The following is a 114,956-nucleotide window of genomic DNA, read 5'->3' as shown; positions in this document are numbered from 1 at the left end:
ATTGTCCACCTTGAGCACGTCGATCGGCTTCTCGTTCTCAGGCTTGAACTTGTTGACGCCAATCACCGACTGGGCGCCCGAGTCGATGCGGGCCTGGGTGCGGGCGGCGGCTTCCTCGATGCGCAGCTTCGGAATGCCGGCCTCGATGGCCTTGGCCATGCCGCCCAGCTTCTCGACTTCCTCGATGTGCTCCCAGGCCTTCTTCGCCAGCTCGGCGGTGAGGCGCTCGACATAATAGGAACCGCCCCACGGATCGATGATCTTGGTGGTGCCGCTCTCCTGCTGCAGGAACAGCTGGGTGTTGCGGGCGATGCGGGCCGAGAAGTCGGTGGGCAGCGCCAGCGCCTCGTCGAGGGCGTTGGTGTGCAGCGACTGGGTGTGGCCCTGGGTGGCGGCCATGGCTTCGATGGCGGTGCGCGAGACGTTGTTGAACACGTCCTGCGCCGTCAGCGACCAGCCGGAGGTCTGCGAGTGGGTGCGCAGCGGCAGCGACTTGTCGTTCTTCGGCCCGAACTCCTTCACCAGCCGGGCCCACAGCAGGCGCGCGGCGCGCAGCTTGGCCACTTCCATGAAGAAGTTCATGCCGATCGCCCAGAAGAACGACAGGCGGGGCGCGAACTGGTCGACGGTCAGGCCGGCGGCGAGGCCGGCGCGAATGTACTCGACGCCGTCGGCCAGCGTGTAGGCCAGCTCCAGGTCCTGCGTCGCGCCGGCTTCCTGCATGTGGTAGCCGGAAATCGAGATCGAGTTGAACTTCGGCATGTTGGCCGAGGTGTAGGCGAAGATGTCGCCGATGATCCGCATGGAGGGGGTCGGCGGATAGATGTAGGTGTTGCGGACCATGAACTCCTTGAGGATGTCGTTCTGGATCGTGCCCGCCAGCTTGTCGGGGGTCACGCCCTGCTCCTCGGCGGCGACGACATAGAGCGCAAGGATCGGCAGCACCGCGCCGTTCATGGTCATCGACACGGACATCTGGTCGAGCGGAATGCCGCTGAACAGGGTGCGCATGTCGTAGATGGAGTCGATGGCGACGCCCGCCATGCCGACGTCGCCGGAGACGCGCGGATGGTCGCTGTCATAGCCCCGGTGGGTGGCGAGGTCGAAGGCGACGGACAGGCCCTTCTGGCCGGCGGCCAGATTGCGGCGGTAGAAGGCGTTGGAGTCTTCGGCCGTGGAGAAGCCGGCGTACTGGCGCACCGTCCACGGCTGGTTGACGTACATGGTCGGGTAGGGGCCGCGCACGAAGGGGGCAAGGCCCGGCAGCGTGTCGACGAAGGCCAGATCGTCGCGGTCGGCGGCGGTGTAGACCGACTTGACGTCGATGCCTTCCGGCGTGGTCCACGGTTCGCCCGACGCGGCGGGGGCAGCGACGTGCGGCGCTTCCCAGTCGATGGACGTAAAGTCAGGAATCCTGGTCATGTGACTGGCCACTTCTCGATCTGCCAGGAGCGCCCGCCCGCCGGAACGGCGCGCCGCGGATGCCCGCATGATAACATTGTAGCGCCGGATGTCCGGGCGGCTCAACCTGGGCCGCCAATCGGGGCGGCTTCCGCTCCGGCGCGCGTTGGTCGACGGCGGCGGGCTGGCCGCCGTCAAAAAAGCGTCAGGCGAGGTCGATGGCCTCGGAGAGCACGACGATCAGATCGGCGCCCATGTAGACGAAGCGGGTGACGTTCGCTTCCTTCAGCGCCGCCTCCAGCTCGGCCGGGGGACGCCCGGCGAGGTAGATGGTCTGGGCCCCGGCGGCGGCGAGGGCCTTCGCCGCCGTCACGGCTTCGGCGTCATAGACCGCGTCCGACGAGCACAGGCAGGCGATGCGGGCGCCGGAGGCGCGGAAGGCTTCGGCCATGGCTTCCAGCGACGGGAAGCCGTCGTTGCCGAGCGCCTCGATGCCGCCGGCCTCGAAGAAGTTCTTGGCGAAGGTGGCGCGGGCGGTGAAAGCGGCGATCGGGCCAAGATTGGCCAGAAACACCTTCGGGCGCGCGCCCTTGCCGGCCAGCAACTGGTCAGCGCGATCGCGCAGGGCCTCGAAGGCCTCGGCGTCGCGGTGAACCGGCAGGGCTTCGGCGATCGGGGAGGCGACGCGGGCCAGATTGTCCGGCAGGCCGGCGCCGGCGCGGGCCTGGTCGACCAACTCCTCAAAGGTGGCCGACACGTCCATGCGGCGGGCGTCGCCGGCCAGCGGCGCCGGGGCGGCCGGAGTCAGCACCTCAACGGGGGCCTCATGGATGTTGGGGAACTCGCTGGCGCCGGTAACCGGCAACTGGCGACGGGCGATCTGCTTCTCGCGGGCGGCGCGCACCCTGGCGATCTCGCCCTGGATCAAACCGCTCTTCAGCGCCTCAATGACGCCGCCGGCGGCCTCGATCTTCTGGAATTGCGCCCAGGCCAGGGCGCACAACTCGCGGGTCAACTGCTCGACGCCGCCAGCGCCAGCCGCCGGGTCGGCGACGCGCCACAGGTTCGATTCCTCCAGCAGGATCAGCTGGGTGTTGCGCGCCTGGCGGCGGGCGAATTCATCGGCCAGACCGAGCGCGGCGGTCAGCGGCAGCACCGTGACATTGTCGGCGCCGCCAACGCCAGCGGCGAACACCGCCTCGGTGACGCGCAGCATGTTCACCCACGGGTCGCGGCGGGTGGTCATGCGCCAGGAGGACTCGGCCGAGACGTGAAGCGGCTTCGGCTCCAGCCCGCACAGCTCCTGCACCCGGGCCCACAGCAGGCGGACGGCGCGGAATTTGGCGAGGGTCATGAACTGGTCGGCGTCGGCCGGCAGCAGCATGGCAATGGCGTCGCGGGCGGCTTCGATCGACTGGCCGCGGCTGGCGAGGGCGCGCAGGTAGTACACGCCGGTCGCGAGGGCGTAGGCCAGCTCCTCGACCTGCGAGCCGCCGGCCTCATGCACCGGGCGGGCGTCAACGCGCACCAGCGTGCGGCGGTAGCCGCGGGCGGAGAGATCGCGCACCGTGTCGGCGAGACGGTCGAGCTGGGCGTCGACGGGCAGCGGCGAGGCGCCAGTGCGGACGACGTCGCCCACCGGATCAAGGCCGAAGTCGATATTCACATCAGCCGGCTTCAGCTTGCGGGCGTCGACGAGGGCGGCGACCAGCGCCGCGGTGTGGCGGCCGAGCCAGGGAGCCGCTTCGATCCGCAGCGGGATCAGGTCGAGCATGACCCTGTCGAGGGTCTTTTCCAGATCGGCCAGCGTGTTGATGGCCACGCCGGCGCCGCGCGCCGCGGGCGCGCCGGCGAACCGCAGGGCGAGGCCGCTGGCGCCGCCGTCCAGATCGACAAGGGCCAGATGGTTGGCCTCGGCCGGAACCGGATGGTCAACGAGCTGGGTGACGGCCCAGGCGCCGGCTTCAGCGCGCACGGCGCGCGGCGCATCGCCAGGGGCCTTGTCGTAAAGCGGCTGGATGGCGATGCCTTCGCTGGCCCGCGTCACCAGCTTCTTGTCGAAGTCGGCGCCCTTCAGCACCTTGTCGACGAGCTTTCGCCAGTCATCCCTGGAGAAGTCCGGAAAAGCGGGGGCAAGACACGTATCGTCCATGGGAACAGGCCGGCTTTCGTGATCTGGGACAAACGCCGCCTGGGCAGCGTCCATCGTCCGTTCAGTTGTCTTCTGGACCGGCCGGGCTCCATCCCGCGGTTCCACGCAACGGCATCGCCGTCCGCGCCGGAGCCTGCGACCGGGGCCACAAACCGGAACGATTTCCTGATGACCGGACATGCAACGAAAGGCGAGGTCCAGTCCAGAAACGCTCTAGTCTCCATATGGTGGGCCGTCAAATACAAAGCGAAAATACCGGCCGCGACGGCGGACGCTTTGGGCCATGACGGCGACCATGCGGAAACCACGCCGGTTTAGGCCAGGAAGCATCACATGTTCAAGCGTTTGTTCAAATGAACTGCACCTGCCATGGCCGCCATGCAGGAAACGCCCGGAGAAGTTCCGGAAAACGCTTTTGGCGCACGCTTTCACACAGTCTTGCACGCTGCCCTGGGCGCCAGTGACCAGGCCGGGACGAGGAGGGGTTTGGGCGCGGGTTCGCACTCCTGTATAACCTGAATGGCCGGCCTGAATCGGTTCGCGCGGAGCTGCCTCCGTGGTGGAGACGCCGGCTCTGACCGCCGGAACGGGAAGCCTGGACCAGGCTCGCGCTCTGGCGCCTGGTCCAGCCGGTCAGATCAATTCGCGCCGGCAGGCGCGTCACATGAGAGCGACAGGGCAAACCGGCGCGCGGATTTTGCCTCGGGGAGATGCAATGGCGGATGACGGTTATGTTCTGATCGGCCTCAGCAATGGCCCTGATCCGGAGCCGCAATCCCTGTCGTTGCGCCTCGCCAACCGGCATGGCCTCATCGCCGGCGCCACCGGCACCGGCAAGACGGTGACGCTGCAGGTGCTGGCCGAGGGCCTGTCCCGCGCTGGCGTCGCCGTGTTTGCCGCCGACATCAAGGGCGACCTCTCCGGCCTGTCCCAGAAGGGCGACGGCCAGCCGGCCTTCGTCAAGCGGGCGGAGGAATTCGGCTTCACCTATGTTCCCGAGCAGTTCCCGGTGGTGTTCTGGGATCTGTTTGGCGTCCAGGGCCATCCGGTGCGCGCGTCCGTATCCGACATGGGGCCGCTGCTGGTCGCCCGCCTGCTGGAGCTGAACGACACCCAGGAAGGGGTGCTCAACATCGCCTTCCGGGTGGCGCAGGAGCAGCAGATCCCGCTGGTCGACCTCGCCGATCTGCGCGCCCTGCTGGTCTACGTGCAGCAGAACGCCAAAACCCTCGCCGCTACTTACGGCAATGTGGCCAGCCAATCCGTAGGCTCCATCCAGCGCCAGTTGCTGGTGCTGGAGAACCAGGGCGCCGACCAGTTCTTCGGCGCGCCGGGCATGGATATCAGCGACCTGCTGCGGGTTGATCCGGCCAGCGGGCGCGGCGTCGTCAATATCCTCGCCGCTGACAAATTGATGAACAGTCCGCGGCTCTACGCCACCTTCCTGCTCTGGCTGCTGACCTCGCTGTTCGACGCGCTGCCGGAGATCGGCGATCCGGAGAAGCCGAAGCTGGCCTTCTTCTTCGACGAAGCGCACCTGCTGTTCTCCGATGCGCCGAAGGCGCTGCTCGACCAGATCGAACGGGTGGTGCGGCTGATCCGCTCCAAGGGCGTCGGCGTCTATTTCGTTACCCAGAACCCGCTTGATGTGCCAGAGACCGTGTTGGCCCAACTGGGCAACCGGGTGCAGCACGCCTTGCGCGCCTTCACGCCCCGCGACCAGAAAGCTGTCCGCTCCGCCGCCGACACCTTCCGCCAGAACCCGGCGTTTGACGCGGCGAAGGTCATTACCGAACTGGCGGTGGGCGAGGCGCTGGTCTCGGTGCTGGAAGGCAAGGGCGCGCCCTCGATCGTTGAGCGCACGCTGATCGCTCCGCCGGGGGCGCGCGTCGGCGCCATCTCGCCCCAGGAGCGGCAGGCGGTCATCGCCGCCAGCCCATTCCCGGCGTCACATTTCGCGCCGCAGCCGCGCAAGAGCGCCAAGGACCGCATCGCCGAACTGGATGGCGCCGCGGCCCCCGGGGCGGAAGAGGACGGGCAGGGCGGCGGCCTGCTGGACGACGTGCTGGGCGGCGTGCTCGGCGGCGGCTCCGGCAAGGGGCGGCGCGGCCAGAGCCTCACCGAGAAGGTCATCTCCAACGCCGCCTCGTCCGCCGCCCGCACCATTGGTACGAAAATCGGCAACGCGATCCTCAAGGGCGTGTTCGGCATCGGCAAACGCTGACGGGCGGCTCTGCCAGCGCATCATATGTGCTGGCGCCGCCCCAGGCCACATCGTCCCCCAACTGCGTCATGGCCGGGCTTGTCCCGGCCACCCATATGGCGGCCGATGGGTAGGGCGCGGGCGTCGGAGCCCAGGCTGTTCGTGGATGTCACAACAAATGCGGGCATGGCGGGCGGGGAAACGCCAGTGTTCGCCTTCGGGGACCGGGGCGAAAGCACCGCAGAGTTTTCACAGAAGCAACCGCCGCTTCGCGTGAACCAACGTATGTCAAGCAGGGCGGGGCAAGGCCAGATCCAGCCGATCGGGCCGCCCGGCGCGGGAGATTTTTATGGCTGACAACAACGATCGGCTCGACGCCGTTCTCGCGCACCTCGACGCCGATCTGGAGGCGGCGCTGCAGCGGCTTTCGTCATGGCTGCGGATTCCGTCGATTTCCACCGATCCGGCCCATGCCCCGGACTGCCGCGCGGCGGCGGACTGGCTGCGCGGCGCCCTGGAGGCCCTGGGCTTCGACGCCGATGTGCGCGACACCCCCGGCCATCCCATCGTGCTGGCGAAAACCCCGGACACCGGCAAATCACCCCGCAAGCCGCGGGTGCTGTTCTACGGTCACTACGACGTGCAGCCGCCGGAGCCGCTGGAGCTGTGGGAGAGCCCGCCGTTTGAGCCGCGCATCGTCACCCTGGCTGATGGCCGCCGGGCGATCGTCGCCAGGGGGGCCGCCGACGACAAGGGCCAGGTCATGACCTTTGTCGAGGCCTGCCGGGCCTGGCGCGCCGTGCATGGCGAACTGCCGGTGGACGTCACCATCATGGTGGAGGGCGAGGAGGAGGTCGGCTCGAAGAACACGCCGGCCTTCGTCGACGCCCATCGCGGCGAACTGGGCGCGGACGTGGCGCTGGTTTGCGACACCAGCATGTGGGACGTCCACACCCCGGCCATCACCGTCAGCCTGCGCGGCCTCGTTTATGAGGAAGTCACCATCCGCGCCGCGGACCGCGACCTGCACTCGGGCCTGTTCGGCGGCGCGGCGCAGAATCCGGTGCGCGTGCTGGCCCGCATCATCGCTGGCCTGCACGACGACAACGGCCAGGTGACGCTGCCCGGTTTTTATGACGGCGTGCCTGAAACCCCGCCGGAGGTGCTGGCGCAGTGGCGCGGCCTTGGCCTCGACGCCGCGCGCTTCCTTGGGCCGGTTGGCCTGTCGCAGCCGGCGGGCGAGAGCGACCGCATGGTTATCGAGCAGATCCAGTCGCGCCCGACCTGCGACGTCAATGGGATTTTCGGCGGCTACACCGGCCCGGGCGCCAAGACGGTGATTGCCTCGGAAGCGACCGCCAAGCTGTCGTTCCGTCTGGTGGGCGACCAGGATCCGCAGAAGGTGCGCGACAGTTTCCGCGCCTATGTGACCTCCAGGCTGCCGGCCGACTGCACGGCGACATTCGGCGACCATGGCGCCAGCCGGGCCATCGCGCTGCCCTTCGATCTGCCGGACCTGCAAAAGGCCGCCGCCGCGCTGGCGGACGAATGGGGCCGGCCGGCGGTGACCATCGGCTCGGGCGGCTCGATCCCGATCGTCGGCGATTTCCGTCGCCTGCTCGGCATGGACACGCTGCTGGTGGGCTTCGGTCTCGATGATGACCGGATCCATTCGCCGAATGAGAAATATGACCTGACCAGCTTCCACAAGGGCGCGCGCAGCTGGGCGCGCATCCTCGCGGCGCTTTCCGCCTGAACGGGCGATCCGCGTTTTCCCGTGAGGCGGACGTCGCCTTGCGCCATGGCGCTTTCCGGCCGGGCGGAGCCGTCTGGCCGGTGAGGCTGCGCCAGGCGCGGGAATACGTGCGGGAATTTGTTTTGAAACACAAAAACCAGGACGCGATCCTGCTGCGGTTTGGCGGGCTCCGCGTGCGATATGGGTGAGGAACGCATGTTTGGATGGATTGGACAGTGCGCGGCGCAGACCCCCGCCTTGCGGCTGGCGCTGGCGGCGATGGTGACAACGGCGGTGATGACCGGCGGCGTGGCGGCGGAGCAGGCAACGGGGGCGCAGAAAGCGCCGGCGCCCGCTGGCGCTGCGCCTGCCGGAACCACGGGCGCGCCGGTCGGGCCGGCGGCAAGCAGGGATGGCGCGCCGGACGTCCCGAAAGAAGCGCGGGTCGCCGACCAGATTCTCGAGCTGCGGCGCAAGATGAAGGATGCGATCGCCCGCAAGGACCGCGCGGCGCTGGAGGCGATGTATCACGACCGTTTCACCCATTTGCGTGAAACTGGCCGGGCCGAGACGAAGAAAGAGCGCATCGACCTGCTGCTGTCCGGCCAGAATGGCGTCGAGCTGGCGTCCACCGATCAGGCGCTGGTGGAGAGCTTCAGCCCGGACACCGCCGTCCTGAGCGGCGTCAGCGTCATCAGGGACAACCGTCGCAAGGGCAAGGGCGACGCGTTCCAGTGGCTCACGCTTTACGTGCGCGACAAGGGCGTGTGGCGGGTGGCCCTCAGCCAGGCCAACCGCCTGCCAAAGCCGGAATAAGCTGCGGGCGAGGCGTGGGGCGTGGCCCGTTCCGCGCCCGTTGCCCGGCCTTCAGGCCTTTTCGATGTAGAGGGTCTGTGAATCGAACGCGAAGTCGGCGCCATGGCCATGCACGATGGCGATAATGGCGAGATAGACCTCCTGTTGCGCCTCCAGCCATTCGGCCCAGCGCGTGGTTTTGGTGAAGCAATACACCATGATGTTCAGGGACGAGCCGGCGAATTCATCGAAATAGACCAGCAGGGTCTGGTCCTGGTCGATCTTCGCGTTCTTCTTCAGCATGGCGCGGATATCGTCGACAACCGGCTGCAGCCGGTCGGCGTCCTCATAGCGCAGGCCGATGCTCGTCTTGATCCGCCGGTTGGTCATTTGCCCAGGGTTTTCGACGCTGATCGCCGAGAACACCGCGTTGGGCACGTATAGCGGCCGGTGATCGAAGGTGATGATCTTGGTGATGCGCCAGCCGATCTCGACGACGGTGCCCTCGATGTTCCGGTCCGGCGACGACACCCAGTCGCCAATGCGGAACGGCCGGTCGAAGAACAGCATGACGCCCGAGAAGATGTTGCTGAGGACATCCTTGCTGGCCATGCCGATGGCGATGCCGCCAATGCCGCCGAAGGCCAGCAGGCCAGAGAGGCCAATGCCGAAATGCTCGCCGAAGACCAGCAGGATCACGCACACGGCCGCCACCTTCAGCAATCGCGCGATGGCCCGCGCCGAGGTTGGATCGCTGCCCTTGCCGATCTGCTCCTGGGTCAGGCGGTGGATGAGCTGGAACAGGTCGCGCAACCACAGCAGGGCGATGGCCAGTGCGGCGACGACATTGACAACCTCGGGCGCGACTTTCGGCGCCCCCTCAAGGTCGAGGGCCAGAAAAGCTGCCTGGCGGATGGTCAGGACCATCACGCTGAGGCCGGCGAGGCGGCAGATATGCGCGAGAATGCTGCGCGACCACGTCCGGTTGCGGCGCATCATCAGCCCAAGGGTAAATGTCGCGGCGCCCGATATCAGGAGCACCGTCGCGGCGATGGCGAACTGTATGATGATCCCGTCCGTCATGACCTCTCCCCACCGGTGACATCGCCTGCCCCGGGATTCTCATCCAGAGCGGCGAGCTTATACGAAGACGCGCCAGCCGCGGCCAGCGGTTGCGTCGACGGGCATTCCCGGCGCGGCCAGCTCTGCGGTTGATGGCGCGATGCGCCCGGCGCGCCCCAGGCGCCGTGGCCTGGCGCGCGATCGCTTTGGCGCCGTGTTCGATCAATCTGGATCGCAAACTGCTCCAGTTATCCCTGTTTCGAGCGAATTCTGATCGATCAGTCGCTTCCGGCTGATGGAAAGCGCTCTAGCGCAGCCCCCGGAAGCGCACGCCGGAGAGGCGCAGCGCCATCAGCAGCGCGCCGGCGTAAATGACGGCGCCGGCGACGCCCAGCAGCCCCAGATGCGTCTCCTTGCGCCAGCGCGGCGCCAGCTCCGCCACCCGGGCGGCGTGCGGCTCCAGCGCCCAGGCGGCGATGGCGAGGACCAGCGTCGCGAGGGCGACGCAGACCACGGTTTTGATGAAATGCGAATCCGCCGCCATCCAGCCGCGCCGGCTGGCCAGCAGCACCAGCAGGCCCAGATTGACCCAGGCGCCGACGCTGGTGGCCGCCGCCAGGCCAGGCGCGCCGAAATGGCTGGTCAGCAGGATTTTCAGCACGACATTGACCGCCACCGCCGTCAGCGAGGCAATCAGCGGCGTCATGGTGTCCCGGCGGCCATAGAAGCTGGAAACGGCCGAGCGGATCAGCACGATCGCCGGCAGTCCCGCCGCGTAGGCGGCAAGCACCTGGCCGGCGGCGGCGGCGTTCGCCGCCGTGAAGGCGCCGCGCGCGAACAGCGCCTCCATGATGAGGGTGGGGATGATCAGGAAGGCGCAGGCGAAAGGCGCCGCCGCCACCAGGGTCAGCGCCATCGCCCGGTTCTGCGCCCGGTGCGCGCCGGCCGCGTCGCCGGCGGCGAGGCGGCGGCTCATCTCGGTCATGATCACCGTGCCGACAGCGATGCCGATGATGCCGATGGGCAACTGGTAGATGCGATCGGCGAAATAGATCGACGACACCGCGCCGGTGGGCAGCAGCGTGGCGATGATGGTGTCGGCGAACATGGCGATCTGCACGCCGGCCGAGCCAATGATCGCGGGCCCCAGGGTGCGGAAGAACCGGCTCATCTGGCTGTCCCAGACGAACCGGCGCAGACGGGGAAACAGGCCGGCGCGTTTCGCATCCGCCATTACCAGCGCCAGTTGCAGGGCGCCGGAAACCGTGACCGCCCAAGCGACGGCGTGGGCGCTGGTGGGAAACAGGAAGGCGAGGGCGAGGCCGCCGATCATCGCCAGATTGAGCAGGACCGGGGCAAAGGCGCCCGCCGCGTAGCGGTCGGAGGCATTCAGTTCGCCGGTGACCAGCGTCACCAGGGTCATGAACAGCAGATACGGAAAGGTGATGCGGGTCAGCGTGACGGCAAGGTCGAACCGGGCCGGATCCGCCGTGAAGCCCGGCGCCAGCAGGCTGACCAGCTGCTGCATGAAAACCAGCGCCAGAGCCAGTACGACCAGCTGGACGATCAGCATGCCGGTGAACAGCCTGTCGGCGAAGCTGCGCGCCGCCGCTTCGCCGCCCTGGGCGCGCACGTGGGAATAGGCCGGCACGAAGGCGCTGTTGAACGCGCCCTCGCCGAAAATGGCGCGGAAATGGTTGGGCAGTTTGAAGGCGATGGCGAACACGTCCATCAGCGGTCCGGCGCCCATCACCGCCGCCATCATCACGTCGCGCAGGAAGCCCGTGAGGCGGGACAGCAGGGTGAAGCCGCTGAAGGAGAGAATTTTACGCAGCATGCCGGTCGGGATCCTGTAGGCGCCAAAGCGACGTTGTCGCCATATGCAGCCGTTTTTGCCAGCATTGAGTTAAGGCAATTTGCCCGGGCGCTTGCACCGCGCAGTCACGCCGTGTGCGTGTTTCCCGAGACTCCGGCTCAACACCGGCCAATTTGCGGCGGAACGCGCCGGCGCATCCCGGATCGCCGGCCTTGCGATCGCTTGCCTCACAAAAAGAAATCCCTCGTCCACGCGAGCTCGTCCCAGTCAGCGCCCGATGCAGCGGTATTCCTTGTCGTGAGCCGGGAAGTTTGCCTGGAGGCGGTTGCCGGGAGAGAGGCGATGGCTGTGTCGTCGCCGGTGAACGTCGTGGGGGCGGAGGTGCGACGCTGGAGGCCGCGCGGCGGCTTTGGGGGAGGCGCGCCCATCTCGCTGTACTTGCGGCGGACTGGATGAAGCGGTGCGCGCGCGGTCGATGGCGACGGCGCAAAGGCGGCGCGGTCGCTACTGAAGGAGGGCGGGAGGTCTTCCGCTTCCACGCCATGCGCGCCGCGTTGCGGCGTGAGCGCTGGCAGGGGGTGGTCTGTCAGATACATGGAGGCGGGGGCAGGGTCGTCGGTCCCGCCACGCTCCGGCCCGCTGATGGCGCCGATCCGTCGCGAAGTCCCGCCAGCGGAAGCCCGGGCATCCAGCGCGCCGGTCAGGTTCCGCGACGTCGTGCGCTGGCCAGTCGTCATATACCGCGAATGCCAGATATGACCGGCAAGAAATGGCGCTCCAAGCAAGATAAAACCCAGACCAGCAAGGCTTGAGATGATGAGCGCGTCGGTTGCTCTGGAGTTCATGGCGGCCGTCCATGTCACGATGGTTTATCTGGCGGCGCGAGGATCAAAGCCTGCGCCGCGTGATGGCAGCGTACGGCGGCGGGCGGTGTGGGCGTCAGATCAAACAGCGGTCAGTTGACCTTGCCCTGGTGGCGTGATCCTGCGCCAGCGAGCCATGCCAGGGTGGATTTCAGGCGCGCCGCCATTGCTTGCGGATTGACCGGGAGGCTCCGCTGTTCCCCTCCAAAAGCAAAACGGCCGCCGAAGCGACCGTTTCGTGACCATTCGCGATTGCGGGCGGCGGGCGCGGGAAACCGGCTGGGCCCGGCCCGGCCAGTTGCGCTGCTCAGCCCTTCGCTTCGTTGAACAGCTTCTCGACGTATTCCCAGTTCACCAGGTTCTCGACGAAAGCCTTCAGATAATCAGCGCGGCGGTTGCGGTAGTCGATGTAATAGGAGTGCTCCCACACGTCGACGCCGAGGATCGGGGTCGCGCCCTGCACCAGCGGGCTCTCGCCGTTGGGGGACTTCATGATCTCGAGCTTGCCGTCCTTGAGGGCGAGCCAGGCCCAGCCCGAACCGAACTGGCCGACGCCAGCCTGGACGAAGTCTTCCTTGAACTTCTCGACCGAGCCGAGATCCGCGACGATCTTTTTCTCGATCGCGCCCGGAATGGCGCCGCCGCCGTTCGGCTTCATCCAGTTCCAGAAGTGCAGGTGGTTGTAGTGCTGGCCAGCGTTGTTGAACAGCGGCTGGTTTTTGCCGAAGGAGCCCTTGACGATCTCCTCAAGGCTTTTGCCTTCCAGCCCCGAGCCGGCCAGCAGCTTGTTGCCGTTGTCGACGTAAGCCAGATGGTGCTTGTCGTGGTGATACTCCAGCGTCTCTTTCGACATGTAGGGCTGGAGCGCGTCGTAGGCGTAGGGGAGCTCGGGCAGCTTGAAAGTCATGACTTCCTTCCTCCTCAGGAAAAACTGCTTGCCGGCGCAAGCGTCGGCAGCCGGATGCAACTTGTTAAGCCGGGTGGGCGACACGGGCAAGACAATTGCCGCCGATAGGTGGGGGCGGCTGGTTGCGCCGGGCTCATGGCGGGCCGGCGCGAGCGGGGCGCGAAAAACCTGTCCGCGCCTTGCAGACTTTGATTGAACAATGCATTTCCGTGATCTTTTGTTCACCATTTGCCGCGAGGAAATGGCGGGCTGTCGCATGTTCCACCCGGACGTTGGTCGCCACTCCACAAATGTGATCCGCAAAAAGCCGGATTGGCCGGCCATCGGTGCGGGATTCGTATGCGCTGACCCGTGGGTGGGAGTATGGAAGATAGCGTTCTGACCTCGAGCGACGCGTGAGCTGTCGGTTTCCGGTCAGGTCTTCCGGACCGTGGATGCTTTGGCATTACGGCGGTCTGGTCTGAAGTATTGCAGCCCGGCGGCTGGAGTGATCAGGAGTTTTTCCGGCGCTTGATCGCGGTTTTTGCCGGGGAATGGTTCAAATCAGAGGGCCGGGACGCGGTCGTCGCCTGGTTGCCGGCGACTGCGCCCCGGGGCAACGCCTGTCAAGAGAGGCAATAATGCTGCTGATATTGTATGTCATTGCGCTGGCGCTGACCGTGGGAGGCGTATGGGCCCTGGCGTGGGGCATTCCCATGATCGTGCTGGAGCGCGGTTGGGCATGGGTCATATCTGGCAGCATGTATCTGACCGGCGGCGCCATTGTTTTTGGTCTGGCCATGGTGGTGCGGGCCCTGCGCCAGCTGCCTGACATGCTCGAAGCCGGCTACGCGGAGGAGCATGCCCCGGCCCCGGCGGGGGAAGCCGCCGAGCGGAAGGCGCGCAGCGCCCCCCAACGCGCTGCCCCAGCGCGCCCCGCCCCCGCGCCACAGGCCGCGCCCAACGCCGACGCAGGACCCGTCGCCATGCCGGACGCGACAACTCCGGCTGCTCCCGTAACGCCGGCGCCCGCCGTGGGCGTGAAGCCGGCGCCGGCCGCCGGGCAAAACGCTACGCCGGCGACCGGCGCGGCGCCAGTCACGCCGCCCGAACGGGCCGCCGCCTCCCGGCCGGCGGCCGCGCCCGCGGCTCCAGTCATGCCCGTTGCCCAAGCCACCACCTCCGCCACCCACGCCACGCCTGCTGCGCCCGCTGCGCCGTCGCCGCAACCGGCGCCCCCTGAACCGTCGCCGCCCGCTCCGGCAGCTGCCGCTGCCGCCGCGGCGCCGGCGGCTCCGAAGGTGGAGCCGGTCATCCCCGCCGCCGTGGAGGGACGTCTGAACGATCTGCTGCGGCCCGGCTCGCTGGTTTCAGCGTCGCGGCCAGCTTCTGGCGTGGGCAGCAACAGGGACGCGGCGGCTCCCGCCACTCCAGCCAGGCCGGCGCCCATGCGGGCAACGCCGCAGCCGCAGCCGCAGCCACAGCCGGCAGCGCGTCCTGGGTCGCTGGCAGGCGCCCTTGCCAGCGCTCATGCCAGCTCCCTTGCAGGTCCGAAGGCTCCGGCAAGTCTGAAGGCTCCGGCTGTACCGCCCGAGACGTCAGCGCCCGTCAGTGCGCCGCCCCCGCTCGCGGCTTCCGGGATTGCGCCGGGGCGCGGAGCTGCCCCGGACGCGGCGAAGGAGCCGAGGGTTCTGCCCGTTGCCCCTGCGATTGACGCGCCGGCGCGCGCGCCAGTCTCGCCGGATCTGTCCACGCTGGCGCGGGATTTGCCGGGGCAAGCCGCTGGCCAGAAGGCCAGGGACGCGACGCCCGCCCACCCGCAGGGCGCGTCAGCCAGCCCCATGGTTCAGGCGGCCGTGGAGGCGAAGTCTGATATCGCGAGCCGGATTGGCTCCCTGTTCAGCCGCCGTGGCGCCAGGGCTGATGATGCGTCGGGCAAAGGCGCGTTTGCCGGCAAGCCAGCAGAAAAACCCGCCGGGGATGGCGGCCGGTTGCCGCCGGTATTTCCCGAACGTCCGGCTCCGCGCCCTGGGGCGGCTGTTCACCCTGAGCTTCCGGTGCGCCCGGCGCCGCCAGAGCCAGCTTTCTCCGGGCCGGCCAAGCCAGCCGTCGCAGCTCCGGCGGCGCCTGCCAAAACCGCGACGGGCGATGTGGTGTTTCCGACCCGTCCCGCGCCCCTTCCGCCGACTGGCGGCGACGGCCCGGCGCCGCGCCCGGCGGTTGCGCCAGATGCGGCAAGGTCCGCTGGTCCCGTGGCAAAGCCGGAGCCGGCTGTCCAGACGCTGCCTGCCGAGCCTGCTGGCCCGCCAACTGTCGTTGGCAGCTACACCGCCGCTGGCGCGCTGTATGTGATGTATTCGGACGGGTCGATCGAGGCCCAGACAGAGTCAGGCGTCGTGCATTTCCCGTCGCTGGACGCCCTGAAGGCGCATGTCGCCAGGGGCGACAAAGCCTGAAACAGGCGATTGGGGGCCTCTCCAGCGCGCCCAGAAACGCGCTTCGAAACAAATAAAAAAAGGGCCCGTTGGGGCCCTTTTTTATTTGTCGTCCGTCCGGTCTTTTCAGGCCGCGGGCGCTTTGTCGAACCCCTGCGTCGCCATCAGCGCGAAGGCGTACATCAGCGCGGTTTCCTTCAGGGCGTCAAAGCGGCCGGAGGCGCCGCCATGGCCGGCGTCCATGTTGATCTTGCACAGGATCGGGCCGCCGCCGGTCATGGTCGCGCGCAGGCGGGCGACCCATTTGGCCGGCTCCCAATAGGTGACGCGCGGATCGGTGAGGCCGCCGAGCGCCAGGATAGCCGGGTAGGCCTGTGGCTTCACCTGCTCATAGGGGGCGTAGGAGCGGATCAGGCCGAACGCTTCCTTGCTGGCGCCGGGATTGCCCCACTCCGGCCATTCCGGCGGCGTCAGCGGCAGGCTGTCGTCCAGCATGGTGTTGAGCACGTCAACAAACGGCACGTCGGCGATAATGCCGGCGAACAGCTCCGGCGCCATGTTGGCGATGGCGCCCATCAGCATGCCGCCGGCGCTGCCGCCGTGGGCGACAATGCGACCGGGCGACGTGTAGCCTTCAGCGGCCAGGCAACGGCAAACGGCGATGAAATCGGTGAAGGTGTTGGGTTTGTGCTCGCGCTTGCCGCCCAGATACCAGGCCCAGCCCTTCTCCGTGCCGCCGCGCACGTGGGCGATGGCGTAGACGAAGCCCCGGTTGACCAGCGACAGCGGGTTGGTGCGGAACGACGCCGACATGGAGCTGCCATAGGCGCCATAGCCATAGACCAGCGCCGGGGCGCTGCCGTCCAGCGGCGTATCCTTGTGATGCAGCAGCGACACGGGAACCAGCGCCCCGTCGTCAGCCCGGGCCATCAGCCGGCGGGTGACGTAGTCGGCCGGGTTGTGGCCGGAGGGCACCTCCTGCTGCTTCAGCACCTCCCGCGCCCGCGTCGCCATGTTGTAGGCATAGGTGGTCGCCGGCGTGGTCAGCGAGGCGTAGGCGAAGCGGATATCGTCGGTGTCGAATTCCATGCCGCCGTCCATGCCAAGCGCGTAGGCCTCCTCATCAAAGGCAATGACGTGCTCGTCGCCGCTGGCCATCTCGCGGATGACGATGCGCGGCCGGGCGTCTTCCCGCTCCATGCGGGCCAGGTGCCGGGCAAAGGCGAGATGCGACAGGATCATCACGCCCGGACGATGGGGAACCAGATCGCGCCAGTTGTCGCGCCCCGGCGCGCTCACCGGCGTCGTGACCAGCTTGAAATCCTCGGCGCCGTCGGCGTTGGTGCAGAGGATCAGTTGGTCGCCGTGGTGCTCCACGTCGTACATCACTTGTGGCTCGCGGCGCGCCACAAGGAACGGCTCCGCCGTTGTCGCCTCCAGATCGACCAGCCAGGTTTCGCTGGTTTCGTGATCGCCGGCGCCGATGATGAGGTAGCGGCTGGACTGGGTCTGGTCGATGTGGACGAACCAGCCGGCGTCGGCTTCCTCATAGACCAGCCGGTCGGCCGACTGCGGCTGGCCGAGACGGTGCAGGAACACCTTGCTCGGCCGGTGGTTGGCGTCGTTCATCACATAAAAAAAGCCGGCGCTGTCCGCCTGCCACACCAGTTCGCCGGTGGTGTCGGTTATGTGATCATCCAGATCGCGCAGGGCGCCGTCGGCGCCGACCTCGCGCACGCGGATGTCGTAATACTCCGAGCCTTTCTCATCGACGCTCCAGCCGATGCGGTTGAAATCGGGGGCATGGTCGGCGGCGGCCAGTTCGAAGAACGGCTTGCCATCAGCCATGGCGTTGGCGTCGATCAGGATCTGTTCCGCCCCGCCGGCGCGGGGGCGGCGGCAGATCAGCCCGTGCTCGGCTCCGGTCTCGAAGCGCTCGTACCACAGCCATGGGCCGTCTGGGGCCGGGACTTCGGAATCGTCCTCACGGATACGGCCGCGCATTTCCTTGACCAGGCTTTTGCGCAGTTTGGCCGCCGGCGCCATGACGGCGTCGCTGTAATCATTCTCGGCGTCCAGCACAGCCCGGATGTCGGCCGGGAGGACTTTTGGCTTTTTCAGCACGTCCTGCCAGTTGTCCGCCTTGAGCCAGGCGTAATCGTCATGGAGCGTTTCGCCGTGGATCACGCGCGTCGTGGCGCGCGCCGGGGTGACCGGAGCGGCCGGAAAAGCCGTGCTGGCGCTGTCTGTCATGCTGGGTTCCTGAACTGGTCCGGCGACTGGCGCGGCCGGAGCGGAAGAACGGAAAGGCAAATCGTCCGGCTTCACCAGATGCGCTTCAACGGCGCCGTTATCAAGGTCAGGCTGTTGCGGGGGGCTAATGATCCTGGCCCATGAGGCTTGCCCCATGAGGCGTACCCATGAGGCGTACCCCATGAGTTCTGCCCGACGGTTCTTGCCTCACGATCCGCCTGCGCGTCTGGCAAGCGGCGGGTGCGGGGCCGCGCGGCGAACGGAGATATGGCGGCGCCGATTGCCGCGAAGCTGGCGCTGGTGCTGAAACGGCTTGACTCTCGCGCGGATTTAGGAATTATTACCTATAAATCATCTGTCCTGAAACTGGCCCGCGCGGCGATCCGCAAGGCTGGCGGACGGCGGATTGTCGCTGCATCCATCTGTGGAGGATATGCCATATGGAACAAAAAGTGAACAATAATCCTGTGCCTGCCTTCATCCAGTCCGCCGCAGCGCCCGGCGCCCCAGTTCCCGGCGCTGTTGCGCCGGCCAGGCGACAAACCGGCCGGAAGGCGCGTCGCGGCCCTGATGGGCAGGGAGGGCGCGGGCCGGAAGCGCGGGCGCAGGGGGAGGCAACGCGGTTGCTCGCGCGCCTTGCCGTTCCCGGCGCCTTTCTCGGGCCATCGGCTGACGGTCGCGATGCATGGAGCATAGGCGTCACCGGCGCGCGCCGTCTGGCTGGCGGCGGCGGCGTCAGCCTGGCGGGCGGCGTCGTTAGCGGCGAAACCGTACGGGAGCTGCTGTCGGCGGGGGTGCTGGAGCAGGTCGCCGGGGCGGCGCGCCAGCGCCTGGCGCTGTCGGGGGCCGGGCATGCCCGGCTGCGGCGCGCGGAGGCAGCCGGGGCTTCTTCCGACGCTCGCTCCGCCAATCCCGCTGCCAATCCCGCCGCCAACCCTTCTGTCAACGCTTCTGCCAACCCCTGGCTGGCGCAGCACGCCGATCTGGCTGACGGGGAGCGGCGCGTCGACGGCGAAATGCGGCGGGTGCGCATCAACCATGCCGAGAGTCCGCTGGCGTGGCTGCGCCGCCGTCGCGACCGTTCAGGCGCGGCGATGATCGACGAAATTGCCTTCGCGGCCGGCGAGCGCCTGCGCGCCGACATGACCCGGGCGCGGATGACGCCGCGCGTCACGGCCAGTTGGGAGCCGGCGGCTTCCGCCGGCAATGGCGCCCGCCTGCGCCAGGAGCCAGGCGACATGGCCCTGGCGGCGCGCCAGCGCGTCGCTCGCGCTTTGGCGGCGGCCGGCGACGAGTTCGCCGGGGTTCTGGTGGATGTCTGCGGTTTTCTGAAGGGGCTGGAGCAGGTGGAGCAGGAGCGGGGCTGGCCCGCGCGCTCCGGCAAACTCATCCTGCGCATGGCGCTGGCGCGCCTTGCCGCCCACTACGGTCTTTCCGCCGTCCAGGGCCCGGAGAGGGCCCGCACCCGCGCCTGGCGCGGCCAGGACAATGTCCGTTCATGCTGAAGCGAATTTTTTGCTCCAGCTGCATGTCCGGCGCCCTGGGGGGCGTCGGACATGTTGACGGCGGACCACCATATGGCGGCGCGCGTCCGTCGTTCAGGGGCAGGGCGTCAATGAGCCCGGTTCAACCCCGGTCTCGCGGAGCTCAGCGGCAGACCCGGCGCGGGCCGTGCGGCGTATGTTGGGTGAAGCAATGATTGCGCGGAGCCGGTCCGTGGAACTGGCGCGAGACGCCAACGGCTGGCCGGCGCGGCTCTTGGCGTGCCTCTTGGCGCGGCCTGTGAGCCAGTTCGCGCCCACGAACGCAGCGGCCGTTCGGCGCCCGCCAGCTGCCATGGCCACAACCATTGGCGACCTGGGTGATCAGGCTGGCGTCCTGCCCCGCAAGGTTTGCGCCGCGGGTTCCGGGCATGGCGAAAGCGCCCGAAGCGAACAGGATGGCGGCCGCGATGGCGCTGGCGAAAATTCCGGCTTTCACTATGATTTATTTGTGTTTTCTGGCGCGACCGACGCGTCGTCCGGCTACCGCCCAATGGCCCGACGGGGCGCCGCGAGGGGCAACCTGTCAATACGGCGGCGCGTGCGATGAGGAAGACGTCAGAACGGGATGCGCTTGAACAGAACCGAAGGGTTGCTTCAACTTTTGGCTTCGGATGATTTTCCGCGCAGGAGTGGCGTCCACTTGTCCGCGGCGGGCTCTAGCCGGCCAGCGCGGCGGCGGCGTCGGCCTTGATGCGGTTCACCATGGAATTCAGGCCGTTGGAGCGTTGCGGCGTCAGATGCCCGGCGAGGCCAAGCTGACGAAACAGCGCCTGCGCGTCGGCGGCGACAATCTCCTGCGCCGGGCGGCCCGAAAAAAACGCCAGGGCGACGGCGACGAGGCCGCGAACGATATGGGCGTCGCTGTCGCCGGTGAAGTGCAGAACCGGGCCTGCGCCTGTCTGCTCGACCTGGCTTTCAAGCCAGACCTGGCTGGCGCAGCCGCGCACCTTGTTGGCGTCGGTATGCGCCGCCTCCGGCATTGGCGGCAGGGCGCGGCCAAGCTCGATCAGATAGCGATAGCGGTCTTCCCAGTCGTCAAGAAAGGCGAAGTCGTCGATGATGGCGTCAATGGCTGCGGACATGCGCCCATCCATAAAGCATTTTGGAGGAAACTGGCTACCGCCCCGCGCGAAAGACGCGTGGGTTGGCCGGGGTGGCTTCGGGTTGCCTGGCGGCGCGGATGGCCCGCATGCGAAGCCGGCTGGCCGCTTCAGGGCCTGGCGTTGACCTGCCGGGCCGGGGCGGCTTTTTCATGCTCATGTGATGCGGCCGGCTTTCCGGCGGAAAGCGTCTCCACGAGCCATTTCAGCAGCCCGGCCTGCTCGGCGCCGCCAGCTGCGACGATCGCCGCGGCCTTGCGCGCCTCCGGCAGGGCGGATTGGGTGGCGAGCGCCGCTTTGGCGAGGCCATCAAGGGTTTCGCGCTCGGTCAGGCCATTCACCGGCGACAGGGCATAAACGATCGCGATGCAGATGATGCACTTCAGAAGACGCATGGCGGCGGCTTGTCCTGTCCGGGGCCCGGGGCGCGTCCCTGCCTCCTGTGGATGGCCCCACTGTTTCCCGAACCGCTTTAGCATTGCGTAAACGGGCGTCTGACATTGTCCTTTCAGGGGGCTGGGAAACGGCCGGCGGCGCGGTGGTCGCCGGTTCCGGGTTTCCAGAGCATCATGCGGAGAGGCGGACGCCGCCTGTTCGCGAACAATCATGCGACGCCAAAAAATTGGGGCGGGAATGCGGTTCAGCCTGAACGCATCGCGCTCCGGACGCCGCGCCAGGCCGGATCCTGTATCCGGCGGCGGGCAGGCTTTCTACAGGGCCTTGGCAAGACCTGCGCGCGCGTGGGCAGTCAAAGGGGGTTCGGCAGTGTTTCGCATGCTTACGGCGGCCAGGGCTCTGCGCGCGTGGAACGCCCTGTTCGGCGAGTGCAGGGAGACGACCGCGCGGGCGGGCGCCATCTCTGGTCGCGTCGCTGGCGTCCAGCCTGCGCCCGATGCGCTGGCCGTGCTCGGCCACGAGTTGCGCACGCCGCTGGCCGCGCTCATGGGCTACACAGAAATGCTCGCCGGCGCCGGGCAATTGACCGAGGCGCAGAGCCGCGCCTGGTCGGCAAGCGCCTATGCGGCGGCCAGCCACCTGAATGCGCTCGTCACCTCGGTGCTTGAGAGCGGCGTAGAGGGGCTTGGCGCGCCTTCCAGCAATCGTGAAATCGTTGATGCCGGCGCGCTTGTCGCGGGCTGCTGCGATTTCGTCCGGCCTGACGCGTCCGCGCGGGGCGTCAATCTTTACAGCCCGGCGCCGGGTTCGGGACCGGAGCTGCATTGCGATCCGCGCGCCGTCCGGCAGATTGTGCTGAATCTGCTGGCGAACGCCATCAAATTCACGCCGCCTGGCGGCGACGTGCGCCTTGAAGCGAAGCTGGAGGACGGCATGGTGGCGCTCACCGTCACCGACACCGGCATTGGCCTTGACGAGGCGGGGCGACGCCAGGCGGCCGCCCGCCAGGCTTCCGCGGGTGCTGAAGCTGCTGGTCTTGAACCGACGGGACTTGGCATCGGCCTGCTGCTCGTCCGCTCCCTCGCCAGCCTGCACGGCGGGGAAGTCCAGATACACGCTGGCGAGAGCGCCGGGACGGTGGCGCGCGTCGCCCTGCCATCCGGCGCCGTCGCTCCCGCCAGTGAAACCAGCGCCGGATCAACGCGCGCGTCCCATATGATGGTGCCCTGCCTTGCGTGAAGCTCTCGCCAGATCCCAAAACGATTTTGTCCAGTACGAGCGCGCGGGGGGCAATCCCAGGCGCTCACAGGCGAATGCGCGGGGCCGGTCGGGCGGTGTTGGCGCCAGGGTCCGTCCCGATGAAGACCGCGGCGTGCTCACCGCCCTGCGGCGCCGGCTGCTGGCGCGGCCAGGACGCGCCGCGTTCATCATTGCCTCCACGGGCCTGGCAATGGGCGTGTTCGTCAATGCCCTGGCGATGCAGCACGGCGCGCATCCCAATCCGATGTTCGGCAGCAGCCGGCCGGTGACAGTCATGGCCCATCCGCCCGCCGCTGTCAGACCGCCGCCGGCGAAGCCGCCGGCCGCCCAGCCGCAACAGGCTGTGGCGCGCGAGGCCGCCGCGGGGCAGGGCGCGGCGCCCGCGCCGGCCGTCGCTCCAGAAACGGCCGCGCGGCGTGGCGACGCCATTGGCGACCTGCTGAAGGGCGGCTCCGCTCCAATGCCGCCGCCACGGCCTGCCGCAGCGCCGCAGACGCACGCGGCGCAGCCGGCGGCCGCCAAACCCCAGCCGGCGGCCGCCAAGCCCCAGCCGGCGGCGCCTGCCAAACCCCAGCCGGCTCCCCAGGTGGCGTCGGCCCAGAAGGCGCTGGGCAAACTGGGTTTTGGCGCGCTCGATGCCGATGGCCGGATGGGCCCCGGCACCCGCGCCGCCATTGAGCGCTTCGAAAAAGCCAGGGGCTTGCCGGTGACCGGCGAACTCAATCCGAAAACGCTCAAGGCCTTGGGAGCGGCGGCTGGAGCGCCAATCCGCTAGAGCATAATCCGACCGGAGTGAAACGAGGATCGACAAGATTATGCGGCAAAATCAGGAAACTGGAGCGCCAGTCTGATGCAGTCAGATTGAAAAGCGGTCCAGAGCGCTTTCCGATCAGGATTCGCTCAAAAGGATGCAGGAGTTTTTCGATCCATTTTGATCGGTAAGGCTCCATGGCGATGGGAAAGACCGGAAGGAGATTGCCATGGGCGCTGCGCGTCTGCGCTCGGATTTCTGGGCGTCAGCCTATATTCGCCGCTGCGCCACGGAGGATGTTGTCGCGGTGTTGCGCCGGCGCGGCGCGGCGGAGGCCGGCGCCATATTCGTCAAGCTCGATTGTCTCGACGGGACGGCGCGGCTGTTCGGCCCGGCGCCACAGAGCCTGATGGTCGACGATGATGGCGAGCGCCGTTTTGTTGAAATTCCGCTGCCGGACAACACGCCGCTGGCGGCCGAGGAAAAACTGCGTCGCGAACTGAACTTCGATGCGGATCTCTGGATCGTCGAGGTTGAGGATCGCGCCGGGAGGCATTTTCTCGATCTGGCGTGACGGCGAAAGCCCGGGGCGTCCGCATTTCCGCTGGCCCGCGTGGATATTCGCCAGGCGACGTCATTCCTCTGGCGTGCAGGTCACGCCGAGTATCGCCCTGGCCGCCCGCTCCCGCCAGGCTGGCGAGGCGGTGACGGCGCGGACCACCGCGAGGCCCCGCCCGGTGGATGAGACAACCTCGATCGCATCGTCTTCCGCATCGTCCGGCTGCGTCAGCCGACGCTCTTCCTGCTGCGCCGCAGTCATGATCGCCAGCGTCACGGCGCCGCGCACCGCTGCCCGATCGCTGAGCGAATAAATCACCCGGCCGTTGCGGTCATGGATCGACAGGGTCTGCACCAGCCCCGACGACGGCATGACGATGCGCACGGGGCCGTCGTGCAGGTCCCAGGCGCAGACGCCGCGCGCCGCGGCCGGATCATCGCCGATGCCCGCCGTCCGTTTTTCGTCATGGGGAATCAACTGGGCCTCGCCATTGGCGCCCAGCCCGACATAACGGGAGAAGGCGTCCGCGCGCGCCACCGCCGGTATGCGCAGGATAATCGCCAGATGGACGATGGCCCCGAGCAGCAGGCCGGCGATGATCGAGATGACGATGTCGGAGCTGCGCAGTTTCACGGGCAGCTCCTCCGGCGGATGACGGGCGTGACCTGGTCCGCCACGTGCGGGCGGGTGGTGAAGCCCGTGGGGCTGTCATACAGGCGCAGGGTGAGGCGGAAGGGGCCGCTGGATGGCGCGCGCAACCACGCGCCAGGCGATGGCGTCGTGGAAATCGCGATGGCCAGGGCTCCGCCCGGTCCGCGCAGCAGCCCCTCCGATGTCAGGCTGGCGGGCGGCTCATCGGCGGCCTTGTAACCAGCTGGCGCCGCCGTCAGCGTCCAGATGCGGGCCTCAGGGGTTGGGCCGGTCATCTCGTAGCTACAGGAGCTGGAGAGCGGACGGCCCTCGCTGTCGAGATCAGCAACAAGCTCCACGCCCTCGCCAGTTCCCAATTGCAACGCCCCGCTGCGCTGGATGATCGCCCGCGCGTAAGGATCAATCGCGGGGCCGCCCGTGGATGGCCAGGCCCGCCACTGCCCCAGTTGCACCGCGCCGGTCGGCGGTTGCTCGCTCAACGCCAGCCAGGCCGAGCCAAAGCCGGTGAGCGCCGCCACAAGCAGGGTGGTGAACGTCATGATGATCAGCCGCAACGGGAACCGCTCCTGGACGCGTTGCTGTTGACGCCGCCATCGCAGGCCGCCGCATTCCGGGCGTCCGCGCGGGGTGAGCCGGGGGCGGGGCGGCGATCGCCAGGGGGCTGTGGGCCGGTGGTTTCGGCGGCGCGGCCTGACTGGTTTTTGAGCACGCCTGAGAACAGGGCGCCGATATCGTTGAGCGCCGGCGCGCTATGGGCGGACACCACATCCGCCCGCACCGCCGCGTCGGCGGCGCTGGCGATTGCCGGCGGCGGGTTTTGGGATGCGCCGGCCGGCGGCGGCTCGACGCCTGGCAGCGGCCTGATGCGCACGGCCCGGTGCAGCGGCTCCATCATTTCACGCCAGGTCTGGGCTGGCAGGGTGCCCCCGGTCATTTTGTTGGTCGAGGAGAAGTCGTCGTTGCCCATCCAGATCGCCGCGACGTAGTTGCCGGTATAGCCCCCGAACCAGCCATCGCGATAGGCGTTGGTGGTGCCGGTTTTGCCGGCGACGCGCACCCCGTCGATTCGCGCCCGCCGGCCGGTGCCTTCTTCCACCGCCTTGGTCAGCATCACGTTGATGTCGGTGACCACGTTGGCCGGCAGCACCCGCACGGGCGGCGGCGCGTCCCGGTCATGCTGCCACAGCACCTGGTCGTGGCTGCTGCGGATTTCGGCGGCGCTCCATGCCTTTGCCCGGAAGCCGCCATTGGAGAAGACGGCGAAGCCAGAGGTGTGCTCGATGATCTTCACCTCGGCTGAACCGATGGGCAGCGAGGTGGAATCGCGCAATTCATGCTCCAGGCCCATGGATTTCGCGACTTCGATGATGCGGGCGCGGCCAATGCGGGCGTTGCCCTTGCCGAGCATGATCGACAGCTTCACGGGGATGGAGTTGATCGATTTCACCAGCGCCGTGGTCAGCGACATGGAGCCGGCGAACGAGCGGCCATAATTGGCCGGGCACCAGTTGCCGATGCACACGGGGCTGTCGACCACCGTGCTGGTGGGCGTGACCACGCCGGCCAGCAGCGCCGTGGCGTAGACGTAAGGCTTGAACGACGAGCCTGGCTGGCGCAGCGAATCCGTGGCGCGGTTGAACTGGCTGGCGCCGTAGTCGCGGCCGCCAACGAGGGCGCGCACGGCGCCATCCGGCTCCATCACCACCGTGCCGGCCTGCGCGGCGCCCCACTGCGAGCCATACTGGCGCAAGGCGTTTTCGATGGCGCTTTCCGCGCTGCGCTGGGCCAGCGGATCAAGGGTGGTGCGCACGGTCAGCACCCGGTCGTCGCCGAGCTTGCCGGCCTCCGCCATGGCGCGGACGTCGTCATAGGCCCAGTCGAGAAAATAATCCGGGCTGAAGTCGCGTTTGCGGTCCAGCGCCGTCGCCGGATTGCGCTTGGCCGAAGTGACCTGGCCGGCGGTGAGCATGCCCGCGTCGACCATGTTGTCGAGCACGTCGCTGGCCCGGGCCCGGGCGGCCGGCAGGTTGATGTGCGGCGCATAGCGGGTCGGCGCCTTGAACAGCCCGGCCAGCATGGCTGATTCGGCCAGGGTGAGATCCCGCGCCGACTTGCCAAAATAGAAATCCGCCGCCGCCGCGGCGCCGAAATTCCCGGCGCCCATGTAGACCCTGTCGAGATACAGCTTCAGAATCTGGGGCTTGCTCAGCCGCGTTTCCAGAAACAGCGCCAGAAAGGCTTCCTTGATCTTGCGCTCCAGCGACCGCTCGTTGCTGAGGAAGATGTTCTTGGCCAGCTGCTGGGTGATGGTGGAGCCGCCCTGGACGACGCCGGACGAATTGGCGTTGACGGTGAGGGCCCGCGCCGTTCCCATCGGGTCGATGCCATAGTGATCGAAGAAACGCCGGTCCTCCGTGGCGAGCACCGCGCTGATGAAATAATCCGGATAATCCTTCAATTCGAGGGCGTCGTTCTGGCGGATGCCGCGCCGGCCGATCTCGACGCCGTAACGATCCAGAAAGGTGACGGCCAGGTCCGTCTGCTTCAGCCAGTCGTCACGCTCGGTCAGGCGAAAGGCGGGCTGGGCAAGGGCGACCAGCACCACGCCGGCGCCGACGCCAAGGGTCATGGCTTCACAGGAAAGGTCGACGGCGACCTTGCGGAAGCCTGAGACGGCGAACCTGTCGGTGAAGTCCCGCCAGGCCTGCCACGCTTCACCAGCGCGCGCGCCGAGCGTATACAGCCCGGAGTCGATGCGCGCATCAATGGCGAGCGCGAGATGCCGGATCTTCGTCGTCAGCGAACCCTTGCCTGGCGCCACAGTCCGTGATCCCTGCCTCCAGTGGACGCCGCCGCACAGGCGCGTCCGGACAACTGGCAGTATAACAGGCGAGGGGGCGGGGCGTCAGCCTTGCCGGATATGGGAGCGATTGTTTGGTTAAGCAGCGTTGCAATCCTGACATGGTCCCGGCCGACGCGCCGGAGCCCTTCTGGCGCGTCACGGCGCTGGAAGACATGGACGACCAGCAATGGGAGAGCCTGTGCGACGGCTGCGGACGCTGCTGCCTGATCAAGCTGGAGGACGAGGACACCGGCCGCATCCACTACACCGACGTGGGTTGCCAGTTGCTCGATGGCGACACCTGTCGCTGCCGGGACTATCCGAACCGCCAGAGCCAGGTGCCCGACTGCGTGCGGCTGACGCCGGACGTGGTGCGAACCCTGACATGGCTGCCGCCGACCTGCGCCTATCGCCTGCTGCGCGAGGGCGCCGATCTGCCCTGGTGGCATCCGCTGGTCTCCGGTGATCCCGAGACGGTGGCGGCGGCCGGCGTCTCGGTGCGCGGGCGCCTCAGCGGCTCGGAGCAGAACATGGAGCCGGAGGAACTGGTTGATCGCATCGTGCGCTGGCCAGACCGTGTGCCGCGCCAGAGCATTCTGAAGCAGGGCGGGCGCCGATCTGCCTCCGGCAAAAGCGCCAGATCAAAAAGCATCAAACCGGAATGATGCCCCAAAGGGCCCGCCGCCGGCGGCTGCCAGGCGCCTTGCCGGCGCGGCCGGGCCCCGTGCGGAAACGGCCCAGTTCAGGACTGGCCAAGGTCAGAACTGGGTAAGGTCAGAACAGGCCAGTCAGAAAGCGCTTGCGCCGGTTCAGGCCGGCGCGGCTTCCGCCGGCTTGCGCTTCTTTTTCGGCCGGGCGGCGGCGGGCTGGCTCATGCCGTTGTGACCAGGGCCAGAGAGCACCACAACTTTCGCGCCCAGCGGCGTGCGGGCGTAAAGGTCCATCACATCCTGATTGACCATGCGGATGCAGCCTGACGATACGCGCGAACCAATGGTGCGCGGCTCATTGGTGCCGTGGATGCGGAACAGGGTGTCCTTGCCATTCTGGTACAGATACAGCGCCCGGGCGCCGAGCGGATTGCGCAAGCCGCCGGCCACGCCGACGCCGCTCTGCAGCTTGACAACGGTCTTCTTCAGTTCCGGCTGCCGGTCGATCATCTCCTTCGGCGGATACCAGTCCGGCCATTCCTGCTTGCTGTTGATGGTGGCTTCGCCCGACCAGCCAAAGCCTTCGCGACCAACGCCGACGCCATAGCGGACTGCGACGCCGCCGGGCTGCACCAGATACAGATAGCGGCGCGCCGGATCGATGACGATCGTGCCAGGGGGCTCCGCGCCGTTGTACGCCACCTTGCGGCGCAGGAACGCCGGATTGACGCTGCCCTGGGGCACGCCCGGAATTGGGAATTTGTCACCCGGAACCGGCGCATACATCGCGGCGTAGTCGTCCGGCGTCGGATCGCTCAGTGGCGGGGGCGGTGGAGGCGGCTGGTTCTGCGGCGGGGCGGCGCTTCCGGGGGCGGCCGCCGTCTTTTGCAATTCATTCTCCAGGCTGCCGGGGCCGCGTGTCTGGCAGGCGGCGAGAGCGAGCGTGGAGGCGGCCAGGAGAATGGAACGGCGAGACAGAACCTGCATGACAGCTCCGGTGACAGGCGGCCCGGGCGCACGACCGGTCCCGGTCCGGCAGTGCGTGTGACGACGGGACGTGTCTGAAGAGAGGGAAACGCGCGGGTGAAGCGTCTGGAAAACGCTGGATGACAATCAGGATATGTCGACGATGGCGTAAAGCGTGTGGCGCTGCAACACACCCGCGCCACAATCAGGCGCGCCGGCGCGCCATGGTCCCGCAAACGCCCGGCCAGCCTTGACCTTGGGACCTCCCTCCGCAAAAGTCCGTCCATCAAAGAAATGGGAGAAAGCGCCATGACCGAAGACGAAATCCGGATCTGGACCGGCCCTGGCGATTATGTCGATTCGGATCATCCCGCCATTGTCGCCTTTGCGCATGAGGTCGCTGGCGCCGCAGCCACGCCGCGCGAACGGGCGCGACTGATCTATCGGGCGGTGCGGGAGCTCCGCTACGATCCCTATGTGACCTGGGGGCCGGAGGTGTTCCGCGCCTCCAGCGTGCTCGCCGCCGGTCGCGGCTATTGCGTCGGCAAGGCGGCGGTGATGGCCGCCGCCTGCCGCGCCGCGGGCGTGCCGGCGCGCGTTGCCTTCGCCGATGTGACCAATCATCTGGCGACGCCGCAACTGCTGGAGCGCATGGGCTCCAATATCTTTTACTGGCACGGCTTCACCGAGGTGAACCTGGATGGGCGCTGGGTCAAGGTCAGCCCCACGTTCAATGCTTCGCTGTGCGACAAGCTTGGCGTTGCGCCGCTCGAGTTCGACGGCGAAAACGACGCCCTGATGCAGGCATTCGATGGCGCGGGCAACGCCTTCATGGCCTATCTGGCCCAGCATGGGGCTTTCCACGACGTCCCGGCCAAACACATCATGGCGGAGATGGCGATGCGCTATCCTGCGCCGTTGAGCCGCGACGGGGCAAAACCCGACATGGAGGCGGAAGCCGCGGCGCTGGCCGCCGGCTAGACATTTGGGTGAGAGCGCGGCGTGCAAGCCGCGTCGCGCTCCAGGGAGCGCCAAGACAGTAACGCACATCCGGCGACGTGGTTTCGCCGGGCGTGTGCAAGGACGCGCGCAAGGGCGGGGGGCTGTTCACGCTCAGCCGGGCTGTCGCCAGGGTTCCCCCCCGAGGTTCGCCGTTGTGACGTGTTTCCGGACCAGACCTTGTCCGGCAGTCGGCAAGGCCAGCGCGGGGCCAGATTGCCGTTGGCCACAGGCATTTGCCGCCAGCGGCGGCGCCGGATCATTAACCATTTCTCTGTCAGAGTCCGCGCGCAGTTTTCAACTGAACGCATATGACGGACGATACGGCTAGCGGATTGGACCGGGACTTTCGCGCCGGAGCTCAACCCGTTGGCGCCAATCCGTGTTTTCCCGACGGTCACCGCGCGCCGTAATGGCCGCATGCAGTGGAGCGACAGATGAACTTCAAGCGTATGAGAGGTTTGGCAATCGCGGCGCTGGCTGGAGCCGGAATGACCATGGCCGCCAGCGCCGCCAGCGCCGCCCAGTGCGGCAATGGTCCTGAAGGTTTCGGCGCCTGGCTGGGCCAGTTCAAGCAGGAGGCCGCCGCCGCCGGCATCAGCCCCGCCGTCATCAACGCGGCGCTCGGCGATGCCGCCTATGACCGGCGCATCATCGGCCTTGACCGCAACCAGAAACATTTCAAGGTCAGCTTCGAGAAGTTTATCGCCAATCGGGTCAGCCCCGGCCGCATCGCCAAGGGCAGGCAAATGATGCAGCGGCACGCCAGCACCCTGCGCCGCATCGAGTCGCAATATGGCGTGCCTGGCGAGATCGTGGTGGCGATCTGGGGCATGGAGACGGACTACGGCGTGGTGCGCGGCAATATCCCGGCGTTCCGCGCCCTGGCGACCCTGGCCTATGATTGCCGCCGCACTGGCTTCTTCACGCGGCAGCTCATGGACGCCCTGCGCGTTGTGCAGCGCGGCGATCTGAGCCCGCAGCAGATGCGCGGCGCCTGGGCTGGCGAAATCGGCCAGGCCCAGTTCATGCCCTCGGCTTACTACCGTTATGCGGTGGATTTCGACGGCAACGGCCACGCCGACCTCATCAACAGCGCCACCGACACTCTCGGCTCCATCGCCAATTATCTGCGCGGACACGGCTGGTCCCGCGGCGCCGGCTACCACCCGGGCCAACCGAATTTCGCCGTGATGCGCGAGTGGAACAAGGCGGAAGTCTATGCCCGGGCGCTCGGTTATTTCGCTGACAAGCTGAAAAACTGAACCGCGGGCGGGGCGCGGCGCAAGGCTGGCGGTGTGATTGTTGTTTTTGGGAAAATTGTCCTTGACATGCGTACGCTGCCAGGCTATGTTTTGTACATGCTGAAGAATTGTGGCTGGGGCGCTGGATGTCCCGGCGGGCGCAGCTGGCCGAGACATCAAGATATGTTTCGGGTTGCTTGATCCGGTTGCAGCTGCATCACAGATTTTCTTTGAAGTTTTTCTAAAAAGCCGCGCCTCTGGCGCGGTTTTTTTGTTGCCTGCGCCATCCGTCAGGGCCGCCGGATATCTGGCTGCCGGATATCTGGAGGTCTCATGTCCACGACCGGGAAGGGGGCAAGGCGGGCGGGCCAGGAGGCGCAAGCGGAAACGGCTGGCAAGTCCGGCGCGGCCAGACGCAAGCCGACCGTGCGTTCGCCGTCGCGGCGCGCCCGGACGCCTCGGGCAGCGGCGCCAGCAAAAGCAGTGGCAAAAACGCCCGCAAGGGCACGGGCAAAAGCCTCCGCAAGGCGGCCGCAGCTGGTCGCCCGCCTGTGGGCCGCCGCCGAACGCCACATGAGTGAAATCGAATCCGCCCTGGCGGCGACGCCTGGCGACGGGATTGCCCGTGAACGCGAGGCGAAGCTGATGGCCATGCTGGTGCGCGTCGCCGCCGGCCTTGCCGCGCTGGAGCGCACGGTTGCAAGCGAAACTTCAGGCAAGGAGGCCCAGGGCGATGACGCTGGAGCAGGACTGCCTGACGATGTCGACGGCTTCCGCCACGCGCTTGCGGAGCGCATTGCTGCGCTGCGCCGATTTGGGGCTGCTGACGACATTTCTGAATGAACTGTCGCCGCGCGCCCTGGCGCGGCTGGCCGCCGACTGGCCGCTGTTCGCCAGGTTCGACCAGATGCCGCCGCCTGGCGACTGGACCATCTGGCTGATGATCGGCGGGCGCGGGGCCGGCAAGACCAGGGCCGGCGCGGAATGGGTGCGCGGCATGGCCCTGGGGCTGCCGCCCTTTGCGGCGGCGCCCGCCGGGCGCATTGCTCTGGTGGGGGAAACCTATGCCGATGTGCGCGATGTGATGATTGAGGGCGTTTCGGGCCTGCTGTCGCTTGGCGGGGCCAGCCGGCCGGCCTGGTCCCCGGCGCGCCGCCGGCTGGAATGGCCGAATGGCGCCGTCGCCCAGGCGTTCTCCGCCGAAGATCCGCAAGGGCTGCGGGGGCCGCAGTTCGCGGCGGCCTGGTGCGATGAGCTGTGCAAATGGCGCAACGCCAGCGAAACCTGGGACATGCTGCAATTCGGCCTGCGCCTTGGAGCGCATCCACGCCAGCTGGTCACCACGACGCCGCGGCCGATGCCGCTGTTGCGCGCCCTGATGGCTGATCCACGCGCCGTGCTGTCGCGGGCCCGCACCCGGGACAACGCGGCCAATCTGGCGCCGGCGTTTCTGGAGGCTGTGGTTGGCCGCTACGCCGGCACGCGGTTGGGGCGGCAGGAACTGGACGGCGAACTGGTGGAGGAACGCTCCGACGCCCTGTGGTCGCGCGCCGCCATTGAGGCCGCGCGGGTTGCGCAGGCGCCGCCATTCGCCCGCCTTGTCGTGGCCATCGACCCACCGGCCAGCTCCGGCCGCCGCGCCGACCGCTGCGGCATTGTGGCGGCGGGGCGGGCCGCTGACGGCGTTATCTACGTGCTGGAGGACGCCACCCTTTCTCGCGCCACGCCGGCAGCCTGGGCCGCCCGCGCCATCGCGCTCTATCACCGCCACGCCGCCGATGCGCTGGTGGTGGAGGTGAACCAGGGCGGCGAGATGGCGACCGCCGTGCTGCGCCAGTGCGACGCCGCCGCGCCGGTGACGCCGGTGCGGGCGACGCGCGGCAAATATGTCCGCGCCGAGCCGGTCGCCGCATTGGCCGAACAGGGGCGGCTGAAGTTCTGTGGAACTTTCCCGGAGCTGGAAGACGAGCTTTGTGATTTTGGGCCGGACGGCCTTTCCGGCGGGCGTTCGCCTGACCGGATGGACGCCATGGTCTGGGCCGTCACCGCCCTGATGGGGGATGGCGCGCCGCCGCGCATCCGGTCGCTGTGACGCTGGGGCAAGCCAGGCTCAGGGGTGCATTCAGGACAATTCAGGGAGAACGCCATGCCGCGTCTGTTGCGCCGGTTGCTGGACCGTCTGTCGCCGCCGCTGGAAGCGCCCGCCATCCAGGAAAGCCAGCAAGATCAATCTGGTCAGGAGAACCACGCGAAACTGGAGCGCCGGTCGGCGGCGGGCGCCTTTGTGGCGTGGTCGACGCCGGGGCGGCCGGTGTGGTCTGCGCGGGACTATGGCGCCTTCGCCCGTGAGGGCTTTCAGGCCAACGCCATCGCCCACCGTTGCGTGCGGCTGGTGAGCGAGGCCGCCGCGTCGGCGCCGCTGCTGCTTTATGAGGGGCGGCGCGAGCTGACCAGCCATCCGCTGCTTGACCTGCTGGCCCGACCCAACCCGCACGAGGGCGGCGGCGTGTTGCTGGAGGCGATCTATGGGCATTTGCTGGTGGCCGGCAACGCTTACGTCGAAGCCGTGCAACTCGATGATGTTCCGCGCGAACTCTACGCGCTGCGGCCAGACCGCATGCGCGTGGTTCCCGGCGCCGACGGCTGGCCCGAAGCCTGGGAATATACCGTGGGCGGGCGTAGCGTGCGTTTCCGCCGCGCCGCCGGTCGCATCAGCCCCATCCTGCATCTGAAACAGTTCCACCCGGCCGACGATCACTACGGCTTTTCCGCCATGGAGGCGGCGGCGACCGCGCTGGATCTGCACAATGCCGCTTCGGCCTGGAACAAGGCGCTGCTCGACAACGCGGCCCGGCCGTCCGGGGCGCTGGTGTATTCCGGCGCGCAGGGCGCCGGGCTGAGCGACGCCCAGTTCACCCGGCTGCGGGCTGAAATGGAAGCGCAATTCCAGGGCGCGGCCAACGCCGGGCGCCCGTTGCTGCTCGATGGCGGTCTGGACTGGAAGCCGTTGTCGCTGACGCCAAAAGACATGGATTTCATCGAGGCCCGGGCGGCGGCGGCGCGGGAGATCGCGCTGGCGCTCGGGGTGCCGCCGCTGCTGCTGGGCCTGCCGGGCGACAGCACCTACAGCAATTATGCCGAGGCCAACCGCGCCTTCTGGCGTCAGACCGTGTTGCCGCTGACGCGCCGCACCGCCGCCAGCCTGGCGCACTGGCTGACGCCGGCCTGGGGGCATGGTCTGCGTCTTGAACCGGATCTGGACGCCATTGAGGCGCTGTCGACGGAGCGCGAGGCGTTGTGGCGCCGGGTCAGCGCCGCGTCGTTTCTGAGCGACGGCGAAAAACGCGAAGCCGTCGGGTACGGAGCCGGAGCATCATGATGAATGTGCAACAGATGTTTTTCTTTAGTATTAATGTTTTTTACATAAGTTGATTTCATGAAGTGATCTGTTAATTGATTATTTCAGACGTATATATTTGGGGTGCTGAATGAGTGTTGTCTTGTTTATTTCCGGCGCGGCCGGCGATTGCGGTCGGCGCGAGCTGGCCAACTGCTGTAACGGGTTTCGCAATACGCCGCCCGGCTGGGTGTGGCGGGAGCAGGGGCCGGGCGGCGCGCTGAACCTTGCGCCGGAAGATGCCTGGCGCCGGCAGGGCAGATTGGGCGCGGCGCCGCCGGCCCCACCTGCGCGGGAGGATGCGGTGACCGCCAGCCCGTTGCCGGGTAACCCGGCGGCGCAACTGAAGGAGCCGACCGCCGCCGCGGACGGGGATTTCGGGCGATCAGCGACTTTCCAGGAAATCGGCGCCTATGAAAATGCCTGCGGCGCGCCGCTGCCGCGCGACTATGTCGAGTTTTTGCGGGCGGGGCAGTTTGCTGCGCCAGGCGCACGTTTCTTCGATACGCCGGATGCAGGCGGCGGTTTTGATGCGCTGCAATGTTTCTTCGGCTTTGGTCTGCCGTGGCCGACCTGCAATCTGGACTATGTGCGCCAGCTCTATGCCGGCGGCGCGCCGGATGGGGTGATTCCGATCGCCGGCAATGGCGCCGGAGACTACGTCTGTCTCGATCTGCGGGGCGGCGATACGGCCCGACAGGCCCCGGTTGCGTTATGGCGGCTCGACCATTTCTGGCGCACTGGCGAATGGCGTGAGCGGGACCTCATTTGCCTGGCGGACAGCTTTTCCGGGTTTGTCATGGGGCTGCGACAGGCGCCGCGCCGCGCCGTGAATGGGGGGGAGGCGCCGCGTCGGTTGCCCTCCAGCGCGCGCGCCACGTCCCATGTGGCCGCGCCATTGCCGGGCTTTGGGCCGCTGTTCGGGCGCTGGTCCGCGTAGTTGTGACTGTCTGCTTCTGCTTTGGGAAAGGAACCGGCGATGGGATCAGTTCTCGACGCGTTCATTTCCCGCGCCGATCTGGCGGACCTTGCGTTGCTGATGTGGGCGGTCTGCGTAACTTGCCTGTTACTGGTCGCGCTACAGCAACTGGGGGTCGCCAATCGTCGATTTGACCTGTTTGTACAGGAGCTGGCGCGCTTCAATCGCACGTTCGGCGACAGATAGGCGGCGCCTGACTGGTCATGTCGAATTTCGCCAATCGTTATTTCGACGCATTTATCCGGCGCGATGCGGATGTCCGCTCCGCCGAATATGCGATGAGTATGGGGGACTGACGATGGGAAGGTTGAAGCATGCCGCCCGGGCCATGCGCCGCCGCGTCGAGGCAACTGGCGGGGCGCCGGAACAGCCATTGTTTACGGCTGTGACGGTTGGTTGGGGCCGCAACCGCAAATGCCATGAGCGCGGTGCCGTCGTGCAAGAGCGGACGGCTGTCGTGCAAGAGCGGGCCGCTGTCGTGGAGGTGATCGCCACTTTTGTTGGCGTGCTTGGCCGCCTTGAGGCTGGCCAGCCGGCCAACCGCCCGGGGCTCCATCCCGGGCGCTCCACGGTTTCCGGGATCGGCGCGGAGGTTTGAGCATGGGCGTTCATGTGGCGCCGGATGTTACGCCTGACGGGCTTTTCGCCGGATACGCCAGCCTGTTCGAGGAGCCTGATCTGGGCGGCGATATCGTCCAGCGCGGCGCCTTCGCGGCGAGCCTCGTGCAGCGCGGCGCCGCTCAGGTGCGCATGCTGTGGCAGCACGATCCCGCCCAGCCGCTGGGACGCTGGCTCGATATTCGCGAGGATGCGCGTGGTTTGCGGGTGCGCGGCCAGCTCAACCTGGCGGTGCAGCGCGCCCGCGAACTGCAGGCGCTGATGGCGCAGAAGGCGGTGGATGGCCTTTCCATCGGCTTCCGGGCCGTGCGCGCCAGCCGCGACGGGCGCAGCGGTCTGCGGCGGTTGCTGCATGTCGATCTGTGGGAAATCTCGCTGGTGACCTTTCCCATGCAGCCAGCCGCCCGGATCATCGAAACGCGTGACGGCGGCAGGCCTGAACAACGCCTGCTCGCCAGCATTGACCGCATGACCCGGACGCTGTCGCAAGGTTGATGTCCGCAGGCTGATGAAGCAAGGCTGGCGCTCTGGGGGCTGACGCTCCGCTTCCCAGCGCCTTTCCGCATCAGATGATGTCACCGCCGCCGGTCCCCAGGACCGGCGGTTTTTTGTTGCCTGCCAATCAGGCGCCCGAACCCAATGATGGAGTGGTCATGACCGCGATCGCCATGCCGGAGCCAACAACCATGCTGGAGCACAAGGCCCTTGATACCGCCCCGGCGACGCAAGACGTCGTCCAGGCCTTCGAAGCGTTTTCGCGTAATTTCGCCGCTTTCCAGGAAGCCAACGACGCCCGGTTACTGTCGCTGGAAAAGCGCGCCCACGACGTCTTGCTGGACGAGAAGCTGGCCCGTATCGATGCGGCGCTGGATGAAAATCGTCGCAAATACGATCGGGCCCTCCTCGATAGCGCGCGCCCCATGCTGGGCGCCGGCGGGGCGGCGGCCGATCCCGTGGAGCGCCAGCACAAATCGGCGTTCGCCGCTTATGTGCGCAGTGGCGAGGCCGCCGGTCTCAAGCAGCTGGAAACCCGGGCCCTTTCGGCGGGCTCCGGCCCCGACGGCGGCTATCTGGCGCCCGTTGAGGTGGAGCGCGACGTGCTCGGCCGGCTGGCGGCGCTGTCGCCGATCCGCGGCATCGCCTCGGTGCGGATGATTTCGGCTGGCACCTACCGGAAGGCCTTCTCCAAAACCGGCCCGGCTGTCGGCTGGGTCGCCGAAACCGCGGCCCGACCCCAGACTGACTCTCCCGTGCTGGCTGAACTGAGCTTCCCGGCCATGGAGCTGTACGCCCAGCCGGCGGCCACCCAGACGCTGCTCGATGACGCCATCGTCGATATCGACCGCTGGATCGCCGAGGAGGTGGAACAGGCTTTCGCCGAGCAGGAAAGCGCCGCGTTCGTCAATGGCGATGGAGTCGCCCGGCCGCGCGGCTTCCTGAATTCACCCAAGGTCGCCAACGCCAGCTGGGCCTGGGGCAGCCTTGGTTTCGTCGCCTCTGGCGCGGCCGGCGCCTTCGCCGCCAGCAACCCGTCCGACGCCCTGGTCGATCTGGTCTACGCCCTGAAGGCCGGTTACCGGCAGAACGCCGCCTTCGTCATGAACCGCAAGACCCAGAGCCTGATCCGCAAGTTCAAGGCCAGCGACGGCAACTATCTGTGGGCCCCGCCAGCAACGGCGGGCGGCGCGGCTTCGCTGCTCGGCTTCCCGCTGGTGGAGGTCGAGGACATGCCGGATGTGGCGGCGGACAGCTTTTCCATCGCTTTCGGCGATTTCCGGCGCGGGTATCTGGTGGTGGACCGGGCCGGCGTGCGGGTGCTGCGCGACCCTTACAGCGCCAAGCCATACGTGCTGTTCTACACCACCAAGCGCGTTGGCGGCGGCGTTCAGGACTATGACGCCATCAAGCTGCTGAAGTTCGCTGCCTGATACCAGGGCCCGGTGAGCCTGACTCACCGGGCCCTGGTGAAGCCCGTGCGGCGCTTGAGCAATTCAGAATGCGGATGCGTCAGCATCTTCGCATTCTGGTATGATCCCGGTAAGCGCCCAGCCTCAGCGCCATCCGGCGCTGAGGCCCCAGCCGGCGAGGGTTTCGTCAATCCAGCTTCGCTGCGGAGCCAGCAGCACGCCCTGGGTGGTCTGGCCACAGGGGGCTGATCCCGCGCCCTTTGACCAGCTGGTGAGGGCGACGACCTCGCCATCGCCCGCCGAGATGGGGCCACCGGAATCACCGGCGCAGGCTCCGGCGCTTTTGCCCTTTGGCGCGCCGATCCACAGCAGGATCTTGCCCGGCCCCCACGGTTCGACCACCGGCGCGGCGACGGAGCGGAACCGGCCGTCCGCCGGTTGCCGGCCAACCGAGCCATAGCCGCCGACGCTGACCGTCGCGCCAGCGCGCGGCTGCGGCCCCACCGACAGGCTCGCCGGAGTAAAGCGCGACGGTAGCGGCTGCGCCAGCCGCACCAGCGCCAGATCAACCGACTGGCGACGCTGGCGGATGGCGTCCTTCACGTAATCAGGATGGGTGACGGAGGCGGTAGGCGTCAGCAGCACCGGCTGGTCGTTTTCCATGTAGTGCACCCGATGCTCACGCGTCGGATCAGCGCAATGCGCCGCCGTGAGCACCGCGCGGGGCGACACCACCACGCCTGAACAGACGGCGCCGCCAGACCCCAGCACCATGATCGAGACGGCGCTCGCCGGCCCGTTGTCGATTGCGCCGCCAATGATGGCGCTGGCGGGGCCCGGCGTCAGCAGCATTGCCAGGGCAAGGCTGCCGGCAAGGCGACAGCAGCGGGGGCCGAAACAATGAGACAGGCTGTTGCGCATTGTTCGTCTCGTTCGTCCTTCCCCGATCCGGGGTGAAGCATTTCAGCGGAATTTTGCGGCTGCGATCCAGACCAGGCGACTGGCGGAAGCGTCCCCTGCGCCGGGAGGTGAGACATGAACCTGATGCTTGTCAACGGCCCTGTCGTCGAACCCGTGACGCTCGATGACATGAAGCTCTATCTGCGACTTGATGGTGACGCTGAGGACGCGCTGGTGACGGCGATGATCCAGGCAGGCCGGACGACCGTGGAGGCGGCGACCAATCTGGCGCTGCTTGATCAGGTCTGGCGCGTGCGCCTCGACGCCTGGCCGGCGACGGGCTGCGTCGCGCCGCCCATCGGTCCGCTCCGGCGCATCGCGGCGGTGCGGCTGGTCTCGCGAACGGGCGAGGCCAGCGCTCTCGACGCTGCGGCATTCCGCGCCGATGCGGACGCCGGGATCGTCGTCATTCCGGCGTCGCCGCCGGCCCCGCCGCCTGGCGGACATATCGAGATCGACATCGGCGTCGGCCATGGCGCGGCGGCTGCGGATGTGCCGGAGGCGCTGCGGCTTGCGGTGCGCGCCATGGTTGCCTGCTGGTTCGACAATCGCGGCGAAACCCCTGCGGCGCGCGGCGCGCCGCTGCTGCCGGATGTGGTGCGCGCCCTGCTGGCGCCGTTCCGGCCGATGAGGCTGGTATGAATGCGGCCCGCATGAACCCGCCCGGCATCGGCGCGCGCCGCCGCCATGTCGTCATCGAACAGGCGGTCGAGACGCCGGATGGCGCGGGTGGTTTCAGCCGCGCCTGGAGCGCAAAGGCCAACGTCTGGGCCTCGTTTCGGCTGATCCGGGCCGGGCCGCGCGACATGGCTGACCGGCCGTCGCTGGCGAGGGTCTGGAGCGTGCGCATGCGCTGGCGCGATGATCTCGATGGAACGCGCCGCCTGCGCGACGGCGCGCGGATTTTCACCATCCTCGGCGGGGGCGATCCGGACGGCCGGCGCATGTGGACGGATCTGCGCGTCGGGGAGGAAACGGCATGAGCGGAACCGGGAGTGGAATCGTTGGGGCAACCCTGTCGCCGGTTCTGGCATTGCGCGCCGCAGTTCACGCCGCTCTGGCGGCGGATGGGCCGCTGGTCGCCATGCTCGGCGGAGCCCGCATTCATGACGCCGCGCCGCGCGGCGTTTCCGGTCTCTATGTGGTGTTCGATGGCGCCGTCGCCCGCGACCGCTCCGCCGGGGAGCAGCGCCGCGAAGGCCATGAATTCAGCCTGACGGTGTGGTCGCCGCCTGGCGGCCCCCGGCCGGCGCTGGAGGCGGCGGCGCGCATCCGGGCGCTGCTTGAAGACGCGGACCTGCCGCTGCAGGGGCATCGCCTGGTTTTGCTGCGCGTGGCCCGGGAGGAGGCGCGGCGCGATCCGGCCAGCGGATTGCCGCAAGTGCGGCTGACCCTGGCCGCCATTACCGAAAACCAGGCCACCTGAGACAGGAGCACGGAATGGGAGCGCAAAAGGGCAAGGATCTGCTGCTGAAGATCGCCGGGCCGACGCCCGGCGTTTTCGTGACGGTGGCCGGACTGCGGGCGCGGCAGATCGCATTTAACGCTGATGCGGTGGATGTGACCAACGCTGAATCCAGCGGGCGCTGGCGCGAACTGCTGGCCGGCGCCGGGGTGCGGCGCGCCGCCGTGAGCGGCGCCGGCGTATTTCTTGATGAGGCCAGCGATGCGTTGGTGCGCGAGGCGTTCTTTGGCGGCGATATCCGGGCCTGGCGCATTGTTATTCCGGGTTTCGGGACCATCGATGGGACGTTCCAGATCACCGCCATGGAATATCGCGGCGAGCATGCGGGCGAAGTGACCTTCGACATCGCCCTGGAGTCCGCCGGCGCCCTGACTTTCACCCCAACCTGACGGAAAAACGCCATGTCCGCTTCGCCCATTGCCGCTTCCCGGGATCTGCCTTTTTCCCGTCATTTCCATAACCGCCGGCGCGGCGATGTGGTCGCCACCATTGGCGGCCAGCCGGTGCGGCTGCGCCTCACCCTGGGCGCCCTGGCGGAACTGGAAACCGCATTCCAGGTCGATGATCTGGCGCAACTCGCCGCCCGCTTTGGCCGGGGGGCGTTGTCCGCGCGCGATTTGCAGGCGATCGTCACCGTCGCCATGCGCGGCGCCGGGCGCTGCGTCACCGACGCTGAAGCGGCCGACCTGCCGGTGGCCGGCGAACTGCCCGGGCTGGCCCGCGCCATCGCCGACCTGCTGGCGCTGACCTTCGGAGATCCGGACGCCGGGCGCGCCGCCCCGGCGGGGGAGGGCGCGGATCGCCCTTTTGTCCGGCGGATGCTGGCATGGGCGCGCAGCCTTTTCCCTGGGATGCGGTGATGGCTTTTGGCCTCGGCAGGCTTTGCCTCGCGCCCGACGTCTTCTGGGGCATGACGCCCCGCGAACTGGCTTTCGCCATGCGGGGGGCGGGGCAAATGGTCGGGAGCCCCGAGGCGCCAGCGCGCGTTGATTTCGCCGCGTTGACCCAGGCGTTTCCGGACTGATGTTTCCAGACTGATCCAGCATCAAATGGAGGAGCTGCATGGCGATTGATCCAGGTCTGGAACCGGGGGCGCAGGGCTCCACTTTTGACATCTCGGCGGTGCAGGACGCCGCCGAAGCGTTTCGCAATCTCGATGAAATGGCCCGTCGGGCCGGCGGCGCCATGACGGCGGCTTTCACCAGCGGCATGGCCGGCGGCAAAAGTCTCGATCAGGTGCTCGCAAACCTTGGAGCGCGCCTCAGCAATATCGCGCTGAACGCCGCGTTGAAGCCGCTGGAAGGCGCCCTCGGCTCCGGGCTGGAGGCCCTGGTGAAATCCCTGGGCGCGGGTGTTGGCGGCGTCACCGCCAGCGCCAGGGGCAATGTGTTCTCCGGCGGGCGCGTGCAGCCCTTCGCCAGGGGCGGCGTCGTGGCGGCGCCGACCTATTTTCCCATGAGCGGGGGCGTCGGGTTGATGGGCGAGCAGGGCGCCGAGGCGATCATGCCGCTGAAGCGCGGCGCCGATGGCCGGCTCGGCGTTCAGGCGGCCGGTGGGGGCGCTGTCAATGTGACCGTGAACATCGCCGCCCGCGATGTGGAAAGCTTTCGCGCCTCGCGGGCGCAGGTCTCCGCCGCCGTTGCCCGCGCCGTGGCGCGCGGCCAGCGGGCGATGTGAGCTGGGGAGGCGGCATGGCTGATTTTCATGAGGTGCGCTTTCCCGTTGACGTGGCGCTGGGCGCGCGCGGCGGGCCGGAGCGCCGCACTGACATTGTCACGCTCGGTTCGGGGCGTGAGCATCGCAATGCCCGCTGGTCCGATTCCCGCCGGCGCTATGACGCTGGCTACGGGGTCAAGACGCTCGACGCGCTGGCCCAGGTCGTGAGTTTCTTCGAGGAGCGGCGCGGGCGCCTCCACGGCTTCCGCTGGCGCGATCGCCTCGACGATCGCAGTTGCCCACCTTCCATGACGCCTTCCGCCGCTGACCAGGCGCTGGGCGTTGGCGATGGGGCGCAGGCCTTGTTCCAACTGGCGAAAACCTATGGCGGCGGCTTCGCCCCCTGGACGCGGAGCATCCGCAAGCCGGTCGCTGGCTCGGTGCGCGTCGCCGTCGCGGGCGTGGAGGCGCCGCCAGCAGCGTTCACGGTCGATCACGCCAGCGGCCAGATCATCTTCGTCGCTGGTCATGTTCCGCCAGCCGGCGCCAGCGTCTCCGCCGGCTTTCTGTTCGACGTGCCAGTGCGTTTCGATACGGACGCCCTGGACATTGACCTGGCGGCCTTCGCCGCCGGCGACATCCCGTCCATCCCGGTCGTGGAAATCATTCCCTGAAACTGCGGTTGAGGAGGCGTCATGCGCGCTGTTCCTGAAGGCTTCGCCGCGCGTCTTGCCGGCGAAACAACGACGCTTGCCCATTGCTGGCGGCTGGCCCGCGCCGATGGCGTCGTGCTCGGCTTCACCGACCATGATCATGACATTGGCTTTGGCGGCGTCATCTACGCGGCGGCGACCGGGCTCGACGCGGCCGCACGCACGGCGGAGCTGGGCTTTGCCGTCGGCGGCGGCGAGGTTGCGGGAGCCCTGACCTCCGCCGCCATCACCGGCGACGACATCATGGCGGGCCGCTACGACGGAGCCCGCGTCGAAATCTGGCTGGTGGACTGGCGCGCGCCGCAGCATCGCCTGCTGCTCGACGTCGGGAGCATCGGCGAGGTCAGCCGCAGCGATCATGCCTTCACCGCCGAACTGCGCAGCGTCATGCACCGGCTCGACGAAACCCGCGGCGGCGTTTACCGCGCCGCCTGCGCCGCCGATCTGGGCGACGCCCGCTGCGGCGTCAGCCTCGACCGGCCTGAGATGCGCGCCGCCGCCACGGTGACGGCGCCGGGCGATGGGCGCAGCGGCTTCCGTTGCGATGGCCTCGCCGGATATGCCAGCGGCTGGTTCACGCATGGCCGGCTTGTCTGGACCTCCGGCGCCAACGCCGGCGCCAGCTTTGCCGTGAAGCTGCACCACAGCCTGGCCGGCGCCGTTGAACTGCTGCTGTGGGGCGAAACTGTGCAGCCCCTGGTCGCCGGCGACGCCTTCACCGTTACCGCCGGCTGTGACAAGAGCCTGGAAAGCTGTCGCGATCGCTTCGCCAATACCGTGAACTTTCGGGGCTTTCCGCATATGCCGGGCAATGATTTCGCGATCGGTCGCGGTGGCGTCAGCCAGGGAGTCATGGACGGCGGGAGCATGTTCCGGTGAGCGCCGGCGACATCGCCCCGGCGGCGCCGACACGGAGCGCCATCGTGAGCGAGGCGCGGCGTTGGCTTGGCACGCCTTATCTGCATCAGGCCTCGTTGCGCGGGGTTGGTTGTGATTGCCTGGGGCTGGTGCGCGGCGTGTGGCGCGCGTTTTACGGCGCCGAGCCGGAAACGCCGCCGCCATACGCGCCCGATTGGGCGGAGGCCCGTGGCCAGGAGCATTTTCGCGACGCCGCCCGGCGGCATTTGCGTGAAATAGCGCCGGAGGAGGCGGGCGCTGGCGACGTGCTGCTGTTCCGCTTCCGCCCATATGCGCCGGCCCGGCATTGCGCCATCCTCAGCGGCGAGAGCCTGATGATCCACGCCCACGATGGCGCCGTGGTGTCGGAGGTGGCGCTGACCCGTTGGTGGCGGCGCCACGCGGCCTGTGCTTTCGCTTTTCCCGGACGCTCCACTGACTGCTGACGTAATTCGGCTGACGCAATCTGCAAAACCGATGGGAGACGGCCATGGCGACGCTGGTGTTGCAGGTGGCGGGCGGAGCCATGGGCGCGGCGGTCGCCGGTCCAGCCGGCGCCATCGCCGGGCGGGCGCTTGGCGCCCTGGCCGGCGCGGTCGTTGATTCCAGCCTGCTGTCCGCTCTGGACGGCCGCAAGGGGGGCGCTGCTCCGGCATTGACCGACGTCGCCGGTCTCACATCCACCGAAGGCGCGCCGATCCCGAAAGTTTACGGTCGGGCCCGGATCGGCGGGCAACTGATCTGGGCGACGCGGATTGAGCGCGTCGCCAGCTTCGGGACCGCCCGTAGCGGCGCCGGCGGCAAGGGCGCCCTGTCCGGCGCCGGGAGCAACAGGGACCAGAGCTGGAGCTATTTCGCCAATCTCGCCGTCGGCCTGTGCGAGGGGCCGATTGCTTTTGTCCGCCGCGTCTGGGCCGATGGCGAGGAACTGGACCTGGCGACGGTGACCATGCGCGTCCATACCGGCGCGGAGGATCAGCAGGCCGACCCGCTCATCGTGGCAAAGGAAGGTCTGGCCAACGCACCGGCCTGTCGCGGCGTGGCTTATGTGGTGTTCGAACGGCTGCCGCTGGCCGGCTTTGGCAATCGCATTCCGCAGTTTTCATTCGAGGTGGTGCGGCCGGTCAATGGCCTGTGCGGCCTGATCCGCGCGGTCGACCTGATTCCTGGCTCCACCGAATATGGCTATGACCCGCTCTGGCGCGTGCAAATGCCGGCCGAGGGCGTCAGCGCGCCGGAAAATCGCCATCAATTGCATGGCGCCACCGATGTCGCCGCCTCGCTCGACGCCTTGCAGGCGCTGTGCCCCAATCTGCAGCGCGTCGCCCTGGTCGTCAGCTGGTTCGGCGACGATCTGCGGGCCGGCGATTGCACGATTGCGCCGCGCGTCGAGCGCCACGACAGGCAGACCAATGGCGATCCGTGGATGGCCAGCGGTCAGGCCCGCGCCCTGACCCGGCAGGTGAGCCTGATCGAAGGCCGGCCGGCCTATGGCGGAACGCCGTCCGACGCGGCGGTGATCCGCATCATTCACGAGCTTGGCGCCCGTGGCCTTGCCGTCACCCTGTACCCCTTCGTCATGATGGACATTCCGCCTGGCAATGGTCGGGCCGACCCGCGCGATCCTGGCCGCGAACAGGCGCCATTTCCCTGGCGCGGCCGCATCGTCTGCCATCCGGCGCCGGACGTCGCGGGAACGCCGGATGGAACGGCGGAAGCGACGGCGCAGGTGGCGCGCTTCTTTGGCGACGCCGCGCCAGGGCAGTTCACGCCATATTTTGCCACCGTGGCGTTTTCCGGCCCGGCGCAATGGAGCTATCGCCGTTTCATTCTGCATTACGCCACGCTGGCGGCGCTGGCTGGCGGCGTTGAGGCTTTCGTCATCGGCTCGGAATTCGTCGGGCTGACGCGGGTTCGCAGCGCCACGGGCTATCCGGCGGCGGAGCAGTTCGCGGCGCTGGCCGGGGATGTCCGCGCCGTGCTCGGCGCCGGCTGCAAGCTGGTCTACGCGGCGGACTGGACCGAATACGGCGCCCACGTGCGCAATGGCGGCGCCGACGTGGATTTTCCCCTCGACGTGGTCTGGGGCTCGCCGCACATCGACGCGGTCGGCATTGATTATTACCCGCCGCTCTCCGACTGGCGCGACGGCGCTGGCCATGCCGACGCGGCGCTGGCGCGCAGCGTCTACGATCTGGACTATCTCACTGGCCGGCTCGGCGCCGGCGAGGCGTTCGACTGGTATTACGCCTCCGACGCCGACCGGGCGGCGCAGGTTCGCTCGCCCATTGCCGACGGCGCCTGGGGCAAGCCCTGGATTTACCGCGCCAAGGATCTGGTTGGCTGGTGGAGCAATCCGCACCTGCGCCGCGTTGGCGGCGTCGAGATGGGCGCCACGGCCTGGACCCCGGCCGGCAAACCCATCTGGCTGACCGAGATTGGCGCGCCGGCCGTCGACAAGGGAACCAACGGCCCCAACGTCTTTCCCGACCCCAAATCGTCCGAGAACGCCGCGCCGCCATTCTCGCGCGGCTTTCGCGACGACCTCATGCAATTGCGGGGCGTACAGGCGATCATCCGGCGCTTTGATCCGGCCTTTGGCGCCGCGGAAGGCTGGAATCCGGTGTCGCCGCACTATGGCGGACGCATGGTTGATCCGTCGCGCATCTACGTCTGGGCGTGGGACGCGCGGCCGTTTCCGGCATTCCCGGCCATGTCCGGCGTCTGGGGCGACGCCGCCAACTGGGGCTGCGGCCACTGGCTCACCGGCCGGCTGGAGGGCGTCGAACTGGCTGCGCTTTTGCGACAGGTGCTGGCGGACCATGGCGTCGGCGGCCCTGAAGCCCCTGTCGGCGACATCGATGTTGACGGCTATCTCGACGGCTATGTCATCGACCGGCCGATGTCGGCGCGCGAGGCGTTGCAACCCCTGTGCGATCTGCACGGTTGCCAGGCCGCTGTCAGCGGCGGCGCCGTGCGGTTTTGCGGGCCGTCGGGCGCGATCGCGGCCTGGTTCACGGCGGACGATCTGGTACCCGATGACGATGGCGCGCCCTGGCTGCTGACCCGCGCCCAGGAAAGCGAACTGCCGCGCGAGGCCCGCATCGCGTTCACCGATGGCGACGGCGACTATCGCCGCGCCGCCGCCACCTCCCGCCGGCTGGCCGGATTCAGTGAGCGCGCCGCGGCGGCGGACGTGACTGCGGTGACCCATCGCGGCGCGGCGCGGCGGCTGGCCGATGTCTGGCTGCAACGGCTCTGGCAGGCCCGCGATCGCATCAGCCTGCGCGTCTCGCCACGGGCCCTGGCCCTGGAGCCTGGCGCCGTCATCGCCGTGGCCATTGACGGCGCCTGGCGGACCTGGCGGATCAGCCGCCTGGTGGATGGGGCTCATCGGACCGTGGAGGCGGAAGCCATCGCCCTGACGCTGCCGGATGGCGCCGGCGCGCCCTGGCGGCCCGCCGCCCGTCCGTCGCCATCCCTGCCCGGGCCGCCGCTGGCCTTTGCCCTGGACCTGCCGGCGGCGACAGCCGACCCGGCGCCGCTGCAATATCTGGCGGCTTTCGCTGATCCATGGCCCGGCGCATTGGCGGTGTGGCGTTCCGCTGATGGAGGCCATTTCGATCATGTCGGCCAGATTGCGGTTCCGGCGATGGCGGGCCGGACCACCGCGCCCCTGCCGCCGGGGCCGCTGTGGCGGTTCGACCACGTAAACGGCTTTAGCGCCGTGATGCGCGGCGGCGCGCTTGCTTCGGTCGATGACGCGACCTTGTTTGACGGCGCCAATCTGTTCGCGCTTGTCGATGGGGACGGCGTCGTGGAAATCCTTGCCGCCGGCCGCGTCGAATTGCTTGGGGACGCTGGCTCCAGCGGGCGAACCTGGCGCTTCAGCCGGTTGCTGCGCGGCCTTGCAGGAAGCGAGGCGGCTGCCGGGCGGATGCTGCCGGCAGGGGCCAGGATCGTGGCGATCGACCAGGCGTTGCTGGCGCTGACCAGCGATCTGAACGATCTGGGCCGCACAATGCGCTATCGGGTGGGACCGGCCGGGCGCGACCACGGCGACGGCGCCTTCCAGGAGCTGGCGGCAGCGCCGTCAGCGCTGGCGCTGCGGCCGCTGGCGCCCGTGCACATCCGGGCGCGACGGGGGCCGGACGGCGTTGTCATCAGCTTCATGCGTCGCAGCCGGCTTCTGGCCGACGCCTGGGGTGAGGCTGAGCCGTCGCTCGGTGAGGCCTTCGAGCGATACGACGTCGATATCCATGCCGGTAGTGGCGTGACGCGCACCCTCAGCGGCAGTGCGCCGGAGATCCTCTACCCGGCGGTGGCGGAACTGGCCGATTTCGGCGGCGCCCAGCAGACGCTCGATCTCGCCGTCATGCAGATCAGCGCCGTCGCCGGGCGCGGGTTTCCGGCCCGCCAGACTGTCGCCGTTTCCTGAAACCGATGCGGAGTTCTCCATGACCGAAACCTTGCGCCTCGGCCTGCCGCTGGTGGCTGCCGGGCAATCGCAGAAGCATGTCACCGTCAATGAAGGCCTCGCCATTCTCGATGACCTGGTCCAGCTTGCCGTGCGCGACGCTGGCCGCACGGCGCCGCCCGTCGCGCCAGCAGAAGGCGACCGCCATATCGTTGGAGCAGGGGGCAGCGGGGCCTGGGCTGGCGCGGACGGCAAGGTTGCCGTCTGGCAGGAGGGCGCCTGGCGTTTTTATGCGCCGGCGCCCGGCTGGGTCGCCTACGTGCAGGCGACCAACCGCTTCATGGCCTGGGACGGCGCGCACTGGCGGGAAACCGCAGCCGCATCCGGATTCGCGGATCCCTTCGCCAGACCGTTCAGCGCCCGCGCCCGCCAGCGGGTCGTCGTTGGGCTTGACAGTCTCGGCGGCAGCGGCGGCCAGCCCGGGTTCACCGACAATCTGCGCAGCCTGCTGACCGCAGCGCTGGGCGACGCCGGGCCGGGCCTGCTGCCGCTCGATCATGAAACCATCGCCCTGCGCCTGGCTGGCGGCGACTATGCCGTGAGCGCTGGCTTCACCAACATCGCCGTGCTGCCGTGGAGCGATCCGAAGCGCCGCCGCAGCCTGTTTGGCAAGGGGCTGTTCTGCGCCAACGCCGCGACGGATGAACTGGCGACAGGCGATTATCTGCTGCTCTCTGGCCCGGACACCAACATTCAGGCGATCGACCTGTATTTCGAATGGTCGGCGCCTGGCCAGTCGTTCCGGCTCAGGCAATGGCCGACGGAGATTCTGGACAATGCCGTGCTGGTTCGGCAGGCGGATTACCCGGACCTTGGCGTCGTTCACAAGTTGACCCTGCTGCTTGATATTGGCGGCGTTTACGCCGGCAAGGGGATCAATATCGAGCGCATCGTCTGTTGCGACCAGCCGCTGTATTTCTGGGCGGTGGAGATGCACGGCGCGGGTACGGGCCGTGATGGCGCGCAGGTGCTCGATATCGGCACGCCCTCAGCGGCGGCGCGGGACTGGGCCAACCTTGATGATGCGCGCATGCGCATGTGGGCCGATTTGCTGCAGGCGGATGTCTTCATTCTGAATGCCGGGATGAATGACCGGGGGGCCTCGCCCCAGACCGATGTGGAGGCGCGGCGCAATGCGGCGGACTTCAGCCAGAGCCTGCATCGCATCGTCGATCGCCTCCAGGGCTGCGCCCGCACGCGCCTGTTGCTGGCGCGGCCGCTGGACCCGGCCGACGCCGCGACGACCGGCATCCGCTATTATGACGCCGTGGTGAAAGCGGCCGCATGGGCGCGCGGCTGTGGTTTTTTCGATGAGCGCGACGCCCTTGGCGATTTCGCCGCGGCTGACGCCGCCGGCTACATGTCTGGCGACGGGGTTCACCCTTCAGCCGCCGGCAACGCCCGGTTGGCCGCCGCCTGCGTCGCCCGGCTGGCGCATCTGGGCGCCTGAGTCTGTCACGGAAACACCGCACAACTGGAGGACGTCATGGTTGCGAACAACCAGCAGGCAGCGCTTGCCCGTGTGCTTGCGCATGAAGGCGGCAATGCGGACGATCCGCATGATCCCGGCGGGCGCACCAGCCGGGGCGTCACCCAGCGGGTTTACGACGCCTGGAGGCGCGGCCGCGATCAGCGGGCCCGGGATGTGTTTCTGGCCAGCATGGCCGAAGTGCGCGCCATTTATCTGGAACAATACTGGCATCGCGTCCGCGCTGACGAACTGCCAGCCGGCCTCGACTATGCGGTGTTCGACGCGGCGGTGAACTCCGGGCCGGTGCAGGCGGTGAAATGGCTGCAACGCGATCTGGGCGTGAGGGTGGACGGCGTTGTTGGACAGGTGACGCTGGCGGCGGCTCGCGCCCGTCAGGATGTCGCCGGCGTGATATCCGCCCTGTGCGCGCGCCGCATGGCGTTTCTGAAACAGCTGCGGACATGGCGGCGTTTTGGCGCCGGCTGGACAAGGCGCGTGGCTGATGTGGAGCGCATGGCCATCGCCATGTCCGGCGGCGCCATGCCAGGGGTGGGCAAAACGCGCGCGGCGCCAAAAAATAGCGCTGGATCGCAGAACAGCGGCGCACGCGCTGATCCGGGCGAAATCGTCCGGCCATCCGGCGCCGGGTTTGCTGGAGCGGCTGCTGGAGCAGGCCTTGCCACCGTGGCGGCGGCAGAGGCCATGGGCGACAGCCTGCGTCAGGCGGCGACGGAAATTGGCCTCGCGGCCCAGCAGTTTCCCGCTGTCGCGGCCATGGCGTCGGCGATGACTGTCCTTGGCCTGTTGCTTCTCGTCGCTGGAGTTTGCTGGCGGTTCTACATGGCCTGGCGCTGGCGGATAATCGACCGCGCGCTGTGCGGGCCAGCGGATGGCGATCACATGGCTGCTGCTGATCCGGCGCTGCGGCTGGTCCGGCGCGGCGGCTCTTCCTTATCAAAGTTCGGGGAGCGGCAGTCCAGGGTATAGCGCAGGCGAGCTGCGCGCGTTACGCACATGACGCTGGCTGCGGCTCATGTAAATATTACTGGCGAAATCCCTGTTGCCGGGCTTGGGGGAATGCGTGTTGAACTGTCTGGGGCTTCCGGATGTGATGTCGGCGATCAAAGCTCTCGGGCTGTGTCTGGCGCTGGCCAGCCTGACGGCGGAGCCGTCCCAGGCGCAGGCGCGCCCCAAAAGTGATGACCAGTGTCTCGGACAGGGCGAGGTGCGGGAACTGGTGAACCAGAATGCCGTGCTGTCGCCAGAACTTGTGCTGAGAAAAGCCCGCGCGACGGTTGGCCCCGGCGCCAAGGTTCTGCGCGCCCTGCTATGTCGGCGCGAGGGGCAATATGTCTACCGGCTCACCTTGCTGCGGCGCGATGGCCGCGTCATTCATCAGGTGGTCAGTGCGCGCCCGGTCCGGCCGGACGCGCCCCGCTAGAGTGCTTTCCGGTCAGACAGCGTTGTCCGATCGATCAGCATTCATTCAATTCAGGGAAACAGGGAGCTTCAGGCGGGATGGGCCCCCTCTCCATGTTTTCGCCGGCAATTGTCATCAGTCAGAATGACAGGCGTTTTCGCAGGTTCAGGCTTGAATGGCCCATCGTGGGCCGGAGCAGCGCGGAGAGCACGGTTGCGATTGCTTGTGGTTGAGGACGACGCGGAGCTGAACCGGCAGATCTGCCATGCCCTTGAGGCGGCGGGTTATGCGGTCGATCGCGCCCTGGAAGGGCGGGAGGCCGCTTTTCTTGGCGAAACCGAGCCTTATGACGCGGTGATCCTCGATATGGGGCTTCCTGGTCTCGATGGCCTTTCCGTGTTGCAGCAATGGCGCGGCGGCGGCGTGGCCATGCCGGTGCTGGTGTTGACCGCGCGCGATCGATGGAACGACAAGGTGCTGGCCTTCGATGCCGGCGCTGACGACTATGTCTCCAAACCCTTCCATATGGAGGAATTGCTGGCGCGTCTGCGCGCCCTGCTGCGGCGCTCGGCCGGGCATGCGAGCAATGTGCTTGTCAGCGGGCCGGTGAAGCTGGACGTGGGGGCAGCCCGCGTCACCGTCGATGGCGCCGAGGTTCGTCTGACTTCCCACGAGTTCCGGCTGCTGTCCTACCTGATGCATCATCCGGGCAAGACCATCTCGCGCACCGAGCTGGTCGAGCATATCTATGATCAGGACTTCGACCGGGATTCGAATACCATCGAAGTCTTTATAGGACGCCTGCGGCGCAAGCTCGGCGTGGAAATCATCGAGACCGTCAGGGGGCTGGGCTATCGTATCCAGGCACAGACCCAGGCGTCCGGCCGGCTGGCCGGAAAAGCGGCGACATGAGATGGGCGCAGGCAAAGCCGGATCGGGACCAACATCGCGACTGGGCAGGCTGACAGGTCGCGAATCCTCGTTGGCCGAGCGCCTGGTGATTTCGGCCATTTGCTGGTGCGCGCTGATTCTCATCGTCGCTGGCCTTATCCTCACCGCCATCTACAACCGGGCGACCGAGCGTGCATTCGACGAGCGGTTGCAGGTCTATCTCACCGGTCTTGTGTCGGAAATGGCCGCACCCGCAAGCGCTGATGGCAAGGAGCGCGTGGGCGTTGGCGAGCCGCGTTTCGATCTGCCCCTGTCGGGCTGGTATTGGCAGATCGCCCGCGTCGGAGGCGGTCCCGGCGATCTCCGCGCCTCACGCTCCCTGTTCGGTTCACAATTGCCGCCGCTGCCCCCCCGCGCCGCCCGCGCTGAGGCGGCGCGTAACGATGGCGTCCGCGCGGGCTATGTAGTTGGCCCTGACGCGCGGCGCTTGCGGGTGATTTCACGCGTCATCGATTTTGGCGAGGAGGGGCGTTTCGACATCACCGTCGCCGGCCCTGCGGACGAGATCGAGGCGGAGAGGCGGGAGTTCACCGTCTACGTCACGCTCACATTCGTGCTGCTCGGACTGGCGCTGGCGCTGTCGACGCTTCTTCAGGTCAGATTCGGTCTCGCGCCGCTTGCCCGCTTGCGCAGCGCCATCGAGAAAGTGCGTCACGGCGATTCTGATCACATCGGCGGCTCCTACCCGCGAGATGTCGCGCCGCTGGCGGCCGAACTCAATTTGCTGATCGACGCCAATCGCAAGATTCTGGACCGCGCCCGCACCCAGGTTGGCAATCTGGCCCATGCCCTGAAGACACCGCTGAGCGTGATCGTCAACGACGCCGAGCGCATCGCCAGCGCGACGGATGGATCGGACTTTCCGGCGCGGGTGCGGGATCAGGCTGCGGTGATGCGCAACCAGATCAATTATTATCTCGACCGCGCCCGCGCCGCCGCGCTCGCCGGCGCGCTCGGCGCCTTCGCCGACGTGGCGCCAGTCGTGAACGGCTTGACGCGAACGCTGCTCCGTATCCACGCTGGTCGCGACATCGCCGTGGACGTGACGGTCGAGGAGGGGTTGCGCTTCCGGGGAGAGGCGCAGGACCTGCAGGACATGATCGGAAATCTGACCGACAACGCCTTCAAATGGGGGCGTTCGCGGGTGGCCATCACCGCCGGCGCCATCAGCGATCATGATGGCGCGCCAACGATCCGGATCGCCGTCGATGACGATGGTTCCGGCCTCGCGGCGGAGGCCTGGGCAGACGCCATGGCGCGCGGCAAACGGCTGGATGAAGCCAAGCCGGGCTCGGGGCTTGGCCTGTCGATCGTCGCCGACCTTGCCGAGATGTATGGCGGAACCCTGCAATTGCAGAAGTCGCCGCTTGGCGGATTGCGGGCGGAGCTGTCGCTTCCCGGGGTTGTGGCCCTGCCGCTGTCGGCGGCCTGATGTCTCCGCGTGTCATGCGGTTGCGGCGCGCGCTGAATTCGCGTGACCTTATGTCGCCGCGCTGCGCCATCTTGCGCCATCTCGCGGAGCAGCCGGCCAGGTTATACGGCCTGAATGGCGATCTGGTTCATCTTCGCGCTCATGACCGGCCTGGCGATCGGGGCTGTTCTCTGGCCCCTGTCGCGTCGCGCCCCTGCGCCAGCGGGGCAAGTGGACGAGCGGGCGTTCTATGAGCAACGCCTTGCCGAAATCGGTCGGGACGCTGGCAGCGGGTATATCAGCGGCACGGAAGCCGACGCCGCGCGGGCTGAGGCCGCCCGCCGTCTGTTACGGGAAACCCGTTCTGCCCGGGCGGGACTTGCCGATGGCGAAAGCGAATATGCGCTGCGTCGCCGTCGCGCCGCTTCTGCGATCGCGCTTTCGACGATCCCGTTGATAACGCTGGCAATCTATGGAGCCATCGGCTCGCCTGACATGATGTCCCAGCCCATCGCGGAGCGCCGCGCCAGGCCGGTATCCCAGGCTGACGCGGGTGATCTGATCGCACGCATGGAGCGCCATCTCGCGGCAAAGCCGGATGACGGCGCCGGTTGGGAAGTGCTGGCGCCGGTTTATTTGCGCCTCGGCCGGCCAGAGGAGGCCGTGAAGGCCTGGGCCAATGTCCTGCGGCTGCGCGGGGAAACGCCGGCGCGTCTGGCCAGCTACGGCGAGGCGCTGGTGGCTTCTTCCAGCGGCGTGGTGGAATCGTTCGCCCGCGAATTGTTCGAGCGCGCCGCGAAGGATGATCCGGCCGCGCCCATGCCGAAGTTCTATCTTGCCGTCGCCCAGGCTCAGGATGGCGATGTGAACGGCGCGCGCGCGGCTTTCGAGACGCTGCTGAAGAGCGCGCCGCCCGATGCGCCCTGGCGCGGCGCGGTGGAAACGCGCATAGCCGGCCTGGAGCGTCAGGCGATGGCGAAGGATATTGCCTCTGCCCCCGCCGAGGCCCAGGGCGCGGCGATCGCTGGCATGGTGCAGGGGCTTGCGGAGCGATTGAAGGCCAACCCTGACAATCCTGAGGGCTGGCGCACGTTGCTGCGCTCTTACGTTGTGCTCGGGCGCAAGGCTGAAGCGGGGGTAGCCCTGACCGACGGCCTGCGCGCCCTCGGCGCGCGCCCGGAAGAGGCCGCCAGATTTGAAGCTTTTGCCCGCGAGCTGGGCGTTACTCCAAAGACGCCCTGAGGACGATCGATGACGCGAAAGAAGCGCAGGCTGCTGCTGATTGGTTCCGCCGTCGCCGTGTTGAGCGTGGCGCTTGGCCTCGTGCTGTTCGCCATGCGCGATACGATCGTGTTCTTTTACGGGCCGACGGAACTGGCGCAGAAGGACATCCGGCCGGGCTCCCGTTTGCGCATCGGCGGACTGGTGAAGGAAGGTTCGGTGGAGCGTCTCGCCAGCCAGCAGGTCCACTTCGCCATTACCGACTCAACCTCGGTCGTTCGCGTGTCCTATGTCGGCCTGCTGCCCGATCTGTTCCGTGAAGGGCAGGGCGTGGTTGCTGAAGGCGTTCTGCAGGCTGACCGTACATTCGTGGCCGACAAGGTGTTGGCCAAGCACGATGAACGTTACATGCCGCGGGAAGTGGCGGACGCCCTGAAGAAGCAGGGTGTCTGGCAGGGCGAAGAAACTGCGGGAGCCGCGCGCCGATGATCGTCGAGATCGGACATTACGCGCTGGTTCTGGCGCTGGCGCTTTCCGTCATCCAGACAGTCCTGCCGTTCTGGGGCGCGCGGGCGCGCGACGCATCGCTGATGGGGATCGGTCCGGTTGCCGCCGTCGGAGCGTTCATCTGCGTCGCTATCGCCTTCGGCGCCCTGACCTGGGCTTATGTGACGTCCGATTTCACCGTTCGCAACGTGGTCGAGAACTCCCACTCGCTGAAGCCGCTGCTGTTCCGGATCACTGGTCTGTGGGGCAACCATGAAGGCTCCATGTTGCTGTGGGTGCTGGTGGTGGCGCTGTTTGGCGCGCTGCTGGCGGTCGCGCGCAATATGGCGCCGGGCGTGCTGCGGGCTGACGCCCTGGCGGTTCAGGGCCTCATCAGCGTCGCTTTCCTCACCTTCCTCGTCAGCGTATCCAATCCCTTTGCCCGCGTGTCTGCGCCGCCGGCGGAAGGGCAGGATCTCAACCCGATCCTTCAGGACATCGGCCTCGCCATCCATCCGCCGCTCCTTTACGTCGGCTATGTGGGGTTTTCGCTGGTATTCGCCTTCGCCGCCGCGGCGTTGATCGGCGGGCGCATTGACGCCATCTGGGCGCGCGCAGTGCGCCCCTGGTGTCTCATCGCCTGGGTGTTCCTGACGCTCGGCATCGCCATGGGGTCATACTGGGCCTATTACGAGCTGGGCTGGGGCGGCTTCTGGTTCTGGGATCCGGTGGAGAACGCTTCATTCATGCCGTGGCTTTCCGGCACGGCTTTGCTGCACTCCATCCTGGTGATGGAAAAGCGAGACGCCCTGAAGGTCTGGACCATCCTGCTGGCGATCATGACGTTCTCGCTATCGCTGCTGGGCGCCTTCCTGGTGCGCTCCGGCGTGCTGACCTCAGTGCATACCTTCGCCACCGATCCAGGCCGCGGCCTGTTTATTCTCGCCATCCTGGTCTTCTTCATCGGCGGCGGCTTCGCGCTGTTCGCCTGGCGGGCGCCGCTGCTGAAAACCGGCGGCCTTTTTGCGCCGATTTCTCGGGAAGGCGCGCTGGTCGTCAATAATCTGCTGCTCGCCACCGCCTGCGCCACCGTATTTATCGGCACATTGTATCCGCTGGCGCTGGAAGGGCTGACCGGCGACAAGATTTCTGTCGGCCCGCCCTTCTATGACGCCACCTTCACGCCGCTGGCGATGGTGCTTCTGCTGCTGATTCCCTTTGGCCAGGCGCTGGCCTGGAAGCGCGGCGATCTGGCGGACGCCGTGTCCCGGCTGTTGTTCGTGATGGCCATATCCATCGTCGTTTGCCTTGCCATTGTTTTTATCCAGCGCGGCGGCCCGGTTCTGGCGGTGATAGCCCTCTGGCTCGGCCTTTTTGTCTTTGCTGGCGGCATCAATGAAATCCTCAGCCGCAGCTGGAAGCGCGGCGCGCCGCTGCCGGTCATTCTGCGCCGGGCCATTGGCCTGCCGCGTTCGGCCTGGGGCTCAGCGGTGGCCCATGCCGGCGTTGGGGTCTGTGTGATCGGCCTCGCAGCGCAGGCCTGGAGCATCGAGACGCTCGCCACCGTGCGCCCTGGGCAGCCATCAGTCGTTGGCCCTTATGAAGTCGTGCTGACCGACAGCTTCTCAAGGCAGGTCGCCAATTATCGCGAGGACGTCGCCCGTTTCCAGGTATTGCGGGGCGGCGTTGTCATCCGGACCGTCGACGCTTCCAAGCGCTTCTTCCCCGCCCGCAACACCTCAACGACCGAGGCCGGCATTTCCACCATCGGCTTTGGTCAGGTCTATGTGGCGCTGGGCGATGCGGGCGAGCATGGCCTTGGCGTGCGTCTGTACTGGAAACCGTGGGTCCTGCTGATCTGGATCGGCGCGGTGATCGCCGCCATTGGCGGGGTGCTCTCATTCAGCGACAGGCGTCTGCGTGTCGGCGCGCCAACGCGTGGACGACGCAAGGACCCGGCTACGATCAAAAAGCCGGCCATGGCGACGGTGGCGGCGCAATGAACCGGCGCGGCGCGAACCTGGGCGCGGCCGTCGCCATGGGCCTCGGCGTTCTGTTGGCGGGCGCGTCCGCCAGCCATGCGCTCCAGCCCGGCGAGGTGCTGCCCGACCGCAAGCTGGAGCAGCGGGCCCGCGACATTTCCCTCGGGCTGCGTTGCCTCGTCTGCCAAAACCAGTCCATTGACGATTCGGATGCGCAGGTGGCCCAGGATCTGCGGCGCGTCGTCAGACAGCGGCTCGTCGCCGGCGACAGCGATGCGGATGTCCGGGCCTATATTGTTGAACGCTACGGCGATTTCGTTCTGCTGAAGCCGCCATTCAATGTGCGGACACTTTTATTGTGGCTGGGCCCGGTCATCGTGCTGCTGTGCGGCGGGGCGCTGGTGCTGTGGGGGCGTCGGCGCGCCGGCGCCGAGACGCCGGCCCTGAGCGACGCTGAGCAGGCGGAATTGGAGAAACTGCTGGACGATCGGGAGCGTCAGTCCTGATTTTTTTGGGAAGCAACCTGAGCCTCCCTTACCAAAATGTCATGTTGCCGTGAGGTTGCCGTAAGCCTCGGGGCGTCATGGTCCACTCCAGAACAAGGCGAATGCGCCATGGAGTGAATGAAACCATGATCGACAATCACAACGACCTGACGAATACTTCTGACGCCAGCAACCGCCTGCGTCGCACGGGTGGCCGCAATCGCCGCGCCTCTCTGCTGCTGGGCGCTGTTGCCCTTGGGGCCGTGACCGTCGCCGGCCTGGCTCAGGGAACCCTGTTGCCGCCGTACAGTCAGGCCGTGGCTGCGACGACCGCCGCCAATCCCGCCGCCGTCCAGCCCTCCTTTGCCGACGTCGTCGCCAAGGTGAAGCCGGCTGTCGTGTCGGTGCGCGTCAAGGTTGCCGAGGCGGCTCCGGCTGAGAGCAGCTTCTCTGGCGACGAATCCGGTTTTCCTCCTGGCAGCCCGATGGAGCGCTTCTTCCGTCGCTTCGGCGACAATGCGCCAAACGGCGCCCCTGGCGGCGAGATGCGTCGCGGCCCGGCTCCGAAGCGTTTCGGTGAGGCCCAGGGTTCTGGCTTCTTCGTGACCAGCGACGGCTATATCGTCACCAACAATCACGTTGTGGAAAAGGGAACCAAGGTCGAAGTGACCACCGACGATGGCCGCACGCTGGCGGCGAAGGTGGTGGGCGTCGACCCCAAGACCGACCTGGCCTTGCTCAAGACTGAGGACAAGGGTCCGTTCCCGGCCGTTCCGTTCGCCAAGGAAACGCCGCGCATCGGCGATTGGGTGATCGCGGTCGGCAATCCCTTCGGCCTCGGCGGCACCGTCACGGCGGGCATTGTCTCGGCGCGAGGCCGCGACATTGGCGCCGGCCCATATGATGACTTCCTGCAGATCGACGCGCCGGTGAACCGCGGCAACTCGGGCGGCCCGACCTTTAACCTCGCCGGTGAGGTTGTCGGCGTGAACACTGCCATCGCCTCTCCGTCTGGTGGCAGCGTCGGCATTGCATTCGCCGTACCGTCGGAGACCGCCGGCAAGGTCATCGCTGAAATTCAGGGCCATGGCTCGGTGAAGCGCGGCTTCCTTGGCGTGCAGATCCAGCCTGTGACCCTGGATATTGCCGAGGGCATTGGTCTCGACAAGGCTCAGGGCGCCCTGATTGCCAGGGTGGAAGAAGGTAGCCCCGGCGGCAAGGCTGGCCTGAAGAGCGGCGACGCCATCACGGCCCTGAACGGCAAGCCGGTGAAGGACGCCCGCGATCTGAGCCGCGCGGTAGCCATGCTTGACCCCGGCGCGACGGCCGAGCTCTCCGTCTACCGCAACGGCAAGACGGAAACCGTCAAGGTAAAGCTTGGCTCCATGCCGGGTGAAAAGACCGCTGCTGCGGGGCCGGCTTCCGCGGCCGATCTTGGCAAGCTGGGTCTTGCCCTGGCGCCGGCTGAAGAGGTGAGGGGCATGGAAGGCAAGGGCGTCGCCATCGTTGGCGTCGAGCCTGGCTCCCAGGCGGAAGAGAAGGGGTTGCGCCCTGGCGACGTGATCGCCGAGGCCGGCGGCCAGAAGGTCTCCACGCCCCAGGACGTGGCCAGCGCCATCGAAAAGAGCCGCAAGGAAGGACGCAAGGCTGTGTTGCTGCAGCTCGCTTCTCCCCAGGGCGGCCGTTTCCTGGCCCTGACCCTGCCGACCGGCTGATCTTGTGGCGCGTTCCGGTCCTGGCTCACTCACTCCCTGGGGCCGGAACGCCCGAAGCAACGCCAGATGTCATGGACGCGATCCGGTTGCGCAGCACCGGATCGCGTCCATTTTTGCGAGTGGGCGCACCGGTGCGTGGGCCTCCTGTTTTTCCTGAGGGCGCGCTATCATGACCGACATGAAGATTCTGGTTGTCGAAGATGATCCTGAAGCCGCCGCCTATATGGTCAAGGCGTTTCAGGAAAGCGGTCATGTGGCCGATCACGCGCCTGACGGGCTTGAGGGCTACGCCCTGGCGCGTGAGGAAGGCTATGACGTGCTGGTTGTCGACCGCATGCTGCCGAAGCTTGATGGCCTCTCCCTGATCCGCTCGTTGCGGGAACAGAAGGTTGAGACGCCGGTGGTCATTCTGTCGGCGCTGGGCCAGGTAGATGACCGTGTAAAGGGTCTGCGCGCCGGCGGCGACGATTACCTTCCCAAGCCCTATGCTTTCTCGGAACTGCTGGCCCGGGTGGAGGTGCTGGCGCGCCGCCGGCATGCCCCGGCGGCTGAGCAGACCGCTTATCGGGTGGGCGATCTGGAGCTGGACCGGCTGGCGCACAGCGCGACGCGCGGCGGCAAGGAGATCGTGCTGCAGCCGCGGGAGTTCCGGTTGCTCGAATACCTCATGAAGCACGCCGGACAGGTGGTGACCCGCACCATGCTGCTGGAAAATGTCTGGGACTATCACTTCGACCCCCAGACGAATGTGATCGACGTGCACGTGTCGCGGCTGCGCGCCAAGGTTGACAAGGGGCACGCCGCCCAGCTCATTCACACCATTCGCGGCGCGGGGTACATGATCCGTGACAGCGCTCGGTAAGCTCGTCCGCACCACCGCGTTCAAATTGACGCTGGCCTATCTCGTCGTTTTCGTGGTGATGGCGGGTTGCGTGCTGGCCTATGTCACCCAGAGCGCCCGCGAACTCCTGCTGGAGCAGACCCGCACCACCATCGCCGCTGAAACCAGTGGTCTGGCCGAGCAATACCGCCTTGGCGGCGTCCGCCGGCTGGTGCATGTGGTTGAGCGCCGCACGCGGTTGCCAGGCGCTTCCCTCTATCTCCTCACAACATTCGCCGGCGAGCGCCTCGCCGGCAACGTCGGCGAACTGCCGGCTGGCGTACTCGATGAGCAGGCGACGCGCATCATCGAATATCGCCGCGACGATCGCCACGAGGACAGGCAGATCAATGGCCGTGCCCTGGTGCAGGTCTACGTGCTGCCCGGCGGCTTCCGTCTGCTGGTCGGCCGCGATCTGGAAGAGCAGGAGCGCCTGCGCGCAGTGATGTGGCGCGCCGCAGGCATTTCACTCACCTTCATTACCATCCTCGGCTGCATTGGCGGCTGGTTTATCACCCGGCGCGTGCTCAAGCGGGTCGAGGATATTTCTGACACGGCGCAGACAATCATGGGCGGGGACCTGGCTGGACGCCTGCCGGTGACGGGAACCGGCGACGAACTGGACCGTCTCGCCATGCATCTTAACGCCATGCTCGAACGCATCGGCGAACTGATGAACGGCCTGAAAGAGGTCTCGGACAATATCGCCCACGATCTCAAAACGCCGCTGACCCGTTTGCGCAATCACGCGGAGGAGGCGCTGCGCAGCAGCCGCACGCCGGACGAATACGCCGCCGCCCTGGGCGCGGTCATCGACGAGTCAGACAATCTCATCAAGGTGTTCAACGCTTTGCTGATGATCGCGCGCCTTGAGGCCGGCGGAGAGCCGCAGGACAGCATGGCGGAGTTTGACGCCGCCGAGGTGGCCCGAAGCGTCGTTGAGCTTTATGAGCCGCTGGCGGAAGATGCCGGCATGACTGTTACCGTCGACATGCCAGACCATCTGCCCATGTACGGCAGTCGCGAGTTGTTGGGGCAGGCGATCGCCAATCTGGTCGACAACGCCTTCAAATACGCCATCCCCCCCGAGGGGACGGAGGGCGGTCCGACGCCGGCGTTGCACATCTCTGCCAACAGGGTGGGAGCCGGCGTGGAAATCGCCGTTTCCGACAATGGGCCGGGCATCCCGGAGGACAGCCGCCAGCACGCTGTCGAGCGTTTCGTGCGTCTGGAAGGCTCCCGCAGTCGCCCCGGCTTCGGACTTGGGTTAAGCCTTGTATCGGCGGTGGCCCGCCTGCACGGCGGACGGTTGCGGATTGAAGACAATCACCCGGGGCTGCGCGCCATACTTGAATTGCCTGGGAAGGGCGCATCCGCATGAGCAGAATATCGGGAGAGCAGCCGGAGATCGCGCCGCAGGAGCTGTCGTCTCTGGCCACGCGGTTTGCTGGCGCTCCCAGGGGCGGTGATGCGGCGACGATGCGGGCCGCCAGGGCAAGCGTTGACGAATTGATCGCGGAGAACCGTGAAAAGGGCGGTGGGCTCGCGGTGACGCTGAGCGAAACGCCGCTGGTCCGTGACGTATTGCTTGCGGTTTTTGCCCATTCTCCCTTCCTCGCGCGCCTGTTGCGGGCGCGCGCCAGCCGGATCGACGCCTTCTTGATGGCGCCGCCCGAGGCGTTTCATGCGGCCCTCGTGGCGGAGGCCGCCGGCGCCTGGCGCCAGGCTGGCGATCAGGCCGCGCTCATGAAGACGTTGCGGCGGCTGCGGGCCGACAATGCGCTGCTGGTGGCGTTGGCTGATCTTGGCGGCGCTTGGGGCGTCGAGCAGGTGACCCGCGCCCTGACGGCGTTCGCCGACGCCTGTGTTGGCGCGGCCGCCCGCTTCCTGCTGGCCGAACTGTCCCGGCAGGGACGCCTGCTGGTTCCGGATGCCGAAGACCCCGAACAGGGTTGCGGACTGACCATCCTTGCCCTTGGCAAGCACGGCGCTGGCGAGCTCAACTATTCCAGCGATATCGATATCGTTGTGTTTTATGATCTGGAAGCGCCGCTCAGGGATGGGCTTGCCGCTTCCCAGATATTTGTCCGCTTCACCCAATCGCTGGCCAAAATCCTGCAGGAGCGCACGGGCGACGGCTATGTCTTCCGCGTCGATCTGCGTCTGCGTCCTGATCCCGGCTCCACCGCGCCCGCCATCTCGCTGCCAGCCGCCTTTTCCTATTATGAAACGGTTGGTCAGAACTGGGAGCGCGCGGCCTATATCAAGGCGCGGCCCATCGCCGGCGACGTGCAGCTTGGCGCGGCGTTTCTGAAGGACCTGCGACCGTTCATCTGGCGCAAATATTTTGATTTCGCCACCATCGCCGACATTCACGCCATGAAGCGGCAGATTCATGTGGTCAAGGGACACGACCAGATCGCCCTGGCCGGCCATGACATCAAGCTGGGGCGCGGCGGTATTCGCGAAATCGAGTTTTTCGTTCAGACCCAGCAACTGGTGTTTGGCGGCCGGCGCGAGAACCTGCGCGGCGCCCGTACCCTCGACATGCTGGCCGCGCTTGCGGAGGACGGCTGGATCTCGCCAGAGGCTCGCGACGGGTTGAGCGACGCCTACAGGTTTCTGCGCACGCTGGAGCACCGCCTGCAGATGGTCGGCGACGAGCAGACCCAGCGCCTGCCCGATGATGCGGAGCGGCTGCAGGATTTCGCCCGTTTCGCGGGCTTCGCCTCGACGAAGGCTCTGGGGGCGGCGCTGGAAAAGGTCGCGCGCACTGTCCAGCATCATTACGGCCTGCTGTTCGAAGAAGGCCCGGCCTTGGCCACCGAGGCTGGCAGCCTTGTGTTTACCGGCTCCAGCGACGACCCGGATACGCTCGAAACCCTGCGCCGCATTGGCTTTCGCGACCCACCCGTGGTGACGGAAACCATTCGCGGCTGGCATTTTGGCCGCCGTCCGGCCATCACCAGCGCCCGGGCCAGGGAGGTGGTGACGGAACTGACGCCGGGGCTGCTCGGCGCCCTTGGCCGCACGGCTGATCCGGATGGCGCACTGGCCGCGCTTGACCGCGCCTTCGGCCGCATGCCCGCTGCTGTCGAACTGCTGTCGATGTTGCGCTCGAATGAACGGCTGCTGAACCTGTTCGCCGATCTGCTGGGCACGGCGCCGCGTCTGGCCGATATCGTCTCGGAGCGTCCGCATGTGCTGGACGCCATCATCGATCCAGCCTTCGCGGAGGACGCCCAGAATCTCGACAGCCTCGCCGGGCGCATTCGTGGCCATATTGGCAAGCCGGCCAGTTTTGAGGAATTTCTTGACCGCGCCCGGGACGCCGCCCGGCTGACCCAGTTCGTGGTTGGCGCCCGCATGCTCACTGGCATCTATGCGCCTGAGCGGGCGGGGCAGGGCTTCGCGGCGATTGCTGACGCGGTGATCGCGGCCTCGCTGGAGGCCGTGCTGTCGGCGTTCCGGGAGGAGCACGGCGTTGCGCCGGGAGGTGAAATCGTTGTGATGGCCTATGGCCGTCTCGGCTCACGCCAGCTCACCGCCTCGTCCGACCTTGATCTGGTCGTTATCTATGATTTCGATCCGGACAGGCCGGAGAGTGATGGCGCGCGCCCCCTGCATGCATCAGTCTACTACAACCGCCTGACCCAACGCCTGGTCAGCGCCCTGACGGTGCCGACGCGGCGCGGCCGGCTCTATGACGTGGACATGCGTCTGCGGCCCGATGGCCGCAAGGGCGCGGTCGCCACCCAGTTCTCCGGCTTCACGCGCTATCAGACCACCGAGGCGGAAACCTGGGAGCATATGGCGTTGACGCGCGCCCGCGTTGTCGCGGGCGATGCGGGCCTGGCCCAGCGCGTCGCCGACGCCGTCCGCGAGGTGATCGACCGTCCGCGCGACCGGCCGGCCCTGGCCAGGAGCGTGCGCGACATGCGCGCGCTGGTGGCGCGGGAAAAGGGAGATCGCAATCCCTGGGATCTGAAACTGGCCTCTGGCGGGTTGATGGACGTGGAGTTTGTCGCCCAGTATCTGGCGCTGGGCTGGCCGGGCCTGTCCGCCGGGCTGGAGCGCGCCGACGCGGGGCAGATCATCCACGCGGCCATGGACAGGGACGCGCTCCCGGCCGCGGATGGCGAGCCGCTGTGCGCTGGTTATGCGGTGATGGAAGACGTGTTGCAGTGGGAGCGTCTCACCGTCGACGGCGACTTCAACGCGAAGAACGTGGCGCCGGCGGTGCTGAAGCGGATTGCCAATGCGGTGGGGCTGCCGGACGTGAAGATGCTGGAGGCGCATCTTGCGACGCTGCGCGGCGATGTGCGCGCCGCCTTCCGGCGCGTTCTCGGCGGTTAAGGCGCTTTCCGGTCAGCCGGAATCGGCTGATCGATCAAAGTGCACTCAAAACCGCGAGAACTGGAGCAGTTTTCGATCCGGATGGATCAAAGGCGGCTCTGGCGAAGCCCTTCTGAGGCTGGTCAGGCGGCGACGTGGTCAGCGCCTGGCGCCGGGGCCCGCAGCGGCAGGCGCACGGTAAAGACGGCGCCGTGTCCCAGCTTTGACTGGATGCGCAGGCCGCCGCCATGCATTTCCGCCAGGGAGCGGGCGATGGCGAGGCCAAGCCCTGCGCCCTTGTTGGCTTTGTTGAACTCGCCTTCCACCTGTTCGAACGGGCGGCCCAGCGCGTCGATCGCTTCCGCGGCGATGCCGACGCCGGTGTCGATGACGTGAATGTCGACCAGGTCGTCGCTGATGCGGGCGCGCACGGTGATCTCACCGCCTTCCGGCGTGAACTTCACCGAATTGCGCAGCAGATGCACGAGGATCTGCTGGAGGGCGCGCGGATCGGCCAGCATGCCCAGTTTTTCCGGCGCGTCGACATCGAGGCGCAACCCCTTGCCGCTGGCTGCCTCGCTGACAGTCGAGATGGCGGCGTTGATAATTGCGCGGCCATCGATGTGCTGGGGGTCGATCTTCCGGCTGCCCGTGTCGATCCGCGACATTTCCAGAATGTCCTCGACCATCGCCAGCAGCTTCTGGCCGCTGCCCCGGATGTCCCGCGAATAATCGGCGTAGCGGGCGTTGCCGAGCGGGCCGAACATCTCCCCTTCCATCATCTCCGAGAAGCCGATGATGGCGTTGAGCGGCGTGCGCAGTTCGTGGCTCATGTTGGCGAGGAATTCGGACTTGGCCCGGTTGGCGGCTTCGGCCTTGCCCTTTTCCTCGCGATAGCCTTCAGCCAGATCGGCCAGCTGCTGTCCGCGCATTTCCAGCGCCTGGCGGGAGCGACGCAGGTCAGACACCAGCACGAGCAGGCGGCGCTCGGAGTCCACCAGCTGTTCTTCGTGGCGCTTCAGCCCGGTGATGTCGGTGCCGATGGACACCAGACCGCCGTCCTTGGTGCGGCGTTCGTTGACCTGCAGCCAGCGGCCGTCGGCCAGCTCGGCCTCGTAGGTCTGCGCGTCGCGGCTGGCGACGGCGCCGTTGATGGGGCGGGTCTGCACGATCGGCAGAATGCCCTGCTGCATCAGCTCTTCCTGCGTCATGCCGGTAACCTGCAACTCCGGCGGCAGGCGGTGCAGGCTGCGGAACTTCGAATTGCAGGTAACCAGCCGTTGGTCCTGTCCCCACAGCACGAAGGCTTCGGAGATGCTCTCGATCGCGTCGCTCAGGCGATTGTCGGAGGTTTTCTTCAGGGCCGCCATGCGGCGCTGCTCGGTGATGTCGACCGAGATGCCGATCAGATGCGGGCCGTCCTGATCGTCGCCGCGCTCCACCAGTTCGCTGCGGTGACGCAGCCAGATCCATTCCCCGGCCGCGTTGCGGATGCGGAACTCATAGTCAACCGTGTCGGCGCGGGCGCCGGCCAGCATGTCGGCCAGGCCGTAGAGGTCGCCGTCATCTGGATGCACCATGGCGTTGACTTCGCCAAATGACAGGAACTCATTCTGGCGGGTCAGGCCCAGCAGGGCGTACATGCTGTCGGACCAGTAAATGCGGCCACGCGCGATATCCCAGTCCCACAGGCCGCAACGGCCGCGGTTGAGGGCCGTGTCGATGCGTTCTGTCACGCGTTCGGTGATGTCGTCGGCGTCGCGGGCCCGGGCGGATTGCATGAAATAGGCGGCGGCGATGGCGACCAGCACCAGCGAGGCGGTCAGCAGCAGCGTGCCATAGTTGCGCGTCAGGGTGCGCCACGGGGCCAGCGCGTCATCGAGTGGCTGGATGACGGCGAGTTGCCCGAGCGGAGCGGGCAGGTTCCTGACAGTGGCGAGAACCCGCTGGTTATTGGCCAGCGAGATTTCCATCACGCCGGCGCGGTCAGCGAAAGTGGTGAGAGGCTGGGCCGGTCCCAGATATGCCGCCAGCCGGCCCTGGGTCGGCGCGCCTGCCGGCGCTGCGGCGACGATGCTGCCGGCGGCGTCGCTGATGATGACCGTACGGCCTGCAGCCAGGGCCTGCGACGGGGCATGGGCTTCCAGCAGCGCCCGCCCGACCGTGGCCGGGCTGGTTGAGTTCGTCGCGCCCGGCGTTGCCGCCGCGTGCGTCACGGATGCGGCGAGCAGGTCTATGGTGATCGCGGCCTCATCAACCGCCTCCGAGCGGGAGCTGACGGCCTGGAGCACGGCGCTGAACGCGAGGGTGAGGACGAAAACGCCAAGAAGGCAGGGGACGGCGAGCTTCAGCCAGGGGTCGGCTGCGACCAGTCTGCCCAGGGCAGGGTGCGTGATGGATTTCGCCACTCCCAGAACGGTGGCCGCGCGCGCAGGTGCGCGAGCGGGCGTCGCATGGACGCGCGCCATCTCAATCCCCCTTCGGAATCCTGCCAAAAACCATCAGGTTGATGTGCCGCATCTTCCCGAATCATCACCATCTGAATCGTATTTTGTTGCTTTGTCCAGAGTGGTTTCTGTTTCGTTAGCAGGGGGGCAAACGGGGATTTCTGGGGTGTCCTGGTGGTTGGGGAAGCGGTGGTCGCTTCCCCTGGATATTGTGGTTTTGCTGCCTTTCAGCCAGCGGCCAGCATTCTGTTGAGAATGTCCTGCGCATCCACCGAAAGTCCGGTCCGGCTGGCGATGCGTTGCAGGGCGGCGAGGGCGTGGGCGCGGCGGCCCGGCTCCAGCGTTCGCCACGCGCGGAATGCGGTGAGCATGCGGGATGCGACCTGGGGGTTGATCCGGTCCAGTTCGAGGATGACGTCGGCGATCAGGCTGAAGCCGGCGCCGTCGGCCCGCGCGAACTGGGTCGGGTTTGACAGGGAGAAGGCGCTGAGCAGCGCCCGCGCCCGGTTGGGGTTGGAAAGCGTGAAGCCCGGGTGCGCCATCAACTGGCGCACGCGGTCGAGCGTCCCGGCCTCCGGGATCATCGCCTGCACGCCGAACCATTTGTCCATGACCAGCGGATCGTCGCCAAATGCGCGCTCCCAGGCCGCCAGCGCTTCCTCGCGCCGCGGGCCAGGCAGCAGCGACAGGGTGGCCAGCGCCGCCATCCTGTCCGTCATGTTGCTGGCGTCATTGAACTGCGCGGCGGCCCGCTCCGCCCCTTCGTCCGGCGCGGCCGCCGCGATGAGGTCGAGGGCGAGATTGCGCAGCGCCCGCTGGCCGGCCGCCTGGGCGCCAGGGTCGAATTGCCCCTCCGGCTCCGCCTCGTCCCGGATGGCCCGCAGCGCTGGCAGCAGCGCGCTCGCCATCGCCTGGCGCAGCGTCTGCCGCGCCGCATGAATGGCGTCCGGGTCGATGTCGGAGCCGATCTCGCGGGCGATGTCTCCCTCCGTCGGCACGCTCAGCGCCTGTGCGACAAAGGCCGGATCACGCTTGCCCTCGCTGGTGAGGAAGTCGCCAAGCGCGCTGACGAAAGCTGGCGCGCCAGCCGGGCCGCGCCCGGCGCGAATTGCCGCCACATCCTTCACCAGATGCTTCAGCATCAGGTTCTGCACCGCCTGCCAGCGATTGAAGGCGTCGGAATCGGCGCGGAACAGCAGCAGTTCATCGGCGTCGCTGAGGTCGAGATCGCATCGCACCGGCGCCGAGAAACCCCGGAATAGCGATGGCGTCGGGCGTTCCAGAACATTCTGGAACGTGACGGTCATTTCCTCCTGATCGAACACCAGCACGTCGCCCTCTAGCGAGACGGTATTGTCGGCCTGAAGCGGCAGCTCGCGGCCGCTGGCGCCAATCAGCCCCATCTGGACGGGTATGACCTGGGGGCGCTTCGCCGGCTGCCCGGGGGTTGGCGGCGTCGTCTGTTTCAGGTGCAGCGTCCAGGTTTTCGACGCCTCGTCCCAGGCGCCGCGCGCCGTCACCAGCGGCGTGCCGGCCTGGGCATACCATTGGGCGAAATGCTCCAGGTCCCTGCCGCTCGCTTCAGCGAAGCAGGCGAGGAAATCCTCAATTGTCGCCGCATGGCCGTCGTGACGGGTGAAATAAAGATCCAGGCCGGCGCGGAACGCATCCGGTCCGAGCAGAATGCTGAGCATCCGGACCAGTTCTGAACCTTTCTCGTAGACCGTGGCTGTATAGAAGTTGTTGATTTCGCTATATTGCGTCGGCCGCACCGGGTGGGCGAGGGGGCCGGCGTCTTCCACGAACTGGGCGGCGCGCAGGATGCGCACGTCGGCGATGCGCCGCACCGGCCGCGAGCGCTGGTCGGCTGAGAACTCATGGTCGCGGAAGACCGTGAGTCCTTCCTTCAGGCACAACTGGAACCAGTCGCGACAGGTAATGCGGTTGCCCGTCCAGTTGTGAAAATATTCGTGGGCAATGATCGATTCGATATTGGCGTAATCCGCGTCAGTTGCGGTTTCAGGGCTGGCCAGAACATATTTGTCGTTGAAGATATTCAGGCCCTTGTTCTCCATCGCGCCCATGTTGAAATCTGACACGGCGACGACATTGAACACGTCGAGATCATATTCGCGGCCGAACGTCTCCTCGTCCCAGCGCATCGAGCGGGCGAGGGCGTCGAGGGCGTAGCCGGCGCGGTCAGCCTTGCCAGGCTCCACATGCACCGCGATCTCAACCCGCCGCCCGGACATGGTCGTGAACGGTTCGCTGACCGTGTCCAGCCGCCCGGCCACCAGCGCGAACAGATAGGCGGGCTTGGGGAAGGGATCATGCCAGATGGCGTAATGCCTGCTGGTTCCAGCCAGCGCGCCGGTTTCCCGCAAATTGCCATTGCCCAGCAGCAGCGGCGCCTCTTCCCGGTCTGCCTCGATGCGCGTGGTGTAGACAGACAGCACGTCCGGCCGGTCGAGGAAATAGGTGATGCGGCGGAAGCCCTCGGCCTCGCACTGGGTGCAATAGACGCCGCTGGAGCGGTAAAGGCCCATCAATTTGGTGTTGGCGGCCGGGCTGATGCGCGTGACGATGCGCAGCTGGAACGGCCGCTGCGGCGGGGTGTGCAGGGTCAGGCCCTGGGGCGAGCTTTCCCAAGCTCCGGCGGCTGGCGTCACGCCGTCAACGGTGAATTCCCGCAGTTCCAGCTCATCGCCGTCGAGCCGCAAGGGGGCGCTGGCGATGCCGGCCGGGTTGGGGCGCATGTCGAGTTCCGCCACCACCACGGTGTTGTCGGGGTGCAGCGAGATGTCGAGTGAAACGGCGTCAATCAGATAGTCGGAGGGGCGATAGTCGGAGAGGCGGACGATCGGAGGGGTGTCTGTGCGCATCTTGATCCAGCCGTTTCGGATTTGTTCCATTGCCTGGCCGTGTGCGGCGAGACAGCGGGCGCGCGGAAAGCGCGCCGGCAACTATGGACCCGGGGGGAGCTGGACTGCAATGCTGGCGGCATCGCGGGATCAGTTTCGGCTCGGCGCGGGCAACGATGGTCCAAAAAGGCCGGCAGAGCACGGCTTTGCAGGTTATGCACAGGCCCTGACGATGTCGTAAAATCGTCAATCTATTGACGGGTAAAGGGAAATCAAAAAACCGGAAATATGTTATTAAAAATCCGGCGGCGCTGAAATTTTTTGTTGCGCATGTGACGATTGTGGGGATAGGGTCTGTCCCAAGAAAAAAGGCCGCGCCGAGGCGCAGCCAAGTCTAGGGAGGAAACGCCCAAGGAGGGCATGCAGCATCTCTGCTGCAGTTCCGACATTAGACGTAATTTCCTATTGTGGCAATCTTTTTCTTTACCCTCTCCAGTGAGAGGTCGTTTGTGTTGGCGTGACGACCTTGCAGTCGCGGTATCCGTCCGCGCTTCCTGAGTAACGCCGCCGTAATTTCTGGCGTTGTCATCCCCTGAAAAATGTCCGCGCCTGCCGCGCCAGCGGGGCCAGGAAGTCTGGTCGGGTCACGCAAATACCCGTCGCCAGTGGCCGGATTCCGGCATTCTGCCCCTTGTTGTCGCGTGGCGGCGTGAGCGCCAGGCGCGGCGGGCGGCCGGTCATTTATTGATTTTCTGACGAAATTTGTGAATACGACATGCGCCCGCCAACATGCGCCCGCACGGTGGCATGAGGGTGGGTGCGAATATCAGGTTGATCCCATCGGCGCATCCAGCGGCGCGATTTGCTCCGCCGCGCCAGATGGTCATTTTCTGCAACCTTGCATTCGCGCTTTGCCGGCGGTTTTCGCCGCATTGAAGATGCTGTTGGGAGAAGGTTGATGCGCTTTCGGCACACCATGGTCCGCGTGACCAACGTGGATGAATCGCTGGATTTCTATTGCAACAAGCTGGGTTTGGTCGAAACGCGCCGCACCGACGTGCCGGCCGGCCGCTTTACCCTTATTTTCCTTGCCGCCGCGCAGGACGCTGAAACCGCGCGGGCGACGCACGCGCCCGAACTGGAGCTCACCTATAACTGGGATCCGGAAAGCTATTCCGGCGGCCGCAATTTCGGGCATCTCTGCTATTCAGTTCCCGATATCTACGAAACCTGCGAGCGCCTGATGAAGGCTGGCGTCACCATCAACCGTCCGCCCCGCGACGGTCACATGGCCTTCATCCGCTCCCCCGATGGCATCTCCATTGAGCTTCTGCAGGACGGCCCGGCAAAGCCGCAGCAGGAGCCATGGGCATCGATGCCGAATACCGGATCCTGGTAAGCGCGGGCTCACGATCCACAGGACCGGCGCGGTTCAGGCTGAATCGTCTTCGCGATCCCGTCTGAATGGGCCCGGTCCGGTCGAACAGATTGGCGCTTCCTGGTGAAATCTGGTTCACGGGAAGGGGCCTGTCTTTATGAATTGCGCTTTCTCTTCATGAGAAGTGGGCTCCACTTTTTCCGGGAGCGCCCTGGTGGGCGGTCTGGTCTGCCTGTCGAGCCGGAAAGGGCTCCACGGGCAGCGGTGCGCCCTGGTGGACAGGATGGACATGGCGACGGTCCTTTGCGTTGGCATCGCCACGCTTGATTACATCTACGCCCTGGATGAAATGCCCCGGGTGGCGGAAAAGCACCGCGCCCGCGACCTGGTCATCACCAGCGGCGGCATTGCGGCCAATGCGGCGGTGGCCATCGCGCGGCTTGGCGGCGAGGCGATCTTCGCCGGTCGCCTCGGCGATGACGCCGTGGCCGTGGAAATCCTCAATGCGCTGCACGTTGAAGACGTACGCTGCTCTTTCGTGCGCGGTTTCCCGGGCGTCAAATCGCCGGTCTCGACCATTCTGGTGGACCGTGAGGGCGAGCGGCTGCTGATCAGTTACCGCGATGGCAGCCTGCCGTCCGATCCATCCTGGCTGCCGGAGGAGTTGCCGCCGCGCGTCGACGCGGTGCTCGGCGACACCCGCTGGGAGGAGGGCGCCGCCCGCATGTTCGCGGCGGCGCGCCGCGCCGGCAAGCCGGCCGTGCTGGATGGCGACAAGGCCCCAGAGCATCCCACTATCCTGTCGCACGCCACTCACGCGGCGTTCAGCGCCCAGGGCTTGCGGGGCCTGACCGGTGAAAGCGATCCGGTGGCGGGGCTGAAAAAGCTGCGGGACCAGAGGACCGGCAGCGATACCTGGTTTGCCGTCACCGTGGGCGCCGACGGCGTGTATTTTCTGGAGAATGGCGACGTCGCCCATGCGCCGGCTTTCCCGGTTGACGCCGTCGATACGCTTGGCGCCGGCGACGTCTGGCACGGCGCCTTTGCCCTGGCGCTGGCGGAAGGCGCGGGCGAGCGCGAGGCGATCCGTTTCGCTTCAGCCACCTCGGCGCTGAAATGCCTGACCTTCGGCGGTCGCAATGGCGCGCCGCGCCGGCCGCAGGTGCTGGCGTTTCTGCAGGAGCGTGGAGCGCTTTAGCAGCCCGAGCGCGGAGCGCGTTGACCACTCCGGAGAGCGCGGAGCGCTCCAATTACTCCTGGTAGCGCGGAGCGCGTTGATCATTCCAGAGCGCAGTGCGCGCCTGATCCAGCGCTACGCCGGCGATTTCGGTCCCAGGGCCACCGCGTGGCCGATGATGACCAGAGCCGGCCCGGCGATGTTTGACGTCCGGACCTTTTGCGCCAGCTCCGCCACTGGCGCATGCACGATGGTTTCGTCCGGCAGGGTGGCGCGCGCCGCCAGGGCGGCCGGGGTTCGCGGGTCCAGCCCCGCCGCCAGCAGCCGGGCCACCAGCGCTTCAAGGGTGGCCAACCCCATGTAGACCACGGTGGTGGCCGCCGGATCGGCCAGGGCGCGCCAGTCCAGATCCTCGGGCAGGGCGCCGTCGCGGGCGTGCGCCGTGATGAACTGCAACCGCTGCGCCGCGTCGCGATGGGTCAGGGATGTCGCCATGCCGGCGGCCGCGCCGCTGGCGGCGGTAACGCCTGGCGTGACGGCGCAGGGGATGCCGGCTGCCGTCAGCGCGGCGATTTCCTCGCCGGCCCGGCCAAAAATCATCGGATCGCCGCCCTTGAGGCGCACCACCTGCAAACCTTCCTCCGCCAGCCGCACCAGTTGCGCATTGATGTCCTGCTGGGTGCAGGAGGGTTTGTGCCCACGCTTGCCCACGTGGATCAGCCGCGCCTCGCGCCGGGCGAAGTCCAGCGTTCCTGGCGCGATGAGATCGTCGTAGAGAATCACGTCGGCCGATTGCAGCAGGCGCACGGCGCGCAGGGTCAGCAGCTCCGGATTGCCGGGGCCGGCGCCAACGAGGTTGACGGCGCCTCGCGCCGCCGCCCGGTCGCCGGTTTCGGCGGCGGCCAGCAGGGCGTCGCGCAGGCGCTCGTCCGGCTCCTGTTCGGGCGTGGTGAAGGCCTGGGCGGTGAAGCTCTCCCAGAACCGCCGCCGGGTGCGGAATGGCCAGCGCCGCTCCTGCACTTCGGTTCGCCAGCGCCGGGCGGCGTCGGCCCAGCGACGGAAGGTTTCCGGCAGCAACGTTTCGATGCGGGCCCGCACCGCCTGGCCGAATACCGGCGCCGCGCCATCGGTGGAAATGCCGACCACCAGCGGCGAACGGTTGACGATCGAGCCGAACTGGAAATCGCACAGGGCCGGCCGGTCAACGCAATTGACCGGCGCGCCCGCCGCCCGCGCCGCTTCGGCAAACCGCCGCGCCTCGTCCTCGCTGGCAAAATCGCCGATGGCCAGCATGGCCCCCGCCAGGTCTTCCGCCCGCCAGTCGCGCCTGTGCAGGATTACGCGCTCCGGATGCGCCCGCGCCAGCCGCAGCATGCCTTCCGGCGTCTCCACATCATCTGGCGCGTAAATCTCCAGGCGGGCGCCAGTGGCGGCGAGCAGCTCCGCTTTCCAGCTGGCCCCTTCGCTGGCGCCGGCCAGCACCACCCGGCGGCCAGCCGGCTTGAAAAACAGGGGAAGGCTGGCAAGCGGGGCCATGCGCGTCGCCGCGTCCCCCGGTTCCCGGGCGCTGGGAAATGGATCTGGCGTGTCCTGATCAGCTGGCAAGGTATGTCACATTCAGTTGAAAGGCGATCGCCAGGGCGAAGCGCATCCGTTTAACATGAAATATATCAGTTGTTTGCTGCGGGTTTTCAGAAAACAGGCGACAGGATTTCGCCTGTGTCGCACCATAATCTGGCCGTGAGGTCAGGTCACCTCTTGGATGTTTCCGGTGGCGCGCGCCATGAAGCGCCGCGAAAAAACCGAAACAGGGAAGATTAGGGGCGCCGGCCTTGCGCCGGACGACCATGCGTCAGTCCTATGGGAGAGTATGACAATGCGTAAACTGGTGATGACAGGTTTTGCAACCCTCGCGCTGCTTGCGACCCCTGCGCTGGCGCAGACGACCCAGACGCAACCCGCCCCGATGAAAGGTCCCGCCGCCACCCAACAGGCGCCGGCGACGACCCAGCAGGCGCCCGCCCCCATGAAACAGGCGCCCGCCGCTGCGAAGCCGGCAAAAGCCGACAAGGCGCCGTTGCTTGACCTCAACACCGCCACCAAGGAGCAGCTCGAAGCCCTGAAGGGCGTCGGTCCGGTGCGCGCCGAAGCCATCATCAAGGGCCGGCCATACAAGGGCAAGGACGAGCTGGTGCAGAAGAAGATCGTGCCGCAGAATGTCTATGATGACATCAAGGCGAAGATCATCGCCCACCAGCACTGAGATCCATATGACAGCGGCGCCCTCCCGGGCGCCGTTTTTCATGATGCGATCTGGCATGGCGGCCTGCGCGCCAGCGCCCGCCTGCCCATGCCGACACCCGATGGGTCCGACCCATCGGGTTTTTTGGGGGTCGGGTCCGGCCGTCAGGCGTACAGATGCTTGTGGGCGTCGCGCAGCAGGTTCTTCTGCACCTTGCCCATGCTGTTGCGCGGCAGTTCGTCGGCGAACAGCACCCGTTTCGGCAGCTTGAACTTGGCCAGCCGGCCATCGAGCGCCTTCAGCACCCGCGCCTCGTCCAGGCTTTTGTCGCTTGCCACCACCACGGCGGTGACGCCCTCGCCGAAATCCGGGTGCGGCGCGCCGATGACAGCGCTCTCGATCACCCCATCAAGGGCGTCGATCTCGCTTTCCACCTCCTTGGGATAGACGTTGAAGCCGCCGCTGATAATCAGATCCTTGCCGCGTCCGACGATCTGGACATAGCCGTTTTCGTCGATCCGCCCCAGGTCGCCCGTGATGAAGAAGCCGTCAGGCCGGAATTCGGCGGCGGTCTTCTCAGGCATGCGCCAGTAGCCCTTGAACACGTTCGGCCCCCTGACCTCGATCATGCCGATGTCGCCATTGGCCAGGGGGGCGCCGCTGTCCGGGTCGACAATGCGCAGCGCCACGCCCGGCAGCGGCAGGCCGACGGTGCCGGCGATGCGCGCGCCTTCGTAAGGGTTGGAGGTGTTCATGTTGGTTTCGGTCATGCCATAGCGTTCAAGAATGGCGTGGCCGGTGCGCGCGCTCCATTCGTTGTGCGTCTCCGCCAGCAGCGGGGCTGAGCCGGAAACGAATAGGCGCATGTTGGCCGTCAGCTCGCGCGTCAGGCCGGGGTGCTGCAGCAGGCGGGTGTAGAAGGTCGGCACGCCCATCATTGCCGTCGCCCGCGGCATCGCGGCGATGACCGCGTCCGCATCGAACTTTGGCATCAGGATCAGCGAGCCGCCGGCGAAGAAGGTGACGTTGGTCGCCACGAACAGGCCGTGAGTATGATAGATCGGCAGGGCGTGGATCAGCGCGTCATCAGCGGTGAAGCGCCAGTAGTCCCGCAAGGTCAGCGAATTCGACGCCAGATTGTCGTGGCTGAGCATGGCGCCTTTCGAGCGCCCGGTGGTGCCGGAGGTGTAGAGGATGGCGGCGAGATCATCGTCGCCGCGCGCCACCGTGGCGAACGTCGCTGGCTGTGCGTCGGCGGCGACGCTCAGCGAGCCCTTGCCGTGGCTGTCCAGCGTTGCGATGCGGGCGCCAGATTCCGGCTTCCGGGCGATCTCCCCCACGCCGGCCTCTCGCGCCGGGTCGCAGACCACCAGCGCCGGTTCGGCGTCGCCAATGAAATACGACAGCTCCGCCAGGGTGTAGCCGGTGTTGAGCGGCAGGTAGATGGCGCCGGCGCGCAGGCAGGCCAGATAGAGCGTCAGCGCCTCGGCGCTCTTCTCCACCTGCACCGCCACCCGGTCGCCAGGCTGAACGCCGAGGCTGACAAGCGCGTTGGCCAACTGGCCCGCGCGCGCCGCCAGATCGCCATAGGTGCTGACGGAGCCGTCCGGATGGCGGATGGCGACCCGCGCCAGATCCAGCCCGGAGGCGAACAGCCGGTCGAACAGATTGCGGCTCATGCAGGCGCTCTCCCCAAAGACGTTTGCGCGTGAAGTAGACGCGATTTCCGTCGCCGCGTCACGCCACAGCTCCGTTCTCCTGGGGTTCCTTCTTTGGCTCCCGGCCGTTCTTCGCGGCCGGCAGGCGGCCGCCATTGCCGCGCAGCAGCTTTTTCACGGCGGCGGAGGCGGCAACTTCGCCCTGCTCGACGAAGGCCTCGTGGTTCTTCTCGATGTCGTCGAGCGCATAGAGATAGTTCACCATGAAGCCGTGCGCCTGGGCCATGCCCTTGGGCGAGGTGTCGCCCAGATAGTCGATGGCCTCCAGCCGGGCGCCATTGCCGAGGTGGAAGCGCGCCACCGGATCGACGGGCCGGCCGGCGGCGTTGCGGGCGCTCAGATAATAGCTGGCGGCCAGCTGCGTCATGGGTTTACGCAGCGCCTCGCGCATGTCGGCGCTGTCCTGCCAGCCCGGCTCGTCCAGCAGCTTCAGCGAATCGCGCAGGGATGCGTCGAGGAACTCCGAATCCTCTTTTGCGCGCTCCTTTTTCAGCCAGCTGGCGAAGCCAGGCGCCGGCGACAGCGTGACGAAGGTTTTCAGCTGCGGCAGCTCGCGCTTCAGCTCCTCCACCACCTGCTTGATGAGGAAATTGCCGAAGCTGACGCCGCCAAGGCCGCGCTGGGTGTTCGAGATGGAATAGAACACCGCAGTCGTCGCCTCCTCGGCGGCGATTGGCTTGCGGCTGGTGTCAAGCAGCGGCGCGATGGCGTCGGGGATGCCGGTGGTCAGCGCCACTTCCACGAAGATCAGCGGATCGTCGGCAAGTTGCGGATGGAAAAAGCCGTAGCAACGCCGGTCGGACGGCTCCAGCCGGTTGCGCAGATCGTCCCAGTCCTGGATGGCGTGCACCGCCTCATAACGGATGATCTTTTCCAGAATGTTGGCTGGCGTGGTCCAGTCGATATGGCGCAGCACGAGGAAACCCCTGTTGAACCAGGTGGAGAACATATGGGCGAAGTCCCTGTCGACGCCCTGGAGATCCGGCTGGGCCGGCAGATGGTCGAGCAGCTCCTCGCGCATTCGCACCAGCGCCGCCGTCCCGCCCGGCGCCAGGTTGAGCCGCCGCAGCAGCTCCTGACGGCGGGCTTCGGTGGCGCGGTGCAGCTTCTGTACGTTGGCGGGCGAGGCGTCTTTTTCAACGGCTTTCAGGGCGCCCTTGACCTCGTCCATGTCGGGGCCGAAGCGGTCGGCCAGGGCCGTCAGGAAGGTGAGGCGCGACGGCGGCGGCGCGGCGTCGTAGCTGCCGATAATCGCGGCGGCCAGCGCCACGCCGGAGGCTTCGCCCTGCCGCGACAGCAGGTTTTCGCCCAGTTCGACCAGGTCTCCCCCTTTGATGGGGCCTTTCGGGCGCCCCAGCAGCGCGCGCCCGCGTTCGGACAGCGTGGCGAACAGATCGTTGAGGAATGCGGTCGGCATTGTCGCTCCATGAGATCCGGGCGCTGGCAGGGCGCCAGCGCAAAAAGAGGGCGGCGCAGGTTCAGGCGCCCATATGGGCGCCTGAGGCCAAAGCCGGATGAGGTTGCCTCACCTGGCCCCGTTGAAGCCGCAGCGATGCCTCGGCCGCGCAGGTTTCGGACGCGTCCACATTTGTGCGCCCTGGCGCGCGACGTTGCCAGAGAAATGGCGGCCATTTCGCGGAGGGCGCCGGGAGAGCGGCATGCCAAGGCAGCAACTCAAAAGGGTAAGGCAAAGTTCCAGCTAACGATGCCGCAGCTGCGCCTCTGGCGCGGACCGTGTGCGTGGGAGAGCGCCAGTCGCGATGACAGCGCGCCAAACGGGAATGCGCCCCAGGGAGGTAGGCCAAAGTGGAGTGCGCCATCAGGGGAATGTGGCATGGGGGGCAGGGCGGGCCAAGGGCCCCGGTTGGCCAGAGCCGCGCCAGGGGCGGGAGCAAAGGGTCGCAGTCGGATGGATAAAGGGTAGCGGACAGATGGATCGGGCTGGCGGCAATACGCCTGTTCCCAAATCTCCTGTTGCAAATATTTTCGCCCCAAAGACGGCTGCCTCTGGCCGGGCCGGGCGGAAGCACGGAACCGGGCATTCCGCGTCAAGGCATCCCGCGCACTTCAGGCGACGCTGCTTCGCGGCGTCGTGGCGACAATATCGGTCAACAGTTCTCCCCATGACGCGGCCGCCTTGTCGACAGTCCACGCCCTGGCGATCGTGCGGGCGGCGTTGGCCAGTTGCTTGCGTCGTCCGCTGTCCGCCATCAGCGCCGTCAGCGTCCGCGCCAGCCCCACGGCGTCGCCTTCTGGCGTGAAGGCAGCCGCGCCGTCCCACAACTCGCGATAGTCAGGCGCGTCGGCCAGCACCATGGCGCAGCCGGCCTCGGCGGCTCGCCAGGTCATTTCGCCGTCGCTATCGCCGGCGGCGGCTGAAACGAATGCCTGGGCGCCATCCAGCCAGCGCTGGATCTGGCCAGGCGACAGGGCGCCCAGCGCCCAGAGGTGTCCGGTGTCCGCCACTTTTCCAGCGCTGGCCCCGGAGAGCATCACCGGATGCGGGCACAGGAAGGCGGCTTCATTCAGCGACGTCAGGTTTTCCCGCCCATCGCCCGTCTGGTGCGCGGCGATGGCGTAGGACGTCAGGTCGACGGCGGGGCGATCCGCGACCCATGGCGCATACGTCCGCCGGATCACCCGTGGCGGGCGCCGCAGGCGGTGGGCGTCCATAATGTCGCCCGCGTCGGCGTGGCTGGGGGCGACGACGCCCGTGGCGGTCTGGTAACCGCTGCGCAAAAGCCGGGCGCGCCACTCGTGACCTGGCGCCTGGCGCGCGCGGCTGGCGACGATGATGTCCCGCCCGTCAGGCGACACCACAACCGGGGCCTGGAACGGGCCGAACGCCGCCAGCGCCGGATGATGCAGCACGACCAGATCGACCGCCAGGACATTGGCCAGACGCGCCACAGCCTGTCCGGCCGCCTGCAACTCGCCAAAGGAATCCGCCAGCCGCGCGGCGACCGCGTGGGCCGGCATGGCCCGCAGGTTCGGGGCTTCGGCTATCTCAGCCGTCTGCCGCTGGTCTGGCTCGGGGCCAAGCATCGCCAGGGTCACGTCGAACCCGCGCATCGCCAGCGCCCTGGCGATGGTCATGACGGCGTTCCAGCCGCCGCCCACGGTGTCGATGCCCAGCACCAGCTGCACGCGTTCTGCCTCCCGGCGGAGCCTGTCGCCCGCGCCCTTGATGAACAAATGGTTAATGACACTTGTCATCGAAAGAGGTGAATTTGAAGAGCCGGCAATGCAACCTGTGCCGTAACGACAGGGGGATGCCGTCAAAAGCAGCGCTGATATGCCGTTAAGTCATTGTCTGGTCTGCACGTAATCTCCGCATAAAATTTCGTTGATAGCGCCCGTCCGGATGCGGTTGTCACAGCGCAACGCGGACTGGCGCGGGCAGATCGGCCCGGAACAGGGCCAGCGCGGCGGCCGCACGATTCGGCGCGCCGGCCTTCAGCGCCCGTCGCGACGCATGGTCCTGTCACAACGCATGACCATGTCACAACGCATGGTCCTGGCGCGGCGTTCAGCCCGTTGCCGGCGGTTCTTCCAGAATGGCGTGCGACGAGCCTGGCGGAATGCCCTCCAGCGCGCCTCCAGCCGGCGTCCACGTGACCAGCGCCTCTATCCGTTCCGCAAGCTCCAGGTCGCGGGCCGTGACGCCCCCGGCGGAATGGGTCGAAAGCGATACGCGCACGCGCCCCCAAGACAGGGTCATGTCCGGGTGATGCCAGGCAGTCTCGCACAGGAAGCCGATGGCGTTGCCCAGCATGAGCGACGCTTTCCATCCGGCGGTTGGATAAACCCGGACAATGGCGTCGCTCTCCAGCGTCCAGCCGCCGGGGATATCCGCCAGCCTACGAAGGATTTCGTTGTTCTCAAGAGGTGCGTCGGGGTCTGGTTGCATCATCTGCTCCCTGGGGTCGGACCAGTTTCAAAAGGGGCGGAAACCATCGTGGGCAAGGGCGGGCCCTGTTCCGCAGCTCAGGCCAACCAGACTGCCTGATCTGGCTTCGCCGCGTTCTGGCCCTGTCATGACCGGCCCCGCCCTGGCGGGCTGCCGTTGTCTGCGCCGGCCCGCACGGCAGGGCGCCGGGTTCTGCGCCGCCAGTGGCGTGGCCCGGCGGCTTGCTGGCGCGTGCACTCTGCGGCGCCCGTTCTGCCGCGCTGTTGCCGCCGCGCCCTTGCTGCCATGCTCTGACGGGTATAAAGCCTGGCGAAGCCGGCGGATCCGGCGCACCAGGAGCATGCGCCTTTGAGTGACAGGATCAAGGTCTCCCGCATCGCCATTTACGCACATCATGGGCTGCACCCGGAAGAAGCGCGGCTCGGACAGCGCTTTTTCGTGTCGCTGGATTGCGTGCTCGACCTGAGCGAGGCGGCGCGCAACGACGACTGGCACGCCTCGGTCTGCTATGCGGAGCTGACGGAACGCGCCACGCGGGTCACGCTTGATCGCCGGTTCCGGACCATCGAGGGCCTCGCCGACGCCATCGCCACTGATGTGCTCGCGACCTTTCCGCTGATCGACGCGGTCACAGTGGAGGTCGAAAAGCCCGGCGCGCCCGTGCCCGCGATTATCGATGGGGTCATGGTGGAAATTACCCGCCGGCGTAAGCCGGCAGGGAAGGCGTCTTCCTGAATCATTGCATGAAGAATTCTTGTTTTTTTATTTATTAACCATGATTTAGACAGGATATCTCACCTGTTTTGTCATGGTCCGGCATGTCGCGGCCTCCAAGGCGGCGTTTGGCGAATGTAGCCAATTTTTTTGTTGAATATCAGCTGTTTGCCCGTATGTCCGCATGCCGGATTTGGCCTGCTGCCGCGAGCCTTCGTCATTGGCGAAGGCTCGCGTTGCGCCTTCAGCCGGCTGCGCTTCTGCCAGGTGCTGGCGTCTGCGGCGCAGGTCGCCGGCCATGATCAGCCGGGGCGGGCCATCGCAACGGCGGTGGGCGGCGGCGGCAGGCAGATCCGGGGCTGACAGGCGCAAGCCCCAGCCAGTTCGCATCAGGCGGCCGCAATGGCGGCGAGCGCGTTCCGCCGCTCGGGATCTGATCACGCTCTTGCAGGAAAATGGTGAGGGCGGGGCGCCGGCGTGCGCCATTGCGAGCCCCGGTCATGTCTTGTTCAGGCGGACATCAGCCATGCCGGCAAGGCCGCGGCCCCGGCCTCAAACTGGCGGGCGGAGCGACGCTCCCCCCGCCTGCTTCCAGAAATCAGAACTCCACCACGGTGCGGATCGACTTGCCTTCGTGCATCAGGTCGAAACCCTCGTTGATGCGCTCCAGCGGCAGCTTGTGGGTGATCAGGTCGTCGATATTGATCTTCCCCTCCATGTACCAGTCGACGATCTTCGGCACGTCGGTGCGGCCGCGCGCGCCGCCAAAGGCGGTGCCCTTCCAGACGCGCCCGGTGACCAGCTGGAACGGGCGGGTGGCGATTTCCTTCCCGGCTTCAGCGACGCCGATGATGATCGACTCGCCCCAGCCGCGATGGCAGCATTCCAACGCCTGACGCATCACTTCGGTGTTGCCCGTAGCGTCGAAGGAGAAGTCGGCGCCGCCGTCTGTCGCGTCGACAATGGCCTGCACCACCTTGTCGCGGCCAACCTCGTTGGGGTTGATGAAATGGGTCATGCCGAACTTCTCGGCCATGGCGCGCCTGGACGGGTTGAGGTCCACGCCAATGATCTTGTCCGCGCCCACCATGCGCGCGCCCTGGAGGACATTGAGGCCAATGCCGCCGAGGCCGAACACCACCACATTCGCCCCCGGCCACACCTTGGCCGTGTGGATCACCGCGCCAATGCCGGTGGTGACGCCGCAGCCGATGTAGCAGATCTTGTCGAACGGAGCGTCTTCGCGAACCTTCGCCAGAGCGATTTCCGGCAGCACCGTGTAATTCGAGAAGGTCGAGCACCCCATGTAATGCAGCACCGGGTCGCCGTCGCAGGAGAAGCGGCTGGTGCCGTCCGGCATCACGCCCTTGCCCTGGGTGGCGCGGATCGCCGTGCAGAGGTTGGAGCGCTGCGACAGGCAGGTTTTGCACTGGCGGCATTCCGGCGTGTACAGCGGAATGACGTGGTCGCCCTTCTTCAGGGTGGAGACGCCAGGCCCCACATCCACGACAACGCCGGCGCCCTCATGGCCAAGGATGGCGGGAAACAGCCCTTCCGGGTCGAGGCCCGACAGGGTGTAGGCGTCCGTATGGCAGATGCCGGTGGCCTTCACCTCCACCAGCACCTCGCCGTACTTCGGCCCTTCCAGATCAACCTCCATGATTTCGAGAGGCCTGTTGGCGGCGACAGCGACGGCGGCGCGCGATTTCATGGCGGTAATCTCCGGCGTTCGGGAACTGCAGATATGGAAAGACCCTTACAGCGGTTGCCGGCAAGGGCAAGCCATCTGGCCGGGTTTAACGCCGCGCCGGCGTCGCGAAAATGACGGGCCGGATCAGCCGGGAAGCATCGCCAGCAGCGCGCCAGCGCCCGCGCCGGCCAGGGCGACGCTCCATGGCGGGGCTTTCCAGACCGCCAGCAGCAGAAATCCGGCGACCGCCAGCACGAAATCCCGCGGCGTAAACACGGCGCTGGTCCACAGCGGCTGATACAGGGCGGCGCCCAGAATGCCGACCACCGCCGCGTTGGCGCCGGCCATGGCGGCGGCGGCGCGCGGATTGGCGCGCAGTCTGGCCCAAAACGGCAGGGTTCCGTACACCAGCAACTGGCCCGGCAGGAATATGGCCAGAACCGCCAGCGCCGCGCCCAGGGCGCCCGTGGGCGGCGTGGGCATCAGCGCCCCCAGCCAGGCGGCGAAGGCGAACATGGGCCCGGGCATGGCCTGGGCAAGGGCGTAGCCGGTGAGAAACGCATCGGGGGGGATGCCCGCCGGCGCGGCGACTTCCGCCTGCAACAGCGGCAACACCACATGACCGCCGCCAAACACCAGCGATCCGGTGCGGTAGAAAGCGCTGAACAGCGAGAAGCCGCCGCCCCAGAGGCTGGCGGCCATCGGCAGCAACAGGAACAATCCAGCGAACATGGCAAGCGCCGCCGTTCCGGCGCGGCGGGACACTGGCCCGCGTGCGGTCGCTGGCGCGCCATTCGCCGCAGCATCCCGGCAAACGGCCAGTCCCAGCAGCCCACCGGCGCCGATCGCCAGCAATTGCGCCGCCACGCCGCCCGGCGTGACGATGGCCAGCGCGACAAGCGCAATGGTGGCCCGCGCCCGGTCTGGCGTCAGCAGCCGCGCCATGCCCCAGACCGCATGGGCCACCACCGCGACGGCGGTGAGCTTCAGGCCATGCAGCATGCCGGCGGCGAGCGGCCCCTGCAGGGCGCTGGCCCCGGAGGCCAGCGCCGTCATGATAATGGCGCTGGGGGCGGTGAAGCCGAGAAACGCCGCGACGCCGCCCCCGATGCCGCCGGTGCGCTGCACGCCGATGGCGAAGCCGGCCTGGCTGGAGCCGGGGCCCGGCAGGAACTGGCAGAGCGCGATCAGCGCTGCGAAATCGGTTTCCGACAGCCAGCGCCGACGCAGCACGAATGCTTCGCGAAAGTAGCCTATATGCGCAGCGGGCCCGCCGAAGGCGGTGAGGCCGAGGCGGAGGAAGGCGAGAAATACTTCCAGGGCGCCGCCGTGCTCCGGCGACAGGCCGCTGGTAGAGCCGAGGTCATCGCGCCCGGATCCATTTGCCGGACGCATGTCCTGGGGGTCCGTTCGCGACAGCAGGTCGCGCGGCTGACTGTCGTGGGGCGCGCTCTTTCTCATTCCAGCTCTCCGTTTATGCTGCCGGAATGTAGACGGCTCAGGCTTCGGGCGTATTACGCTTCAGCTCGTCCAGCCAGACCCTGGCGTTGCCATCCGACGGCGCCCGCCAGTCGCCGCGCGGCGACAGTGAGCCGCCGGAGGAGATTTTCGGACCGTTCGGCACGGCTGAACGCTTGAACTGGCTAATGGCGAAGAAGCGGAACAGGAACACTTCCAGCCATTTGCGGATCTCGGCCAGGGCGTAGGCCCGGTGGTCGCGCTCCGCGATATTGGCCGGCCAACGTCCGCGCGCCGCGTCGCCCCAGGCGTGCAGCGCCATGAAGGCGATCTTCGACGGGGCGAAGCCGTAGCGGGTGACATAGAACAGGTTGAAGTCCTGCAGGGCGTAGGGGCCCACTTTCGCCTCGGTGGACTGGATGGCTCCGGTGGCGTCGGCTGGCACCAGCTCTGGCGAGATTTCCTGGGCGAGGATCGCCTCCAGCAGCGCCGCCGTTTCCGCGTCCACGTCGCCGGAATGGGCGACGAAGCGGATCAGGTGCTGGATCAGGGTTTTCGACACCGAGGCGTTGGGGTTGTAGTGCGACATGTGATCGCCAACGCCATAGGTGCACCAGCCAAGGCCAAGCTCGGAAAGGTCGCCGGTGCCGACCACCAGGCCATTGTGATGGTTGGCGAGGCGGAACAGGTAGTCGGTGCGCAATCCGGCCTGCACATTCTCGAAGGTCACATCGTAGACCGCTTCGCCGTTGCCGGCCGGATGGCCGAGATCGGCGAGCATCTGCCGCGCCGCCGGCCGGATATCCAGCTCGGCCGCCGTCGCCCCCAGCGCCCGCATCAGCGCCCAGGCCTTGGATTTCGTGCCCTCCGACGTGGCGAAACCAGGCATGGTGTAGGCCAGAATGTCGCTGCGCGGCTTGCCGAGGCTGTCCATCACCCGGGCGCACACCAGCAGGGCGTGGGTGGAATCAAGCCCGCCGGAAACGCCGATCACCAGCTTCGCCGCGCCGGCCGCGCGCATGCGCTGGGCCAGGCCCTGCACCTGGATGCTGAACGCCTCGTAGCAATCCTCCCGCAGCCGCGCCGGATCGGCTGGCACATAAGGGAAGCGCTCGATGCGCCGCTCCAGCGCCACGTCGATTTCCGGCGCGTCGAGGTGGAATTCCACCATCTGGAAGGCGTTGACCTGGTCCGCCGCGGCCCGGGCGCTGTCGCCGAAGGTGGTGACGCGCAGCCGCTCCTGGCGCAGGCGGTCGAGGTCCACGTCGGCGGTCAGCAACACGCTGTCGGTCGGGAAGCGCGCGCTTTCGGCCAGCAACTCGCCATATTCGAAGATGGCGGCGTGGCCGTCCCAGGCGAGGTCCGTGGTGGATTCGCCTGGCCCGGCGGCGGAATAGACATAGGCCGCGATGGTGCGCGCCGATTGGGCGCCGCACAGCAGCCGGCGCGTCTCCGCCTTGCCGATGGTGATATTGCTGGCGGAGAGGTTGATGAGGAGCTCCGCCCCGGCAAGGGCGGCGTAGCTGGAGGGCGGAACCGCCGTCCAGACATCCTCGCAGATCTCCACATGGAAGGTCACCGGCGCGCTGCCGGCGCTGCGGAACAGCAGGTCGGTCCCGAACGGAGCCTCCTGGCCGGCGACGGCGATCATCGCGTCGGCGACGCCAAGGCCGGAGGTGAAATGGCGCGCCTCGTAGAATTCCCGGTAGTTCGGCAGGTAGGATTTGGGAACCACGCCGAGGATTTCGCCGCGATGGATAACCACGGCGCAATTGTACAGCCGGCCCTGCCAGCGCAGCGGCGCCCCGACCACCAGCACCGGGTACAGCGCCTCCGATGCTTCCGCCAGCCCGGCGATCGCCGCATCGACCGCGTCGAGCAGCGGCTGCTGCAACAGCAGATCGTCAATGGCGTAGCCGGAGAGGCCCAGTTCCGGGAAAATTACCAGCCCCACATGCCGGTCGTGCGCCTGGCGCGCCAGCTCCAGCGTCCGCGCCAGATTGAACTGCGGGTCGCCCACGCCCATGCGCGGCACGCAGGCCCCGGTCCTGAAAAACCCGTGCGTGTAGAGCGAGTGAAATCCACCCATCCGGTGCGGCCTTTCCTGACCTTGATCTGCGGGGAGATATAATCTGGACGTATGGGGCAGGGTAGTGTGTCGCCCCGGTTTTCGCCACCCCGGAGGAGCGCGGCCATCTCCGGTCCAATCATGTCTGAGGAAATCATGTCCCAGGAAGTGATGTCTCATGAACCGGCCCTGCCCATGACGGAAGAGATCTGGGCGGCTCTCGGAGGGCAGCCGCAGGCCCCAGGTCGCCTGACCTTTGAGGGCTCCGGCGGATTGCCCTCAGCTTTCGCCGTTTCCGGCCTGGCGGCGGCTTCAGTGGCGGCGGCCGGCCTTGCCCTGTCGGATCTCCAGGCAAGGATCGCAGGGCTGGCCCCGGAAATCATTGTCGACCGGCGGCTCGCTTCCCTGTGGTTCGGCTGGTCCCTGGCGCCGCGCGGCTGGAGCCTGCCGCCGGCCTGGGACGACTGGTCGGGGGATTATCGCTGCGTCGATGGCTGGATCCGGGTGCACGCCAACGCGCCGGCGCACAGGCGCGCAGCGTTGCGTGCGCTTGGCCAGCCGGCTGACCGCAACGAGGCGGTGCGCCGCGTGGCGCTGCTTGATGGCGACGCGCTCGAGACAGCGATCGTGGATGCGGGCGGCTGCGCGGCCCGGATGCGGCTGGCGTCGGAATGGCGCGAGCACCCCCAGGGAGCCAGCGTCGCCAGGGAGCCCCTGATCGCGTGGGAAAGCTGGGGCGATCCCGGGCGGGCTGGTCAGGGGAGCGACCACTGGCGGCCAACCCGCGAGCGGCCGCTGCAGGGGCTGCGGGTGCTTGACCTCACCCGGGTGCTCGCGGGGCCGGTGTCGACGCGCTTTCTCGCCGCCTGCGGCGCCAGCGTGCTGCGCATCGACCCGCCGGACTGGGACGAACCGGCGGTCATTCCTGAAGTCACGCCCGGAAAAATGTGCGCCCGGATGGACCTGCGCCAGCCTGGCGACCACGCCCGGTTCATGGAGCTGCTTCAGGGGGCGGATGTGCTGGCGCACGGCTATCGTCCTGGCGCTCTGGAGGGGCTCGGCCTCGGGGCTGAAACCCGGCGCGCGGTCAATCCTGGCCTCGTCGAGGTCTCGCTTGATGCGTGGGGCTGGAGTGGCCCGTGGCGCGGCCGGCGGGGCTTCGACAGCCTGGTGCAGATGAGTTCGGGCATCGCCGCCGCCGGCATGGCGTGGAAGGGGGTGGAAACGCCGACGCCGTTGCCGGTGCAGGCGCTGGACCATGCAACAGGCTGGTTGATGGCGGCGGCGGCCTTGCGCGGCCTGGCGCGCCGGCTCGACGGGGGAGGCCACGCCGCGCGGCTGTCGCTGGCGCGCACCGCCGCCCTGCTCGCGGCGGCTGGACCGTCCAGCGAGGCCGGGTGGCGGCCCGCCGCCGCTGATGATTATGCGCCCGGGGAAGAGCTGACCGATTGGGGGCCGGCGCTGCGGTTGCGGCAGCCCCTCTCGGCGGCGGGCGTCAGGTTGCAATGGGCGTCTCCGGCGCGCCGCCTGGGGAGCGACGCGCCCCGCTGGCCGCAAGGTTGAGCGGCGCGGTCGCCGGGCGCCCAACCGCACCGGAGGGCTCAGAACCGGACGGCGAAATTGCCTTTCAGCGATTGCGCCTGCCCGTGTTGCGCCAGTTGCGCCGACCACATGGCTCCAAGGGTAATGTTGGTCGCCACACGCATGTCGAGCCCCGCCTCCAGCAGCAGGCTGTCGCGGGCGATCGGCGCGCCAGTGACGCTGAACGGCGTCGTCGCCCCGGCCAGCCACATGCCGCCGCGCGGATTCACGTCTCCGAAGGCATGGATCCAGCCCAGCGTGGCGCGCCCCGTCAGCGCCGCGCCATTGGCCAGCGTAAAGGTGTGGGCGAGGCGGGCGCCAAGCGTGGAATAGGCTGTGCTCATGCCGCCGGCCTTGCCGGACAGGGCGGCGACGCCGCCGGTTTCCCGAAAGCGCTCGCCATCGAACCCTACCCAAGCCAGCCCCGCGAACGGCTCGACGGTGGTCGCCCCATAATGGAACTCCTGCCCCACCTCACCGAAAATCTGGCCGACGCCAGAACGCCAGGCGCCGCGCGCGCTGTCGGAGAAACCGGGAAAGACAATGGCGCGGCTCACCGTTGCGTCGTTCCAGGTGTAGGCGGCGCCCCAGCGCATGCCGAGCCCGGCGTATTTGCCGCCGCCATAGAGCGCCACATGGTAGCTGTCGGCCCCGGCTGAGGAGGCCCGGCTGTTGAGGTCGAACGAGCCGCGGCTATAGCCGCCGGCGGCGCCCAGTCGCCAGTTGTCAAAGGCCTGGGCGTCGATGCCGGCCAGGAAGCCGGCGACGGACTGATTGATTCTGGGGACGCCCGTGCTGACGCCTCCGGCATGGCCCCACCCGCCAAACGCCTGGCCCCACAAGGTTGCGTTCAACCCTTCCAGCCGCCGGATCTGCCGGGCGTCGTCATTGGCGTTGACCTGGTCTCCATTCGCCTGCGACTGGCGGATGCGGCCGGTGATGGCATCGCGCACATGATGGCTCTGGGCGGCCAGCGCCCCGGCGATCGAGGCGTGGACGTCGCCGGAGATGGCGCCGAACGCCTGCGCGGCGGCATCGGCGGTCGGCAGGTTGGCGATGATGGAGAACAGTGGGTTGCCGGTCGGCAGGCGGTCAACCGCCGCCGCCGCCGCCGCCTGGTTCGGCGTTTTGGCTACCTCCTCCATGGGCACGCTGTTGCGCACCACGGTGAGATAGGCGTTGTTGGCGTCGTAGCCCAAAATGGGCGTCAGGAAGACGTAGCTTTGCCCCGGCGCCCAGCTGGCGCCGCCCTCAAAGGTGGAGCCGCCAATGCCATTCGCGGCGGTGACGATGATCTGCCGCGCGTCCACCGCGTAGCCGCTGCCGGGTGGATTGGCCGCCACCACCACCCTGCCGCCCAGATGCGCCTGGCCAGCGACCTGGATCAGGTCGGATTGCCCCTGGGCATTGATGTCGACGTGATAGACCGAGGAAGGGCCAAGATTCAGATTGCCGCCGACCTGGATCACGCCGAGCGAATTGCCGGGCGCGATGACGCCATGATTGACGAGATTGCCGCCAATCCGCCAGTTGCCGCCAAACATGGAAGCGGCGTCCGCATGGACGTCGCCGCCGACATGCACGGGGTTGGCCACGGAACCGCCGTTGGCCCGTGAACCGGCGAGCGTCACGCGTCCATCCACCTGCACGCCGCCTTCGCCAAAGCGCAGGACTGAATTGCTGGCGGCGATGTCGCCAGCGATGAGGCTGCCGTCGCGGACGTGCAACTCGCCGCCGCCGTGCACGGCCCGTATGTGCCGTACGCCCCTGGCCACGCCGCTCCAGGACGCTTTCTCGCCAAGCTCGACATCGGTGAAGCCAGTCGTTTTCGCGTCCATGTCGAGAATGTCGCCGGTCGCCACCGAGCCGCCGCCGAGGGCAAGCGCCACCACGCCGCTGTCGCCGCCGGCGCCACTGCGATCGACCGCCAGCAGCACGTTGCTCGGGCTCGCCAGATGAACGCCTGGCCCGATCAGCAACTCCGCATGCTGGCTGGCCTTGTCAAAAGTCGCGGCGATAGCGGCGATGGCTCCGCTAATCGCTCCCGCGCCGCTCAGCGTGACGGAGGCGTTGTTGTGGACCCGGATCGCCGCGTCCTGCGCCGAGGAAATGCTGACCGCTTCAGCCAGGACAACGCCGCCGTCGCGCGCGACGAGGCCAGCGGCTCCGCTGCCCGTGGCGGCGAGGGAGCCTCCGGTCAGCTCCAGCCGGCCGCCATGTTCGGCCACGGCCGCGTGGGCGTCCGAGCCTGTGGTCTGGACATCGGCGCGGCCGATGATGACGCCGCCAGGGGCGGCGGGGTCGTGGCCATCGCGCCGCCGGTCATTGCCGGCGAGCAATCCGTGCGCGGCGATGCCGGAAGCGTGAAAGGACGTTCCTTCCAGTTCGATCCGCGAGCCTGTTTGCGCCACGGCGCCGTGGCCGCCGGCGCCGCTGGTGGTGACGGCGACGCCGCTGGCGGCGATAATTCTGCCGGCATCCACAGCGTACAGCCCGGCCGCCAGCGCGCCGCTGGCGTTGACGGCGCCGCCGGTCAGTCTGACAACGCCGGCGCTGGAGCCGTCATGCGCTGGAGGAGCTGGAGCGGCGATTTCCGGGAAGCCGGCCTGCACGGCGTGTGCGCCGGCGCCCGAAACGCTGATGTTGGCGGCGCTTTCAATCGTTCCGCCCGAATGCGCCAGCAGGCCGCGCGCGTTTGCGCCGGAGACGCTGACCGATCCGCCGGTCAGCTCAATGCGCCCGCCAAAGTCCGCGACAGCGCCGTGCGCGTCGGTTCCCACAGTCTGCACGTTGGCGGCGCCCTGGATGACCCCGCCAGGGGCGGCGGGGTCCAGGCCCGCGCGTCGCCGGTCATTGCTGGCGATCAGGCCCAGCGCGGCGATGCCGCTGGTATGAAACGACGCGCCGTCCAGGTTGATGCGGCTGGCGGTTTGCGCCAGCGCGCCATAACCGCCGTCGCCGGTGGTGGTCACGGCGACGGGGCCGGCGTTGATCTGTCCGCCGTCGGTGGCGTACAGGCCAGCCGCCAGCATGCCGGCAGAGCTGATGGCGCCGCCGGTCAATGTCACCACGCCTGCGGTGGCGCCGGTGTAGAGTGGGTCCGTCGTTTCAGCGAGCCCGGCCTGCACCGCGTGGGAGCCGTCGCCCAGGGCGCTGACATTGGCGGCGCTGGTGATCGCGCCGCCCGAATGCGCCAGCAAGCCTTGCGTCATATGCGCCGTGACCGAAACCGATCCGCTGGTCAGGGTGATGGAGCCATTGTCGCGGGCCAGCGCCCCAACGCCCAGCAGGCCCTGGGTCGTGATGTCGGCGCTGCTCGTGATGCGTCCGCCATTGACGGCGACCACGCCCTGGCCGCCGTCGCCCGTGGCGGTCACGGAGCCGCCGAACAGGGTGACGCGGCCGCCGTCCTGGGCCACGACGCCATGGCCGTCGACGCCCTGGGCCGTGACCGCGACGCCGTTGGCGTTGATGACGCCGCCGGTCGCCGCCGTATCGAGCGGCAGGCGATCATTGCCGGCGAGCAGGCCATGGGTTGCATCGCTGGCGACGCTGACAACGGCGCTGGTCAGATTGATGACGCTGTTGCTGTCGGCGTGGGCGCCGGTCGCGCCCGGTCCGGTTGTGACGATGTCGACGGCGGTGGCGTGAATGACGCCCGCGTCCGTCGCATACAGCCCCCTGGCGCCGCCGCCGCTGGTGCGCAGGTCGCCGCCTGTCAGCGTCACGACGCCGGCGGTGGCGCCATCATAGGCTGCGAGGGGATCGCTGGCGCTGGCGCCGCCGGCCTGCGCCGCATGTGCGCCCGCGCCGCTTGTCGTGATGTTGGCGCTGCTGCTGATCTGGCCATTGATGATGGCGGAGAGCCCCAACGCCTGATCGCCACTGGTGGTGACAGAGCCATTCTCAAGGCTGACGCTGGCGCCATGCGAGGCGAGGGCGCCGCCAGCCTGGAGGCCCGTGGTGGTGATGGCGACGTTGCGGGCGTTGATGATGCCGCCAGCCGTCGGGATATTGAAGTTCTTCACCATGTCATTGTTGGCGACGAGGCCCACTGCGCTGGCGCCGGAGGTGCTGACGCTGGCGTTGACCAGATTGATGGTGCTGGCGCTTTCCGCCTGGCCGCCGAAACTGGTGGCGCCCGTGGTGCTGATGATGACGTTGCTGGCGTTGATGACGCCGTAATCAACCACATGCAGGCCCAGCGAATAGCCGCCGTCCGTGCTTATCTGGCCGCCGGTGAGATTGACCGTCCCCGCCGTGGAGCCGTCATACAGCGTGACGTTCGGTCCGGAATTGCCCGCCTGAACAGCATGGCCGCGGTCGCCCGTGGTCGTCACATTGGCGCTGCTGTTGATGACGCCCTGGCTGCGGCCCAGCAGGCCAATGCTGCGTTGCGCGATGGTGCTCTGGACGTTGACGACGCCACCGTCCAGCGTTACCGCGCCGCCTGGATTGTAGGCGATCACCCCGCGCTGGCCGGGAGGGGCGCTGACCATGACATTGGTGAGGATGCCAAGGTCGACGCCATTGGCCGAGATCGGCGGGCCGGCAAGAAGCGGCGTCGATAGTAACGACAGCGCCGTGGTTGAGGTCAGCAGTAACGCAAGGCGCCGGCGTGGTGAATATCCGGAGCTGGCTGGAAGTATGGTGGGGACGGCGCAGGCAGTTGCAGGCATTCGTTCACCCATAATGCTGAAATTCAGGGTGATGTTGCTGTGATTTTCCTGCTGATCAATTAATATTATAATTTATTGTTTTAAATATTCAGGCGCGTGTTTTAATTGCTTCAGTAAAGATGTGTTCATCTGTGGTCGGCGTGAGCCTGGGCGCGGATAGGCCGCCAGCCTGCGACCACTCGCGCAACGGTGGGTGAGAGGTGGTGGGCGGAAAGTAGCGGATGCCAGCGGGGCGGTGGGCGGTGGGCAATGGCCAGCGGGGCGGTGGACCGCAAGCGGCGCCCTGTCCGGACAGGGACTGGCGCGGCGTCATGAGACCCGGCTGATGCGGGCGCGTTCGCGCAGCGGCGGCTGGAGTTGCTGGCCGCATGCAGGCGCCATGGGCGACGCCCGGGCGGAAACGCTGCAGGCGCCGCCCGGGTCTGGTGGGTTCCGGTGAGGTGCGCCCACCGGCTTTCCGCATTACTTCTCGGAGATCGGACCCTCGAAGAGATTATAGCGGTCGCCCTCGAAACGCTGCAGATACAGCGCGTTATACAGGCTGTAGTTCTCCGGGCTGGTGTGAAGGCCCAGCTTCGGCAGCACCATCTGGACGTTCTTTTCATCCATGGAGGCGGCGATGTCGCGCAGGTTCTCGCGGGTGAGATTGTCGCCGGCCCGGCGCAGCACGCGCTCAAGCAGAACTGCGGCCATGTAGCCTTGCACGGCGTTTGAGTCGTCGATCATGCCAGTCTGGCCAATGGAGGTCATGAAGGCCTTGTAATCCTTCATGTCCTGATCGTTGGCCCATTGCGGATCATCCGGCTCCTTGAGGGCGACCGCGGTGATGACGCCCTGCGAAGCCTTGAGGCCCGCCGGCTTCAACACGCCGCCGATCGAGGCGGAGACGCTGACCACCATCTGCAGCGGCTTCCAGTCCAGTTCGTGGACGCGCTTGATGACCTGGGCAGCGAATTTCGGCGTCGCCACGATGAACAGGATGTTGGCGCCGCTCGCCTTCATGCGCACCACCTCAGCGTCAACCGTCGCGCTGGTGATCTCGTAAGGCAATTCCAGTGCGATCATGGATTTGGCCTTGTCGCCAAGTCCTTCGCGGAAACCCCGGACATAATCCTTGCCGAAGTCGTCATTCTGGTAAATAACCGCGACCTTGCCGTCCGGTTTGTTCTTCAGGACATAATTGGCGTAAATCTTGGCTTCCATGTCGTAGAGCGGCAGCATGGCCGTCGTCCATGGATAATTCTTGGGATCGTTCCATTTGCTGGCGCCGGTCGCCACGAACAGCTGCGGAACCTTCTTTGAATTCAGATATTTATGAACGGCCGAGTTGGAGGGGGTGCCCACCGAGCCATAAACGGCCAGCACATTCTCGTTCTCCACCAGCTTGCGCGTCTGCTCCACCGCCTTGGGCGGGCTGTAGGCGTCGTCCAGCGAGATGATGTTGATCTTCCGCCCGTTGATGCCGCCCTTCTCGTTGACCTTCTTGAAGTAATCGACGATGGCGGATCCGCGTACGCCATAGGCGGAAGCCGGGCCGCTATAGGGCACCACATTGCCAATGCGGATTTCCGTGTCAGTGACGCCCGGGCCGTATTTCTTTTCGCTGGCCTGGGCCGTTCCCAGCGCAACAGTGAGCGCCGCGACAGCAATACAGAGCTGCTTCATGGGTTTTTCCTCCCCCGATGTTGTAACCGGCCGGGGCACTACAGCGATGGGCGGCAGCCGCGTCAATCCGCCGGCGATAATTTCCGGCAGGCGCTGGCGCGTCCCTTTTGCGGGAAATTGATTATAAATCAGCTGGATGGCGTTTGATCGCCCGGATCGCAAACCTGGAGGCCCATGCGCCCAATTCATGCGTGGGCAAGTAGATGGCGCCATTTCTCGGGAAAATCTGGCGCGGCCTGGCCTGAAGTCTCCACGGCCGTCGCCTGGGCGCGCTCCATGCCGGGCAAAAAGCGCCCAGACGCCTCTTCGTCTCCTGGCCTCAAAGCCCCCGGCTGCGGCCGCTCGCCTCTGGAGCAATTTCGGATCGATATCGGTCGGAAATTGCTCCAATTTCCTTGCTGCGAGCGCAAGCTATCGCCTGGACGTTTCCATCCGGCCGGCGCCGCTTATGAGCGCGACGGCGCGCGTTTCGCCGTCACGTCGATGACGACGCCGATCTCCATGGACACCCAGTCGCCGCCGCCGTCGGACTGCATGCCGATGTCGAAGGCGCGCCGGTCGAGCTTCAGGCTGCCCTTCACCGTGGCGACGCCGTCGCGCTCGCTGAAGGTGAAGGGCAGGACAACTGGCAGCGACGTTTGTTTCAGCGTCAGGGTTCCCGTCGCTTCATAACGGTCGCCCCCCAGGGAGCGGAAGGCGTCGGCCTCAAATCGCGCAACCGGGCGCCCCTTTGGATCCAGCCACTCCTCGCCTTCAAGCGCGTTTTCCTGGGTGGAATCGCCGGTCCGGGCGCTGCCAACCTGCACAAGCACCGTGGCGCGCGATCCGGCCAGATTTGCCGGGTCGAAGCGGATATCGCCTTCCCATTGCTCAAACCGCCCGGAGAAGGCGTCGCCGGAGTGCGCGCCCGTGAAGCCAATGCGTGATGCGCCATGGTCGATGGCCCAGGCCGCCGCCAAATTGTTGCTGGCGGGCAGGCGCGGCGCGATGGTCTGCGTGGCGGCTGGCGCGGCGGTATGCGCCGGGCGGGCCTGGGCCGGTCCCGTCAGCTGTGGGGCGGGTGCGGGCGTCACGGCGATGGCGGCGGCCTGGGCGATAATCAGCACCAGGCCGAAACCGGCGCAGCGGCCCAGCCATTTTTCGCGCGCATCTGGCGGTAGGGCGGCTGGCGCATCGCCATGCGGCAGGCCAGGGACCATGTGGGCCAGCACGGCGTCGCGATCGAGAAACTGGTGCTTCAGCGCCGCGCCCACATGCAGCGCGATCAGCGCGACCGCCGCCCAGGCGAGCATGCTGTGGGCGCCCATGGCCTGAAACGCCACGGTGCGGCGCAGGGCGGCTGAAGCCTCGCCTACCCACGGCAGATGCGGAATGCTGAACAGCCCAAACCAGCTTGTCGGCACCGCGAGCGCCCGGTCGGCGCTGACCGCCCAGCCCGTCGACACGTAGAGCCAGCCAGTGAGCGGCAACGCCAGCATGAGGCCATAGAAGGCCGCGTGCGTCGCCCGGGCGGCGAAGGCCTCCCATGGCTTCATCCCGCCAGGCAAGGGCGGGGCCGGGTGGGCGAGGCGCCACACAATCCGCAACGCGGTCAGGCCGAGGATCAGAAATCCGGTGGACTTGTGAAACTGGAAAACGCGGTAGGCCAGCGCCTGCGTTCCCGGTTCGCCAATGGCGGCCGTCATCCAGAATCCCATGGGAATCATGGCGATGATGCAAAGGGCGATGGCCCAGTGCAGGGCAATGGCGATGGCGCTGTAGCGGGTGGGGCGGGCAGACATGGTGCAATCCAGCGCGCCAGCGGCGCGTCTTTCTGGCGGCGGGGCGGCGGTCGCCCCGCTGGCAAGGTTTTGGCAAAGTCCCGGCAAAGTCCCGGCAAGGCGTGGGTGGCGCGCGGCCTTCCTGCGCGGGCAGGGCGTGGGTGCAACGGCGCCGGCTGTTCCGCCGTGCGCGTGTCCCGCGGACTGGCGTCCGCATCGCGTGGGGGCAACCGTCACCCCAGGGGCCTGAAGCAAAATCCCGATGCAGGTCGATCGCATTCTGCTTCAGGGCTGCCCGGACTTATTTGGCGTCGGTTTTCTTCAGGAATTCGCCATCGAAGCGGATGGTGATTTCATCGCCGACGAAACCCACCGGCATGCCGAAATCACTGCGCTTGAACTTGCCTTCCGCCTTGAAGCCGATGGCTGGCTGCTTGGTGAAGGGGTGCTTCTCCAGTTCGCCGACAAAGGCGGCGTCCAGAGTCAGCGGCCTGGTGACGCCAAGGAACGTCATGTCGCCAGTCACTTTGGCGGTGCGCGGGCCGGTCAGCTCCACCCTGGTGGATTTGAAGGTGATCTCCGGAAACTGGCCAGCATTCAGGTAGTTTTTGTTGCGGGCGATATCCTCGCTCCAGCTGCTGAAGCCGGTCTTGGCGTGGGTTGCCTTGTAGTCAGCCGGGTAGTTGGCGTCGACAGAGGCAGGGTCAATCTTCGCGGTGACGGAGGATTTGGCCAGATCCGACGGGTCCAGGGTGATTTCCGCCGAGAACTTGTTGAAACGCGCGGTGTAGTGGGAAATCTTGTTGTGCATGAACGACCACTGCAACGACGCATGGGTCGGATCCATCACATAGATGCCTGCCGGCGCTTTCAGGGGCGCCGCCGCTTCAGCGGTCTTGCCAGCGCTTTGGCTTTCCGCGTGGGCGAGACCCGCCGACATCGCGACCGCAAGCACGGAAATCGACAGGATTTTGCGAAGGTGCGTCATCTGATCCTCTGGTTTTGCCGTCAGTTATGAGCCGGCCATGCAACTGTCCGGTGTTGTCGGCTTACCGTCAGAATATGAGCCAAATTGTGTTGGCGAAAGTCGGCCCAAACCGGGGGGATGGCGGTGGTTGTTTTGATATTGCTATAAAATTCAAATGTTTAAATGATATTTTGCACTTGGTGTGTCGCTATATGTGAGTTTGCACATCCGGTCTTGCAGGGACGCAAGAACCACGCGCTTCACAACCTGGCGCTGGTGTTGGGCCTGGCGGTTGGCGCAGGCTGGTCTGGCCTTGTTTTCCTGGTGGCCCGGAGCGCGCCCCCATTGTCTCGTATGCGCGCCCGCCGCCCATTTGCATGGTGTTCAGACGTGGGAACGCGCCTGTGGGTTGCGGCGTGCGGCGTGCGGCGGCGCGCGACAGCCGCCGGGCCGCCGCCATCGGATCGCCGCCGACACGTAGCGCATGTGGCGTGTCCGAATGGCTCGCCTGCATCCCGGTGTTCAGTATGGTGGCGGGGTATCTTCCGATTTTGCGGTCTGGCGCCTGGTGGGGGCAGGAGCCGCGCGGTCGCAACCGCCTTTCGGTCTCCTGCTGATGACCGTGGTCCCGGGAAAGCCCCTCGCCTGGCGCATGATTGCCAGCGCTGCGGCCGCCGCCATCGATGCAGCGGGGATCAAGTGGCTCGCAAGACAGGAGCAGGAGGTGGGATCGCGGGCGTTTCCGGCCTCCATTCAGGGGGGCAGGGTTAGGGGGGGCAGGCCTCCAGCGTGGCTGCTGTCCATAGCAGGGCCCGACCGCGCGGATATCCACATATCCACGGCTTGCGGACGGCCACTGCAGGTTGAATGCGTCAATGCCCTTGACGTACTCCCCGCGTCGCCGTATCTGGAGCCCACACCACGGCGCTGCGGCGCGGCGAACGGTGGCCCGGCAGGAAGCCCAGCCGGACAACGGTGGTGGGGAATAGTTTAACGGTAGAACGACGGACTCTGACTCCGTTAGTCTTGGTTCGAATCCAGGTTCCCCAGCCAACCGCTTTCAATATCTGATTATCAAACAAAATCAGCTAGTTACCGCAACGGCAAAATTGCCTCGGCTACCCATTGGTAGCCCAAAGCGGTGGGCCAATCCGGTAGCCCAAACAGCCTCACCAGAATCAGGCGAGATGCAGCCCAGACGGTGGGCGATCCTTCCGTGGGAAGATCACGCCTTCCTCGTGCAGGAACGTGTGCAGCGCCTGTGCCGAACGGAAGCCCATCTCCTTGGCGAGGGTGCCTGTCGTCGTGGTGGCCCCGGTGTCGTGGAAGGCTTCCCAGTTCTTCACCTTGGGCGCATCTTCAGCGGCCCGCGCTTCGAGCGCTTCCTTCTCAGCTTCCAGCTTCAGCCGTTTCTCATGTTCGTCGGCGGCAAGCCGCAGGGCGGAAGCGTAGTCCGTGGGAATGGACTGCTGCGCCCGTTTGCGAAGCTCTTCCTCTATCCGGTTGTACTCGTTCAGGTAGGCGAGCTTGAAAGCGTCTGCCTTCGCCCTGGTGAAGCCCATGGCCAGGAACGTGAAGCCGTCGCGGGTCATGTCAGCACAGCGGCGCGACTGGTTGTTCGCGTCCATGTAGGAGCCGGCCCCAAAATTGGGGGCGGCGAACTCGGGTAGCCGCTGGCGAAGGGCGTCGATGTCCCGCAACACATGGTCGTGCCGCTTGTTGAAGTACGCCGCCACGTCACGGCTGTTGGCGACCACGCGGTCGGCCTTGATGGTGATGATGGGAGAGGCGGCTATCGGTTCAGCGGACGACCAAAACCGGAATATTGGCGTGAGCCAACACCTCCGCCGTCTGGCTTCCCAGCAAGACACGCTGCACTCCGCGCCGCCCGTGTGATGCCATGATGATAAGGTCGCAATGGTGGTGCTTTGCGAACCTCACGATTGCTTCGGCGGGTACCTTGTCGATTTCGTGCGCCAAGTCCGCTTTCACGCCATACGCGGACACCAGATGATCAATGGCCGCGAAGCGTTCCTTCATCGTCTCGTCTATCTGGTGGTCGTACTGTCCAACCGGGTCGGCGATCCCGCCCAACCGAGCTGCGTCAGCTACTTCCGACCGAATTGGGGCCAAAACCGTTAGTACTGTTACCTTCGCGCCAAGCGGTTTCGCCAGTGCCAGTCCATGCTCAATGCCCTTGCGAGCAAATTCGGAGCCATCGGTGGTGACCAAAATGTGCTTGTACATTTGCCCCTCCTGTAGTCCTGCCCAGGTATGGTGCACGAGGCTGCAATAGAAACAAGCAATCTTCTCGTTATACGCGGGGACGTAGGAGACGCCTTGGGTGAGGGGGCATCCAACGCGGCGTCGTCTCTGCCACACGTAGTCGCGGACGGGGTGCAGGTAGATGCCCATGGACTCCTTCATGGCGTCCTTGACCTCGATGGCCTCCTTCGTCTCGGCCCTGGCCGCGTCCCTAGCCGCGCATGCGGCATTACGCTCGGCCTTCAGCTTCTCGATCTTCCCTTCCATGATCTTCATGGCGCGGAAGATGAGGGCGTCGTCGTCCTCATCAGTTCCCTTGCCGATGTTCTCTTCGCCAGCGACGTAAGCGCCTTCCTTGCGGATGGCGGGAAGGACAACGTGACGGACCCACCGGTCGAACTCGCGGGCTTCAGGCTTCCGGCTGAACTGGATCAGTTTGTAAAGCCCCGGCTCGGAAATGATGGAGATGGAGGGGGCGCGTCTCCCACAGAAAATGTGTGGGTGATCGTTCCGCCTAACCAGCCTCTTCTCGTCTGCGTCTAGGCCGCGCAGCCATTTGAAGGTGCCGCCCATCAGGTCCATGTCCAGCGCCCTGCAAACGTCTTTGGCGATGAACCAAGGGTTCCCGTCCAGTTCCACCACGCGGTAGCGGCTTCGCCGCACTGGATGGATGAGGCCTAGCCGCATTGGACGGAGTTGCGGCGGGGAGATGTTAACCGTTGGTCGCTACGTTGGGGGAATGAAGCGCCTCCTGATCGCACAATGCGCCATCGCCGCCAGCATATCGCTATTGCTGCTCCCCAAGGTCGCCAGCGCCAGTGAATTGGCAGCGGCCGGGCGCTCTATCGCTGAAGCGAACTGCTCCCGGTGCCATGCGACTGGCATGGCTGGAACTAGTCCGCACAACGAAGCTCCACCATTCCGTGATCTGGCCAAGCGTTACCCGATAGACAGTCTGGCGGAAGCCTTCGCTGAAGGTTTGAGCGTGGGACATGCCGACATGCCTGAGTTCAAGCTGTCGGCAAAGCAGACGGACGCGCTTCTGGCATACCTTCAATCCATCCAAACCAGTAGGTCGCGGTAAGCAGCGGATGGAGCGCCAGTGGGTGCGCCACGGTATTCCGGTGTAGTACCCGCGCGGACCCTTCCCGCCGATTCTAGGTCACTCCCGCCCACATCCTGCGGGGCATCAGAATGGGGTTGGTTCTTGAGGGGGGCAGGGGTGTCGGCCCGGTGGGGTGGCGGTTGTCAGCGCCATGCGCTCTGAAGTCGAAGGTGGTGACTGCGGTGTTGGGTATCCATGGTGGCCTGTTTGCCAGCCCTGTGGTTGCGCGTACGCGGGGCGTGACCGAACGTGCGGGGCGAAAGCGGGGCCGGGAGCAGCACGAACCGGGCTTCGCCGGAGATGGCTCAGGGCGCCGGAATGCTTTCCAGGTAGGCCACCAGATTGGCGATGTCCGCGTCGCTCCACAAACCGTAGAATCGCATGGAATTGCCGGGAATGGTCTTTCGCGGGCTTGATGCGAACCTGGTGAGCAGATCCGGCGTCCAGACCATGCCGGATGAGCCAGCCCGGATCATCGCTTCAGAGTAGGAGAAGCCGGGAACGGACCCCACGCGGCGACCCACGACGCCCATCAGATGCGGCCCCATGCGATTTGTCGGATGGGTGATGCTGTGGCAGGGCGCGCATTTTGCGAAAACGGCTTCTCCTGCGGCGATATCGCCGGAAAAGGCGGTGAAACCGGATCCTGGCAAGGCTGCGCTCACCAGCGCCGCCCGGACTGCGAGGGCTCTGGCCCAACGGATGGACATGACTTTTCCCCCTCCTGCCGGATCATCCTCCGGACGAGGTTTGCTACGGGATTGTCCGGTTTCCGGCAGAGACGCGCCAGTTGCCGGTTGGCCCCCCTGGATGCCCCCTGAAACTGGACGGGGGCTTAACTGCGCCAGACGGCAGCAGGTTTTTGATGGCGTCTGGCCATTTACCCCGCCGCTTGCCCGCCCGCTTGCCCGCCCACTTGCCCACCCACTTGCCCGCCATCTGGGCCGTGGTGAAAATCTGGCGTTTCTACCCGAACAGGCGCACTATCAGGGTCCAACGAAACGCCTATGTTTCGGAGGTTGCGATGGCACACCATATTCTCATCCCGACAGATGGGTCGCCGTTAGCCAGCCGGGCCGTCGAACAAGGGTTGTCCCTGGCCCATGAACTGGCCGCGCGCGCCACCATTCTCACAGTCATTGAGCCGTTCCGTATCTTCTCCATGGACCCGCATCAGATCGCTCTGACCCAGGGGGAATATGAGCAGGCGGCGCGCGGCCAGGCTGCCGCCTGTCTGAAGGAAGCCGCATCGCGGGCCCAGGCCATGGGCGTTTCCTGCGACGTGACGCAGGTTGAGCATGACCAGCCTTATCAGGCGATCATCGATGTGGCGCTGGCGCGAGGGTGCGACATGATCGCGATGTCCTCCCATGGTCGCGGCGGCCTGTCGGCGATGATCCTGGGGAGCGTGACGCTCAAGGTGCTCACCCACAGCAAGTTGCCGGTTATCGTCTTCCGGTGACCCGGCGGGTCATCTGGCGGTCCCTGCCTCCGGCGCGGATGGGCAGGCTTGCCGGGTGAGCCCGTTCTGGCTACTGCTGTCGGCATGAAGTCCGCGCACCGAACCACCTGAAGCCGGTTCCCGCATCCTGATGCGAGGAACGATCATGGCGCGATCATGCGTTCGCGCCAGCTGGTGGTTTTTTGCCTGAGCCAATCAACCGGGCTCCCGGTGGCCAGACGCGGTGATTGTCATGACGAATTATTTTGAGAGCCCTTTCAGGGGCGTTACGCTGGACCGTCAGGTCACGCAGCCGAACATTCGCGTCGGCCGCTTCAGTTATTACTCCGGGTACTATCACGGGCACAGTTTTGATGACTGCGCCCGGTTTATCCTGCCGGACGATGACGCGGACAAGCTGATTATCGGCAGTTTCTGCTCCATCGGCACGGGCGCCGCTTTCATCATGGCGGGCAACCAGGGGCACCGGAACGACTGGATCAGCACCTTTCCATTCTACTGGATGCCGGAGGTCCCTGCTTTCGCAGGCGCGCGCAATGGCTACCAGGCCGCTGGCGACACCGTGGTGGGGCACGATGTCTGGATCGGCTCGGAAGCCGTCATCATGCCGGGCGTCAGGATTGGCGATGGCGCGGTGATTGGAACGCGCGCGCTCGTCACGCGTGACGTGGAGCCCTACGCCATCGTCGGCGGCAACCCTGCCAGCATCATTCGCAAACGGTTTGATGCGGAAAGCATCGACATGCTGCTGGAGATGCGGTGGTGGGACTGGCCGGATGAGGAGCTGCGGCAAGCCATGCCGCTGCTGACGGCTGCGGATGTCGCTGGCCTTTACCATCACTGGCGCGGCCGCTTCGGCAGTTGATGGCGATCAGCAACAGTGGAAGGCGGCGGCCCAGGTCGCCGTCTTCGCAAACAGGACGATTGAGGGCTGACGCGACGACGACATTTACAGAGCGGGACGCCGGTTTTGCCGCCCGGGTGCAACAGAGCTTTGCAAGGCAGGGGCGGATGGCGAAGCCGGGCGCGACGCGTAGCCGGATCTATTCCGGCGCTGTCGACATCGGTCTCGCGGTCAGCCCGGACATCAGCCGGCAGCATGGTTTTATCCACGACGGCGCCATCGGCGCCATCGCCGACAGGGCGGCGGGCTATGCGGCGCTCTCGCTCACGGAGCCGGGTTTCAAGGCTTTGACGACGGGGCACAAGATCAATTTCGCCGCCCCGGCGGACAGCCCCGGGATTGTGGCCGAAGGACGGGTGATCCGGTCTGGCCGCACGCTGATCCTGGTCAAATCGGAAGTCTGCGCCGGCGCCAGGCTGGTTGCTCTGGTGACGGGAACCAAGATGGTGATGGCGCCGCGACGGGGCTGACCAACGGGTGATCAAACTGGCCTGCGCCAGGATGGCTGTCCTGGCAGCGGGCCAGGGGCGCCCGGGCAGAATACGCCTGGTTCAGATGGAAATTTCGCCCTGTCAGCCTGATCCGGCCCGCCGCTCACACCGCTCGCCTGTAGTTTCACGCAGAACGGCGCGCCTGGGCGGGCCTTTTGCGTTTCTCAGGTTATGGCCCTGGCCGGAACATCGGGCCGCCGGGCCTCGGACCTGGCCTTGGTCCGTATCCGGGTCTTGGTCCAAATCCAGGTCTCGGCCCAAATCCTGGTCTTGGTCCAAATCCTGGTCTTGGTCCCATTCCTGGCGGCGGTCTGAAGCCAGGCACCGGCGGCCCGAAGCCTGGCGGTGGAGGCCTTGGCCCAACCCACGGGCGGGGACCAGGAGGCCGGGGGCCGACCCAGGGGCTCGGCCCAACCCATGGACGCCTGTAGCCGTAGCCCCAACTCCCGCCGTAAACCACCGGCGCCCCATAGCCCCCATAGCCGTAGTCGTAGGGGGCCGGGTAAACGACCGGCGCCGCAGTTGCGTAATAGGGGCCAGGATCGCCGGTGACGCATCCGGAAAGCGCCAGGCCAGCGCTGATGGCGAAGGCGCCGGCGAGTATGCGCGGCGCTCTGTTCATGACGCCTCCTGCATCGGAGGTTTGGGGAGCGATAACGTCCGGTTTCATGGCAACGCATCCGTCAGCGGCAAAACGCGCAGCAGTAAAACGCGGACATCGCGCAATCGTTCCTGCAATCGCGCGTCTGGCAATCGCGGCCCCGCTGGCGCGCGCCCTCCTGGGGGGGGCGGCTTCTGGAGGGCGGCTTCTGGCCGGCTTACGGACGTTCGGCCAAAAACGCCGTTACGGCCTCCTTGAACACCCGGTCGCCCACCGCGAGATTATGGTCGCGGCCTGGAATATCGACAGCGGAGGCATTGGGCAGCATGGCGGCCAGTTCGTGCGGCGAGCCGGCGATGTCGTCGCGCGTGCCGACAGCGATCAGCGTCGGCACGCCAATCTGGTAGGCCTCTTCCCGCGTCAACGTCTGGCGCGTGCCGCGAATGCAGGCGGCCAGCGCCTTCAGATCGCTGCGCGTCTGCTCGGCGAAGGAGCGGAACATTTTTTGCTGCCTGTCGGTGAGGCCGTCGCCCGTTGGCGCCTCAAGCGCATCGGCAATGCCCATGGGCAGGCCGACGCCGTCCACCAGCCGGATGCCGAGGCCGCCGAGCACCGCGGAGCGCACCCGGTCCGGATGGGCGAGAGCCAGGTGGGCGGTGATGCGGGCGCCCATGGAATAGCCCATGACGTCGGCCTGGGGCAGGCCCAGATGGTCGAGCAGGTTCAGGCAGTCCTGGGCCATCAGGGCGGAATTGTAGCAGGCGGGGTCGTAGAATTTCTGGCTCTGGCCATGGCCCCGGTTGTCGAGCGCGATCACCCGGTAGCCGGCCCGGTTCAGGGTGGTGCTCCAGCCCGGATAAATCCAGTTCACCGAATGATTCGAGGCGAAGCCGTGCACCAGCAGCACCGGATCGCCTTTGGCGCCGTCCGGCGCCGGCAGATCCACGAATGCTATGTCGACGCCGTCGGACGAGAAATGCTGCATGACGTTCCAGAAGTATGTCGCCAAAAGTGTGTCGCCAGCGCAAGGTCGCCAGAAAGCCGGCCGTGAACAATGCGCCCGCGTGGTCCACGCCCTGCCTGGGCCGGCGGGACGCGGCTATCTGATCCATTGAGAATGGACAGATCGTAAATGGGCAGATCGTAAATGTCCTGGAGCCCAGATCAAGGTTCCCGATCAGGGCGCTTGGCGCCGGGCGGGGCAGCGTTTACGCTGTATCCAACTTGCGCGCTCATGGGGCGCGCCCTGATCTGTGAAGGATCGAACAGTGTCGGCGATGGACGATGCAGGCGCCAATGGCGCGTGCGCCGTTTCCGCAACGATTGCGGAAAATGGCGGCGCACAGGATGGCGGCCAGGGCCGGCCTGCGTTGCGGGGACCTGCCGCGACGCGCCGCCACGCCGCCATGGCGGCGCACGACGCCCATGAGATCGCGCGAGACGCCCACGAGATCGCACGACGCGAGATCGCACGAATTGAGCCCGTGCGAACTGAAGCCGTGCGCACTGAAACTCCGCGATCTGGTCCGGCCCGCACGGGTGAGGCTGCGCGGCGCGATGGGGCGGGCGTCGCCCAGGATGATGCTGCACCGAGGCATGAGCGCCATGGCAGATCCCCCGGTCAGCGTCGCGGCGATGGCCGGCGTGCACATGTCGAACGCGGACATGTCGAACGCGGATTTGGCGAAGCCGTGCGCCGGCGCGCGCGCGCGCCCGGGGAAGTGGAGGGGCGCCAGCCGGCCGTGGCCTATGCCGCGCTGGACCTTGGCACCAACAATTGTCGGCTGCTGATTGCTGAGCCGGGAGATTCGGGGTTTCGCGTGGTCGATGCTTTTTCGCGCATCGTCCGGCTGGGCGAGGGGCTCGGCAGCACCGGGGCTCTGGCCGAAAGCGCCATCCAGCGTTCGATTGACGCCCTGCGGGTCTGCGGCGCCAAGATGGACAATCGCCACGTGGCCCGCGCCCGCCTCGTGGCGACTGAAGCTTGCCGGTCGGCCTTGAATGGCGCTGATTTCATCAATCGCGTTCTCACCGAAACCGGACTGCAACTTGAGGTGGTCGACCGCCGCACCGAAGCGTTTCTGGCGGTTTCCGGCTGCGCCAGCCTGGCCGACCCGACGTCGGAGGCGCTGCTGGTGTTTGATATCGGCGGCGGCTCGACAGAGGTGGCGTGCCTGGTCGGGCGCGGCGTTTCCACCATGAACGACCCGTGCCAGAGCATCGCCGACTGGGTGTCGTTGCCCGTGGGCGTGGTGACCCTGGCCGAGCGTCATGGCGGCAAGACGGTGACGCCGACGGTCTACCGGGCGATGGTCGATGAGGTGCTGGCGCTGCTTGAGCCGTTCCGCGAGCGGGTTGGCTGGGCGGCCGCGCGCGAGGGGTTTCACCTGCTTGGCACCTCGGGCACCGTCACCACCATCGCCGGGGTGCACCTGCGCCTGCCACGCTATGACCGGCGCCGGGTTGACGGCCTGTGGATGAGCGACCGCAACGTCAACCGCGTCGTTCACCATCTGCGCCGCAGCAGTTTTCGCGAGCGCGCCGCCAACGCCTGTATTGGCAACGACAGGGCCGATCTGGTGCTCGCCGGCTGCGCGATTCTCGACGCCCTGCGGCGCTGTTTTCCGGCTCCCAGGTTGCGCATCGCCGATCGCGGCCTGCGCGAGGGCATCCTGATGTCAATGATGCGCGAGGACGGCATGTTGCAGGTGGGGCGCGCCGGGCGTTCGTGAGGCGGCCGGTGCATTTTCAATTCCGCCAGACGCCATTTCGCGTGTAGAAGGCGCCAGGCCATCGCGGGCAGGGCATCCCTCCCCGGGGGCGGGCAATTCATATGGCCAGGGTGAAGCTCCGGTTCCGTTGGGCCGGATTTTTGCCGTGGGGCGCTGCGACCCGGTGGCTGGGCGCGGCGATCCAGTGGAACGGTGAAGCCGGCTCCATTCAACAGGTTGGTGGTAATTTGCCCCTTGGGCGCGGAGCAGGTTTGTGGCTCCATATCCGGGGGGCGGCGCGCCAGGGCGCGTATCGGACAATTCAGGTGATCAGGTCATGAGCGGTGCATCGGACAAGGGCGGCCAGCGTAATCTCAAGGTGCGCCTGAAGACCGCGAAAAAGCGCACGACAGCGTCGCAGAAATGGCTCGAGCGCCAGCTCAACGACCCCTATGTCGAGCGCGCCAAACGCGAGGGCTACCGCTCGCGCGCCGCCTTCAAGCTGCTGGAGATCGATGACCGCTACAAGCTGCTGAAACCAGGCCAGCGGGTCATCGACCTTGGCGCGGCCCCCGGCGGCTGGAGCCAGGTGGCGGCGCAACGCGTTGGGGCGGCGGAGCCGAAGCCGGGCGCGCCCGTGGGCCGCGTCGTCGGCATTGACCTGTTGCCGATCGATGGCCTGCCAGGGGTCGAAGCCGTGCAGATGGACTTTCTGGCGCCGGAAGCGCCGGACCTGCTGATGCAGATGCTGGGCGGGCCGGCCGACATCGTCATGTCCGACATGGCGGCCAACACCACGGGCCACAAGAAAACCGACCACCTGCGCATCGTTGGTCTGGCGGAAGTCGCCATCGAGTTCGCCCGCGAGGTGCTGGCGCCCGGCGGCGTTTTCCTCGCCAAGGTGTTCCAGGGCGGCACCGAAAACACCCTGCTGGCCAATCTCAAGCGCGATTTCGCCGTGGTGCGCCATGTGAAGCCCGCCGCCAGCCGCGCCGGCTCATCGGAGCTGTATGTGCTGGCCACCGGCTATCGCGGCCAGGGGGCGCTGGGCGCCGGGCAGGATCAGGATGATGATCCGCGCGCCGCTGGCCATTGGGATTCGGAATAACCTCAAAGCCGCGCAGCAGCGCCCGCGCGTCAGCCCTCGCCAGCGCGCGGATGCTGCTGCACGGCCTCGGCGGTGGCCCGGCGCGCCGTGCCGTCGCCGGCGGAGTCGCGAACCTTGCGGCGGCTGACGTGGCCGGACATTTCCGCCCCGGCGTTGGGCGCCAGGCTGGGGATCAGCAGCACCCCCAGCGCGGACACGATGCCCACGCACAGGAATGCCGGCATGAAATCCTGGGCGACGATGGCGTCCGGCTGGCCGCTGCGCAGCAGCGCCGAGAATTGCAGCGCCGCGGCGCCCAGCGCCACGCCAACGGCAAGGGAAAGCTGTTGCGCCACCGCATACAGGCTGGTGGCGAAGCTCATGTCCTTCGGCTCGATGTCGGCGTAAGCGATGGCGTTGAAGGCGGTGAACTGCATGGAGCGCAGGCAGCCGCCGAGGAACAGCGTTCCCAGCATCACCGCCAGCGGCGTCGTCGCCGTGAACAGGCCATAGCTGGCGACAAAGGCCGAAGCCAGCAGCAGGTTGAAGCCCAGCACCGAGCGGAAGCCGAAGCGGCGCAGGATGCGCGTCGCCAGGGTCTTGGTGAACAGCGCGCCAACCGCCGAGACGAAGGTGATCATGCCCGAGTGCGCCGGCGTCATGCCAAAGCCGGCCTGCAGCATCAGCGGCAGCAGGAAGGGGATGGCCCCCGCGCCAATCCGGAACAGCGAACCGGAATAGACGCTGACCCGGAAGGTGTTGATGCGCAGCAGCGACAGCTTCAGCACCGGCGTCGCCACCCGCTTCGAATGCGCCAGATAGAGCCCGAGCAGGGCGATGCCCAGCCCGCCAAGGCCGATGGCCAGGGGCGGTGAAATCAGGTGGCCGCCGCCGCTGGAAAAGGCCAGCATCAGCGTGGCGAGGCCACTGCCCGCCAGCAGGAAACCTGGCACGTCGAGGGGCGCCACGTCCTCCTCACGCACGTTTTCGATGAAGATGCTGGCGAGAATGACGCCGATGATGCCGATCGGGATATTGATCAGGAAGATCCAGCGCCAGTTGAACCAGGTGGTGATGAAGCCGCCGAGCGGCGGGCCGACGACCGGCCCAACCAGCGCCGGCACTGTCAGATAGGCCAGCGCCGACACCAGCTCTGACTTGGGCACGGTGCGCAGCAGCACCAGCCGCCCCACCGGCACCATCATGGCCCCGCCGATGCCCTGCAGGAAGCGCGCCATGACGAAGCCTTCCAGCGAATTGGCCATGCCGCAGGCCAGCGAGCCGGCCATGAACACCACCATGGCCAGCCGGAACACCGTGCGCGCCCCGAAGCGGTCCGCCATCCAGCCGCTGATCGGAATGAACACCGCCAGCGACACCATGTAGGAGGTCAGGGCCAGTTTCAGCGCGATCGGGCTGACGCCAATGTCGCCGGCGATGGCGGGCAGCGAGGTGGCGATCACCGTGGAATCGGTGTTCTCCATGAACAGGGCGCAGGCGACGATGAGGGGCGTCAGGACCGAACGCTTCACGGGCTGTTGCCTCCAGCAAGGAATGGGGCGCGCCAGGCGCGCGCCTGGCGTGCTCCCGTCAGGAAAAGCGGACGCTGCTTTTCCTGCGAATGCACCGGCGGCGTCCGGAAAGTGCTGTTTGCAACATAACTGCGATTTTGGCGCTGAGGGGCATCTGGCGCATGCGGACTGGAGATTGCAGCCCGGCTTTCTGCGCATGGCCTGGTCGCCCCCGTCCACGCGTGGGGCGCCGGGTCTGCATGGGCGAGGGGTCGGGAAAGCCCACCTGTGGATGAAAAAGCCCACCAGCAGCGAGCGATCTGGTTGCGGACGATTTCAACCCCCGGATCGCGGCGCGCCCAGGGGCATGTCAACAAACTGTAAAGGAATTTTTGCACGAACGGATTTGCTGTGCTAAGGGCCGGCGTCAACTTCGCTCATTTGCTGACGCCGGGTCGCGGAATATTCACGCGATTGCCCGACGGGCGGGGGCGCATCATTATTTCGCTGGGACCATTCCCGCCAGCCCTTCCGGGTCTGGCGACAGGGAAGCGATCCCACACAACAGGTTGGGCCTGAACGACGGCGGCCAGCGGGGCAGCCAGCGGACGGGCCGCCGGACCGGATCGGAAGTTGACCATGGTGAAAATCGACAATGGCGGGCGTTTTCGTGAAGGTCTCACCTTCGATGACGTGTTGCTGCAGCCCGGCCCATCGGAGGTGCTGCCCGGCGACGTCAATGTCGCCACCCGCCTGACGCGCGCCGTTTCGCTCAACATTCCGATCATTTCCTCGGCCATGGACACGGTCACCGGCTCCAGCATGGCCATCGCCATGGCCCAGCTCGGCGGCATCGGCGTCATCCACCGCAACTACGATCCGGAAGAGCAGGCCAACGAAGTTCGCCGGGTCAAGAAATACGAATCCGGCATGGTGGTCGATCCGGTCACCATTCACCCGGACGAAACCCTGGCCGACGCCTTCGAACTGATGAAGCGCCACGGCATCTCCGGCATTCCGGTGGTCGAGCGCGCCCCTGGCGGCCAGAAGGGCAAGCTGGTCGGCATCCTCACCAACCGCGACGTCCGCTTCGCCACCAACACGGCCCAGCCGGTCTCCGAGCTGATGACCAAGGAGCGGCTGATCACGGTGCGCGAGGGCGTGGACCAGGCCGAAGCCAAGCGTCTGCTGCACCAGTTCCGCATCGAGAAGCTGCTGGTGGTGGACGACGCCTACCGCTGCATCGGCCTCATCACCGTCAAGGACATGGAGAAGCAGGTCGCCTATCCGCAGGCGGTGAAGGATGCGCGCGGCCGCCTGCGCGTCGCCGCCGCCACCACCACCGGCGAACAGGGGTTCCTGCGCGCCGAAATGCTGATGGACGCTGGCGTCGACCTGCTGGTCGTCGACACCGCCCACGGTCATTCCAGCGGCGTGCTTGAGTCGGTCAGCCGCATCAAGAAGGCGTCCAACGGCGTGCAGGTCATCGCCGGCAACGTCGCCACCGCCGCCGGCTGCCAGGCGCTGATCGACGCTGGCGCCGACGCCGTGAAGATCGGCATCGGCCCGGGCTCCATTTGCACCACCCGCATCGTCGCCGGCGTTGGCGTGCCGCAACTCACCGCCATTCTCGACGCCGCCGAGGTCGCCGCGAAGGCTGATATTCCGGTGATCGCCGACGGCGGCATCAAATATTCCGGCGACCTCGCCAAGGCGCTCGCCGCCGGCGCTGAATGCGCCATGATGGGTTCGCTGCTGGCCGGCACGGAGGAAAGCCCCGGCGAGGTGTTCCTTTACCAGGGCCGCTCCTACAAATCCTACCGCGGCATGGGCTCCGTCGGCGCCATGGCGCGCGGCTCGGCCGATCGCTACTTCCAGCAGGACATCAAGGACACGCTGAAGCTGGTGCCGGAAGGCATCGAGGGGCAGGTGGCCTACAAGGGGCCGGTGTCGGCCGTGCTGCACCAGCTGGTCGGCGGCCTGCGCGCCGCCATGGGCTATGTCGGCGCCGCCAATCTCCAGGACTTCCGCGAGAAGTCGGAGTTCGTGCGCATCACCAGCGCTGGATTGCGCGAGAGCCACGTGCATGATGTGACGATCACGCGGGAGAGCCCGAACTATCCGACGCGGACCTGAGGTCATCGTCATCCGGGGCAGGGCGCCCGCTTGCATTGAGGCGCGGCGCGCCTGCTCCAGCAGCACGGGGACGACATGAGCGTACAGGCGATTCTGCTTCCGGTTTTCGTTCTGGTTGCCCTCACCTTTGTGTTGCTGTTCATGCTGGCCGGCAAACGCCGGCGCGCGCTGAACCATGGCGAGGTGCGCGAGCGCGACGTTTCGCTCAATCCGGACAACTGGCCGGATGATGCGCGCCGGCTCAACAACGCCTATGGCAACGCTTTGGCCATGCCGGCGCTGTTTTACGCGCTGGTGATCCTGGCCCTGATTACCCGCAAGGCGGACCTGCTGTTCGTCGTGCTGGAGTGGATCTATGTGGCGGCCCGGATCGTCCAGGCCGCCATCCATGTGCGCGGCGGCCGCATGCTGGCGCGCGGCGCCGCTTTCGGCGTCAGCGTCTTTGTCCTGATTATCATGTGGGGGATCTTCGCCGTGCGTATCCTTTTTGCCGCCGGATGACGCCTGGAGCCCGCATCGCAGCGGCCATCGAGGTGATGGCCGATATCGACGCCCGCCGTCGCCCGGCGCCTGACGCCTTGCGCGACTGGGGTCTGTCGCACCGCTTCGCCGGCTCCAAGGACCGCGCCGCGATCGCCTCGCTGGTTTACGACTGTTTGCGCCGGCGGCTCTCGGCCAGCTTCGCCATGGGCGAAGAGGGCGCGCGCGCCACTGTGGTCGGCATGCTGGCGCTGGAGCGCGGCATGAACAGCGAGCAGATCGCAGCCCTGTTCTCTGGCGCTGGCTACGCCCCGTCGCCGCTCTCCGCCGGGGAGCTGGACGCGCTTGCCAACGGCTGGGAGCGCCTCGGCAAGGCCCCCATGCACGTGCGCGGCGATTTTCCGGAATGGATTGGCCCCTCGCTGCTGCGCGCCTTTGGCAGCGAAGCCGCGGTGTTGGCCGAGATGCACGCGCTGGCTGCCCGCGCCCCAGTCGATCTTCGCGTCAACACCCTGAAGGCTGACCCGGCGAAGGTGCTGGAGGCCCTGTCGTGGATGGGCGCGGCGCCGGCTCCCCACGCGCCGGGCGCCATTCGCCTGCCGCCGCCGCCGGATGGTCGCGGCCAGTCGCTGCAGGGTGAGGAAGGCTTTGTCCGCGGCTGGTTCGAGGTGCAGGACGAGGGTTCGCAGATGGCGGCGCTCTATAGCGGCGTCGGGCCTGGCCAGACAGTGGTCGACCTCTGCGCCGGCGCCGGCGGCAAAACCCTGGCGCTCGCCGCCATGATGCAGAACCAGGGGCGGCTGCTGGCCACCGACGTGGACGGCCGCCGGCTGTCGGCGATCTATGACCGGCTTGACCGCTCCGGGGCGACCTGCGTCGAGGTGCGCTCGCCGCGCGGCCGCTGGCAGCCGGGCGGGCCGGAGCCGCTGGAGGATATCGCCGGCAAGGCCGATCTGGTGCTGGTCGATGCGCCCTGTACCGGAACCGGCACCTGGCGGCGCAATCCGGACGCCAAATGGCGCCTGCGCCCCGGCGGGCTGGCGGAGCGGGTGAAGGACCAGCAGACTGTGCTGGCGCGCGCCGCGAGCCTGACGCGTCCTGGCGGCCGTCTCGTCTATATCACCTGCTCGCTGCTGCCGGAGGAGAATGACGATGCCGTGGCGCAGTTCCTGCAAAGCCACCCGGAGTTCTCGCCCGCGCCGCTGGCTGAAACCGGCTTTGGTCGCCCGGGACATGAACGCGCCGGCGGCGCCTTGCAACTCACGCCGGCAAGCGCCGGAACCGATGGCTTTTATGTCGCGGCCATGACGCGCGTCTGATGACGCGCGTCTGATGGTTCGCGCCTGATGTTTTCCGCGCCAGTGATTTCGTTCTGGAGCGCCTCCGGCGAAAGCCATTGCGCCGGAAGCGCCCAGCTCTCTGGTCTGAGGCATTTTTGGCGCCGGGCGCGCCCGTCCGGCGTTCTCGAAAAGTGGGGGTCCACTTTTCGTGAAAATGCTTTAGAAGCCCATTTTCCGCCCCCACACGATGGTCTGACCGCCCCATGAACGCACAAACCCCCGCCGCACCCGAAGGCATTCACGAGAAGATCCTGATCGTCGATTTCGGCAGCCAGGTGACCCAGCTCATCGCCCGCCGCGTGCGCGAGGAGGGGGTCTATTCGGAGGTTGTGCCGTTCCAGAGCGCCGCCGAAGCGTTCGCGCGCATGCAGCCGAAGGCGGTGATCCTTTCCGGCGGGCCTTGCTCGGTGCTGGATGACGACGCGCCGGAAGCGCCGCGCGAGATTTTCGAGTCGGGCGTGCCGGTGCTGGGCATCTGCTATGGCGAGCAGACCATGGCAAAGCAGTTGGGCGGCGTGGTTGAGGGCGGCCACCATCGCGAATTCGGTCGCGCCGAGGTTGAGGTCGTGGCCGATTCCGTACTGTTCGACGGCGTCTGGGGCCTGGGCAACCGTTATCCGGTGTGGATGAGCCATGGCGATCGCGTCACCCGCCTGCCGGAGGGGTTCCAGGTCATCGCCGCGTCGGAGAACGCGCCGCACGCCGCCATCGCCGATGAGACGCGCCATTATTACGGCGTGCAGTTCCACCTGGAGGTGATTCACACGCCCGACGGCGCGCGGCTTATCCGCAATTTCGTCCGCCGCATTGCCGGCTGCACCGGCGACTGGACGATGCGCGCCTTCCGCGATGAGGCGGTTGCCCGCATCCGCGCCCAAGTGGGGCAGGGACGGGTGCTGTGCGCCCTGTCGGGCGGCGTCGACTCTGCGGTCGCCGCAGTGCTGATCCACCAGGCCATCGGCGACCAGCTCACCTGCGTGCTGGTCGACCACGGCCTGATGCGCATGGGCGAGGCGGACTGGGTCGTTAACCTGTTCCGTGAGCACTACAATATCCCGCTCGTGCATGTGCAGGCGGAGGAGCTGTTCCTTGGCAAGCTGGCCGGCGTCAGCGACCCGGAACAGAAGCGCAAGATCATCGGCGGCCTCTTCATCGACGTGTTCGATGCGGAGGCGAAGAAGATCGCCGCGTCCCAGGGCGGCGCGCCGGAGTTCCTGGCCCAGGGCACCCTGTATCCGGATGTGATCGAGAGCGTCTCCTTCACGGGCGGTCCGTCGGTCACCATCAAGAGCCACCACAACGTCGGCGGCCTGCCGGCGCGCATGAACCTGAAGCTTGTCGAGCCGCTGCGCGAGCTGTTCAAGGACGAAGTTCGCGCGCTCGGCCGCGAGCTCGGCCTGCCGGACGCCTTCATCGGTCGCCACCCGTTCCCGGGCCCTGGCCTCGCCATCCGCTGCCCGGGCGAAGTGACCCGCGAGAAGTGCGATATCCTGCGCCAGGCCGACGCCATCTATATCGACGAGATCCGTAAGGCCGGCCTCTACGACGACATCTGGCAGGCGTTCGTCGTGCTGCTGCCGGTGCGCAGCGTCGGCGTCATGGGCGATGGCCGCACCTACGACTACGTCTGCGCCTTGCGCGCGGTGACCTCGGTGGACGGCATGACGGCGGACTTCTACCCGTTCGACATGAAGTTCCTCGGCCAGGTCTCCACCCGCATCGTCAACGAAGTGAAGGGCATCAACCGCGTCACCTACGACATCACCGCCAAGCCGCCGGGCACGATCGAGTGGGAATAATTTTTGCCCCTCCGAGCGTATCCGAAATCACGCTATAATGCGACATAAGTCAATGAAAATCCTGAAAAAATCTCTCTGAGATTTTCAGCATCTATCGCCGGGTCAGCCTCCCGTTTGACGGTATGGTTGGCGTTATGGCGCGTCTTTTCTCAACCGAAAAATGCGTATACCGTCAGGGGCAAGAGAGCTTCTGACGGTATATTTTTTGGCTTAAATACTTGTATTGTTGAATAAAAATCCTGTCGGGCGGCCCAATTTTGCTTGACGGTATAATTGGGTGCTCTCCTGTATTTTTTAACCGATCTGGAGGGTGCGGATGCTGACCGACACTGCCATCAAGACACTGAAACCAAAAGATAAATTATACAAGATTGTGGATCGCGACGGTATGTACGTCGTGGTCCAACCTTCAGGTTCAATCGTGTTCCGCTTGGACTACCGGCTCAACGGCCGTCGGGAGACCTTGACGTTGGGTCGTTATGGCCCAGCGGGTCTGTCTCTGGCCCGAGCGCGTGAGAAGCTGATTGATGCCAAGCGCGCGATTTCCGAGGGGCGCTCGCCGGCGCAGGAAAAGCAGCGCGAGAAGCGGAGGATCAAGGAAGCCAAGAGCTTCGGCCAGTTTGGTGAACGCTGGCTTCAAGAAGCGAGGATGGCGGACAGTACACGCGCGATGCGGCGGTCGATCTTCGAGCGCGATATCCTCCCGGCTTTTCGCAATCGACTGCTAACCGAGATCCTGCCGGTGGCCTGCTGCCGGTTT

95 protein-coding genes, 1 tRNA gene and 1 pseudogene (1 of these 97 running past the window's edge) are annotated in these 114,956 nt (G+C 67.0%); 61 read left to right on the top strand and 36 right to left on the bottom strand.

Annotated features, from left to right (window positions below):
* On the bottom strand, nt 1–1,422 hold the 5' portion of the coding sequence (gene scpA / locus ACERNI_RS08995) for a methylmalonyl-CoA mutase (protein WP_448832942.1). Its footprint begins 735 nt before the window's first position; only the first 1,422 of its 2,157 coding nucleotides appear in the window; the start codon lies at nt 1,420–1,422; the stop codon falls past the left edge of the window.
* Nucleotides 1,423–1,606: 184 nt separating this feature from the next.
* Complete coding sequence (locus tag ACERNI_RS08990; protein ID WP_448832941.1) at nt 1,607–3,553, bottom strand: methylmalonyl-CoA mutase family protein; 1,947 nt, start codon at nt 3,551–3,553, stop codon at nt 1,607–1,609.
* 715 nt (nt 3,554–4,268) lie between these two features.
* On the opposite strand from ACERNI_RS08990, the gene ACERNI_RS08985 reads away from it, so the two are divergent.
* The 3 genes from ACERNI_RS08985 (at nt 4,269) to ACERNI_RS08975 (ending at nt 8,307) form a co-directional block, all read left to right on the top strand.
* Nucleotides 4,269–5,777: a helicase HerA-like domain-containing protein gene (locus ACERNI_RS08985; protein ID WP_448832940.1), complete on the top strand. Its 1,509-nt coding sequence runs from the start codon at nt 4,269–4,271 to the stop codon at nt 5,775–5,777.
* Between the two features lie 328 nt (nt 5,778–6,105).
* Nucleotides 6,106–7,512: a M20/M25/M40 family metallo-hydrolase gene (locus ACERNI_RS08980; RefSeq protein ID WP_448832939.1), complete on the top strand. Its 1,407-nt coding sequence runs from the start codon at nt 6,106–6,108 to the stop codon at nt 7,510–7,512.
* A gap of 195 nt (nt 7,513–7,707) precedes the next feature.
* The gene (locus tag ACERNI_RS08975) at nt 7,708–8,307 is read left to right on the top strand and encodes a nuclear transport factor 2 family protein (RefSeq protein WP_448832938.1); all 600 of its coding nucleotides are present in this window, start codon (nt 7,708–7,710) and stop codon (nt 8,305–8,307) included.
* A gap of 51 nt (nt 8,308–8,358) precedes the next feature.
* Here the strand turns inward: ACERNI_RS08975 and ACERNI_RS08970 are convergent, their stop codons facing one another.
* From ACERNI_RS08970 to ACERNI_RS08955, 4 genes are all read right to left on the bottom strand, one after another.
* Nucleotides 8,359–9,369, bottom strand: a complete 1,011-nt coding sequence (locus ACERNI_RS08970) for a mechanosensitive ion channel family protein (RefSeq protein ID WP_448832937.1) — start codon at nt 9,367–9,369, stop codon at nt 8,359–8,361.
* Nucleotides 9,370–9,655: 286 nt separating this feature from the next.
* Nucleotides 9,656–11,185 carry a murein biosynthesis integral membrane protein MurJ gene (gene murJ / locus ACERNI_RS08965; protein ID WP_448832936.1) on the bottom strand — a complete coding sequence of 510 codons (1,530 nt, stop codon included), beginning with the start codon at nt 11,183–11,185 and terminating at the stop codon, nt 9,656–9,658.
* A gap of 206 nt (nt 11,186–11,391) precedes the next feature.
* The gene (locus ACERNI_RS08960) at nt 11,392–12,009 is read right to left on the bottom strand and encodes a hypothetical protein (RefSeq protein ID WP_448832935.1); all 618 of its coding nucleotides are present in this window, start codon (nt 12,007–12,009) and stop codon (nt 11,392–11,394) included.
* 325 nt (nt 12,010–12,334) lie between these two features.
* Entirely contained in the window at nt 12,335–12,934 is a 600-nt protein-coding gene (locus ACERNI_RS08955) for a superoxide dismutase (RefSeq protein WP_448832934.1), read from the bottom strand.
* Between the two features lie 620 nt (nt 12,935–13,554).
* On the opposite strand from ACERNI_RS08955, the gene ACERNI_RS08950 reads away from it, so the two are divergent.
* Nucleotides 13,555–15,369 (top strand): hypothetical protein, encoded by a 1,815-nt coding sequence (locus tag ACERNI_RS08950; RefSeq protein ID WP_448832933.1) that lies wholly within the window; start codon nt 13,555–13,557, stop codon nt 15,367–15,369.
* A 105-nt stretch (nt 15,370–15,474) separates the two neighbouring features.
* Here ACERNI_RS08950 and ACERNI_RS08945 read toward each other — a convergent pair whose 3' ends face one another.
* Entirely contained in the window at nt 15,475–17,601 is a 2,127-nt protein-coding gene (locus tag ACERNI_RS08945) for a S9 family peptidase (RefSeq protein ID WP_448832932.1), read from the bottom strand.
* Nucleotides 17,602–17,868: 267 nt separating this feature from the next.
* On the opposite strand from ACERNI_RS08945, the gene ACERNI_RS08940 reads away from it, so the two are divergent.
* Together ACERNI_RS08940 and ACERNI_RS08935 are read left to right on the top strand one after the other, a co-directional pair.
* The gene (locus tag ACERNI_RS08940) at nt 17,869–18,057 is read left to right on the top strand and encodes a hypothetical protein (protein ID WP_448832931.1); all 189 of its coding nucleotides are present in this window, start codon (nt 17,869–17,871) and stop codon (nt 18,055–18,057) included.
* Between the two features lie 167 nt (nt 18,058–18,224).
* Nucleotides 18,225–19,106 (top strand): DUF6456 domain-containing protein, encoded by an 882-nt coding sequence (locus ACERNI_RS08935; protein WP_448832930.1) that lies wholly within the window; start codon nt 18,225–18,227, stop codon nt 19,104–19,106.
* Nucleotides 19,107–19,248: 142 nt separating this feature from the next.
* Here the strand turns inward: ACERNI_RS08935 and ACERNI_RS08930 are convergent, their stop codons facing one another.
* From ACERNI_RS08930 to ACERNI_RS08920, 3 genes are all read right to left on the bottom strand, one after another.
* Nucleotides 19,249–19,515, bottom strand: a complete 267-nt coding sequence (locus ACERNI_RS08930; RefSeq protein WP_448832970.1) for a GCG_CRPN prefix-to-repeats domain-containing protein — start codon at nt 19,513–19,515, stop codon at nt 19,249–19,251.
* A 286-nt stretch (nt 19,516–19,801) separates the two neighbouring features.
* Complete coding sequence (locus tag ACERNI_RS08925) at nt 19,802–20,227, bottom strand: SufE family protein (protein WP_448832929.1); 426 nt, start codon at nt 20,225–20,227, stop codon at nt 19,802–19,804.
* Nucleotides 20,228–20,355: 128 nt separating this feature from the next.
* Nucleotides 20,356–20,640, bottom strand: coding sequence for a hypothetical protein (locus ACERNI_RS08920; RefSeq protein WP_448832928.1), 285 nt, complete (start codon nt 20,638–20,640; stop codon nt 20,356–20,358).
* A 379-nt stretch (nt 20,641–21,019) separates the two neighbouring features.
* On the opposite strand from ACERNI_RS08920, the gene ACERNI_RS08915 reads away from it, so the two are divergent.
* From ACERNI_RS08915 to ACERNI_RS08905, 3 genes are all read left to right on the top strand, one after another.
* Nucleotides 21,020–21,880 carry a sensor histidine kinase gene (locus tag ACERNI_RS08915; RefSeq protein ID WP_448832969.1) on the top strand — a complete coding sequence of 287 codons (861 nt, stop codon included), beginning with the start codon at nt 21,020–21,022 and terminating at the stop codon, nt 21,878–21,880.
* Between the two features lie 133 nt (nt 21,881–22,013).
* Nucleotides 22,014–22,676 (top strand): peptidoglycan-binding domain-containing protein, encoded by a 663-nt coding sequence (locus ACERNI_RS08910; protein WP_448832927.1) that lies wholly within the window; start codon nt 22,014–22,016, stop codon nt 22,674–22,676.
* A 205-nt stretch (nt 22,677–22,881) separates the two neighbouring features.
* On the top strand, nt 22,882–23,226 hold the full coding sequence (locus ACERNI_RS08905; RefSeq protein WP_448832926.1) for a DUF1491 family protein: 345 nt from the start codon (nt 22,882–22,884) through the stop codon (nt 23,224–23,226).
* A 60-nt stretch (nt 23,227–23,286) separates the two neighbouring features.
* Here the strand turns inward: ACERNI_RS08905 and ACERNI_RS08900 are convergent, their stop codons facing one another.
* Genes ACERNI_RS08900 through ACERNI_RS08890 form a run of 3 tightly spaced genes read right to left on the bottom strand, consistent with a single transcriptional unit; the run spans nt 23,287 to nt 26,683 of the window.
* Nucleotides 23,287–23,844: a DUF1254 domain-containing protein gene (locus ACERNI_RS08900; protein ID WP_448832925.1), complete on the bottom strand. Its 558-nt coding sequence runs from the start codon at nt 23,842–23,844 to the stop codon at nt 23,287–23,289.
* Nucleotides 23,841–24,401: a DUF1214 domain-containing protein gene (locus tag ACERNI_RS08895; protein WP_448832924.1), complete on the bottom strand. Its 561-nt coding sequence runs from the start codon at nt 24,399–24,401 to the stop codon at nt 23,841–23,843. Before ACERNI_RS08895 ends, ACERNI_RS08900 begins: the two co-directional genes overlap by 4 nt.
* 5 nt (nt 24,402–24,406) lie before the next feature.
* Nucleotides 24,407–26,683, bottom strand: a complete 2,277-nt coding sequence (locus tag ACERNI_RS08890; protein WP_448832923.1) for a transglycosylase domain-containing protein — start codon at nt 26,681–26,683, stop codon at nt 24,407–24,409.
* 140 nt (nt 26,684–26,823) lie between these two features.
* Between ACERNI_RS08890 and ACERNI_RS08885 the strand changes: the two genes are divergently transcribed.
* Complete coding sequence (locus ACERNI_RS08885) at nt 26,824–27,369, top strand: YcgN family cysteine cluster protein (protein ID WP_448832968.1); 546 nt, start codon at nt 26,824–26,826, stop codon at nt 27,367–27,369.
* Between the two features lie 144 nt (nt 27,370–27,513).
* On the opposite strand, the gene ACERNI_RS08880 is transcribed toward ACERNI_RS08885, so the two are convergent.
* Complete coding sequence (locus tag ACERNI_RS08880; protein WP_448832922.1) at nt 27,514–28,341, bottom strand: L,D-transpeptidase; 828 nt, start codon at nt 28,339–28,341, stop codon at nt 27,514–27,516.
* Nucleotides 28,342–28,629: 288 nt separating this feature from the next.
* Here ACERNI_RS08880 and ACERNI_RS08875 point away from each other — a divergent pair, with 288 nt between their 5' ends.
* From ACERNI_RS08875 to ACERNI_RS08830, 10 genes are all read left to right on the top strand, one after another.
* Complete coding sequence (locus ACERNI_RS08875; protein WP_448832921.1) at nt 28,630–29,301, top strand: transglutaminase-like domain-containing protein; 672 nt, start codon at nt 28,630–28,632, stop codon at nt 29,299–29,301.
* A gap of 509 nt (nt 29,302–29,810) precedes the next feature.
* Nucleotides 29,811–30,584, top strand: coding sequence for a lytic murein transglycosylase (locus ACERNI_RS08870; protein ID WP_448832920.1), 774 nt, complete (start codon nt 29,811–29,813; stop codon nt 30,582–30,584).
* A gap of 552 nt (nt 30,585–31,136) precedes the next feature.
* Nucleotides 31,137–31,406 (top strand): hypothetical protein, encoded by a 270-nt coding sequence (locus ACERNI_RS08865; RefSeq protein WP_448832919.1) that lies wholly within the window; start codon nt 31,137–31,139, stop codon nt 31,404–31,406.
* On the top strand, nt 31,324–32,655 hold the full coding sequence (locus tag ACERNI_RS08860) for a DNA-packaging protein (protein ID WP_448832918.1): 1,332 nt from the start codon (nt 31,324–31,326) through the stop codon (nt 32,653–32,655). Before ACERNI_RS08865 ends, ACERNI_RS08860 begins: the two co-directional genes overlap by 83 nt.
* 75 nt (nt 32,656–32,730) lie before the next feature.
* A complete protein-coding gene (locus ACERNI_RS08855; RefSeq protein WP_448832967.1) occupies nt 32,731–33,942 on the top strand; it encodes a phage portal protein in 1,212 nt (403 codons plus the stop codon).
* A gap of 109 nt (nt 33,943–34,051) precedes the next feature.
* Nucleotides 34,052–34,900, top strand: coding sequence for an SMI1/KNR4 family protein (locus ACERNI_RS08850; protein ID WP_448832917.1), 849 nt, complete (start codon nt 34,052–34,054; stop codon nt 34,898–34,900).
* Nucleotides 34,901–34,939: 39 nt separating this feature from the next.
* A complete protein-coding gene (locus ACERNI_RS08845) occupies nt 34,940–35,125 on the top strand; it encodes a hypothetical protein (RefSeq protein ID WP_448832916.1) in 186 nt (61 codons plus the stop codon).
* Nucleotides 35,126–35,396: 271 nt separating this feature from the next.
* Entirely contained in the window at nt 35,397–35,537 is a 141-nt protein-coding gene (locus ACERNI_RS08840; protein ID WP_448832915.1) for a hypothetical protein, read from the top strand.
* Nucleotides 35,538–35,539: 2 nt separating this feature from the next.
* Complete coding sequence (locus tag ACERNI_RS08835) at nt 35,540–36,052, top strand: HK97 family phage prohead protease (RefSeq protein WP_448832914.1); 513 nt, start codon at nt 35,540–35,542, stop codon at nt 36,050–36,052.
* Between the two features lie 158 nt (nt 36,053–36,210).
* Nucleotides 36,211–37,485, top strand: a complete 1,275-nt coding sequence (locus ACERNI_RS08830; protein ID WP_448832913.1) for a phage major capsid protein — start codon at nt 36,211–36,213, stop codon at nt 37,483–37,485.
* Nucleotides 37,486–37,608: 123 nt separating this feature from the next.
* Here the strand turns inward: ACERNI_RS08830 and ACERNI_RS08825 are convergent, their stop codons facing one another.
* Nucleotides 37,609–38,385, bottom strand: coding sequence for a S1 family peptidase (locus ACERNI_RS08825; RefSeq protein ID WP_448832912.1), 777 nt, complete (start codon nt 38,383–38,385; stop codon nt 37,609–37,611).
* A 114-nt stretch (nt 38,386–38,499) separates the two neighbouring features.
* Here ACERNI_RS08825 and ACERNI_RS08820 point away from each other — a divergent pair, with 114 nt between their 5' ends.
* From ACERNI_RS08820 to ACERNI_RS08705, 24 genes are all read left to right on the top strand, one after another.
* On the top strand, nt 38,500–39,066 hold the full coding sequence (locus ACERNI_RS08820; RefSeq protein ID WP_448832911.1) for a head-tail connector protein: 567 nt from the start codon (nt 38,500–38,502) through the stop codon (nt 39,064–39,066).
* A complete protein-coding gene (locus ACERNI_RS08815) occupies nt 39,063–39,407 on the top strand; it encodes a head-tail adaptor protein (protein ID WP_448832910.1) in 345 nt (114 codons plus the stop codon). The genes ACERNI_RS08820 and ACERNI_RS08815 overlap by 4 nt, the downstream gene beginning before the upstream one ends.
* Nucleotides 39,404–39,850, top strand: a complete 447-nt coding sequence (locus tag ACERNI_RS08810) for a DUF3168 domain-containing protein (RefSeq protein ID WP_448832909.1) — start codon at nt 39,404–39,406, stop codon at nt 39,848–39,850. The genes ACERNI_RS08815 and ACERNI_RS08810 overlap by 4 nt, the downstream gene beginning before the upstream one ends.
* A gap of 14 nt (nt 39,851–39,864) precedes the next feature.
* Nucleotides 39,865–40,278 carry a phage major tail protein, TP901-1 family gene (locus ACERNI_RS08805; protein ID WP_448832908.1) on the top strand — a complete coding sequence of 138 codons (414 nt, stop codon included), beginning with the start codon at nt 39,865–39,867 and terminating at the stop codon, nt 40,276–40,278.
* A 12-nt stretch (nt 40,279–40,290) separates the two neighbouring features.
* The gene (locus ACERNI_RS08800) at nt 40,291–40,749 is read left to right on the top strand and encodes a gene transfer agent family protein (RefSeq protein ID WP_448832907.1); all 459 of its coding nucleotides are present in this window, start codon (nt 40,291–40,293) and stop codon (nt 40,747–40,749) included.
* Nucleotides 40,749–40,913, top strand: a complete 165-nt coding sequence (locus ACERNI_RS08795; protein WP_448832906.1) for a phage tail assembly chaperone — start codon at nt 40,749–40,751, stop codon at nt 40,911–40,913. The genes ACERNI_RS08800 and ACERNI_RS08795 overlap by 1 nt, the downstream gene beginning before the upstream one ends.
* Before the next feature lie 38 nt (nt 40,914–40,951).
* On the top strand, nt 40,952–41,566 hold the full coding sequence (locus ACERNI_RS08790; RefSeq protein ID WP_448832905.1) for a phage tail tape measure protein: 615 nt from the start codon (nt 40,952–40,954) through the stop codon (nt 41,564–41,566).
* Between the two features lie 14 nt (nt 41,567–41,580).
* Nucleotides 41,581–42,219, top strand: a complete 639-nt coding sequence (locus ACERNI_RS08785) for a phage distal tail protein, Rcc01695 family (RefSeq protein ID WP_448832904.1) — start codon at nt 41,581–41,583, stop codon at nt 42,217–42,219.
* Between the two features lie 21 nt (nt 42,220–42,240).
* Nucleotides 42,241–43,137, top strand: a complete 897-nt coding sequence (locus ACERNI_RS08780; RefSeq protein ID WP_448832903.1) for a DUF2163 domain-containing protein — start codon at nt 42,241–42,243, stop codon at nt 43,135–43,137.
* Nucleotides 43,134–43,601: an NlpC/P60 family protein gene (locus ACERNI_RS08775; protein WP_448832902.1), complete on the top strand. Its 468-nt coding sequence runs from the start codon at nt 43,134–43,136 to the stop codon at nt 43,599–43,601. The genes ACERNI_RS08780 and ACERNI_RS08775 overlap by 4 nt, the downstream gene beginning before the upstream one ends.
* 44 nt (nt 43,602–43,645) lie before the next feature.
* Nucleotides 43,646–47,593, top strand: coding sequence for a baseplate multidomain protein megatron (locus ACERNI_RS08770; protein WP_448832901.1), 3,948 nt, complete (start codon nt 43,646–43,648; stop codon nt 47,591–47,593).
* 19 nt (nt 47,594–47,612) lie between these two features.
* Complete coding sequence (locus tag ACERNI_RS08765; RefSeq protein ID WP_448832900.1) at nt 47,613–49,082, top strand: DUF2793 domain-containing protein; 1,470 nt, start codon at nt 47,613–47,615, stop codon at nt 49,080–49,082.
* A gap of 36 nt (nt 49,083–49,118) precedes the next feature.
* Nucleotides 49,119–50,090 carry a glycoside hydrolase family 108 protein gene (locus ACERNI_RS08760; RefSeq protein ID WP_448832899.1) on the top strand — a complete coding sequence of 324 codons (972 nt, stop codon included), beginning with the start codon at nt 49,119–49,121 and terminating at the stop codon, nt 50,088–50,090.
* A 124-nt stretch (nt 50,091–50,214) separates the two neighbouring features.
* Nucleotides 50,215–50,544, top strand: a complete 330-nt coding sequence (locus ACERNI_RS08755; protein ID WP_448832898.1) for a PepSY domain-containing protein — start codon at nt 50,215–50,217, stop codon at nt 50,542–50,544.
* A gap of 192 nt (nt 50,545–50,736) precedes the next feature.
* Nucleotides 50,737–51,435, top strand: coding sequence for a response regulator transcription factor (locus ACERNI_RS08750; protein ID WP_448832897.1), 699 nt, complete (start codon nt 50,737–50,739; stop codon nt 51,433–51,435).
* A 70-nt stretch (nt 51,436–51,505) separates the two neighbouring features.
* Nucleotides 51,506–52,906 carry a sensor histidine kinase gene (locus ACERNI_RS08745; RefSeq protein ID WP_448832896.1) on the top strand — a complete coding sequence of 467 codons (1,401 nt, stop codon included), beginning with the start codon at nt 51,506–51,508 and terminating at the stop codon, nt 52,904–52,906.
* A gap of 114 nt (nt 52,907–53,020) precedes the next feature.
* Nucleotides 53,021–54,127, top strand: coding sequence for a c-type cytochrome biogenesis protein CcmI (gene ccmI / locus ACERNI_RS08740; protein ID WP_448832895.1), 1,107 nt, complete (start codon nt 53,021–53,023; stop codon nt 54,125–54,127).
* Between the two features lie 9 nt (nt 54,128–54,136).
* Complete coding sequence (gene ccmE, locus ACERNI_RS08735) at nt 54,137–54,595, top strand: cytochrome c maturation protein CcmE (protein ID WP_448832894.1); 459 nt, start codon at nt 54,137–54,139, stop codon at nt 54,593–54,595.
* Nucleotides 54,592–56,595, top strand: a complete 2,004-nt coding sequence (locus tag ACERNI_RS08730) for a heme lyase CcmF/NrfE family subunit (protein WP_448832893.1) — start codon at nt 54,592–54,594, stop codon at nt 56,593–56,595. Before ccmE ends, ACERNI_RS08730 begins: the two co-directional genes overlap by 4 nt.
* 35 nt (nt 56,596–56,630) lie before the next feature.
* A complete protein-coding gene (locus tag ACERNI_RS08725) occupies nt 56,631–57,080 on the top strand; it encodes a cytochrome c-type biogenesis protein (protein ID WP_448832966.1) in 450 nt (149 codons plus the stop codon).
* Nucleotides 57,081–57,205: 125 nt separating this feature from the next.
* On the top strand, nt 57,206–58,774 hold the full coding sequence (locus ACERNI_RS08720; protein WP_448832892.1) for a Do family serine endopeptidase: 1,569 nt from the start codon (nt 57,206–57,208) through the stop codon (nt 58,772–58,774).
* A gap of 178 nt (nt 58,775–58,952) precedes the next feature.
* Entirely contained in the window at nt 58,953–59,636 is a 684-nt protein-coding gene (locus ACERNI_RS08715) for a response regulator transcription factor (protein ID WP_448832965.1), read from the top strand.
* A complete protein-coding gene (locus ACERNI_RS08710; RefSeq protein ID WP_448832891.1) occupies nt 59,620–61,035 on the top strand; it encodes an ATP-binding protein in 1,416 nt (471 codons plus the stop codon). Before ACERNI_RS08715 ends, ACERNI_RS08710 begins: the two co-directional genes overlap by 17 nt.
* Nucleotides 61,032–64,010 (top strand): bifunctional [glutamine synthetase] adenylyltransferase/[glutamine synthetase]-adenylyl-L-tyrosine phosphorylase, encoded by a 2,979-nt coding sequence (locus ACERNI_RS08705; RefSeq protein WP_448832890.1) that lies wholly within the window; start codon nt 61,032–61,034, stop codon nt 64,008–64,010. The genes ACERNI_RS08710 and ACERNI_RS08705 overlap by 4 nt, the downstream gene beginning before the upstream one ends.
* Before the next feature lie 122 nt (nt 64,011–64,132).
* Here ACERNI_RS08705 and ACERNI_RS08700 read toward each other — a convergent pair whose 3' ends face one another.
* Nucleotides 64,133–66,397 carry a PAS domain-containing sensor histidine kinase gene (locus tag ACERNI_RS08700; RefSeq protein ID WP_448832889.1) on the bottom strand — a complete coding sequence of 755 codons (2,265 nt, stop codon included), beginning with the start codon at nt 66,395–66,397 and terminating at the stop codon, nt 64,133–64,135.
* A gap of 266 nt (nt 66,398–66,663) precedes the next feature.
* Nucleotides 66,664–69,318, bottom strand: coding sequence for an aminopeptidase N (pepN, locus tag ACERNI_RS08695; protein WP_448832888.1), 2,655 nt, complete (start codon nt 69,316–69,318; stop codon nt 66,664–66,666).
* A 937-nt stretch (nt 69,319–70,255) separates the two neighbouring features.
* On the opposite strand from pepN, the gene ACERNI_RS08690 reads away from it, so the two are divergent.
* A complete protein-coding gene (locus ACERNI_RS08690; RefSeq protein ID WP_448832887.1) occupies nt 70,256–70,696 on the top strand; it encodes a VOC family protein in 441 nt (146 codons plus the stop codon).
* Between the two features lie 268 nt (nt 70,697–70,964).
* Nucleotides 70,965–71,873 (top strand): PfkB family carbohydrate kinase, encoded by a 909-nt coding sequence (locus ACERNI_RS08685; protein WP_448832886.1) that lies wholly within the window; start codon nt 70,965–70,967, stop codon nt 71,871–71,873.
* A gap of 114 nt (nt 71,874–71,987) precedes the next feature.
* Here ACERNI_RS08685 and cysG read toward each other — a convergent pair whose 3' ends face one another.
* Together cysG and ACERNI_RS08675 are read right to left on the bottom strand one after the other, a co-directional pair.
* The gene (gene cysG / locus ACERNI_RS08680; protein ID WP_448832885.1) at nt 71,988–73,388 is read right to left on the bottom strand and encodes a siroheme synthase CysG; all 1,401 of its coding nucleotides are present in this window, start codon (nt 73,386–73,388) and stop codon (nt 71,988–71,990) included.
* Nucleotides 73,389–73,446: 58 nt separating this feature from the next.
* Nucleotides 73,447–73,701: a hypothetical protein gene (locus ACERNI_RS08675; RefSeq protein ID WP_448832884.1), complete on the bottom strand. Its 255-nt coding sequence runs from the start codon at nt 73,699–73,701 to the stop codon at nt 73,447–73,449.
* A gap of 21 nt (nt 73,702–73,722) precedes the next feature.
* On the opposite strand from ACERNI_RS08675, the gene ACERNI_RS08670 reads away from it, so the two are divergent.
* Nucleotides 73,723–74,115, top strand: coding sequence for a ComEA family DNA-binding protein (locus ACERNI_RS08670; RefSeq protein ID WP_448832883.1), 393 nt, complete (start codon nt 73,723–73,725; stop codon nt 74,113–74,115).
* A 143-nt stretch (nt 74,116–74,258) separates the two neighbouring features.
* Here ACERNI_RS08670 and ACERNI_RS08665 read toward each other — a convergent pair whose 3' ends face one another.
* The 4 genes from ACERNI_RS08665 to ACERNI_RS08650 all read right to left on the bottom strand — a co-directional run bounded on the left by ACERNI_RS08665 (nt 74,259) and on the right by ACERNI_RS08650 (nt 79,725).
* The gene (locus tag ACERNI_RS08665) at nt 74,259–75,773 is read right to left on the bottom strand and encodes a malonate--CoA ligase (RefSeq protein ID WP_448832882.1); all 1,515 of its coding nucleotides are present in this window, start codon (nt 75,771–75,773) and stop codon (nt 74,259–74,261) included.
* Nucleotides 75,774–75,831: 58 nt separating this feature from the next.
* Nucleotides 75,832–77,229: a malonyl-CoA decarboxylase gene (locus ACERNI_RS08660; protein WP_448832881.1), complete on the bottom strand. Its 1,398-nt coding sequence runs from the start codon at nt 77,227–77,229 to the stop codon at nt 75,832–75,834.
* A gap of 650 nt (nt 77,230–77,879) precedes the next feature.
* Nucleotides 77,880–78,959 carry a glycosyltransferase gene (locus ACERNI_RS08655; protein ID WP_448832880.1) on the bottom strand — a complete coding sequence of 360 codons (1,080 nt, stop codon included), beginning with the start codon at nt 78,957–78,959 and terminating at the stop codon, nt 77,880–77,882.
* A gap of 382 nt (nt 78,960–79,341) precedes the next feature.
* Nucleotides 79,342–79,725, bottom strand: coding sequence for a 4a-hydroxytetrahydrobiopterin dehydratase (locus ACERNI_RS08650; RefSeq protein ID WP_448832879.1), 384 nt, complete (start codon nt 79,723–79,725; stop codon nt 79,342–79,344).
* A gap of 345 nt (nt 79,726–80,070) precedes the next feature.
* Between ACERNI_RS08650 and folB the strand changes: the two genes are divergently transcribed.
* The gene (gene folB / locus ACERNI_RS08645) at nt 80,071–80,457 is read left to right on the top strand and encodes a dihydroneopterin aldolase (protein ID WP_448832878.1); all 387 of its coding nucleotides are present in this window, start codon (nt 80,071–80,073) and stop codon (nt 80,455–80,457) included.
* Nucleotides 80,458–81,034: 577 nt separating this feature from the next.
* On the opposite strand, the gene ACERNI_RS08640 is transcribed toward folB, so the two are convergent.
* The 3 genes from ACERNI_RS08640 to ACERNI_RS08630 form a co-directional block, all read right to left on the bottom strand.
* Nucleotides 81,035–82,147 (bottom strand): S-(hydroxymethyl)glutathione dehydrogenase/class III alcohol dehydrogenase, encoded by a 1,113-nt coding sequence (locus ACERNI_RS08640; RefSeq protein WP_448832877.1) that lies wholly within the window; start codon nt 82,145–82,147, stop codon nt 81,035–81,037.
* A gap of 123 nt (nt 82,148–82,270) precedes the next feature.
* Nucleotides 82,271–83,587 (bottom strand): chromate efflux transporter, encoded by a 1,317-nt coding sequence (chrA, locus tag ACERNI_RS08635; protein ID WP_448832876.1) that lies wholly within the window; start codon nt 83,585–83,587, stop codon nt 82,271–82,273.
* Between the two features lie 37 nt (nt 83,588–83,624).
* On the bottom strand, nt 83,625–85,673 hold the full coding sequence (locus tag ACERNI_RS08630; protein ID WP_448832875.1) for an NAD(+) synthase: 2,049 nt from the start codon (nt 85,671–85,673) through the stop codon (nt 83,625–83,627).
* A gap of 150 nt (nt 85,674–85,823) precedes the next feature.
* Between ACERNI_RS08630 and ACERNI_RS08625 the strand changes: the two genes are divergently transcribed.
* Complete coding sequence (locus ACERNI_RS08625) at nt 85,824–87,215, top strand: CoA transferase (RefSeq protein WP_448832874.1); 1,392 nt, start codon at nt 85,824–85,826, stop codon at nt 87,213–87,215.
* A 38-nt stretch (nt 87,216–87,253) separates the two neighbouring features.
* On the opposite strand, the gene ACERNI_RS08620 is transcribed toward ACERNI_RS08625, so the two are convergent.
* The 4 genes from ACERNI_RS08620 to ACERNI_RS08605 all read right to left on the bottom strand — a co-directional run bounded on the left by ACERNI_RS08620 (nt 87,254) and on the right by ACERNI_RS08605 (nt 96,325).
* Complete coding sequence (locus tag ACERNI_RS08620; protein ID WP_448832873.1) at nt 87,254–91,912, bottom strand: autotransporter domain-containing protein; 4,659 nt, start codon at nt 91,910–91,912, stop codon at nt 87,254–87,256.
* Between the two features lie 462 nt (nt 91,913–92,374).
* Nucleotides 92,375–93,577, bottom strand: a complete 1,203-nt coding sequence (locus tag ACERNI_RS08615) for an ABC transporter substrate-binding protein (RefSeq protein WP_448832872.1) — start codon at nt 93,575–93,577, stop codon at nt 92,375–92,377.
* 446 nt (nt 93,578–94,023) lie between these two features.
* Complete coding sequence (locus ACERNI_RS08610) at nt 94,024–95,358, bottom strand: cytochrome b/b6 domain-containing protein (RefSeq protein WP_448832871.1); 1,335 nt, start codon at nt 95,356–95,358, stop codon at nt 94,024–94,026.
* A gap of 280 nt (nt 95,359–95,638) precedes the next feature.
* Nucleotides 95,639–96,325 (bottom strand): YceI family protein, encoded by a 687-nt coding sequence (locus tag ACERNI_RS08605; RefSeq protein ID WP_448832870.1) that lies wholly within the window; start codon nt 96,323–96,325, stop codon nt 95,639–95,641.
* Nucleotides 96,326–97,283: 958 nt separating this feature from the next.
* Here ACERNI_RS08605 and ACERNI_RS08600 point away from each other — a divergent pair.
* Nucleotides 97,284–97,357 (top strand) — tRNA-Gln (locus ACERNI_RS08600).
* A 125-nt stretch (nt 97,358–97,482) separates the two neighbouring features.
* Here ACERNI_RS08600 and ACERNI_RS08595 read toward each other — a convergent pair.
* The 3 genes and pseudogenes from ACERNI_RS08595 to ACERNI_RS08585 form a co-directional block, all read right to left on the bottom strand.
* Entirely contained in the window at nt 97,483–98,175 is a 693-nt protein-coding gene (locus ACERNI_RS08595; RefSeq protein ID WP_448832869.1) for a Rha family transcriptional regulator, read from the bottom strand.
* Entirely contained in the window at nt 98,105–98,551 is a 447-nt protein-coding gene (locus ACERNI_RS08590) for a universal stress protein (protein WP_448832964.1), read from the bottom strand. Before ACERNI_RS08590 ends, ACERNI_RS08595 begins: the two co-directional genes overlap by 71 nt.
* Nucleotides 98,552–98,947: 396 nt before the next feature.
* A pseudogene (locus tag ACERNI_RS08585) lies at nt 98,948–99,256 on the bottom strand (BRO-N domain-containing protein); the annotation flags it as partial.
* On the opposite strand from ACERNI_RS08585, the gene ACERNI_RS08580 reads away from it, so the two are divergent.
* A complete protein-coding gene (locus tag ACERNI_RS08580) occupies nt 99,240–99,653 on the top strand; it encodes a c-type cytochrome (protein ID WP_448832868.1) in 414 nt (137 codons plus the stop codon). The pseudogene ACERNI_RS08585 and the gene ACERNI_RS08580 sit on opposite strands and share 17 nt — an antisense overlap.
* 326 nt (nt 99,654–99,979) lie before the next feature.
* Here the strand turns inward: ACERNI_RS08580 and ACERNI_RS08575 are convergent, their stop codons facing one another.
* A complete protein-coding gene (locus ACERNI_RS08575) occupies nt 99,980–100,384 on the bottom strand; it encodes a c-type cytochrome (RefSeq protein ID WP_448832867.1) in 405 nt (134 codons plus the stop codon).
* Between the two features lie 155 nt (nt 100,385–100,539).
* Here ACERNI_RS08575 and ACERNI_RS08570 point away from each other — a divergent pair, with 155 nt between their 5' ends.
* The 3 genes from ACERNI_RS08570 (at nt 100,540) to ACERNI_RS08560 (ending at nt 102,510) form a co-directional block, all read left to right on the top strand.
* On the top strand, nt 100,540–101,136 hold the full coding sequence (locus ACERNI_RS08570; RefSeq protein WP_448832866.1) for a universal stress protein: 597 nt from the start codon (nt 100,540–100,542) through the stop codon (nt 101,134–101,136).
* Nucleotides 101,137–101,368: 232 nt separating this feature from the next.
* The gene (gene catB, locus ACERNI_RS08565) at nt 101,369–102,001 is read left to right on the top strand and encodes a type B chloramphenicol O-acetyltransferase (protein ID WP_448832865.1); all 633 of its coding nucleotides are present in this window, start codon (nt 101,369–101,371) and stop codon (nt 101,999–102,001) included.
* 146 nt (nt 102,002–102,147) lie between these two features.
* The gene (locus ACERNI_RS08560) at nt 102,148–102,510 is read left to right on the top strand and encodes a PaaI family thioesterase (RefSeq protein ID WP_448832864.1); all 363 of its coding nucleotides are present in this window, start codon (nt 102,148–102,150) and stop codon (nt 102,508–102,510) included.
* Nucleotides 102,511–103,349: 839 nt separating this feature from the next.
* Here the strand turns inward: ACERNI_RS08560 and ACERNI_RS08555 are convergent.
* The gene (locus ACERNI_RS08555) at nt 103,350–104,117 is read right to left on the bottom strand and encodes an alpha/beta fold hydrolase (RefSeq protein WP_448832963.1); all 768 of its coding nucleotides are present in this window, start codon (nt 104,115–104,117) and stop codon (nt 103,350–103,352) included.
* A gap of 706 nt (nt 104,118–104,823) precedes the next feature.
* Between ACERNI_RS08555 and ACERNI_RS08550 the strand changes: the two genes are divergently transcribed.
* Both ACERNI_RS08550 and ACERNI_RS08545 read left to right on the top strand, forming a co-directional pair.
* Nucleotides 104,824–105,864 (top strand): Ppx/GppA phosphatase family protein, encoded by a 1,041-nt coding sequence (locus tag ACERNI_RS08550; protein ID WP_448832863.1) that lies wholly within the window; start codon nt 104,824–104,826, stop codon nt 105,862–105,864.
* A 316-nt stretch (nt 105,865–106,180) separates the two neighbouring features.
* A complete protein-coding gene (locus tag ACERNI_RS08545) occupies nt 106,181–106,951 on the top strand; it encodes an RlmE family RNA methyltransferase (protein WP_448832862.1) in 771 nt (256 codons plus the stop codon).
* 29 nt (nt 106,952–106,980) lie between these two features.
* On the opposite strand, the gene ACERNI_RS08540 is transcribed toward ACERNI_RS08545, so the two are convergent.
* Nucleotides 106,981–108,462, bottom strand: a complete 1,482-nt coding sequence (locus ACERNI_RS08540) for a DHA2 family efflux MFS transporter permease subunit (protein WP_448832861.1) — start codon at nt 108,460–108,462, stop codon at nt 106,981–106,983.
* Nucleotides 108,463–109,080: 618 nt separating this feature from the next.
* On the opposite strand from ACERNI_RS08540, the gene guaB reads away from it, so the two are divergent.
* From guaB to ACERNI_RS08515, 5 genes are all read left to right on the top strand, one after another.
* A complete protein-coding gene (gene guaB, locus ACERNI_RS08535) occupies nt 109,081–110,577 on the top strand; it encodes an IMP dehydrogenase (protein WP_448832962.1) in 1,497 nt (498 codons plus the stop codon).
* Between the two features lie 75 nt (nt 110,578–110,652).
* Nucleotides 110,653–111,078, top strand: a complete 426-nt coding sequence (locus ACERNI_RS08530) for an MAPEG family protein (RefSeq protein WP_448832860.1) — start codon at nt 110,653–110,655, stop codon at nt 111,076–111,078.
* Nucleotides 111,075–112,376 (top strand): RsmB/NOP family class I SAM-dependent RNA methyltransferase, encoded by a 1,302-nt coding sequence (locus ACERNI_RS08525; RefSeq protein ID WP_448832859.1) that lies wholly within the window; start codon nt 111,075–111,077, stop codon nt 112,374–112,376. Before ACERNI_RS08530 ends, ACERNI_RS08525 begins: the two co-directional genes overlap by 4 nt.
* Before the next feature lie 224 nt (nt 112,377–112,600).
* Nucleotides 112,601–114,196: a glutamine-hydrolyzing GMP synthase gene (gene guaA / locus ACERNI_RS08520; RefSeq protein ID WP_448832858.1), complete on the top strand. Its 1,596-nt coding sequence runs from the start codon at nt 112,601–112,603 to the stop codon at nt 114,194–114,196.
* A 316-nt stretch (nt 114,197–114,512) separates the two neighbouring features.
* On the top strand, nt 114,513–114,956 hold a 444-nt coding region (locus ACERNI_RS08515), incomplete at its 3' end, for an Arm DNA-binding domain-containing protein (protein ID WP_448832857.1).

It is taken from the genome of Camelimonas sp. ID_303_24 (assembly GCF_053543495.1).
This window is presented reverse-complemented; position numbering and strand designations above follow the sequence as displayed.

Coding starts and splice junctions, on each gene's coding strand:
- ACERNI_RS08880 (WP_448832922.1), bottom strand. CDS start 28,341: ATGCAGGTTCTGTCTCGCCGTTCCATTCTCCTGGCCGCCTCCACGCTC.
- ACERNI_RS08725 (WP_448832966.1), top strand. CDS start 56,631: ATGGGCCTCGGCGTTCTGTTGGCGGGCGCGTCCGCCAGCCATGCGCTC.
- ACERNI_RS08925 (WP_448832929.1), bottom strand. CDS start 20,227: ATGTCCGCAGCCATTGACGCCATCATCGACGACTTCGCCTTTCTTGAC.
- ACERNI_RS08830 (WP_448832913.1), top strand. CDS start 36,211: ATGACCGCGATCGCCATGCCGGAGCCAACAACCATGCTGGAGCACAAG.
- ACERNI_RS08605 (WP_448832870.1), bottom strand. CDS start 96,325: ATGACGCACCTTCGCAAAATCCTGTCGATTTCCGTGCTTGCGGTCGCG.
- ACERNI_RS08685 (WP_448832886.1), top strand. CDS start 70,965: ATGGCGACGGTCCTTTGCGTTGGCATCGCCACGCTTGATTACATCTAC.
- ACERNI_RS08800 (WP_448832907.1), top strand. CDS start 40,291: ATGTCCGCTTCGCCCATTGCCGCTTCCCGGGATCTGCCTTTTTCCCGT.
- ACERNI_RS08665 (WP_448832882.1), bottom strand. CDS start 75,773: ATGAGCCGCAATCTGTTCGACCGGCTGTTCGCCTCCGGGCTGGATCTG.
- ACERNI_RS08970 (WP_448832937.1), bottom strand. CDS start 9,369: ATGACGGACGGGATCATCATACAGTTCGCCATCGCCGCGACGGTGCTC.
- ACERNI_RS08625 (WP_448832874.1), top strand. CDS start 85,824: ATGTCTCATGAACCGGCCCTGCCCATGACGGAAGAGATCTGGGCGGCT.
- ccmI (WP_448832895.1), top strand. CDS start 53,021: ATGGCGATCTGGTTCATCTTCGCGCTCATGACCGGCCTGGCGATCGGG.
- ACERNI_RS08715 (WP_448832965.1), top strand. CDS start 58,953: ATGAAGATTCTGGTTGTCGAAGATGATCCTGAAGCCGCCGCCTATATG.
- ACERNI_RS08920 (WP_448832928.1), bottom strand. CDS start 20,640: ATGCGTCTTCTGAAGTGCATCATCTGCATCGCGATCGTTTATGCCCTG.
- ACERNI_RS08870 (WP_448832920.1), top strand. CDS start 29,811: ATGACCATGGCCGCCAGCGCCGCCAGCGCCGCCCAGTGCGGCAATGGT.
- chrA (WP_448832876.1), bottom strand. CDS start 83,587: ATGAGAAAGAGCGCGCCCCACGACAGTCAGCCGCGCGACCTGCTGTCG.
- ACERNI_RS08975 (WP_448832938.1), top strand. CDS start 7,708: ATGTTTGGATGGATTGGACAGTGCGCGGCGCAGACCCCCGCCTTGCGG.
- murJ (WP_448832936.1), bottom strand. CDS start 11,185: ATGCTGCGTAAAATTCTCTCCTTCAGCGGCTTCACCCTGCTGTCCCGC.
- ACERNI_RS08835 (WP_448832914.1), top strand. CDS start 35,540: ATGGGCGTTCATGTGGCGCCGGATGTTACGCCTGACGGGCTTTTCGCC.
- ACERNI_RS08590 (WP_448832964.1), bottom strand. CDS start 98,551: ATGTACAAGCACATTTTGGTCACCACCGATGGCTCCGAATTTGCTCGC.
- ACERNI_RS08985 (WP_448832940.1), top strand. CDS start 4,269: ATGGCGGATGACGGTTATGTTCTGATCGGCCTCAGCAATGGCCCTGAT.
- ACERNI_RS08760 (WP_448832899.1), top strand. CDS start 49,119: ATGGTTGCGAACAACCAGCAGGCAGCGCTTGCCCGTGTGCTTGCGCAT.
- ACERNI_RS08815 (WP_448832910.1), top strand. CDS start 39,063: ATGAATGCGGCCCGCATGAACCCGCCCGGCATCGGCGCGCGCCGCCGC.
- ACERNI_RS08525 (WP_448832859.1), top strand. CDS start 111,075: ATGACGCCTGGAGCCCGCATCGCAGCGGCCATCGAGGTGATGGCCGAT.
- ACERNI_RS08980 (WP_448832939.1), top strand. CDS start 6,106: ATGGCTGACAACAACGATCGGCTCGACGCCGTTCTCGCGCACCTCGAC.
- ACERNI_RS08675 (WP_448832884.1), bottom strand. CDS start 73,701: ATGGTCGTCCGGCGCAAGGCCGGCGCCCCTAATCTTCCCTGTTTCGGT.
- ACERNI_RS08720 (WP_448832892.1), top strand. CDS start 57,206: ATGATCGACAATCACAACGACCTGACGAATACTTCTGACGCCAGCAAC.
- ACERNI_RS08770 (WP_448832901.1), top strand. CDS start 43,646: ATGGCGACGCTGGTGTTGCAGGTGGCGGGCGGAGCCATGGGCGCGGCG.
- ACERNI_RS08795 (WP_448832906.1), top strand. CDS start 40,749: ATGGCTTTTGGCCTCGGCAGGCTTTGCCTCGCGCCCGACGTCTTCTGG.
- ACERNI_RS08930 (WP_448832970.1), bottom strand. CDS start 19,515: ATGCCCGGAACCCGCGGCGCAAACCTTGCGGGGCAGGACGCCAGCCTG.
- ACERNI_RS08580 (WP_448832868.1), top strand. CDS start 99,240: ATGAGGCCTAGCCGCATTGGACGGAGTTGCGGCGGGGAGATGTTAACC.
- ACERNI_RS08650 (WP_448832879.1), bottom strand. CDS start 79,725: ATGATGCAACCAGACCCCGACGCACCTCTTGAGAACAACGAAATCCTT.
- ACERNI_RS08575 (WP_448832867.1), bottom strand. CDS start 100,384: ATGTCCATCCGTTGGGCCAGAGCCCTCGCAGTCCGGGCGGCGCTGGTG.
- ccmE (WP_448832894.1), top strand. CDS start 54,137: ATGACGCGAAAGAAGCGCAGGCTGCTGCTGATTGGTTCCGCCGTCGCC.
- ACERNI_RS08555 (WP_448832963.1), bottom strand. CDS start 104,117: ATGCAGCATTTCTCGTCCGACGGCGTCGACATAGCATTCGTGGATCTG.
- ACERNI_RS08950 (WP_448832933.1), top strand. CDS start 13,555: ATGCTGCTGATATTGTATGTCATTGCGCTGGCGCTGACCGTGGGAGGC.
- ACERNI_RS08860 (WP_448832918.1), top strand. CDS start 31,324: ATGTCGACGGCTTCCGCCACGCGCTTGCGGAGCGCATTGCTGCGCTGC.
- guaB (WP_448832962.1), top strand. CDS start 109,081: ATGGTGAAAATCGACAATGGCGGGCGTTTTCGTGAAGGTCTCACCTTC.
- ACERNI_RS08905 (WP_448832926.1), top strand. CDS start 22,882: ATGGGCGCTGCGCGTCTGCGCTCGGATTTCTGGGCGTCAGCCTATATT.
- ACERNI_RS08660 (WP_448832881.1), bottom strand. CDS start 77,229: ATGCCGACCGCATTCCTCAACGATCTGTTCGCCACGCTGTCCGAACGC.
- ACERNI_RS08865 (WP_448832919.1), top strand. CDS start 31,137: ATGAGTGAAATCGAATCCGCCCTGGCGGCGACGCCTGGCGACGGGATT.
- ACERNI_RS08765 (WP_448832900.1), top strand. CDS start 47,613: ATGACCGAAACCTTGCGCCTCGGCCTGCCGCTGGTGGCTGCCGGGCAA.
- ACERNI_RS08780 (WP_448832903.1), top strand. CDS start 42,241: ATGCGCGCTGTTCCTGAAGGCTTCGCCGCGCGTCTTGCCGGCGAAACA.
- ACERNI_RS08755 (WP_448832898.1), top strand. CDS start 50,215: ATGTCGGCGATCAAAGCTCTCGGGCTGTGTCTGGCGCTGGCCAGCCTG.
- ACERNI_RS08955 (WP_448832934.1), bottom strand. CDS start 12,934: ATGACTTTCAAGCTGCCCGAGCTCCCCTACGCCTACGACGCGCTCCAG.
- ACERNI_RS08895 (WP_448832924.1), bottom strand. CDS start 24,401: ATGACGTTCACCACCCTGCTTGTGGCGGCGCTCACCGGCTTTGGCTCG.
- ACERNI_RS08530 (WP_448832860.1), top strand. CDS start 110,653: ATGAGCGTACAGGCGATTCTGCTTCCGGTTTTCGTTCTGGTTGCCCTC.
- ACERNI_RS08990 (WP_448832941.1), bottom strand. CDS start 3,553: ATGGACGATACGTGTCTTGCCCCCGCTTTTCCGGACTTCTCCAGGGAT.
- ACERNI_RS08690 (WP_448832887.1), top strand. CDS start 70,256: ATGCGCTTTCGGCACACCATGGTCCGCGTGACCAACGTGGATGAATCG.
- ACERNI_RS08915 (WP_448832969.1), top strand. CDS start 21,020: ATGCTTACGGCGGCCAGGGCTCTGCGCGCGTGGAACGCCCTGTTCGGC.
- ACERNI_RS08545 (WP_448832862.1), top strand. CDS start 106,181: ATGAGCGGTGCATCGGACAAGGGCGGCCAGCGTAATCTCAAGGTGCGC.
- ACERNI_RS08805 (WP_448832908.1), top strand. CDS start 39,865: ATGGGAGCGCAAAAGGGCAAGGATCTGCTGCTGAAGATCGCCGGGCCG.
- ACERNI_RS08610 (WP_448832871.1), bottom strand. CDS start 95,358: ATGTCTGCCCGCCCCACCCGCTACAGCGCCATCGCCATTGCCCTGCAC.
- ACERNI_RS08785 (WP_448832904.1), top strand. CDS start 41,581: ATGGCTGATTTTCATGAGGTGCGCTTTCCCGTTGACGTGGCGCTGGGC.
- ACERNI_RS08730 (WP_448832893.1), top strand. CDS start 54,592: ATGATCGTCGAGATCGGACATTACGCGCTGGTTCTGGCGCTGGCGCTT.
- catB (WP_448832865.1), top strand. CDS start 101,369: ATGACGAATTATTTTGAGAGCCCTTTCAGGGGCGTTACGCTGGACCGT.
- ACERNI_RS08875 (WP_448832921.1), top strand. CDS start 28,630: ATGACCGAAGACGAAATCCGGATCTGGACCGGCCCTGGCGATTATGTC.
- pepN (WP_448832888.1), bottom strand. CDS start 69,318: ATGCGCACAGACACCCCTCCGATCGTCCGCCTCTCCGACTATCGCCCC.
- ACERNI_RS08845 (WP_448832916.1), top strand. CDS start 34,940: ATGGGATCAGTTCTCGACGCGTTCATTTCCCGCGCCGATCTGGCGGAC.
- guaA (WP_448832858.1), top strand. CDS start 112,601: ATGAACGCACAAACCCCCGCCGCACCCGAAGGCATTCACGAGAAGATC.
- ACERNI_RS08640 (WP_448832877.1), bottom strand. CDS start 82,147: ATGAAATCGCGCGCCGCCGTCGCTGTCGCCGCCAACAGGCCTCTCGAA.
- ACERNI_RS08620 (WP_448832873.1), bottom strand. CDS start 91,912: ATGCCTGCAACTGCCTGCGCCGTCCCCACCATACTTCCAGCCAGCTCC.
- ACERNI_RS08820 (WP_448832911.1), top strand. CDS start 38,500: ATGAACCTGATGCTTGTCAACGGCCCTGTCGTCGAACCCGTGACGCTC.
- ACERNI_RS08630 (WP_448832875.1), bottom strand. CDS start 85,673: ATGGGTGGATTTCACTCGCTCTACACGCACGGGTTTTTCAGGACCGGG.
- ACERNI_RS08615 (WP_448832872.1), bottom strand. CDS start 93,577: ATGAAGCAGCTCTGTATTGCTGTCGCGGCGCTCACTGTTGCGCTGGGA.
- ACERNI_RS08560 (WP_448832864.1), top strand. CDS start 102,148: ATGGCGAAGCCGGGCGCGACGCGTAGCCGGATCTATTCCGGCGCTGTC.
- ACERNI_RS08960 (WP_448832935.1), bottom strand. CDS start 12,009: ATGAACTCCAGAGCAACCGACGCGCTCATCATCTCAAGCCTTGCTGGT.
- ACERNI_RS08790 (WP_448832905.1), top strand. CDS start 40,952: ATGGCGATTGATCCAGGTCTGGAACCGGGGGCGCAGGGCTCCACTTTT.
- ACERNI_RS08825 (WP_448832912.1), bottom strand. CDS start 38,385: ATGCGCAACAGCCTGTCTCATTGTTTCGGCCCCCGCTGCTGTCGCCTT.
- ACERNI_RS08705 (WP_448832890.1), top strand. CDS start 61,032: ATGAGCAGAATATCGGGAGAGCAGCCGGAGATCGCGCCGCAGGAGCTG.
- cysG (WP_448832885.1), bottom strand. CDS start 73,388: ATGGCCCCGCTTGCCAGCCTTCCCCTGTTTTTCAAGCCGGCTGGCCGC.
- ACERNI_RS08810 (WP_448832909.1), top strand. CDS start 39,404: ATGAGCGGAACCGGGAGTGGAATCGTTGGGGCAACCCTGTCGCCGGTT.
- ACERNI_RS08885 (WP_448832968.1), top strand. CDS start 26,824: ATGGTCCCGGCCGACGCGCCGGAGCCCTTCTGGCGCGTCACGGCGCTG.
- ACERNI_RS08850 (WP_448832917.1), top strand. CDS start 34,052: ATGAGTGTTGTCTTGTTTATTTCCGGCGCGGCCGGCGATTGCGGTCGG.
- ACERNI_RS08570 (WP_448832866.1), top strand. CDS start 100,540: ATGGCGTCTGGCCATTTACCCCGCCGCTTGCCCGCCCGCTTGCCCGCC.
- ACERNI_RS08670 (WP_448832883.1), top strand. CDS start 73,723: ATGACAATGCGTAAACTGGTGATGACAGGTTTTGCAACCCTCGCGCTG.
- ACERNI_RS08940 (WP_448832931.1), top strand. CDS start 17,869: ATGGCGGCGCCGATTGCCGCGAAGCTGGCGCTGGTGCTGAAACGGCTT.
- ACERNI_RS08945 (WP_448832932.1), bottom strand. CDS start 17,601: ATGACAGACAGCGCCAGCACGGCTTTTCCGGCCGCTCCGGTCACCCCG.